Raw genomic sequence first — 115,343 nt, 5'->3', positions numbered from 1 at the left:
GCGGGCCCGCCGGAGCGGGACTCGGTGTGCGCAGGTCGCCTGCCGCCACGGGGGGTGCGGCGAGGTGCAGTTATTACAGACCTGTAGTGACAGGTGCGCTAGAGCTGCGTTAATAACGTGTTACACGTCACAGTGTTCTTGGTAACAGAGGCATAACGGCCTGCAGTTTCGGCCACCCTGGGCTCGTCGGGCCGTGACCTGTTCCCTAGGCGATCGGGGAGCCTGTAATGACAACATTGGCTACATGGCATGCTGTAGGTGATCGATGAGAAGGGGATCCATGACGATGACCTACCGGCGGTTGACCCGTGACGGGGGAGAACCGCTGTGGATGCAGCTGATGCGCGCGCTGCGCAGCCAGATCGAGGCGGGCGAGGTCGGGCCGGACCAGCCGCTGCCCTCCGAGGCGGAGCTGAGCGACATCTTCGGCGTCTCCCGGACCGTCGTCCGGGAAGCGCTGCGGGAGCTCGTCCAGCAGCGGATGATCTACAAGGTCAAGGGGCGGGGGGCCTTCGTCGCGCCACGCAAGACGGAGCTGCACTTCGTCGGCTCGGTGTCCGGATCCGCCCACGACCTGCGGGAGGCCGGCCGCCGGGTGGCCACGCACACGATCAGTCAGAGTCTCGGCGAGGCGGACCAGCGCGAGGCCGAACTGCTGCAGATCCCGTACGGCGAGCAGGTCGTACGGATGCGCAGACTCCGCCGGGTCGACGGACAGCCGTGGCTGCTCGTCGACACCGCACTGCCCGCTCGCCTGGTGCCGGGCCTGGAGCGCGCCGTGCTCGAGAACCAGTCGCTCTACGACGTCCTGCGCCGCCGGTACGGGTTGGAGGCCGCCGCGGCCGACCGCTGGATCGAGGCGGTGTTCCCCAAGCCCGAGGACGCCGCGCTGCTCGAAGTCACCACCTCAACGCCCCTGCTCGGCATCGAATCCGTGGCCTGGCTGCCCGACGGCACCCGCTTCGAGGCCTACTACGCGCTGCACCGCAGTGACCAGACCCGGTTCTTCGTCGGCATCCGGTGAACCGCTGACCAACTCCTGACCCGTCGGCGGTGGGCCGCCGCCGCGGATCGAGGCGCAGGCGACGGCGGGGCAGAAGGCCGAGCGCCTCGGTGGCCACCTCGGGCCGTGCGGAGCGACACAGTTCGACCAGGAACGGTGCGGCCGGTTCGACGGTGCGCAGACGCAGCCCCGAACGGCCGCGGATCAGGGCATCCCTCAGCGCCGTGCCGAGCGACCTGGCGAAGCGATCACCGGCTCACCCTGTCGAGGGCAGGTGGAACTCCATGGTGTGGCGCGAGCCTCCTGCCTCGGCCCGTGGCTCGCCGCTGCGCGAGGGATGGACGGTTCCGATGCGGGGAGAAAGCCCTCCGCCCGCCGGTCTCCTCGCGTCAAGGCAGTTGCCTACCCGACAGATCGTGTCCGTCACCGCCGCCAAGACATAGGTTGATGTCAAAGTATGAGCGCGGGGGAGGCGTCAGCCGATGGACGCGGTGCGGGAAGCCCAGTCGAACGCAGGACCTCGTCGGCCTGCTGTCAGGCCCGTCGTCGGGCGGGACGGAACCCGCTGGAGGGGTTTCCTCCGGCTGGCCCGACTACGCTTCCTGCTGTACAACCTCCTGCCGGTGGGCCTCGCCGTGGCGGTGTCGGTGCACCAGGGCTACCCGCTCGATCTCACGTGGTACGCCGTCGCGCAACTGTTCGCGTGGACGGTCCACGTCATGACGCACTACTGCAACGAGTACTTCGACCTGGAGGCCGACCGGGCGAACGTCTACTACACCCCGTGGACGGGTGGCAGTCGGGCGCTCGTGGACGGGTCGGTCACACCCGTGGTGTCGCTCCGCGCCGGAGTCGTCCTGCTCGGCGCGTCGGCGCTGATGGTTGCGATCATGCCGTCCTGGCAGGCACGGGCGCTCGCCGCCGCGGCCGTGGCGTTGGCCTGGTTCTACACCGCGCCGCCGTTGCGGCTGAACTACCGAGGCGCCGGAGAGCTGACGGTTGCCGCGATCCTCAACGGCTTGTGGCCCGCCGTCGCGGCGGTGCTCCAGGCCGGCACCGTGCCGGTGCTGCTGCTGGCCGTGCTGGCGCCCACCGCGGTGCTCCAGGTGGCCCGGATGATGGTGATGAACCTGGGTGACCGCCGGTCGGACGCGATGGTCGGCAAGCGCACGCTGCCCGTCATCATCGGTTACCGGCGGGCGGTGCGTGTGATCCTGGGAGCGCAGCTGATCGGGTACGCGACGCTCACCGTCTTCGCGCTGCTCGGCTGGGTGCCGTGGCTGGTCTGGGGCGCGATGGCCGCCACCGCGCCGCTGTCGGCGTGGCTCGTCGGGCAACTCCGTGGCGGTGCCATGAGCGACCTCGACCCGGGGCGCATGACACCGGTGGTGTTCTGGGCCTCGAACCATGTGTCCCTGATCGTCGCCGCCGCGATGCTGGGCGTGATCCTGGACGCCGCGCGCCGCTCCGCCGACACCGGTGCGTTGGTCGTGCTCGGCGCGGTGCTCGCCGGCTACGGGCTGCTGTTCGCCCACCGCCTGTGGTTGGCGCGCCGACCCGCCGCCGATCGGCAGGCCCGTGTCCGGGGAGCCGGCTCGACGGGCTGAACGCGGCCGTAATCCGCGCGGACCGAACGGAGCAGCGGTCGTCGCCGTGACGGAGCCGACCCTGAACTATGCTGGGTCGCCGTCGCGGGACACGCGCGACACGTCGGAGGAGTGCTCGTGCGACGTCAGCCCCTGGTCATCGCCGTCGCGCAACCACGAACCATCGCGTACGACGTCGTCGCGAACGCGGCCGGGCACGCCGACGTGGTCCGGTCCGCGCAGGCGCGGGTGGTGGTCTTCCCCGAGCTGTCGCTGACCGGATACGAGCTGGACGCGCCCGCCGTCACCGCCGACGATCCGCGGTTGGCGCCGATCGTCGAGGCCTGCGCCGAAACGGGGTCGACGGCGTTGGTGGGCGCTCCGGTCCAGGGCGAGGCGGGTCGGGAACACATCGCGATGCTGGCCGTCGACGGGGCCGGCGCGCGCGTGGCGTACCGGAAGAGGCATGTGCACCGGTCCGAGGACCGGTTCACCCCCGGCGACGGACCGGCGGTGCTCGACGTGGACGGCTGGCGGCTGGGCCTGGCGATCTGCCGCGACACCCGGTTCCCGGAGCACGACGCGGCCACCGCGGCGCTGGGCATGGACGTCTACGTCGCCGCCGTCCTCGACCACGCCCGGGACGCCCACGTGCCGGCCGAGCGCGCCCAGCGCGTCGCCGCCGACCGCAAGGTGTGGGTCGCCACGGCGAGCTTCGCCGGGTCGACCGGCGGGGGCTTCGACGAGGCGGCGGGCGGCTCAGCGATATGGGCGCCCGACGGCGGGATCCTCGCGCAGGCCGGGATCGAGGCCGGGGAGGTCGTAGCGGCCACGCTGCGGGACTGCGCCGTGGCTCGGGCGGTCACCGGTTCATCCGGGTGCGGGCCCGGCGCGGGCGAAGCCGCGGTCCAGGACCTGCACGACGAGCAGGACGCCGACCGTGGCCACGGTCACGGCGAGTAGCGGCATCTCGCGCCCGGCGAGGGCGATGACCAGCAGGGCGGCCACCACACCGGCGATCATGACCAGGTGTACGTTTCCGGTGAGGGTGCCGTACCGGACGGGATCGCGCTCGTCGATGACGGCGCCCAGGTACCGGCCGGCCGGTGCGACGTACAGCCGGCCGATCAGCACCGCCGCGGCGAAGACCAGCAGGAACGCGGCGGACTACACCGCGGCCAGGTCGGTCCCCGAGTACGCCAGTCCCGCGGTGATGGGCGGTGCGGGCGGCCCCGGCGAGACTCACGTCGGCAAGCAGGACGAGCGAGAGCTGCCGCAGCGCGAGGACGAAGGCGAGGTCGAGGAAGAGTTCCAGGAACGATGCCTGCGGCGGCTCGTCGCGGCGTCGCAGCAGCGCGGCCGGACTGCTCGACAACGCGGCTCCTCCCGGCGCTTCCCCCGCCTTCATCGCCCGCCCTGCCCCGGGACCTGTCCGGCGGGCTCGGCCACGAGTCGCTCGTGAGGCTCCGGGACGCTCTCCTCCCGCAGGTAGTACCCAAGGATCGCGAGGTGGCGAACCGACTGCGTTACGGCGTCAAGGGCGAGGACCTCCTACTGGTCCCGCGCCTCACCGACCATGGATTCGCCGGCGGCGCGACGGAGCCAGCGGTGCCGGGGGAGGTCCTCGTGGGCCGGCGCGCCCTGCCGGACCCGCTCGGCCGAGCGCACCGTCGGCTGGGGCGGCACCCGGGGCGCCTCCTCGCTCTCCGTGACCAGGGCCTCGGTCTCCTGGACCAGATAGTGCGGCCGGCGCTTGGTCTCGTAGTAGATCCGGCCGATGTACTCCCCGATGACCCCCAGGATCGTCATGTGGATGCCGCCGAGACCGATCACGCTGACGATGATGGTGGTGTAGCCGGGTACGTCGATCCCCTTGCTGACGGCGTCCGCGACCACCCAGGCCATGTAGACCACCGCGATCAGCGTGAGGAACAGGCCGGCGTAGATCGCCAACCGCAGCGGCCGGTTGTTGAACGACAGCAACCCGTCGAACGCGTAGTTGAAGAGCTTGCCGAACGTCCACCTGCTGCGGCCCGCCTGGCGGGCCTCGTTGCGGTGCGCGACCACCACCGTCCTGAACCCGATCCAGGAGAACAGCCCCTTGGAGAACCGGTTGTACTCGGGCATCGCCAGCACCGCGTCCACCGCGAGCCGGGAGAGCAGCCGGAAGTCACCCGCCCCGTCCAGCAGCCGCACGTCGATCCACCAGTTGACCACCCGGTAGAAGGACCGCGAGGCCAGGGTTCGCAGGAACCGGTCGCCGCGCCGGTCCCGGCGGACAATCACCTGGTCGAAGCCCTGCCGGTACAGCGCCACCATCTCGGGCAGCAACCGGGGCGGGTGCTGAAGGTCGGCGTCCATGATGACGACCGCGTCCCCCGTGGCCCGCTCCAGGCCGGCCATCATCGCCGCCTCCTTGCCGAAGTTCCGGCTCAGCGACGTGTACCGCACGGCCGGATCCGTGGCGGCGAGCCGGCGCAGGGCCGCGAGGGTGCCGTCGGAGCTGCCGTCGTCGACGTACACCATCTCGATGTCCACGTCGGACATGTCCACGACAGCGGCGGTCACGGCCGCGTGCAACCGCTCCACCGACGCTTCCTCGTTGAAGCAGGGCACCACCAGTGACAGGCGCACGTCGTCACTCCGCCCGGCCCGTACCGGCGACACCCCGACCGGCGCCGGGGCGCCCCGCGCTCACCCGGTCACAGGTGGTAGACCAGCACGCCATCGATGTCCTCCCGGGTGATGCCCAGCCCGTCGATCGGCCGGGCCGCGATGCCCTCCCACGGCGTCCCGGCGGCCCAGCCCGGCAGGGCCACCACCGACCGCACCCCGATGCTCCGCAGGTACGCCACGCTGCCCGGATCGGGGAAGGCCGCCGTCGCGGCCCGGGTCTGTGCCTGGGTGACGGGCTCGAATCCGGCCAGCCCGTTCGTCACCCGGGGGAACCCGTCGGTCGTCCACAGCATGAAGATCAGGTCGACCGCGCCGCCGGCCGGCAGCACGAGCATCGGCTCCGTCGCGGTACGCATCGCGGCCGGTGGCGTGGGCACCACCGGGTGCGGCGTCCGGTTGACCCCCTCCACTGCGACCAGGGCCAGCGGCACGAGCAGGACCACCGGCGTCAGGAGCCGGAGCCAGCCGCGGGGCGACCACCGCCGCACCGCCCCGGCGAACACCGTCACCGTCCCCGCCGCCAGCACCGCCAGCAGCAGGCTCGTCCAGTGCATCATCCGGCCCGGCGTGCGCAGCGCGTCCCATCCCGGCAGGTGCTTGGACAGCGTGAGGTAGCCGGGGTCGCCGTCGCCGCCGAGGGTGGCGCCGAGGCCCAGCAGCACCGTGCCGAGCACGCCGAGCCCCAACGCGATCCGGTGGCGGGCCGGATACACCGAGACGAACATCCCCGCCGCGGCCAACGCGAGCAGGGTCATTCCGGGCAGCAACGCCATCTCCGGCGGCCAGGACAGCTGTTCCCGGGCCGCCGCGTGCCGCTCGCCCCACAACCACGAATCCGCCGGTGCGGTGACGAGCCCGATCGGCGGCGGCGAGAACATCTCCGTCCAGGCCAGCGTCCGCTCGGCCTGCGGGTTGAGGTCGACGACCCGCAGGTAGACCAGGCCCAGCAGCAGCGTCGCCGCGCCGAAGACGGACCCGCCGGCCAGGTCCGCGACCAGCAACCGCCGGCCGAACTCGGGCCGGCGCCTCCGCCGCCACCACGACCACCCGTAGCAGCCGGCCGCGACCAGTACGGCGGCCAGCAGGAAGTACACCAGCGGCAGCCCGATGCCGAAGCCCAGGCTGACCTGCCAGGCGGCGACGAGCCACCCCGCCAGCGCCCAGCCCGGCCGCCGCCGCTCCGGCCGGTACCCGTACCGCAGCGACCATCCGTGGCCGCGGGCCAGCATCGCCAGGCACAGGGCGATCCCACCGCTGGACAGGATGTTCAGGTGACCGGAGTGCGCCAACCGCCACGGCGCGAACGCCCACGCGACCCCGGCGACCGCCCCGCCCAACCGGCCCGCCCCGAGCTGCCGGGCCAGCGCGTACGCCCCGACGAACGCCAGCGCGTGCAGCAGCACGTACATCACGTTGTACCGGACGAGGGCGGCCTCGAAGCCCGAGCCGAGCATCCCCACCGGGGCGTACCCGAGCAGGGTGTCGCTGTAGGCGAACGTGTACGTCTCGGGGAAGAACGTGTTCGAGTGCCAGAGGCCGGCCGGGTTGTTGAGCACGGCGTGCCCGGCCCAAGCCATCTGCCACGCCTGCAACGTCGGGTCGCCGATGTCACCGGGGACGGTGCTCGCCGGATGCCGGATCGTCGGCCAGGTCAGCACCACCGCCAGCAGCACCCCGCCGAGCACCGCCAGCGTCCACTCGTGTCGCAGCCAACGCCACCGGTCCCACCTGCCACGGCGCCCGGCGGCGGGGGCCTGGTCGTGGTCGGCGATCTCGGTGGACGTTCGGGCGTCCGTGGACCCGGTGGTCATGAAGATAGATGATTCACGATGCGCGGCGCGGTGTCGATCCGCGGTCCGAGATGTGGGCTCGCGCCGGCCCGGAACGTCGACCGGGTGCGGCGGGGGCGCCGGGTCGCGCCGCCCGCCGCCCCCGTTCACCGGTCGGACGCCGGCTCGGACCGTCGCGACGTAGGGGTCATCCGCACCAGCCCGCCCTGTTGTCCCCGGCGTTGGAGTCCGTCGGCGGGTAGTAGATGTTGCCGATGACCCAGATGCACCTTCCGCTGGCGTAGGCCGTCACCGGACCGGCGTAGTACCGGTAGGTGCCGTGGTCCCGGTCGTCCGCCGCCAGCAGCCGGCAGTTGCTGGTGCCGGACGAGCAGACCCACAGCTCGACCGACATGACCTTGCTGACGCCCCAGGTGTTGGCGCTCGACACGGTCCGGGCGCAGTTGTAGCCGCCGCTGTAGTAGATCTCCACGTACCCGTACCTCGTCGAGCCGTTGATGGCCACGTCCCCGTACAGGTCGAATCCGCCGATCCTGGAACCCGAACAGGTGCCGGTCGCGGCCCGCGCCGGCGGGCTGGGGAGAAACGCACTCCCGGCTGCGATGAGGACGAGCGCGGCGAGCATCGCCAGGATTCGCGATCGCGAGGTGCTCAAGGTGCCTCCGTTCTCTCGGTGTCGCGCCGCGCTGAGCGGCGCGTATCGCCCGACCCGCCGCACCCCGGCGGGCGGCGACGTGGCCGCGTACGTCGAGGGCGGGGCGGTTCGAGACCGGCACAGTCAACGCCGTCCACACCCGGCGGCCGAGTGATTCGAACTGCTTCGAATCACTCGGCCGAGCCGACAGGCGCCGTTGCCGGACGTTGCCCGCCGCGCCGGCGTCGACGGGGGGACATATCGTCGGTGCGGTGATCACCATCCGATCCGAGGTGCGGGCGCCGGCCGGCACCCGACTGCGTCGAGGGCGGGGGCTGCCGCGATGAGCGGCCCGTCCCGCATCCTGATCTACGCGGTGTACGGCGCGGGCAAGTCGACCCTCGCGGCGCGGCTGGCCGAGCGCCTCGGGTTGCCGTGGTACCCGGTCGACGACCTGCTCTGGCAGCCCGGCTGGGTCGAGGTGCCGCTCGCGCGGCAGCGCAGCCGGATCGAGGAGATCTGCCGACGCGACCGCTGGATCCTCGACGGGGCGTACCACGGGTGGCGGGATGTGCCGCTGGCCCGCGCTGACCTGGTCGTCGGCCTGGACTACCCCCGGTGGCGCTCCTTCTGGCGGCTGCTGCGCCGCACCGTCCGCCGGCTGCTGACAGGGGAGGAGATCTGCAACGGCAACCGCGAGTCGCTGGGCAGCGTGCTGTCCCGGGACTCGATCCTGGTGTGGCACATCTGCGCGTTCGGTCGGGCCCGGCGGCGGATGCGGGCCTGGCAGGCCGATCCGTCCGGGCCGCCGGTACTGCTGTTCCGCTCCCCAGCGGCCCTGGAGCGCTGGCTGGCGGGTCTGCCCCGTCGGTGAGGTCGCCGGCGCTCCCCGGTGCCGGGTTCGCCGTCCTTCGGCGATCGGCGGACCGGTGATCCGGGTCCCTTCCGTCCGTTGAAGTTTTCTGCCAGGATGCATCGATACATGGAAGACTTTCTTCCTTGCGGGGTGCTCGTCCGCCGGGCTGGCGGCGGCCACCCTGCCCGCCGCCGCGACCCTCGTCGGGCCTGTGCCGCTGGTGTGGGCCGCGTCCATCCTTCGGGAGGAAAAGTGCTGACCAGGAGAAACCTGCTGACCACCGCCGCTGCTGTCGCGGTCGGGTCGGCGGTCACGGGGCAGGCCGCCCAGGCGGCCCTTCCCGTGGTGGACATGGAGGCGCTCATCAAGGCCGCACAGATCGATCCGCGTCGGGCGGACACGGCGATCACCGTCGGCAGCAGGGAGAGTGTCCTGCAGGTGGAGCGCGCCCTGCAGGCCCGGGGATTCCTCGCCGCCACGTACGTCGACGGTCACTTCGGCACCAGCACCGTCGCGGCCTACGCCGCCTACCAGCGCTCGCTGGGATACTCGGGCCTCGACGCCACGGGCCTTCCCGGCCAGACCTCGCTGCGGCTGTTGGGCGAGCAGCGTTTCACGGTGACCCGGGTGCTGTCGCCGGGCAGCGTCGTGGCCTTCCGCGGTGTGCAGGTGAACACGCGTACCAGGGCCATGTTGCTGGAGGCCGAGCGGCTGCTCGGCGCGCAGTTGACCATCACCCAGGGCTCGTACAACGTCAGCAACCCGGCCTCTGCCGGCACCCATGACGGGGGCGGGGCCCTGGATCTCTCCGTCAGTGGCATGTCCACCACCTACCGGACCAACGTCGTGCGACAACTGCGCCGGGTGGGCTTCGCGGCCTGGCTGCGCACGCCGGAGCAGGGAAACTGGCCCTACCACATCCACGCCATCGCCCTGGCCGACACGGACCAGGCCGTGAACGCGCAGCACCAGGCCGGCGACTACTACCTCGGTCTCAACGGGCTGGCCAACCGGGGCGCCGACGACGGCCCGGCCGTCACCCCGAAGGTGTCCTGGGAGGAGTACCTGCGGACGACCTGATCCGGCCGGTGCCGGGGGAGACAGGTAAGGCGGTCGGCAGGCGAGGCGGTCCCTGCTGGTTTCATCCGGTACGTTCCGGGCATCCGGTGACATGCCGGCCGACATCATGGATCCCCCACTGCCGTCACACCTGCAGCTGGAGATCACCTCGGCGTGCAACCTGCGCTGCATGATGTGCCTGGTGCGGTACCGGCCGCCGGTGAACAAGCTCGCCGGCGCGATGCGACCGGAGCTGTTCCACCGGCTGCTGGGGGAGATGCCGGGGCTGCACCGGTTGACCCTGCAGGGCCTGGGCGAGCCGCTGCTGTCGCCGTACCTCATGCAGATGATCGAGGCGGCCGTCGCGCGGCGCATCACGGTCGGTTTCAACACCAACGCCACCCTGCTCACCCGGCGCCGTGCCGAGGAGTTGGTGGCGAGCGGGGTCGACTGGCTGCACGTCTCGCTCGACGGCGCCCGGGCGACCGCCTACGAGGCGGTCCGCGACGGCGCCGACTTCGACACCGTGGTGGCCAACCTCGCCGGCCTGGTACGGGCCAAGCGGGCCGCGGGCAGCGCCACCCCGTGGCTCCGGGTGGTGTTCGTGGCCATGCGGGACAACGTCACCGAGCTGCCGGAACTGGTGCGCCTGCTCGCCCGGATCGGCGTGGACGAGCTGCACGTGCAGAACCTCTCGCACAGCTTCTCGGACGCCGATCCGGCCGGTCGGTACGACGAGATCCGGCAGTTCACCACCGACCAGGCGCTGTGGGCCGGTACCGATTCCGGCCGCGCCGCCGACGCCTTCGCCGAGGCGGGCCGGGTGGCCCGGGAGCACGGGGTGCGCATCCGTCTGCCGCAGGCCGGCGTTCCGGCCGCCCCGAGCCCGCCGCCGGAGCGAGGATGTTCCTGGCCCTGGGACGCCGCCTACATCACCAGCGCCGGCGTCGTGCAGCCGTGCTGCATGGTGATGGGCGACGACCGGGTTTCGCTGGGCCGGCTGGGTGAGCAGAGCTTCCCGCAGATCTGGCACGGCGAGGCGTACCGCGAGTTCCGCCGGCGCCTCGCCGGTGAGGATCCGCCCGAGGTGTGCCGGGGTTGCTCGCTGTACCGGCGCACCTTCTGACATCTCCGGGGGGCCGGGGTGCTCCCCGGTCTGCGCGCCGGCTGGGTCCTTTCCGCGGCAGCACCCGCGAGGATCCGGCTCAACCCGTCCGGGAGACCGGGGGAAGCTCCGCCGTGTCGGCGCCCGTCGCCGCGGCCGCCTGTCGGTCGTCAGGCGGCCGCGGGGGCGAGATCCAGGTGACCATCACGACCGAGATGATCATGAGAAGGAACCACGACGCGAGCTTGGCCGGCGAGACCGGGTGCCAGCCGCCCAGCTGGCTGGGGTACAGCCAGGCCTGTGACCAGGTGGCGATGTTCTCCGCGAGCCAGATGAAGAGGGCGACGAGGAGAAAGGCGAGCAGGAGCGGCATGCGCAGACGCGACCGGAAGATGCGGAAGTGCATGACACAGCGTCCGAACACGAGCGCGACGACGGCGATGAGCAACCATCGGATGTCGAAGACGTAGTGGTTGGTGAAGAAGTTGGCATAGATCGCGGCGGCCACGACGGCCGTCGTCCAGCGCTTCGGGTAGCGGTCGAAACGCAGGTCGAACAGCCGGTTGACCCGGACCAGGTAGGAGCCGACCGCGGCGTACATGAAGCCGCTGAAGAGGGGCACCCCGCCGAGCCGCAGGACGCCGTCGGGGGCGTAGGACCACGAGCCGATGTGGGTCTTGAACAGCTCCATGGCCGTGCCGACGAGGTGGAACAGGATCACCACCCGCAGTTCGCGCAGGCTTTCCAGGCGTCCGGCCACCATTGCGATCTGGATGCCCACCGCGGCGAGGGTCAGGAAGTCGTTGCGGGCGAACGCCGCGTCCTTCGGATACCAGAGATGCGCCGCGAGGATGACCGCGAGCATCGCCCCACCGAACACGCACGCCCAGGCCTGTTTGAGCCCGAAGACCGCGAACTCGGTCAGCCAGGCGGCCGGTCCGCGCCGGGGCAGCCGCGCCAGGATCGCGCGGAAGCGGGCATCGATCGCACGTTCGGCCGTGGTCAGGGCGGCCGGTCCGGACGGGGTACGCATCGCCCCGACGCTAGCGTGCCGGCAGGTCGAGCCGGCACGACCGCGTCGCGGTGCGGCGCCTGCTCGCACCCCGGCGACCACGGGGCCGCGATCCGGGTGGACGGTGGAGCGGCCGCGTGGGCCTGCGACCATGCCGAGCGGCGTGCCCGCGAACCCGGCCGGGGCGAGGCGGCTCACGCCTCTGCTGCGGCGGGTGCCGGTGCGCCGTCGCGGGAACGCTGGGTCAGGACGACGCAGGCGAGCACCACGGACGCGGCTCCGACCGACGCCGGGGGGACGGCCTCGCCGAGCAGCAGCGCCGACCAGACCAGGGTGAGGACGGGCTGGGTGAGCTGGATCTGCCCGACCTGCGCGATGCCGCCGCGAGCGAGGCCCGCGTACCAGGCGAAGAAGCCCAGGAACATGGAGACCGCGGTGAGGTAACCGAACGCCGCCCAGGAGACGGCGCCCGCGTGCGGCGGGTGGACCGCGGCGGCCACGGCCGTGCTGGGCAGGGTGACGGGCAGCGAGAGCAGCAGCGCCCAACAGATCGTGCGGGCGCCACCCAGCTCGCGGGCGAGCGCGCCGCCCTCGGCGTATCCCAGGCCGCACAGCACGACCGCCGCGAGCAGGTACAGATCGGCGAGGGCCGGGGCGCCGCTCACCGTGCCGCTGACGACCAGGAAGGCCAGCACCGCCAGCAGGCCACCGATGCTCGCGACCCAGAACAGCGGCGGCGGACGTTCTCCGGCGCGTAGCACCGCGAACACCGCGGTCATGGCGGGCAGCACGGTGATGACGACCGCGCCGTGCGCGGAGGTCTGCGTCGTCAGGGCCAGCGAGGTGAGTAAGGGGAAGCCGACGACGACGCCGAGCGCGACGATCGACAGGCGCCGCCACTGGCCGGGGTGGGGTCGCGGCGCGCCCGTGGACCTCAGGTACGCCCAGGCCAGCAGCGCCGCGCCGACGGCCCGGCCGAAGGCGACGAACCAGGGGTCGAGCTCATGCACGGCAACGCGGGTCATGGGCAGCGACATGCTGAAGCCCAGTACGCCCAGCGCTCCGAGGACGAGCCCGAGGGTGCGGTCCGTTGTTACCGTGCTGGTGGCAGTAGCGCTACTCTTCCCTCTCATGGACAACGGTAGCGCAGTCGAGCGCGTCATCCAAGATCTGCGCGGGCTGGTGGCCGGCGCGGATCCCGGGGACCGCCTGCCGTCGGTGCGCGAGCTGACCGCGCGGCACCACGCCTCCCCGGTGACGGTCACCGAGGCGATCCGTCAGCTCGCGGCGCAGGGGCTGGTCGAGGCGCGGTCGGGCAGGGGTACGTTCGTGGCCGCCGCGCCCACGCGGCAGCGCGTGTCGGACCTGTCCTGGCAGACGGTCGCGCTCGGCCCCCGCCCAGCGGGCGAGGAGGACATGCAGGCGTTACTGGCGTTACCGCCCGCAGGCGCGATACCGCTGTCCGGCGGCTACCTGGACCCGGATCTCCAGCCGGCCGCCGCGCTCGGCGCCGCGCTCGCCCGAGCCGCGCGGCAGCCCGCGTCGTGGCAACGCGGTCCGGCCGAGGGGCGGGAGGACTTGCGCGCCTGGTTCGCCCGCGAGACCGGCGGCGGGCTGAGCGCGAGCGACGTGGTGATCTGCCCGGGCGGGCAGGCCGCGCTCTCCTCCGCGCTCCGCGCGCTCGCCGCCGCGGGGGACACCCTGCTCGTCGAGTCGCCGACCTACCTGGGCGCGCTGGCCACGGCCCGCGCGGCCGGGCTGCGTGTGGTGCCCGTTCCCGCCGACGCCGACGGCGTGCGCCCCGACCAACTGACCGCCGCGTTCGCCCGCACCGGCGCCCGGTTGTTCTACTGCCAGCCGCTGCACGCCAACCCCACCGGCGCGACCCTGGCGGCCCACCGCCGCGCCGACGTCTCCGCCGCCGTACGCGACGCCGGGGCCTTCCTGATCGAGGACGACTACGCCCGGGACCTCACCGTCGACGGCGAAGCCCCCGCCCCGCTGGCCGCCGACGACCCCGACGGACATGTCATCTACCTGCGCTCCCTGACCAAGTCCGCCGCGCCCGGGCTCCGCGTCGCCGCGATCGGCGCCCGCGGCCCGGCCGGCGCCCGGCTGCGGGCGGCCCGGCTGCTCGACGACTTCTTCGTGGCCGGCCCGCTGCAACAGGCCACGCTCGAGTTCGTCACCTCGCCGGCCTGGGCGCGGCACCGGCGGGCCGTGCGCGCCGCGCTGCGGGCGCGGCGCGGGGCGCTGCTGGCCGCGCTGGCGCGGCACCTGCCCCACCTCGCCCCGCCGGCGGTTCCGCGAGGCGGCCTGCACCTGTGGGTCCGCCTGCCCGACGGCACCGACGACGTCGCACTGGCCGCCGCCGCGGCCACCGAAGGCGTCGTGGTCTTTCCCGGGCGGCCGTGGTACGCCGCCGAACCCCCGGCGCCGCACCTGCGCCTCACCTACGCCGCCGCGCCACCGGACCTCATGGACGAGGCCGTCCGCAGGCTCGCCCGCGCCCTGAGCAGCCGAACGGCATCCGCCTGAGCTTCGCCCTCCGCGGCACAGTCGCTCACCGCCGCCGCGAGCACGTCCGCACGGGCACGGGTAGCCCGCAGGGTGCGCACGGTCCGCGGGAGCCGGCGGGGAGCCGCGCCGAGCCGGGCCAACCTGACGGCGGCCCGGCTCGACGTCGCGGCTCGCGCCGGCGACGGGGACCGGGGGGTCAGCGCAGGCGGGCCTCGATGGCCTCGATGATCCGTGGGCGCAGTTCCGCGGCGCGGATGACGGCGTCGACGGAGCCGACCTCGACGGCGCGCTGGATGTTGTGTACCCGGTCGAACTCCGCGGCCACCTCGCCGAGCTTCTCCGCGCGGACCGCCGAGCGGAGCTCGTCGAGCTCCGCGGTCAACGCGGCGCGGTCGGCGCCGGAGGCGGCCGCGACGCGGGCCTCCAACTCCCGCACGCGCGGGTCAGCCGCGGTACGGGCGTTGACGTCGCCGGAGAACACCACCGCCGCGGCGGGGGCGCCGCCGAGCACCGAGGCGAACGAGCCTTCCAACGCGAGCACGGTCATGTTCGGGTTCAGCGCCTTGGAGAACACCACGAACGCGCCGCCGTGGTACCGCGAGATCACGCAGAACACGATGGGCCCGCGGAAGTTCACGATGGCGCGGCCGATCTCGGCGCCGTACTCCAGTTGCAGCTTCCGCATCGACTCCGGCGAGCCGTCGAAGCCCGACAGGTTCGCCAGCACCACCACCGGCCGGTTGCCGCTGGCCGCGTTGATCGCCCGCGCGGCCTTCTTCGACGACCGCGGGAACAGGGTGCCCGCGGTGTAGGTGTCCGGGCCGTCGGTGGGCGGGAAGCCGCGTCGCGGCACCGACCGTGACTCGATGCCGAGCAGGCACACCGGCATGCCGCCGAGGTGCACGTCCTGCACCACGGCGGTCTCCGCGTCGGCCATGCCCGCCCAGCGTTCCAGCACCGGGTGGTCCTGGTCGGAGAGCGCCCGCATCACGGTACGGATGTCGAACGGCTTCTTGCGATCCGGGTTGGCCTCGGCGGAGAAGATCTCGCCGACGGTGGTGAAGTCGCTGCCCGCCATGGCGTGCGGGAAGTCGGAGATGTCGCGGTCGGCGGGATCGGTCGTGGTCGCCCGCCGGGGCGCCTCCTCGCCGGGCGCGACATACGTGTGGTCGTAGTACGACATCAGCACGTCCCGCGCGGCGACCAGGTTCGGCGCCCAGTACTGCGCCTGCCCGTTCGGGCCCATCACCCGGTCGTAGCCGCCGATGCCGAAGTTGTCCTCGGCCGACACGCCGCCGGAGAAGTCCAGCGACTGCTTGCCGGTGAGCACCATGGCCGAGTCCGGCGTCATCACCAGGATGCCCCTGGTGTGCATGAGCATCGTCGCCTCGGCGTTCCAGTACGGCTGGGCCCCGACGTTGATGCCGGCGACCACGATGTTGATCTCGCCGCCGTCCTGGGTGAACTCGACGATCCGCTTGAGCGCCGCGGCCACCCAGTCCATGTTCTCCGTGCCGGACTCCATCGAGATCCGCGCGCCGGAGGAGAGCGCGTACCACTCCAGCGGCACCCGCAGCCGCTCGGCCAGGTCCAGCGCGGCGATCACGCGGCGGCACTCCGGCTCCGACAGCGCTCCCAGCGACTTCGTCGGGTCGCCGAGCAGCACGACCCGGGTGACGCCCTCCGGGTGCCGCGGGGTCGGGGTGGTGACCACGCCCGCGACGATCGCCGCCGTGTTGCGGCCCTTGGGCCGGTCGACCGGCACCAGCGCGTGGTTCGCGTCGAGGTCGTGCTCGACGAAGTCGCCGAGCAGGCCGGTCAGCTCGTACGGGTACACCGTGTTGCGGCTGCTCGCGCGCAGCACCTTCTGCCGGTAGTCGTCGAGCGGCTCGATCGGCTCGTCCGACGGCTCGCCGACGGTCAGCTCGGCACCGCCGGTGGCGTCGAAGGAGATGCGCACGGCCATCTTGGTCAGCTCGCCGGTCCTCCGGTCGCGCTGCCGCGCGATGAACAGGATCTCCTCCAGCCCGGCACCCGCGGTCGTCGGCCGCACGCGCCCGGCGATCATCTCCAGCTCCGCGCGGGTGAGCTCGCTCGGCGGCCAGACGTAGACCACGATGCGGTTGGTGGGTAGGCGCTTCTTCGACGGTCGCCGCGACTGGGCGCGCCGGATGGAGTCGAGGCAGGTGGCGATCGTGTCCTCGGCCGTCGGCAGGGCGACCAGCCTGCCGTCGTGCTCGCGCAGCTCGGTCAGGTCGCGTACCTGCGCGAACGCGACGAGCCGGTCGTCCGACGGGTTCTCCCGCGCCACGCACTGGAACAGGTAGACCTCCTCGTCCGACGACGGCAGCCGGGTGAGGTCGAACTTGCGCAGCCGCTCCAGCTGCATCCGCTGCGCGATGTAGGGGTGCAGGCCGCGAACCAGCCGCTCCTCCGTCATCCCGGCGGTCGACGGGCGGAACGTGAAGTGGTGGTGCATCACCGCGCCGCTGCGGCCCGCGACGGTGGTGGTGAGTCGGCGGACCTGGTTCGGCAGGGGGTGGGCGCTGACGACCTCGTGCAGCGCGGCCGCCATCGCCTCGGAGCCCTCCGGCTGGTTCTCCCAGGCCAGATAGATGTCGGCGTCGACGGCGTCCTCGCCGCCCGCCAGCTCCGCGAGCCCGCGCAGCGCGCTGCCCAGCGCGTCGAACTTCACCGCGGCGGAGACCACACACGAGTCCGCCCGCTCGGCGACCACGAAGGTGCAGCCCGCGACCTCGCGGGTGCGGACGCTGGTGAGGCCCTTGTTGCCGTAGTACCGCCGGGTCAGCACTTCCAGCATGACCGTGTGGTCCAGGGCGTCGCGGACGAGCCGCTGGCCGAGCAGCCGCACCAGGGGCTCGGTGCTGCGCACCATCTCGGCGATGCGTTCGGCGCGGTCCGGCGCGTCCGGGTGCGCGTCCAGGTGGCGCAGGTGCTTGCGGACGCCCGCGTAGACGCGGGCTCGGTTGCGGCGGAGCAACGGCTGGCCCAACCAGGCGAACACCACGCCGCGCGCGAGGTCGGCGACCACGGGGAAGCGGACCTGCGTCGCGGCCACCAGTCGCTCCAGCGCCAGACCGGCGGGCTCACGCAGCGCCTCGTCCGGCGGCGGCTCCCGCAGCCAGGCGCGCAGCAACGTCGCGACGACCGTCGCGTCGGCGGACGCGCGTTGCTGGGCGAGGAAGATCCGGAACACCGCGGCCTCGAGTTCGGGGGAACGCTCCAGGTCGGTGACGCCGTAGTGCCCGAGCGCCTTGGCGAGCTTGGCCTGGAACGACTCCGGCAGCCCGGCCCGCTCCACGTCGAGGCACTGCAGGTAGGTGTGGAAGTACTCGCGGGCGCTGTAGACGTGGCCGCCACCACCGCCGTCCTCGCCCGCCGGCCGGTTGCGGCTCAGCTCGGCGAGGTCGGCGAACACGTCGACGAGTTCGAACTCCTCGGCCAGCGGTCGGTAGCCGTCCTCGGTGGCCGCCCGGCGGGCGGCGAGGTAGTCGTCGAGCGTCCGGCGGTCGTCGTGCGGGTCGACGTCGAAGCCCAGTAGCAGGCTGCGCAGGTCCTCCTGGCCGCGCGTGAGGCGTTCCAGCGCCGGAACCTCCCCGGTCGCGGCGGGCAGGTCCAGCTCGACGGACTCGGCGGCCGAGGTGTCCTCGGCGTCGGCGTCGTCGGCGAGCGGCTCCAGTCGCAGCAGCGGGGCGCCGGTCTCCACCTGGCTGCCCACGGACACGGCGCATTCCCTCAGCCGCGCCCGGAACGGCGCCCGCAGCACCGTCTCCATCTTCATGCTCTCCAGCACCAGCACCGGCGCGCCCGCCGCGACCTCGGCGCCGACCTCCAGCGGCGTGGCGACGACCAGCGCGGGCGCGGGGGAGCGGACGACGCCGCCCTCGTCGCGGCTGACCCGGTGCGTCACACCGTCCACCTCGACCAGGTGGACCGGCCCGTGCGTGCCGGTGAGCAGGCGGTACCGGATGCCGTTGACGACGATCTGCCCGGTGTGCCGGTCGAAGCGCTCGAGCTCGACGTCGGCGGTGCGGACGTCGCCTCCGGCTTCGAGGCCCACCCGGAACCGGTGCGCGCCGACCCGTGCGACGCGCACGCGGTAGCCGACGCCACGCAGCTTGAGGTCCAGCGGCCGGCCGCTCTTGTGCTGCACCTGCGGGCGTCCGCCGAACGCCGTGGACAGCAACCGCTGCCGCTCGGCGCGTTCCTCCTCCTCGTACGCCTCGATGGCGGCCGCCGCCAGCGCGACGGCGGAGTGCCGGTTCGAGACGAGCCTGCCCTCGCCGCGGACCCGGTCGATCCAGCCGGTGTCCGCGCTGGCGTCGATCACCTCGGGCTGGTCGAGCAGGTCGAGCACGAAGCTCTTGTTCGTCGCGCCGCCCTCGATGATCACCGTGGTCTCGGCCATCGCCCGGCGCAGCCTGCCGAGCGCCTCGTCACGGTCGCGGCCGTAGGCGATGATCTTCGCGATCATCGAGTCGAAGTCGGCGGGAATGGTGTCGCCCTCGCTGACCCCGGTGTCCACCCGGATGCCCGGCCCGGCCGGCAGGTCCAGCCGCGCGATGCGGCCGGGGGAGGGCGCGAAGTCGCGGTCGGGATCCTCGGCGTTCAGCCGGGCCTCGATGGCGTGCCCGCGTTCCGCCGGCGGCTCGCCTTCGAGCCGGCCGCCGGCCGCCACCCGGAGCTGCGCCTTGACCAGGTCGAACCCGGTGGTGCACTCGGTGATCGGGTGCTCGACCTGCAGGCGCGTGTTGACCTCGAGGAACGCGAACAGCTTGTCGCCCGGATGGTAGAGGAACTCGACGGTCGCCGCGCCGCGGTAACCGACCGCGACGGCCAGGCGTTCGGCCGACGCCTTGAGCTCGGCCGCCTGCGCGGGGTCGAGCACCGGCGAGGCCGACTCCTCGATGACCTTCTGATTGCGTCGCTGCACCGAGCAGTCGCGGACGCCGAGCGCCCACGCGGTGCCCTCGCCGTCCGCGATCACCTGCACCTCGACGTGCCGGGCGCCGGTGACCAGACGCTCCAGGAACACGACGCCGCTGCCGAACGCCCGCGCGGCCTCCTGGCTGGTGCGCTCGTAGGCGTCGGCGAGCTCGACCTCGTTGGTGATCACGCGGATGCCGCGCCCGCCGCCGCCCGCGGTCGCCTTCAGCATCAGCGGGTAACCGATCTCGGCCGCCGCCGCCAGGGCGGCGTCCAGGGTCTCGACCGCGCCGCGGCTCCACGGCGCGACCGGCACGCCGACCTCCTCGGCGAGCAGCTTCGCACCGATCTTGTCGCCGAGCCTGCGCATGGCCTCCGCGCTGGGGCCGACGAAGGTGACCCCGACCTTCTCGCACAGCTCCGCGAACGCCGGGTCCTCCGCCACGAAGCCCCAGCCGACCCACGCGGCGTCGGCGCCGGTCTCCACCAGCGCGCGCTCCAGCACCTTCAGGTCGAGGTACGGGCGCGCGAACGCCGGACCCAGCTCGTAGGACAGGTCCGCTTCGCGGACGAAGGTGGCCGTGCGGTCGACGTCGGTGTGCAGGGCGACGGTCTCGATCCGCGTCCCCGTCTCCGCGGCCAGGTCCCGTACGGCGTGAATGAGCCGCATGGCGGCCTCACCACGGTTGACGATGGCGACACGACTGAACACCCGACCGAGCCTTCCTGTGGACCAACGATGTGCGCGCCGCGACACGGCGGCCTCTGGCAGTGTTCACCATTCCGCCGGCAACTGAGAACCCCTGCTTCGCCGATCCACCGGCTCGCAGCGCCGTGCCGCAGCTCCAACCGGTCAGGGTACGGGAGCCGGTCGGCGGGCCGGGCGGCGCGCGGCGCCGCCGTGGTCAGTGCGGCTGCTCGGCGAGGTTCCGGATGCCCCGCAACGTGGCGGTCATGCCGTCGCGCAGGGCGGTCAGCCGATGTTCGATGATCTGCTCCTCGTTCTCGGGGGCCCGGTCGATGAACAGGCTGAGCCCGGTGCGGCCGGGGCCGATCCGTACGAGGTGCGACAGCCGGCAGCCGTCCTCCTCCGGGTTGAGCCGGAACTGCCAGGTGGCGGCCGGGTACGCCAGGTCGACGGGACCGCCGCCGAAGCGGTCGTCCGGGTCGAGCACCACCCAGCCGAAGACCTCCGGCTCGTCGAACCGCACGACCTGCGAGACGGTTCGCCACTCGCCCAGCAGGGGGTGGTGGTTGTGCCCCTCGAACCGGGCGCCGAGCGCTGGCCCCCGGTCGCCGTCCAGCCAGCGCACCCGGCGCAGCTCCGGACTGAACCGCGCGGGCAGCTCGATGTCCGTGACCAGTCTCCACACCCGGGCCGGATCGGCCGCCAGGTGGAGGTCGCACTCGACAGTCGGACCGTCGACGTAACGCACGGCACCCTCCTTCGTCCTCGTCCTCGGCACTCCGGATCCTCCCACCGCACCCGTCGCCGCGTGGATCGACGTCGGTGATTCGATGTCGGCGGCGACTACGCGGCGATGGGTACTGTGACCGAAAGGTCACCGGACGGTCGGGAGGTCGTGGTGCGGGTGCGGATCGCCGTGGACGGCGGCGAGGAGATCCACACGCTGTATGTCTGGCTACGGTCCGATCTGGAGCTGGCGCGGGGCGCCGAGGTGTGCGCGGTCGCGACGGACCCGACCCGGATGGGCGCGCTGGAGGTCATCGACATCGTGCTCACCCAGGCCACGAGCCTGTCCGCGCTCGCCCTCGCCGTGGCCTCCTGGCGGCAGTCCCGCTCCCGGCCGGAGCCCGTCACGATCACCCGGCCGGACGGCGGGACACTGACCATCGGCGACCCGCGGCAGGTGGACGCCGAAGTCATCCGGGCCTTCCTGGCCGACGACGCCACCGGCCCGGGCGAGGGTCCACGGCAGGTCGGGTGATGGGCCGTCTGTCGGACCCGGCCGAGTCGCGCGCGGTCCTGATCGGCGTCTCGCGATACCAGCAGATGGACGAGTTGCCCGCCGTGGCCGCCAACGTCACGACGCTCGCCGGGCTGCTGACCGATCCGACGGTGTGGGGCCTGCCGGCGGCCAACTGCGCCGTCGTGCTCGATCCGTCGTCGAGCGTGGAGATCCTGGAGCCGATCCACGAGGCCGCCCGATCCGCGCGGGACGCGCTCGTCGTCTACTTCGCCGGCCACGGACTGCTCGACCAGCACTCGCGGCTGTATCTCGGCCTTCCGCAGGGCAGCCCGGCGCGCCTGCACCACGCCGTGCACTTCGACGAGATACGCCGGGAGGTGGTGCTGACCGCTCGTCGGTGCCGGGCGAAGGTCGTCATCCTCGACTGCTGCTACAGCGGCAAGGCCATGACCGGCTACATGTCGGCCCGTACCGCCGACCCCCCGGTGGTCGACGGCGCCTACCTGATGACGGCCACCGCCGAGGGGACCCTGGCCGTGGCCCCGCCCGACGCGGACTACACGGCGTTCACCGGGGCGCTCGTGGAGACGCTGCGTGACGGGGTGCCGGATGGTCCCGACCCACTCGACATGGAGACGCTGTTCGGCCACGTCGAGCGGAAGTTGAGCGACCGCGGCCTGCCGACGCCGCAACGCCGCAGCCGCAACGAGGGGCACCGGATAGCCATCGCCCGCAATCGCGCCCCCACCGCCGTACCCGCCCCGCGGGTTCCGTCGGCGCCGTCGCGACACCCGGCGCGGCTCGCCGCCGCCGGCGGCGCGGCGGCGCTGCTCCTGCTGGTCCTGCTGCTCGCCGCGCAGCAGGTGGGGATGTTCTCCGACGCGCGCGAGCGGGGTCGCCAGGTGCCGGACCTCGGGAAGGCGCCGTCAGCGACCGGCGTCGGGACAGCGACTCCCACACCGACCCGCGGACAAATGTCGCCGACGACGTCGAGCCCGGCCCCCGTCCCCGGGCCGAACCAGCCCGACCCCGCGCTGAACCAGCGGGTGACCGTCGGTGTCGGCGACACCGGCCGCACCTCCGACGGGACGGTGGATGTCGGCGTGACCTACAACAGCCAGGACGGCATCGGCTTCTTCGTGTTGACGTCGGCCCTCAACTGCACCGTCAACGGCTCGACCGTCGGCGACTCGGTCGTCGTCCCCGAGCTGTCGGGCAGCTGGATCAGGGTTGTCGTCCTCAGGTCCATCCACCCGACCGTCGACGCGCGGGATCCCACCTTCGACATCCCGGTGGTCTTCTCGATCACCCGAGGCACCGGCGCCAAGCCCAAGAGCGTGCCCTGCGGATAGGTTCGGCCTGACCGTCCGCGGCACCAACAGCTCTAACGGGTGCGACGGCGACGCGGCCCGGCACGCGGGCACCCGTGGGTGGGGCAAGGCGCGGGGGAGGTGCCGCGGAGACCCGGGTGGCCCGGGTCTCCGCCGACGGGGTGGTGACGCCCCGTCCCCGGCGCCCTCCGAGCAGCGCTACGGTGTCGTGAGTCCGAGGCTGATCGTCCTGGTCAACGTGGCGTTGTCGTCGTCGCCGTCCAACGACCAGACCATCGCTCCGGCCAGGCCGGCCCGCCGGATGTACAGGGTCTTCTGCAGCACGACCGCTGGATCGTCGTACGTCCAGAACGTCGTGCCGTCGAACAGCCAGGCGTGCCCGGCACGAAGGTCGCGGTGGACGGTGAAGCCGCTGCCGGCCAGGGTCCTGAGCCGCCGGTAGTCCTCGTACCCGGCCTCGAAGGTGGCCGGCGCGGGCCCGGCCGCGGGCTGGAACAGGCCGTTGCCACCCCCGGCGACGCCGGTCCAACCCCGACCGTAGTAGGGGATGCCCAGGACCAGCTTGTCGCGCGGGGCGCCGCGGGCGATCCAGCCGTCGATCGCCACCTCGACGGAGAAGTCCGGGCTGTCCGGCGCTCCCGCCGGCACGCGCAGCGCCGACTGCTGGTTGGTCACCGCGTCCCAGCCGCCGTGGAAGTCGTATCCCTGCACGGTGGCGAAGTCCAGGTACCGGAAGATCTTGCGACCCTCGTACCCGGCGTCCATGGTCGCCGGGTTGGCCGGCAGGAAGGCGGTCAGCGGGTAGTGCTTGCGGGTCTCGCGGCCGTACGCGTCGAGTTGCCGGCGGAACTCGGCGAGCAGCTTGGTGAAGTTCTGGCGGTCCTCCGGGCGGACCACGTTGCCCGGCTCGCCCGGCCAGTTCGGCCACTCCCAGTCCAGGTCGATGCCGTCGAAGACGCCGGCGGCGGCCCCCGGGCCGCCGCTGCCGCCGTCCAGGACGGGGAGGTTGCCCTTGAGGTAGAGATCGATGCAGGAGGCGACGAACGCCCGGCGGGAGGCGTCGGTGCGGGCGGCGTTCGAGAAGTACGTCGACCAGCTCCAGCCGCCCAGTGAGATCAGCACCTTCAGGCCGGGGTGCTTGGCCTTGAGCTTGGCCAGTTGGCCGAGGTTGCCGTTGAGCGGCTCGCCCCAGGCGTCGGCGACGCCGTCGACGCTCTCCTCGGCCGGCACGGGACGCTGGTAGTCGGCCCAGGCGTCACCCTCGCCCGGCCCACCGTCGACGTAGCAGCGCCCGTCCTCGCTGACGTTGCCGAAGGCGTAGTTGACGTGGGTGAGGCGGCTTGCCGCACCGGACGTGTCGAGCTTCTTGACCGGGAAGGCCCGGCCGTAGATGCCCCACTGGGTGAAGTAGCCGACGCGGTGGTAACCGGCACGGCGGTCCGGGCTGCCGTCCGCGCTCGCCGCGGTCGGCGGTGCGGCGGTGACCAGTACGGTCGCCAGGGCGACGAGGGCGGTGAGGCGGCGGTGGCGGGATGGTCGCATCGGCACTCCCACGACGAGGGACGGAATTAGTAAAGACACCTTTCTGATTGATGAAGCTAAGCCGACCACGATCGACGGTCAAGGTCCGCCGGCGATCCGCCCACTGTGGGCCGCGCCTGCCGGGGCGCCGGGCCGGGTCGGTGAGGGTCGCGACCGCACCGCCCCGTCGCCGGGTGCGGGCGGGTCCTACCGTGGGGCCTCGCCACCGATCGAGGGAGAGACCGTTGTCGCCGTCGTACCGCCCACCCCGCTGGAGCCACGCCGGCGTGGCCCTGAGCCTGGTCGTCGGGCTCGCCGCCTGCACCCGGCCCCGGGCGGAGCCACCGGAGCCGCCGGGGCCGAGCGTCGAGGTGAGCCAGGAGAGCCTGCGGGGCAGGGGCACCCGACCGGGACCGGAGGGCCCGGAACCGGTTTGGTCGGTGTCGGTCGGCCGCCTCGACCAGCAACTGGCGCAGATCGGCCAGGTGGTCGTCGTGCCCGACGAGCGGGAGCTGCGTGGGGTGGACCGGTCCACGGGGCAGGAGCGGTGGCGCCATCCGGTCTCGACGAGCTACCAGTACGCGGTCGCCGACGGTCTGGTCGTCGTCAGCGCCAGTGACGGAGGGCCGCTGGAGGTGCTCGACCCGGTCACCGGCGCCACCCGCTGGCGGGCCGGGGACACCGAGGACGTCGTCGTCCAGCAACGGGTCGTCTACAACAGGGAGTGCGCCGGCGCCGGGCAGTCGGCGAGGTGTGTGGTCATCGCCCGGGACGTGCGGGACGGTCGTCAGCTCTGGAAACTGCCCGCCGACCGGTTCGCCCGGGTGAGCGACGTGGCGCTCGGTGCGCGCGCGCCGTACGCCCCGCCGACCGTGCCGTACGTGGCGGTGCGGCTGAACTCGGCCGCCCGCGCCTACACCGCCGTCGCGACGGCCACCGGTAAGGCCGGCGCCGGGCGGTTGCCGAACCGCGCCTGGTACGGCTTCGTCGTCGGTGACCTGCTGGTGGCCACCGACAACGATCCGCCCCGGGGTGACCAGCGGTGCACGGTCAGCATCGCCACCGTCAACGCGGCCACCGGTGCCCGAGGCTGGTCCGGTGAGGTCTTCAGCGGGCGCAAGGAGGACGGCGAGTGCGCCAAGCGGCTGGCGAACTACCGGAGCGGGCTGGTCCTGATCGGGGCCGGCACCCGGCTCGTCGCGGTCACCGCGGCCGAGCGGCCGCAGCTGGTCGACCTGCGCACCGGCAAGGTGCGGTGGGAGGCCGCCACCGCCGGCGTACCCATCGACGGAGACGGCGGCTCCGTGCTGGTGCGGCGCAACGCCGACGAGGGCGAGCTGGCCCTGCTCGACATGGCCACCGGCGCGCCACGGTGGACCGCCCCGGATCCGGGCCTCTCCGGTGCGTCGGCGAGCTGGCGCTCGAGCGTGATCGGGCGGCTCGTGGCGGTCAGCGGCGAGACGGACGGCCGGCCGGCCGTGCTCGTCTACGACGTGCCGACCGGCCGTCAACTCGGCCGATACCCCGGCTGGCTCGCTGGCGCCGGGGACGACTGGGTCGCGGTGAGCCGTGCCGGGGGACCGGAAGGGATCACCCTGGACCTGCACACCTTCTGAGCCGGGCGCCCGACCGGCCACGGTCGCCGACGAGGGCGACACGTCGGCCGGTCGCGGCGCGGAGGGGGAAGCCCGCGCGACCCCGCAGGAGCCGGGGAATCCACGCACGAAGCCATGGCGGACGCTGGTGGCGTGGATGACGACGTGTTGGCGCGGTTCGAGGCGAACCGGTCGCGGCTCTTCGGCCTCGCGTACCGGATGCTGGGCAGCGCGGCGGAGGCCGAGGACGTCGTGCAGGAGTCGTATCTGCGGTGGCTGAAGCGCGACGCCGCCGCGGATCCGGTGGACGTGCCCGAGGCATGGCTGACCACGGTGGTGACCAACCTGTGCCTGAACCAGCTCGGTTCGGCCCGGGCGCGCCGGGAACGGTACGTCGGTTCGTGGCTTCCGGAGCCGGTGCTGACCGGCGACGGCACGCTCGGTCCGCTGGAGACGGTCGAGCAGCGCGAGTCGGTGTCGCTGGGCCTGCTGGTGCTGTCGGAACGGCTGACGCCACGGGAGCGGGCGGTCTTCGTGCTGCGGGAGGCGTTCCAGCACTCGTACCGGGAGATCGCCGACATCCTGGACGTCGACGAGGCGCACGCCAGGCAGCTGCACCGGCGCGCCGGGCAGCAGTTGGACCGGCCGCGTCGGCGCCGGTCGGTCGACGGCGGCGAGCACGCCCGGATCGTCGAGCGGTTCCTGGCCGCGGCGCTCGACGGCGACGTCGCCGGCCTGGAGGCACTGCTCGCCGATACCGTCGTGAGCTGGGCCGACGGCGGCGGGGAGGCCGCGGTGGCGCGGCGGCCGGTCCGCGGCAGGGACCGGGTGGCGCGGTACTGGCTCGGCCTGGGTGGACGGCCGGAGGCAGCCGGCGTCCGGGTACGCGTCGCCGAGGTCAACGGCGAGCCGGCCGCCGTCTTCACGAAGGACCGCGACCTGCTGGCCGTCGTCGCCCTGGAGATCGCGGAGTCGCGGGTCACCGCCGTCCGCCTCCTGGCGAGCCCGGCCAAGCTCGGGTTCGCCGCGTCGCAGCTGGCGTGAGCGGGGTCACATCCCGGCTCGTCACGGATCGACCCGGTCGCCGGTTCAAGCCACCGACGACCACACTGGGGAGGAACCATGACGCACCGCATCGTGGTGGCCGGCGCCGGCTACGCCGGACTGACCGCCGCCAACCGGATGGCCCGACGGCTTCGGGGCACGGACGCCACCGTGACCCTGGTCAACGCGCGGGACCGTTTCGTCGAGCGGGTCCGGCTGCACCAGCTCGCGGCCGGTCAGCGGCTGCGTGACCTGCCACTGCGCGACCTGGTCCGCGACACCGGCGTGCGGCTCGTCGTCGCCGACGTGACGGCCGTGGACCCGGCCGCGCGGGCCGTTCGGCTGGGCGCCGCGCCGTACCGCATCGAGTACGACACGTTGGTCTACGCCCTGGGCAGCGTCGCCGATCTCGACGGCGTCCCCGGCGCGGCGGCCCACGCGTTCGCCGTCGCCAGCTTCGACGCCGCCGTCCGGCTGCGTGACCACCTCGCGGACGACCCGCCGCGTACCGGCGTGCTGGCCGTCGTCGGCGGCGGCCTGACCGGGATCGAGACCGCCGCTGAACTCGCTGAGGCGCACCCGGCGCGACGGATCGCGCTGGTGACCGCCGGAGCGCTCGGCGAGGGCCTGTCTGCGCGCGGCGGAGAGTATCTGCGTCGAGCGCTGCGGCGCGTCGGCGTCGCGGTCCACGAGGGCACCTCCGTCACGGAGGTCACCGATCGGGGGCTGGTGTTCGGCGGCGGGACGGACCTGGCCGCGGACGCCGTGGTGTGGGCCACCGGCTTCCGGGCTCCGGCGCTGGCCCGCGCGGCCGGGTTCGGCGTCGACGCGCGCGGCCGGATCACCGTCGACGAGACGCTGCGGTCGACATCCCACCCCCAGGTGTACGCGGTGGGCGACGCGGCGGCGCTGCCCACCCCGGACGGGCGGACGTCCCGGATGTCGTGTCAGACCGGCCTGCCCATGGGCGTGAGCGTGGCCGACATCGTCGTGGCCCGGCTGACCGGTCGTGAGCCGGGGCCGGCCCGGGTGCGGTACGTGTGGCAGAACATCAGCGTCGGCCGCCGCGACGGGCTCACCCAGTTCGTCCGGTCCGACGACAGCCCCGTCGCCGCGATGCTCACCGGTCGGGCCTCGGCCCGGTTCAAGGAGACCGTCACCCGCGCCACCGTCCAGAGGGTGCGCCGGCCGGGCCCGCACCTGCCGTTCGCGCGCTTCGGGCCGTCAGGTGGCTGAGCGGCGCCGGTCGTGGTGCGCCGGCGGCGGATCCGTTTCCGCTCCACCGCCGAGGTCGCCGCCCGTTGCCGGAGGTGGCGGCTGAGCCCGGTGCGAGGTCCGTGGCAGTGTCACGTGACCGCTGTATCCGGGCCCCAGCACGATGGCCGCCCGGTTGGTCGGAGGGGCGCCGACGGCGCTGCTCTCCACCGCCGGTATCGCGGGAGCGAAATCCGGCCCGCCCAGGTCTCCGGCGTCCGCCGCGTCACCGTCTCCCATGACCGCTCCTCCTGTCGTCGGCTCCGCGCGTGCCCGGGGCCGGAGAGCCCGGCGTGTGGGCCCGCCGGTTCGCATCATATCTTGCCTTCCATTATATTGGGCGGATGAGTACCAGGGCGATGACAGAACCGGCCTTCTTCATCCTCACCGCGCTGCTCGACGCTCCGCGGCACGGCTACGGGATCGTCGCGGACGTGGCGGAGCTGTCGGGGGGCCGCGTGCGGCTGAAGATCGGCTCCCTGTACGGGGCCCTGGACCGGCTCGTCGGCGACGGCCTGGTCGAGTTGGACCGCGAGGAGGCGTGGCAGGGACGGTTGCGCCGGTACTACCGGTTGACCGAGCGGGGCCGCCACGCCCTCGAGGCGGAGGCGCAACGGATGGCCGCCAACGCGCGCCTCGCCTCGACCCGGCTGCGCGCCCACCGCAGCCCGATCACGGGGTCGTCGTCGTGAGCCGGCTGGAGGCGCGCTACCGCCTCGTGCTGCGGCTGCTGCCCGCCGGATACCGGCAGGAGTGGGAGGACGACATGGTCGCCGCGTTCCTGGACAGCATGGACACCGGCGACCCCGAGACCACCGCATACCTGACGGACTACGGCCGGCCGAGCCTGTCGGAGGTCGCCAGCATCGTGTCCCTCGCCGTCCGGCTGCGTCTCGGCGGGGCCGACGCGTCACCGCGCTCGTACGCCTGGGGAGAGGCCGTGCGACTGGCGACCCTGATGGCGATGCTGACCCACGCCGTCATGGTCACCGCGAGCATCGCCGTCGCGCTGTGGCTCTCCGGGAAGATCGCCTGGCTGCCGGCTCCCGCGCCCGAACTGGCACTCACCCCGACCGGGAATGCCTGGCACACCGCGTGGAACCTCGCCGGCTACGCGTGGTTGCCGGCCTACGTCGCGCTCGTCCTCGGGCACCGGCGCGTGGCCCGGGCGGTCGCCCTGCTGGCCGTCGTGCCTCCCGCCGTCACCACCGCCGTGGAACAGGCCGCCGGTGTGGCGCCGCTCTCCGTGGCGCCCTGGGCGATGCGGCTCGTCGACGTCCTCCTGCTGCTCGCCATGGCGGCCTTCCACCACGGCGCCCCACCGGTGCGGCCCCGCCCCTGGCTCCTCGCGCTGCCGATCGGCATCCTCCTCGTCCCCGTGCCGCTGTTCGTCGTCCAGGCGAGCACGCCGACGCTGAGAATGCTGGACTGGCCGGGCCTGTCCTGCGCGATGGTCACCGCCGCCATGGCGGTCCATCTGGCCGTTCGGGTCTCCGGCCGCCCGTCCCGCACGCTGCCGTGGTCGCTGGCGCTCACCCTGCTCGGCGCGGCCACGCTCGCCCTGCGAGCCGCGACCCTGCCCGACCACCACGGCCAGGCGGAGCGCGGGGCGCTCGCCGCGCTCGCGTCCCTGGAGGTCGTCGCCGTCCTGGCGGTGGGCGCGCCGCTCGCCGTGCGAGCGCTGCGTCGGCTGCCACCGTCCCCCGCCGCCCCGGGCGCCCCGTGGAATTCGACCATGGGCGTCCCCTGAGCACAGCGGCACGCGCCAGAGCCGCACGCGCAGCAGGCCCGTCTGCTGCGCGTGCGCGCAGGGTGGGCGCCAGCTCAAGAACCGTCCGGTGCGGACTCCACCCTCTGGCGCTCGGGGGGTCATGGTCGGTCTGTTGGCTCCGCGCCGTATCCGTGGCGCATGCGGAACTTCATCGGATCGGTCCCGGTCGCCGTCACGTGCGCGATCAACGCAGACCTCAGGGACTCGGGAAGGTCGGCGCGCCGCGAACCAGTCCACTCAAGGGACGTGAACAGCTCTGCGGCACCGTCGAGTTGACTCGGAGTCAACGGTGCGGATGTCAGCGCGTTGAAGATCGACCCGGTTGGCTCGGCCGCCAGCAGGCGCAGGGGCGCCAGCTCGTACCACGGCGTGCCACCCATCGTGGTCGTGTGGCGAGGCGGGAAGCCGGCCCACTCCACCAGGGTCCGGATGCGTTCGATCGGATCGGGGTACCGCCGGGGTACGAGGTCGGCGAGCTTGTCCTCCGCGCCGGTCTCTCTGCGCGACGCCGCCTCGGCAGCCTCGGCGAGGGCCGGCGGCGCGGCCTTCGTCCACTCGACGCGACGCGCCTCTTCCTCAGCCGCCACACGGGCCAGCATCTGCTGCGCCCTGCGCGATCCGGTCAGACCTCGGTCAGCCAGCCAGTCGGTCAGGCCGGGGCCGTCACGGAGGTCGGCATCGCAACTGCCGACGCCTCTGATGCCGGTCTGGTGGTGCAGCGTCCAGCGGGCGATCTCGCGTCCGGCGGCATCCGACACGAGGATGGTCGGCCATCCCAGGCACCGACAGTGATCGCCGGTGCCACCGTCGACGACGGCCAGCAGGGTGGTCAGCTCGGCGATTTCCCTGCCCGACACCACAATCCGAGCCGCTTCGGGCCGGTCGAGTTCGTCGGTGGACGCCTCGATGATCAGCACTTCGGCAGCCTCGGCCAGCACACGTTCCACCAGCGCCGTACTGGGAGCCTCGTCACCGCTGTGGACTGGTTGCGCGTTGGTCACAGCGGCGAGCGTATCGGCCGATCGACCGCCAGGAGTGCCCAGCACGTGCGCGCGACTGAGGGCAAGCCCCGCGCCTAAGGGGGCCAACTCCGGACCGTTACGCCCCTGAGGTGCCGCCGTCAACGCGCGTCGACCGTCACGTATGGCTGCCAGCCACGATGCGCGTGGAGGTCCACGACGTCCAGACCGGACTCGGAGGCGACTTCCACTCGCTGCGCCGTCCCAACGCCACCCAACTCATCGAGGCCGGTGCACCACGAACACCTGCGCACGCCGGCCCTGCCTCGGTGGCCGAGCCTGCCGTGGCGAGACCGGGGCTCACCGACGGCCGCCGGGGTCAGGCGTAGACAACCGGCACCACGCCAAGATCCGGGCCGTCGGCGAGCGCGCCGTCGCCACCCTCAAGGGCGGGAAGATCCTGGCCAAGCTCCGTTGCTGCCCCCGACGCGCCACCGCGATCGTCCAGGCCATCCTCGTCCTACATCACGTCCAGACCAGCCGGAACCCACGATGAAAAGGGTTCACTGGCTCTACGGAAGGTGGGCGGTGCGGTATTGGAGCAGTCGCTGGCTGATCGGGCCGGATTGACCGTGGCGTTGTAGGTGGGGCTGGCCGGGCATAATCGGGGTCGGTGCTCGGAACACGTCGAGACTCGCTCTGTTCACTACCGCGACCCCTGGGCCAGCCGGTTGTCGCGATCGGCGTGACCGCCGATTGCGGTATGCCTCAAGCTTTGCTCAAGATTCATGCGCACCCGTTGAGCGGTATCCCCCGGGGTGACATCGTCGAGCCACGCTGGAGCTGACAAGGGGGGCGTGCGATATTGCGTACCGCGGTCTCGCGAAGGCAATGATCGTGGCTGCCATAGCGGCGCTCCCGGTGGTACCCACGCCGGGCGCTGACGGTCGACGCCAATTGCAGAGCCTTCTGGCACAGACCGGAAACCGGCCAGGACCAGCTGTTACAAGGCGTCTGGCGGCACCGTACGCCCAAGGACGGCCTAGTGGCTCGGCGATCCCTGACGACTATCATGAGAGAGCACGCATGCGAATGCCCCGTCGCAAGTCCCTCGCCCTGGCCGCCGTGGTTGGTGCGACGTTGACCCTGATGACGCCGTCCGCCGCGTTCGCCTACTATGGCGACGAACTGAACTACGCGGTTGCCTCCAGCGGCCCGACCGGCGATTACACCTGCACCAGCGTGACTGGTGCAAAGGCTTGTTTCAAGCCCAACGGCGACGACTTCTTCGTCCAGGACACCCGGGAGGATGGTCATGCTGCGGCCGCCGACTGGCTCTACTCGAATTACGCGCGAACGGGTGCCTGCGTCAATACCCTAGGCTCGGGGAAGTGGGGACTGTGCAACAAGGACTTCCCGGAGGGCCAGGAAATCAGACTGGCCGCGTCGGTCTATGAGCAGGGCCGCTACGTGGTGGCCGGCTCCCTCATCTCCGTCTACGCCTGACCTGGCGCCGCGATAGTTGCCACCTGCGCGATCGAGGGCTTGTGGACGCCGGTTCGACCCGGCCCCTGGCCACATCGCCTATCGCCAGGCTGCAGGAGCGGCGACCAGCAGAAACGCTGGTCGGCGCTCTGCTCTGGGCCGAGGGAGCCCGGCTGTCTGCACCTCGGCAGGTATCCCGCACCGGGCCGGCCCGACGAGCGACCGCACCGGGGCGACCAGCCCCGTCAACGGCCTGCTCGCCCCACGACGTCGGGAGGAACAACTGCAAATCCGCAGGGCACGACGCGGTGTCGGTGACGGCGTGAACACTCACCCCGATCTGGCAGTTCACCACGCTACCGCATCCGATCGGAACGCCGCGACGACATCCACGAAGCCTTCCTCACCCTCGCCATCTGCATCATCACGTACCGGCACGTCACACGACTTCGTCAGGACCTTCAACCCCGAAGAGCCGGGCCGGTGCGCCAGACACATGCGGTAAAGCTCAAAAGTTCCTCAACTTTGCTGTGCGATCCTCGACACCCGTCCGCCACATAACTCAGCATAAATTTGCTGGCGCGACGGCATGGTCATCGTCAGCCCGCCCCACTCACCCCCAGTAATCCTTTGTTACATGGGAGCCCACCTTGCGTAGATCTCGCCGAATGTCAATCGCGCTCGCCGTCATGATCGGCGTCACCGCAACCCTGCTGACCCCCACCGCCGCTCAAGCCGCGTACTTTGGCAGTGAAACCGATTACGCCCAACCCTCCGGTGGCCCCACCGGCTCCTACAGCTGCAACACGTGGCATCCGCACGTCACTGTCTGTTTCAGGCCAGAAGGCGACGACATCTGGGTCCTCGACAAGCTGGCGGACGGCCACTCCGCAGTCGGCGAATGGCGCTTACGGACGACCAGCACGGTCCACAGGACCGGTTCTTGCGTCAACCAACTGGGCAAGGGCTACTGGGGCTACTGCAACAAGGACTTCACCGAGAACCTGCAATTCGTTTACAACGGCGCACGCTATGAAGGCGGCAATCTGGTCGACCGAAACCTCTCCGAACTCGCCTACAGCTAGGGTCTGTTGCGAAAGTCGATCTTGATAGTTGATGATCAGGTTCTGTGGGACGCGGGGATCTGACGAACGACCAATAGGCCCGGCTTGAGCCCTTGCTGCCTTCGGGCATCAAGCCGGGCCGTCCGCCGGTGTGGACACGCCGGCAGTTGATAGACGGCATACGGTGGCGAACCCGGACCGGCGCCCCGTGGCGGGACGTCCCGAAACGCTACGGGCCGTGGGACCGGGTCTACGACCTGTTCCGGCGCTGGCAGAGGGACGGCACCTGGGCACGGATCGTCACCCAGCTCCAGGCCCAGGCCGACGCGGAGGGTCTGATCACCTGGGATGTGAACGTCGACTCGACGGTCTGCCGGGCACATCAGCACGCCGCCGGGGCGGCAAAAAGGGGGATCTCCAGAAGGAGTCGCCCGGCGGTGTCTTCGTCGAGCCGAGCGATCACGGACTTGGCCGGTCCCGGGGCGGGCTGACCAGCAAGATCCACTTGGCGGTCGAGCAGGGGCAGAAGCCACTGTCCGTGGTGATCACGGCCGGTCAGCGGGGTGATTCCCCGCAGCTCGAGCCGGTCCTGGAAGCGATCCGGGCCCCCCGGCTGGGCCTGGGACGGCCGCGGAAGCGCCCGGACCGAGTCCGGGCCGACAAGGCATATGACTCCCGCAAGAACCGCGCCTACCTGCGCCGACGCGGTATCAAAGCAACGATTCCGGTCCCGGCGGACCGGGTCCGCAACCGGCAGAAACTCGGTTCTCGCGGCGGGCGTCCGCCGAAGTTCGACAAGACCGACTACCGCGAGCGGCACGCGGTCGAATGCGGCATCAACCGGCTCAAGCGCCACCGCGCGGTCGCCACGAGATACGACAAGCTTGCCGTCCGCTACGAGGCGACCGTGCTGGTCGCAGTTATCAACGAGTGGCTGTGAACAGGGGCACTACGTCAGGCTGCCGCCGCATAACACCGGACGGCGACCTTCTGCTCAGGGCTCCACTGCTGTTCGACTGTGGCCAGCAGCTGCCAGCCGAGCCTCTCGTACAGAGCCGCCGCCGCAGTGTCAGAAGCCACCACGTCGAGCACCGGATGCAAGCCGCGATCCTGTGCTTCTCTGACAGCCTGCGCCATCAGCAGCGCACCGATCCCATGGCCGCGGGCCGACGGAGCGACGAACAGCCGGTTGACCACGGCAGTCGCGTCGATACTCACACCTGCACGAGCGCCCCACAGCTCAGGTGCCGCGTCTCCCGCGTTGCTCCGGGACAAGCCGATATGGCCGGCTACGCGGCCATCCAGTTCCGCCACCCAGGAGGCGATCAGCGATGGCGGCGTGAGCCATGTGTCCGGGAAATCGGGCCAGTTCACCGGATAACCGTCGCGCTCATGGACCTCTGCCAGCACCCGCACACAGTCACTGAGGTCGCGATCAGTCCTCTGTCGGACACTCGGGGCTACGTCCGCGCCGGACACGTTGTCGCTCTTCACTGCGGCATGGAAACACAGCCCAAGGCCCGTGACCAGCGACTTTCACAACAGACCCTAGTGCTGCAACGGTCTGCCTGACGGTTGTTGATGTTGACCGGTGGCATGCGGAGCTGGACCGGTTGCACGGGCGGATCGGGCCCAGGTTTCGTCGGTCCGAGCCGCAGCGGCGTGCGCGTCAGTATCTGTGCGGGCTGGCCTCAGGGTTGGGGCGCAAGAACGGCTGGACTCTGGCTGAGCAGGCCGGGGATGTGTCGCCGGACGGTATGCAGCGGCTGTTGAGGGTGGGCCGACTGGGACGTCGACGCGGTCCGTGACGATGTGCGGGACTACGTGGTCGAGCACCTCGGCGACCCGACGGGTGTGCTGATCGTCGACGACACCGGCTTTCTGAGGAGGGGCACACCGTCCGCCGGGGTGCAACGGCAGTACTTCGGCACCGCCGGTCGGACGGAGAACTGTCAGGTCGGGGTGTGTTTGGCCTACCGCTCCAACAAGGGCCACGCCCTGATCGATCGGCAGCTCTACCTGCCAACGGCGTGGACCGATCATCGGGACCGGTGCCGGGCCGCCGGGATCCCGGACGAGGTCGCAGCCGCACTCGGCCTCTTCGCCGTCGCTGGCTGCGGCTCGGACGGCGAGCCACGAGGCGCCGGTGCGTCCACCACGCCCTCTGCCACCTCCTCGCCCAGCCCGTCCCCTCCATCGACCCTCTCGATGTCCCCCCACGCCCGTCCCGAGCACCAGCCCGCCGGCGCCGTCGGGCTGGTGCTCGGCCAGAAGCAGACGACCGACCTGGGCGACGTGACCGTCTACAGCGTCAAGTTCCCGGTCCAGCCGCAGGACGACGTGGCCGCCGCATCAAGACCAAGGGGATGCAGTTCGCGGTCGCCGACATCAAGGCCTGCTCGAATGGCACCACTGACGGCGACGGCTACGGGTTCAGCATCAGCGACTTCCAGCTCGTCGACACGAACTCCCGGACCTACACCTTCTGCAACGTCCAGGTCGGCGCGCGGTCGCCCAACCCCACCGACAGCCTGCGGCGCAGGCTACGGTCAGCGCAGCGACATGCGGTGAACTCCGCACCGCTGCCGGGCAACGCCTTCATCGAGATACGAGACCTCCTTTAGCCTGTCAGCCTTCGCGATCGCCTACTGAGCCGACAGCTTGAGGTCTTTTCATCGTGATGGGCCTGGTCACGGCGGGTTCGGGAAAGGGTCTGTCGACATAGGAGGAGGCTCCCGGTAAGACAGCAGTCGACCAAGATCCGATGCCCCAACCAGGAGCCTCGCCGTGCTGTCTTACCCGTCAACGGTCGACTGTCCAGCCGCACCCTGAACCACCTGGCCGACCTCATCCGCGCCGAACGCACCCGCCGCCGCGGCCGATGGCGACGTCTTGAAGCCGGCAGGCCCTACTCGCCCTGGCCCATTTGCGTAGCGGTGACACCATCACCCGTCTGGCCTGCGGATTCGCGGTCAGCGTCACGACCGCCTGGCGGTACGTCCGAGAAGAAGCCATCGACCTGTTCGCCACGCACGCCGAGGACCTGAACGCGGCCATACGGCGCATCGCCCGGCTCGCGTACGCCATCCTCGACGGCACCCTGATCCCCATCGGTCGGGTCGCGGACCAGAGGCCGTACTACTTCGGAAAGCACAAGCGCCACGGCGTGACCGTGCAGGTCATCGCGGACTGCAAGGGACGCCTCATCTGGGCCTCGCCCGCCCTGCCCGGCGCCGTGCACGACCTGACCGCCGCCCGCGCCCCGGCCTGATCGACGCGCTGGGTGAAGCGAACGTGATGACCCTCGCCGACAAGGCGTACCAGGGCGCTGGCGGCAGCATCCGCACGCCCTTCAAGCGCCGTCGCCACCCTCAAGGGCGGGAAGATCCTGGCCAAGCTCCGCTGCTGCCCCGACGTGCCACCGCGATCGTCCAGGCCATCCTCGTCCTACATCACGTCCAGACCAGCCGGAACCCACGATGAAAGCGTTCAATGCAGATGGTCAGCGGCCGGAGTGGCGCAGTAACATCGTCGACCAACGGGGAACCACGAAGCGTGTGTGCCGATTTGCCTCGTCCTGACCGCCGCGGTCACCTGGCCTCCGTCATCGGCAGGACAGGGCCCGGGTTTCGCGGACGGGACGCCCCGCCAGCAGATCGCCGGCGGGGCGTCCCTCTGTGGGCGGTACGGTCAGCTCCGGATCGACGGGCTGTAGTTGTGGTACTTGTAGACGCCGTCGCGCGATGCCCACACGTGCACCCGGATCGGGATGTCCTCGGCGGTGTTGTAGTCGCACACGGTCATGCCACCGCTGGTGTTGCTCGTGCTGGTGTCGTCGAAGCAGGGGCTGCTGTGGTTGACCCAGTGCAAGACGCCGTTGCTGTCGGGCAGGAGCTTCTGGATCTGAGCCCGGGTGCCCCAGCCGTCGGCCCGGAAGTCCTCCAGCCGCAGAATCTCGCCATCCGCGTAGAGCTTGGCGACGCCACCGTTGATCGTGGCGCCAGGAACGGCCCAGGCCGCCCACGCGTACCCGTTGTTCGCCGCGGAGGCGACGCCCGGGGTGGCGACGACGGTCATGCCAATCGCGGCGCCCAGCGCCACGGCGACCTTGGTGAACTTTCCGATCATCCTGCCTCCTCCTGTGTGGCCACGGATGGGACTGCGCCCACGCCACGGCCTCCGTTCGAGCTGCGGGATCGGGCTGGCCAGTGACCGAACCACCGCTCAATCTCTGGCATGATTTTTCGTCCACTGTGTATCGACCGCCAGGAATTGCCGGAGAGCTTGAGACAATCTTGAGGGTGGCGGTTTGCCGGGTTGCCCGTATTCGCAGCCGCGACGCCGCATTACGGCAGCATGAGGATCCCCGTCTTTCCTGCTCGGCGGCGACGGGTGGACGTGGGCCGTCCGGGCGCGCTGCGGCCGTGGAGCACCCGCGACGCCCGGTACGACGGTCGGCTCACCTCGTCTCCGCCCGACGACCTCGGCGGGTTGCTCGCCCGCGCCTGCCGCCGGGCGGCCAGCTCGACGGGTCCGGACGCTCCACGCGGGTGGGGTCGCCGCGCACGAGCTCGTCGTGGAGGCGCCATCGGGCGGTGGTGACGGCGCTTCGCGCCGCCTCGTCGCGGTGCTCGACGCGTTGGCGTAGGAGTTGGATGGCGATGCGGCGGTTGAGGCTGTACTGCCGCTCGGTGTCGACCACGACCACGATGCCCGAGGGACGGTGGGTCGCCCGTACCGCCGTGCTGGCCTTGTTGCGGTGCTGGCCGCCGGGGCCGCCGGTGCGGCAGGCGACGACGTCGACGTCCCCCTCCGCGAACGTCGTCGCCGGGCTGTCGAGCTGGCACGGTCGGGCGGTGACGTACCAGTTCTTCCGGCCGGTGCCCGCCCGGTAGGGGCTGGGAGCCTGCCAGCACAGGGTGCCGGTCCACGAGGCGGAGAACGCCTCGGCGTCGGCGCCGAGGATCTGGATGAGGACCGACCGGTAGGTGTCGGGCCGGTCGCCGGGCACGGTCTCGACCCGACGGGTCGTCAGACCCCGCCGGGTGGCGTCGGCCTCCAGCCGGCGCAGCAGCCGGGCAAGCGCCCAGGCGCACTCCTGCGGGCCACGCCCGGCTGACATGAGCAGGTGGACGCTCACGGCCGGCCCCGCCTGCGGCGGCTGTCCCGGCGGTCCGGTCGGGGCGCGGTCGCGGCATCGGGTGTCTTGTAGGTGACGAGGGGGACCGTGGTGGCGATGGGCGTGGCCAGGCCGTGGTCGACGAGGTCGCCGATCACGTGCTCGATGCGCTTGTAGGCCGAGGGTGCCTCCTCGAAAAGCAGTTGGCGGTCGCCGCACACCACCAGCGACCCCACCGGGGTGCGGCGCAACTCCTCGACGGTGTGCTTGGCGCGGCCCCGGCGCAGGGCGTCGGCGCGGGACATCTTGCGGCCCGCGCCGTGCGCCACCGAGTGGTTGGCGGCCGCGCCGGCGTGGGCGGCCACGAGGTAGGACGGGGTGCCCCGCGTACCGGCGACGAGCACGTCGCGGCCGTCACCCGGCGCCGCGCCCTTGCGGTGCAGGTAGGCCCCGTCGCGGACCTCGACCAGGTTGTGGCACTGGTCGACGATCGGCTCGGTGGGCTCGGTCCCCAGGGCGTGGGCGACCCGGGCGGCCAACAGCCGCCGGTTGAGCGAGCCCCAACGCACGGCGTCGTCGTGCATCGCCAGATAGGCGGCGGCATCGGGGGCGGGGCCCGCGCCGTGGGCCTCGGTGTGCGCGCGCAGGATCCGCTCGCCCAGCCCCCGCGAGCCGCTGTGGACGATGAGCACGAGGTCGCCCGCGTCGAGCCCGAGACGACTCGCGTGGTCCGCCTCGAAGACGGTTCCGACCCGCGACAGCTCGACGAAGTGGTTGCCCCGGCCGACCGTCCCCAGCCCTTCGACGTGACCGGCGGGAACGGTGCCCTCCACGACCGCCCAGGCCGGGTCGTCGGCGTCCAGCTCGGGATCCAGCGGGCGGTCGAGGTCGGGGAACCGGGCGGCGAGTCTCTCGGGTACGGCGCGCTTGAGCTTGACGGGAAACACGGCGATGCCACAACCGATGTCGGAGCCCACCAGGAACGGGTACAACACGGTCGCCGCCATGGCGGCGCCGATCGGGGCGCCCTTGCCCGGGTGCAGGTCCGGCATGGCGGCGACGTGGATCATGCCGTCGAGGGCGGCCACCTGCTGGCACTGGGTGAGGGCGTCCGACTCGATCCAGCTGGTGGCGGAGGCGAACAGGGAGACGGTGGCCGGGGTGGACTGCGGCAGGGACTCCCGCCGCGAGGGGTGCTGAGACAACGACGCTCGCTTCTGGCAGAGGTGTGGGCGGACGGCGGGGCGGCATCCGGTTCGGTGCCGCGGGGCCTGGTGGCAACGGGGGTGCTCTCCGTCAGAACGTCATGGCTCCACCCTCGCGGAGCCGGATCGCGCGCGGCAAGCGACTTTCGACCCGGGGTGCGGAGACCGGGGGCGACCCGGGCGAGCCGATAGCCTGCGTCCGTGACGCACGAGCGGGAGATCACCGAGCCGGTGGACCTGTGCCTGCCGGACGGGCGGCTGAACCCGGCGGCCGTGGGCTGGAGCCGCCGGCCGCTGCACCGGGCGAACCTGCGCGGTTGGGGGCGGGCCAAGCGGTGGGAGTACTGGGGGATCGTCACCCCGACGCACATCGTCGGTCTCGTCGCGTCGTCGCTGGACTACGCCGGCGTGCACAGCGTCTACGTCCTCGACCGCCGCACCAACGTCGAGATCGACGAGGAGGTGGTGGTTCCGTTCGCCCGCGGCGCGGTGTTCCCGCCCGTGAGCGGCGCGGGACCGGTGCGGGCGAGCGGTGGCCGCCTCGCGGTCGACATCGACCAGCGCCGCGACGGCAGCACGATCCGCGCCACCGCGCCCGGGGTCGAGATCGACGTGGCGGTGCCGCTGCCGCCCGGGCACGAGTCGCTCGGCGTCGTGGTGCCCTGGAGCACCCGCCGCTTCCAGTACACGGTCAAGGACGTCGGCCGGCCGGTGCGGGGCACCCTGCGGATCGACGGCACGGCGTACCCGATCGCCGAGGACGACTCGTTCGCCGTGCTCGACCACGGCCGCGGCAAGTGGCCGTACGCCGTCCGCTGGAACTGGGCGGCCGGCAGCGGAGCCGGCCGGGCGATCCAGCTCGGCGGCCGGTGGACCGACGGGACCGGGTCGACCGAGAACGCGCTCCTCCTGGACGGGCGGCTGCACAAGATCGGCGCCGACCTGACCTGGAGCTACGACCGCGCCGACTGGCTGCGGCCGTGGCGGGTCACCGGCGAACGGGTGGACGTGGAGTTCCACCCGTTCCACGAACGCGTGGCGCGTACCAACCTCGGCGTGCTGGCCAACGAGACCCACCAGTGCTTCGGACACTTCTCCGGCTGGGCGTGCGCCGGCGACGGCGAACGCGTCGACCTCGACGGCCTCGTCGGCTGGGCGGAGGAGGCGCGCAACCGCTGGTAGCGCGCAGGCGGAGGCCGCCGGGGCGGCCGACCGCCAGCCCGACGATCACCGGTGGGCTGGCGGTCGCATTCCGGTCGGTCGTGCGTCAGGGGAGCGTGAGCGTCACGGCGATCGCCGGGCCGAACGCCACGCTGAGCAGGTAGGCCACGGTGAACAGGCCCAGCGCCTCGGCCCGGTGGGCGGCGGGGACGACCGCGGCGGCGCGTACGGCGAGCGCGCCCTGACCGGTGGCGGCGGCGAGGGAGGCGGTGGTCATCGCCGCCAGCAGCAGTGGTACGGCGGTAGCGGTGGCGGCCACCAGCGGCGCGGCGACGCCGGCGGCCAGCAGGGCGGCGACCACCGCGCGGGGCGACACCCGGGCGGACGCCGCGACCAGGAACGCCGAGCAGAGACCGCCGAACAGGTACGGCGCCAGCAGCACCACCCCCGTTCGCGCGCTCGTCCAACCCGCGTGGCGGTGCAGCAGGTCCGGCGCGGCGTACAGCAGGGCGAAGTTGACCACCCCCAGCGCGAAGGCCAGCGCGCACGCCGCCAGGAACCGGGCGTTGCCCGCCACGGCGGCGGGCACGGCGCCGTCGGGCCGGGAGCGCACCCGGGCGACCAGGAGCAGCAGCAGCGCGACGGCGGCCGGGCCGGCGGCCAGCGGTCGGTGCGGAACGACGACCAGCGCGGTGACGAGCAGGGCGAGCAGGACCATGCCGAGCCCGTCGACGCGCGCCCGCGCCGGCGCCGGCGCGGCACCGCCCCGGCGGGCCGCGGGCACCGCCAGCGCCGACAGCAGCGGCAGCGCGAGCGCGGCCCGCCACGAGAGCACGTCGGCGACCAGCGCGCCGACCAGCGGCCCGGTGGCGCCGACGACCGCCAGCGACGCGGTGGCCACGCCCATCCGGCGGGCCGAGTCGGCCAGGCTCATCGCCGCGACCGTCAGCCCGGCCGAGCCCAGCGCCTGCACCGCGGCGCCGGCGACGAGCACCGGCAGGACCGGGGCGAGGACGATCAGCACAGTCCCGGCCGACAGCAGCGCGGCGGAGGCGGCCAGCAGGGCCGGCAGCCCGCGGCGGGCCAGCAGCGCCGCCAGCAGCGCGGTGCCCAGCGCGATGCCCCAGCCGAACGCGGTGACGGTCAGGGCGGCCCCGCCGGCGCCCACGTCCAGGGCCCGCGCGACGTCGTCGACGATCAGCGCCGGTGCGGCGATCCCGAACGACAGGGGACCGGCCAGCACCGCGAGCCAGGGCGTCGACACCCGGCGCGCAGGCGTGGTGGCGGTACGGAGATCCGGGTGGTGCGGCAGTCTGGTCACGAGACGCTCCTTGGTGTGGGGTCGCGTCCAGCCTGGCGCCGCCACTTACCGTCGACTGACCGTCGGCTGACCCGCGCCGGCGCGGCGCCCCCGGCCGGTTACCGTTGCCTGGTGCGATTCGGGGTGCTCGGCACGCTGGCGGTGTGGACGTCGACCGGCGCCGCCGTCGCCGTGCCCGGCCTGAAGGTCCGGGCGTTGCTGGCCGACCTGCTGGTGCACGAGGGGCGTCCGGTGTCCGCCGACCGGCTCGTCGAGGACCTGTGGGCCGAACAGCCGCCCGGCAACGCGCTCGGGGCGTTGCAGGCCAAGGTGTCGCAGCTGCGCCGGGCGCTGGAGACCGCCGAGCCCGGCGGCCGGGACCTGGTCGGGTCCGGCGACGCCGGGTACCGGCTGCGGGTCGCCGCCGAGGCCGTCGACGCCGGGCAGTTCGCCGCCCTGCTCGCGCGCTCGCGGGCGCAGTCCGAGCCGGCGCGGCGGGTCGCCCTGCTGACCGAGGCGCTGGCCCTGTGGCGCGGTCCCGCGTACGCCGACTTCGCCGACGAGCCGTTCGCGCGCCAGGCCGTCGAGCGGCTCGGCGAGCAGCGGCTGACCGCGCTGGAGGATCTCGCCGAGGCCCGGCTCGCGCTCGGCGAGCACACCCTGCTCGCCGGCGAACTCACCGACCTCGTGGGCGAGCACCCGTGGCGCGAGCGGTTGCGGGCGGCGCACCTGCGTGCGCTCTACGGCTCGGGACGCCAGCGCGAGGCACTGGCCGCCTACGAGCGGTTCCGCCGTGACCTGCGCGACGAGCTCGGCCTGGACCCGGGCCCGGAGCTGGTCGAACTGCACCGGGCGATCCTGCGCCAGGACCCCACCCTGCGACCGCGGGCGGCACCGCCGCCCCGAACCCGCAGCAACCTGCCCGCCCCGGCGTCGAGCGGGCCGCACGGCGGGCTGATCGGGCGCGGCGAGGCGGTCGAGACCGTACGCGAGCGGTTGGCGGGGGAGCGGCTGGTGACCCTGACCGGCCCGGGCGGGGTGGGCAAGACGCGGCTGGCGGTCGAGGCGGCCCGTACGCTCGCCGACCGGTTCCCGGACGGGGTCTGGGTCGTGGAACTGGCCGGCCAGCCGGCACGCGCCGAGCCGGCGGCGGCCGCGGAGATCGCCGACGCGGTGGCCGACACCATGGACATCCGCGAGGACACCGCGCCGGGCATGCCGGGTGACCGGTCGCGGGACGCCACCGACCGGCTCGTCGACGCGCTGCGCGACCGGCGGACGCTGCTGGTGCTCGACAACTGCGAGCACGTCGTCGTGCCGGTCGCCCACCTGGCCGAGCGGCTGCTCGGCGCGGCCCCCGAGCTGCGGCTCCTGGCGACCGGTCGCGAGCCGCTCGGCGTCGCCGGCGAGGTCACGCTGCCGGTGCCGCCGCTGGCGCTGCCCGAGCCACGGGCGACGGCGGAGCAGGTCGCGCGGGCCCCCGCCGTACGGCTGTTCCTGGCCCGCGCCCGCGCCGTCGAGCCGCGCTTCACCCTCGACGCGGGCACCGCCGCGACCGTCGCCACGATCTGCCGGCGCCTCGACGGCGTACCGCTGGCGCTGGAGCTGGCCGCGTCCCGCCTGCGGGCGCTTGACCTGGCGGAGTTGGCCGCCCGGCTCGACGACCGGTTCCGCCTGCTGTCGTCCGGTCGGCGCACCGCGCCGGCGCGCCAGCAGACCCTGCGTGCCGTCATCGACTGGAGCTGGGAGCTGCTGTCGGATCGCGAACGCGCGGTGCTGCGGCGGCTGGCCGTCTTCGCCGACGGCGCCACGCTGCCCGCCGCCGAGCAGGTGTGCGCCGGCGGGCAGGTGACGCCCGAGGACGTCCTCGACGTGCTGGCACGGCTGGTCGACCGCTCCCTGGTCAGCGTCCGCCACGGCGAACACCCGCGCCGCTACCGGCTGCTGGAGACCGTCGCCGCCTACAGTGCGGAGCAGCTCGAACGCGCCGGCGAGACCGTCGCGACGCGCCGCCGGCACGCCGAGTTCTTCGCCCGCCTCGCCGACGACACCGCGCCGCGCCTGCGCGGCCACGACCAGCACGCCGCACTGCGCGAACTCGACAGCGACACCGCGAACCTGCGGGCGGCGCTGGACGCCGCGGCGGCCCACGGCTGGGCGCGCCTGGGCCTGCGGCTGGCCACCTCGCTGGCCTGGTACCGGCTGGTGCGGGGCCGCCTCCGCGAGGCCGGACCGGCGCTGCGCACCGCGCTGGAGACCGTGCCGGCCGGCGACGGCGACACCGCGCCCGACGTGTTGCGGCTGCGCGCGTCGATGTGGCTGGCCGCCATCGCCACCCGCGACGGCGACCCGGCCGCGCCGCGACAGCGGGTGCTCGACGGGTACGCGGACACCGACGCGCCGGGCCGGGCGTTCGCGCAGTGGCTGTTCGCGTTCACGTTGCGCGGCTCCGGCGACGCGAGCGAGGCCGCGCGCCTGGCCGGCGCGGCGCTTGCGACGTTCCGGGCGGTTGGCGACCGGTGGGGGATCGCGGCGGCCCTGGCCACCCGGGTCGACCTGGCGCTCGTGCAGGGCGACCTGTCGACCGCGCAGCACGACTGCGAGACCAGCCGGTCGTTGTTCACGCAGCTCGGCGACTCCTGGGGGCAGGCGCACTCGACCAGCCTGCTGGGCACCCTGGCCGAGATCCGCGGCGACTACGCGGCCGCCGGGGCGTCGTACCGCGAGGCGCTGCGCATCGCCGAGCAGCTGCGGCTGTGGGCGTCGGTGTCCCGGCAACTGGCCAGCCTCGGCCGGTTGGCGCTGCTGGCGGGGGACCACGACGAGGCCGTGGCGTACCACGAGCGTGCGCTGCGGTTGGCCGAGGAGCAGTCGAACCGGCCCGCGGCCGCGTTCGCCGGCACCGGCCTGGCGATGATCGCGCGCCGGCGCGGCGACCTCGACGCCGCCGAGTCACGCCAGCGGGACCTGCTCGACTGGAACCGCCGGGCCGGCTACCTGCCGGGCTGCGCGCTCGCGCTGGCGGAGCTGGGGTTCATCGCCGAACAGCGGGGCGACGCCGCCGCCGCCGAACGCCACCACCGCGCGGCCCTCGACGCCGCGCGCGCCACCGGGGACCGCCGGGCCGTCGCCCTGGCCGTGGAGGGCCTGGCCGGCGGCGCCAGCCTGGCCGGCGAGCACCGGCGCGCCGCCCGGCTGCTGGGTGTGGCCGGGGCGCTGCGCGAGGCGGCGGGGGTGCCGCTGCCGGCCGGGGAGCGGTACGACGTGGAGCGGATCACCGCGCGCGTTCGCGCGGCGCTCGGCGCCGACGACTACGCCGCCGAAGTGGGGCGCGGCGCGCGGCTGGACCCCGACGACCCGGCGGTGACGGGGGACGGTCAGCGCACCGTCACCGCACGGTAAGTCCGCTCGGCACGGTGGAGGAAACCGAGCCGAGAAAGGAGACACCGATGCGGCCGGAAACCAGGATCGCCGTCATCCACTACTCCGCCACGGGCACCGTGCACCGCCTCGCGCAGGCGTTCGTGGACGGCGCCGCCGACGCGGGCGCCGAGGTGCGCCTGCGCCGGGTGGCAGAGCTGGCCCCCGACCACGTCATCGACGCCAAGCCGCAGTGGCGGGCCCACCTCGACGCCACCGCCGACATCCCCGTCGCCACCCTGGACGACCTGCGGTGGGCCGACGGGTACGCCTTCGGCACGCCGACCCGGTTCGGCAACGTCTGCTCCCAGCTGCGCCAGTTCCTGGACACCACCACCGCGCCCTGGCAGGCCGAGGAACTGGCCGACAAGCCCGCCACCGGCTTCACCGCCAGCTACGAGGAGCACGGCGGCCAGGAGGCGACCCTGCTGAGCCTCTACCAGACGTTCCACCACTGGGGGTCGATCGTGCTGCCCACGGGTTACCTCAACTACGACCTCTGTCACGCCGCCGGCGGCAACCCGTACGGCGTGAGCCTCGTGGAGAGCCGGGCCGCCCGCGACCCCGGCTACGTGCAGGCCGTGCTGGCGGCGGCCCGCCACCAGGGCGCCCGACTCGCCCGTACGGCGGCGGCGCTGGCGGACCTGCGGGCCCGCGTCTGACCCGACGTCGGCAGGTGGTGCCCCCGGCCGCGCCCGGCGGCCGGGGGGCCCGGCCGGGTCAGGCCCGCGCCACGGTCACTCCGGCCTGGGTGAAGAGCCGGGCCTGCTCGTCGGCCGCGCCGGTGTCGGTGACCAGGGTGTCGATCTCGGCGACCGGGCAGATCCGGGCGAACGCGCGGCGCCCCAGCTTGGAGGCGTCCGCCACCACGATCGCGCGGGACGCCGTGGCCAGCATGGTGTGGTTGATGGCGGCCTCGCCGTCGTGGTGGGCGCTCGCCCCGTGCCGGTGGTCGACCGCGTCCACGCCGATCACGGCGACGTCCAGCGCCACCCCGTCGAGCATCGTCGCGGCGATGGGACCGATCAGCTCGTACGAGTGGGGGCGGGCCGTCCCTCCGGTGAGGACCACCCGGATGTGCGGGCGGACGATGAGCTCGTTGGCGATGTTGAGCGCGTTGGTGACCACCGTGAGCGCCGGCGTGCGGCCGTCGGCGGCCAGGTCGGCGCGCAGTGCCAGGGCGCGGGCGACCTCGGTCGCGGTGGTGCCGCCGTTGATGCCGACGGTCGAGTGCGGGGCGATCATCGCGGCAGCCGCCGCGCCGATGCGCTGCTTCTCCGGCGCGTGCCGGCCCGCCTTGTAGCGCAGCGGCAGGTCGTAGGTGACGTTGCTCGCGGCGGCGCCGCCCCTGGTGCGGATGACCAGTTGCTGCGCGGCGAGCTCGTCGAAGTCGCGGCGCACCGTCGCGCCACTGACCCGCAGCGCGGCGGCGGTCGTCTCGATGTCGAGCTGGCCCTCCTCGGCCAGCATCTCGAGCAGCTTGTTCCACCGTTCGTAGCGGTTCATCGTCGCGCACTCCGGTCCCTGGACGCACCCAGCGGGTAACCCTAACGGCTTGCCCGCCGGGGCCTGCCCGCCCTTGACCGGTGCCGCCCCGCGTCGTAGCGTCCTGCAACAAGCTGCAAGGTTACGGCGCTAATATTGCATGAGGTGGCACAGAATGGCGTACATCAGTGACGAGATCGCATCGCAACCGGCGCTGTGGTCGCGAGCCGAGAACCTCGCCCGGTCGTCGGCCGTCGCCGCGGCGCTGCCCGCACCCGGTGAGCGGGTCGCGGTCGTCGGCTGCGGGACGTCGCTGTACATGGCGCAGTGCTTCGCCGCGCTGCGCGAGGCCGCCGGCGGCGAGACCGACGCCTTCGCCGCCTCGCAGTTCCCGCACCACCGCGACTACGACCGGGTCGTCGCCCTGACCCGGTCCGGCACCACCACCGAGGTGCTCCGGCTGCTCGCCGACCTCCCCGCCGGTCGGCGGTCCACCGTCGTCACCGCCGTCGCCGGCGAGGCGGCCACGCGGCTGGCCGACCGGTCGCTGGTGCTGGACTTCGCCGACGAGCGGTCGGTCGTGCAGACCCGGTTCGCCACGACGGCGCTCGCGCTGTGGCGCTGCGCCGTCGGCGCCGGCCTCGGCACCGCGGTCGACGACGCCCGCGCGGTCCTGGCCGCCGCCGTCGACCCGGCACTGCTCGACCGCCGGCAGTTCACCTTCCTCGGCACCGGCTGGGCGGTCGGCCTGGCGCACGAGGCGGCCCTGAAGCTGCGCGAGGCCGCGCAGCTGTGGACGGAGTCGTATCCGGCGATGGAGTACCGGCACGGACCCGTCAGCGTCGCCGACGAGCACTCGGCGGTGTGGATCCTCGGGCCGGCGCCGGACGGCCTGCGCGAGGACGTCGCCGCCACCGGGGCGATGGTGGTCCAGTCCCCGGCGGACCCGATGGCGCAGCTGGTCGCCGCGCAGCGGCTCGCCGTCGCGCTCGCCGCCCGCAAGGGCCTCGACCCGGACCGTCCGCGCCACCTCACCCGGTCCGTCGTGCTGCCGGCGAGCGCGGGCCGGCCGTGATCGTCGCGGTGTGCCCGAACCCGGCGATCGACATCACCTACACGGTGCCCGAGCTCGTTCCCGGCGCGTCGCACCGGGTCACCACGACGCAGAGCCGGGCCGGCGGCAAGGGCGTGAACGTGGCGCGCGTGCTGTCCCGGCTCGGCGTCGAGACCCGGCTGCTGGGCCTGGCCGGCGGGACGACCGGCGAGAGCATCCGGGAGCAGCTGTGCGACGCCGGCATCCCGGTCGACCTCACCGCCGTCGCCGGCGAGTCCCGGCGTACGGTCACCGTGGTGTCCCCGGCGGGGGCGACCGTCCTGAACGAACCCGGACCCGTCGTCACGGCCGCCGAGTGGGCCGCCTTCACCGCGCGCTTCGCCGCCGCCGTCGCGTCCGCCGAGGTCGTGGTGCTCTCCGGGAGTTGCCCGCCCGGGGTGCCGGTCACCGCGTACCGCGACCTGACCGTCGCGGCCCACGCCGCGGGGGCGGTCGTGCTGGTCGACGCGGCGGGGGCCACGTTGCGCCACGCGCTCACCGCACGCCCCGACCTCGTCAAGCCCAACGCCGACGAGATCGCCGACCTCGTCGGGGTCGCGCCCCGCACCCGCGCGGAGGCGGTCTCGGCCGCCTACCGGCTGGGCGATCTGGGAGCCGCGGCCTCGGTGGTCTCCCGCGGCGCCGCGGGCTTCGTCGCCGTGCTCGGCGAGACCGCGTACGAGGTGCGCGCGCCGGAGACCGTGCTCGGCAACCCCACCGGCGCGGGCGACGCCCTGGCCGCCGTCCTCGCCCGGGGACTCGCCACCCGCCAGCCGTGGTCGTCCACCCTCGCCCAGGCCGCCGCGGTGTCGGCCGCGGCCGTCGTGTCGCCGTGCGCCGGCGACTTCGACGCCCCCACGGCGGACCGGCTGCTCACCCACGTCACCGTCGAGGAGGTCACCGATGCCGCTCGCCGCCACCGCTGAACTGGTCGCCGCCGCCCGCGCCGCCGGCACCGCCGTGCTGGCCTTCAACGTCATCACCCTGGAACACGCCCAGGCGATCGCGGCCGGCGCCGCCGCCGCGGACCGGCCGGCGATCCTGCAGATCAGCCAGAACGCGGTGCGCTACCACGCCGGGGTGCTGCCGATCGCCACCGTGGCGGCCGAGGTCGCGCGCCTCTGCCCCGTCCCCCTCGGCCTGCACCTCGACCACGTGGAGGACGTCACGCTGCTGCGCCAGGCGGTGGACGCCGGGTTCAGCTCGGCGATGTTCGACGCCGGAGCGCTGCCGTACGACCGCAACGTCGCGGCCACCCGCGCGGCGGCGGACTGGGCGCACGAGAGGGGCCTGTGGCTGGAGGCGGAACTCGGTCACGTCGGCGGCAAGCCCGGGGCGCCGGCCAGCGCCCACCTCGCGGGCGTGCGCACCGACCCGGAGGAGGCGGCCCGGTACGTGGCGGAGACGGGCGTCGACGCGCTCGCCGTCGCCGTCGGCAGTTCGCACACCATGACCACCCGGACGGCGGCACTGGACCAGGAGCTGATCGTGGCGCTGCGCGAGGCGGTGCCGGTGCCGCTGGTCCTGCACGGATCGTCCGGCGTGCCCTTCGACGAGCTGCGGGCCGGCGTCCGCAACGGCATCGTCAAGGTCAACGTCGGGACGGCACTCAACGTGGCGTTCACCGGCGCGGTCCGGACGGCGCTCGCCGCCGACAACTCGGTCGACCCGCGGCGCTACCTGAGCGCCGGCCGGGAGGCGATGACCGCCGCCGTCGCGGAACTGCTCGCCGTGCTGCCGGAGCCGTCGGGGACGCCCGCCCGCGGCTGAGCCACCGGGGCCGGGGCGACGCGGCGGCCGGTCGATCGTGGACGGTCGGGCGCGGGAGCGCGTCGGGCCGCGACGCCGGCGGCGCCGGCGGCGCTCCGGGCGTAGCGACGCGCTGGGCATCGTGCTATATATGTTTAAAGCCTTGACCCCCATCGTGTCCGCTGACCCCGCTGTCGGCGGACGCGGTCAGATCCCGGTGGAGCTGCCGCTCCGCCGTGCATGCGCGGTGTCGACGACGCCGAGACGACCAGCCGGGAGTGAGCCCATGCGCCAGCGTCACATCCTCTTCGTCAACGTCCAGGGGCACGGCCACGTCTACCCGTCGCTCGGCCTGGTGAGCGAGCTCGCCCGCCGCGGGCACCGGGTCACGTACGTGACGACGGCGCTCTTCGCCGACGAGGTCAAGGCCGCCGGGGCCGAGGTGGTGCTGTACAAGTCGGAGTTCGACACCTTCCACGTGCCCGAGGTCGTCAAGCAGGAGGACGCCGAGACGCAGCTGCACCTGGTCTACGTCCGCGAGAACGTGGCCATCCTGCGGGCCGCCGAGGAGGCGCTGCGGGACGACCGCCCCGACCTCGTGGTCTACGACGTGTTCCCGTTCATCGCGGGGCGGCTGCTCGCCACCGCGTGGGGCCTGCCGGCCGTGCGCCTCACCGGCGGCTTCGCGGCGAACGAGCACTACTCGCTCTTCAAGGAACTGTGGAAGAGCAACGGCCAGCGCCACCCCGCCGACGTCGAGGCGGTGCACTCGGTGCTGGTCGACCTGCTCGGGCGGTACGGCGTCGACACCCCCGTCAAGGAGTACTGGGACGAGATCGAGGGGCTCACGATCGTCTTCCTCCCGAAGTCGTTCCAGCCCTTCGCCGAGACGTTCGACGAGCGGTTCGCCTTCGTCGGTCCCACCCTCACCGGCCGCGACGGCCAGGCCGCCTGGGAGCCGCCGCGGCCGGGCGCGCCGGTGCTGCTGGTCTCGCTGGGCAACCAGTTCAACGAGCACCCCGAGTTCTTCCGCGCCTGCGCGGACGCCTTCGCCGGCACCGACTGGCACGTGGTGATGGCGATCGGCGGCTTCCTCGACCCGGCGGCGCTGGGTCCGCTGCCGCCCAACGTCGAGGCGCACCAGTGGATCCCGTTCCATTCGGTCCTCGCGCACGCCGCGGCGTGCCTGACGCACGGCACCACCGGAGCCGTGCTGGAGTCCTTCGCCGCGGGCGTGCCCCTGGCGCTCGTGCCGCACTTCGCGACCGAGGCCGCCCCGTCCGCGGCGCGCGTGGTCGAGCTGGGCCTGGGCCACGTGCTGCCGCCGGAGAAGGTCGAGCCGGCCGGCATCCGCGAGGTCGTGGAGCGGCTCGCCGCCGACTCCGCCCTGCGGGAGCGGGTCCGCCGGATGCAGCGCGACGTCCTCTCCGCCGGCGGGCCGGTCCGGGCGGCCGACGAGGTCGAGGCGTACCTGGAGCGCACCGCCCCCTGACCCCGCCCGCGCCGCCGGGGCCCGGTGCCGGATCGGCCGGGGTGTCCGGCGTGGATGGTCGCTGCCCGGGGTGGTCTGGCCGCACGGCGTCCCCGCCCACTTGAAACTGCTGTGCCGGAAGCGGCCATCCACGCGTGTGCCTTGTCCGATCACTTGAAAAGTAGGTAGTATCCCGCCATGGGTCTTCGTGACGTCAGCGTGCTGCTGCTGTACCCGCCGAATCAGACCGCGCCCGGCACGGTGTGCAAGCCGAACGGCTCGCTCGCGTACCCGAACCTGGGTGGAGCCCTGCGCGAGCACGGCGTGCACGTCCGTGTCTTCGACGCGTGCGTCGGCGAGGGCGACGACCCGCTCGACGAGATATTCGCCAACCCCACGCCGCTGGCCAGCGGCTTCCTCCGCACCGGCGTCAGCGACGAGCGGATCCTGGACGTGGTGCGGGACTACGACATCGTCGGCATCACGTCGATCTTCACCGACCAGGAGTCGATGGTCCTGCACTGCGCGCGGCTCATCCGGGCGGCCTTCCCGGAGAAGATCCTCGTCTCCGGCGGGGTCAACGCACGGTCGCGGCTGCCGCAGTTCTTCGGGGCCGGCTTCGACGTGGTCTGCCTGTCCGAGGCCGAGCACACGATCATCGACATCGTCGAGGCCGTGCGGCGGTCGACCCGTCCGAGCTTCGCCGACATCCACGGTGTCGCCTTCCTCGACGACGGCCGGATCCGGGTGAACCCGGCGCGCGCGCAGGACGTGGTGTGGGACCTGGACACCCTCGCCATGCCGGCCTGGGACCTGCTGCCCAACGAGCGCTACTGGACCATCGCCCGGCCGCACTCCGGCCTCTTCGAGCCGGGCGCGGAGCTGCGCTACGCGACCATGATGACCTCGCTCGGCTGCCCGTTCCACTGCGCGTACTGCCACATCGCCGGCGAGCAGGAGGGGAGCCCCAGCGGGCCGATCGGCAAGTTCCGCGTCAAGTCGGACGAGCGGGTGCTGGCGGAGATCGAGACGCTGAAGAGCCTGGGCGTCGACAACGTGTTCATCGAGGACGACTCGCTGCTGGGGGACAAGCGGCGCGGCCTGCGGCTGCTGAAGAAGATCCAGGGCGCCGGGGTGACCATCTGCGACCTCAACGGCATCAACCTGATCCACCTGCTCAAGCGCTGGAAGCCCGACCACGAGGTCCTGGAGGCGATGCGGCAGGCGGGCTTCACGCAGATCAACATGCCCTTCGAGTCGGGCAATCTGCGGATCATCCGCAAGTACGCGAGCAACAAGCTCAACATCGAGAAGGCCGACCTCCGCGCGCTGATCATCGCGATGAAGGAGTACGGCTTCATGATCTACGGCAACTACATGATGGGGTACCCGGACGAGACGCTGGAGGAGATCGAGACGACCATCCAGCTCGCCAAGGAGCACGTCTCCTACGGGTTGGACGCGGCCAACTTCTTCCTCGTGGTGCCGCTGCCCGGCGCGCCCCTGTTCGACATGGCGATCGCCGGCGGGCACATCAGCCCCGACTTCGACCCGGACACGATGAACATCTACCGGGCCAACATGACCGGCACGCTCGTGCCGGCGGAGGTCCTGGAGGAGCTGCGCCACCGCGCCTGGGACGAGGTCAACTCCCCGACCTGGAAGAACGCCAAGAAGGCGTGGGCGGCGACGGTCGGCTGAGCACGCCCGGACGCCCTGGCGCGACCGCCGTCGTCACCGTTGATCGTCGGTGCTCGGCGGCGAGTCGCCCGTGGCGCCTGCGCGGGCGGTCGGGGAGACCAGCTCCCCGGCCCGGGCGGCGGCGAGGACGATCCGCGCCGTCCGGTCGGCGAGCGCGTCGTCGACCGGTTCCGCGGTGACCAGCAGGCGGAAGTGGATGGGGGCCGCCAGCGCCTTGAACACCTCGACGGGGTCGGTTCCGGCGGGTAGTTCGCCCCGGTCGACGGCGCGGCGGACCAGCGGCTCGGCGCGGCGGAACCGGTCGGCGAAGAGCCGGCGCCGGGCCTCGGCGATCTCCGGCAGGCGTCCGGCGTCGGAGTACATCGCGGCCTGCACGGCGGCGCCGACCGGGCCGGTCATGCTCCCCACCAGCGCCCGGGCGAGGGCGTGCAGGTCGGTCTCCACGGCGCCGGTGTCCTCGAGGGGGATCTCGGCGGCGAAGTGCTCGGCGAGCGCGTCGACGACGAGCGTCTCGCGGTCCGTCCAGCGTCGGTAGACCGTGGTCTTGTGCACCCCGGCGCGCTGGGCGACCGCGTCGACCGTCAGTTCCGCGTACCCCTTCTCCAGCAACTCGGCCAGCGTCGCGGCGCGCACCGCCGCCTGCACCTTCGGTCCACGCCCGACGGGCGGCGCGGGGGCGGGGTCTCGTTCCGGCATTATTGCAACTCCAAGTTGCGATGGATCGGTCGACTCTGACATGCTGCAGCGTATCGCAACTCGAAGTTGCGGTGTTGGCTGCCGCCGTCCGCGGACGAGGGACGCCTCCGGCCCGCAGTCGCCAGACCTCTCGACCCCTGGGGAACGCCATGACCCGTCAGCCACGCGCCCGCCTCCCGAGACCCGCGGCCCGCCGCGACCGGCAGGCGGTGTGGACGCCCGCCGCGCTGCCCGACCAGTCCGGACGCCTGGTCGTGGTGACCGGCGCCAACAGCGGCATCGGCTACGTCACCGCCCGGGAACTCGCCCGGCACGGCGCGCACGTCGTCCTCGCCTGCCGCAACCGCCAACGCGGACTGGAGGCGCTGGACCGGCTGCGCGCCGAGGTGCCCGGCGCGCGGGTCGAACTGCGCCGACTCGACCTGGCGGACCTCGCGTCCATCCGCGACTTCGCCGCCGGGTGGGAGCACGGCCCGCTGGACGTGCTCGTCAACAACGCCGGCATCGCGATGGTGCCGTTCGCCCGCACCGCCGACGGCTTCGAGTCGCAGTTCGGGACCAACCACCTCGGCACCTTCGCCCTCACCGGCCTGCTGCTGCCACGCCTGCTCGCCGCGCCCGACCCGCGGGTGGTGACGGTCAGCAGCGAGGGCCAACGCTTCGCCCGCTTCGACCTGGAGAACCTCAATGCCGAACGTCGCTACCGCGCGGCCTTCGCCTACGTCCAGTCCAAGCGGGCCAACCTCTACTTCGCCAGCGAGCTGCAACGACGCGCGGACCGGGCCGGGCTCGTGCTGCGCAGCCTCGCGGTGGCGCCCGGACTGACCCGCACCAACGTGCTCACCGGCGGGGCCAACGGCGCCCGCGGCAGGTGGTACGCGACGCTGACGCGGCTGCTCGTGCGGTACGCCTTCCGCCCCACGCTAGAGGGCGCCAAGACCTCGCTCTACGCCGCGACCGTTCCCGACCTGCCCGGCGGCAGCTACATCGTGCCGGACGGGTTGTTCCAGCTGCGCGGGGAACCCGTCCCGCGGGACCGGGAGCGGGCCCTCCGCGACGCCGCCACCGCGCACCGGCTGTGGCGGCTCTCGGAGGAACTCACCGGCGTGCGCTACCCGCTGCCCCCCGCGACGCCCGGCCCGGCTGGTGTCGCGTAGCGGAGCCGGTGGCGTGCCGGATGTTGACGCAGAGCAATCTCGGAGTCACGCCCCGCCCCGTCCGCTTCTAGCGTGGAGGGACACCTTCCGGTGTGGACTCTGGAGGACCCATGGCAACCGCTGCGCGCAAGGCGTCGCCCGGCCTGGTGGCGTCGATCAACGGCCGGTACCACCGCAGGGCGCTCACCCTCTACCTGGCGGTGGTCGTCGCGCACTGGGCCGAACACCTGGTGCAGGCGTACCAGATCTGGGTCCTCGGCTGGCCGCGCCCGGAGGCGCGCGGCGTCCTGGGGATGCCGTTCCCGTGGCTGGTCAGCTCCGAGTGGCTGCACTACGGCTACGCCATCGTGATGTTGATCGGTCTGTTCCTTCTCCTGCCAGGGTTCACGGGCCGGTCGAGGGCGTGGTGGACGGTGGCTCTCGCCCTCCAGTTCTGGCACCACATCGAGCACGGGCTGCTGCTCGTGCAGGCCCACAGCTCCTTCCGGCTGCCGGGCTCGGCCGAACCGACCAGCCTGCTGCAACTCGTCGTCCCCCGCGTGGAACTGCACCTGTTCTACAACTCGGTGGTCTTCATCCCGATGGTGATCGCCATGTACCTGCACCTGCGCCCCAGCCCCGAGGAGCGGGCCGCCGCGAGTTGCTCCTGCGTGGGCAGGGCCGACGCGCCGACGTGGCGCCGGCCCGTGGTCGCCACCGACTGACCGGGATGTCCACCAACGGACGGATCTACGCCGGCGCCGCCCTCACCGTGGCGGCGCTGGTCGCCGTCCTCGCCCTGGCCGGCAGGATCGACTCCTCGTCCACCACTTCGTCGAGAGCCGAGGTGGTCTCGGTCCACCCGGCCGACGGCGCCGTCCTGGCCGACGCGCCGAGCGCGGTACGGATCCGCGTCGACGGCCGGCCGGACGTCAGCCGGTCCCACATCTCCGCGTACGACGCGGACCGGTCCCTGCTCAACCGGGGGGCGCTGACGGCGGCCGGCCCGGACGGCCTCACCCAGGCGATCGCGGTCACCGCCGCCGGTGAGGTCGCCGTCGCGTACCACGTGGTCACCGCGGACGGCCGGGACACCTCGGGCGTCGCCCGGTTCACCGTGGGCGCGGCGGGCGGGGCGCCGGCACCGCCGCCGGAGCCCGCGGCGCCTGCCCACGCCCACGGGGTCGACCCGGTCGGCGCGGCGCTGCTCGCCGTCGACGGCCTCGTGCTCCTCGCCGTCCTGGTGCTGCTCGCCCGGCGCCGCTCCCGCGCCGGCCGCGATCTCACCTGATCCCGCGACCGCCCGCCCCGGCGCACCCGCCCCCGCGGTCCCGGGTTCCGCCCACCGGCACGCCCGTTCGACGGCGCCCCGGCGCACCCGACCCTCCGCTGCCCCCGGTCCGCCCCCCGGCACGCCCGTCCGACGGCGCGCCGGCGGGCGGTCGCCGCGCGCCCCGCTCGACCACGACGCGTTCGGGTCGGCGCACGGGACGCGACCGCGCTGCGTGCACAAATGGGACGTTATGTAAGTCATGGCTGCTAAAGTCCTCGGCGTGCGGGCCGGACCGGCTCCGGTGGCACCACGCACCTGTAGGAAGGTCAAGTGGCATGAACAAGACGTCCGACGTGGTCAGGGACACCGAGCGCGAGCTGCGCGACCACCCCAGCGGCATGAACACCCTGGTGGTCCGCCGCAGCTACGACGCCTCACCGGAGGAGCTGTGGGACGCGATCACCGATCCCGAGCGCCTGGTGCGGTGGTTCCTGCCGATCTCCGGTGACCTGCGGGTCGGCGGGCGCTTCCAGCTGGAGGGCAACGCCAGCGGCGAGATCCTGCGGTGCGAGCGGCCGAGCACGATCGGCCTGACCTGGGAATCGGGAGGCGGCAGCAGCGAGGTCCAGCTGCGGCTCACCCCGGCGGGGGAGGCCACCGTCCTGGAGCTGGAGCACGCCCCGGTGCCGGTCGAGATCATCCCCAACGCGGCGCCCGGGGCGTGGGGCATCGGCGCCGGCTGGGAGATGGGCCTGGTCGCGCTCGGCGACTACCTCGCCGGTGACCTGCCCGAGGGCCGTGCGGTCGACTGGATCGCCAAGGCGGGCCCCGAGGAGCTGGCGAACGCGTCCGAGTCGGCCGAGCGGATCAGCCAGGCGTGGACGAAGGTGATCTCCCAGCGGGGGTGAACCCCGGCCTGCCGGCCGGTTCGGGAACGGGCGGGCGTGACCGCCCGCGCGGCCCCGCCCGGACCGCCGGCTCACCACGCGACCGGCAGCGCGTACAGGCCGAAGATGTTGCCGTCCTCCTTCAGCGGCAGGTCGTCGACCTCGGCCGCGAGACGCAACCCCGGCAGCCGCCGGACCAGCCGGCTCAGCGCGACGTCCAGTTCCAGCCGGGCCAGGTGCTGCCCCGGGCAGATGTGGCGTCCGTAGCCGAACGCGAGGTGGTGCCGGGCGTCGCGGTCCGGATCGAACTCGTCCGGCCGGTCGAACGCGGCCGGGTCCCGGTTCGCGGCCTGGCCGAGCGCCACCACCCCCTCGCCGGCCCGGATGGTGACGCCGCCGATCTGGACGTCGGCGGTGGCGGTGCGTGCGGTCGCCGCCTCGACCACGGTGAAGTACCGCAGCAGCTCCTCCACGGCGGCCGGGAACCGGGTCGGCTCGGCGCGCAGGCGGGCGAGCCGCTCGGGATGGGCCAGCAGCGCCAGGACGCTCAGCGAGATCATGTTGGACGTCGTGACGTGCCCGGCGACCAGCAGCACGAAGGCCATGCTCACCACGGCCTCGTGGTCCGGCCCGCCGGCCGCGCGCTGCCGGGCCAGCAGCCGGCTCAGCACGTCGTCCCCGGGGTGGCGCTCCTTCTCGGCGACCACGCCGTCGAGGAAGTCGCGGATCTCGCGGGCGCACCGGGCCCGCTCGTCGGCCGGCGCGCCCCGGCTGAACATGTGGGTGGAGCGGCGTTCGAAGAACTCGTGTTCGGCGTACGGCACGCCGAGCACCTCGCAGATCACCTGGGACGGCACCGGGTAGCTGAACGACGGCACCAGGTCGGCGCTCGACCGCCCGGCCGTCATGGCGTCGAGGTGCGCGTCGACCACCCGCTCGACCAGCGGACGCAGCTGCCGCACCCGCGCGGCGCCGAACTCGTCGACGATCTGACGGCGGGCGGCGGTGTGCTCCGGCGGGTCCATCCAGTTCAGCGGGGGACGGAAGTTCTCGAACGACGCCTGCCGCTGGCCCTCGGTGGTCGGCGCGAACCGCGGAAAGCCGGGCCGGCGCCGGTCCGCGCTCATCCGCGGATCGCTGAGCACCCGCCGGACGTCGGCGTGCCGGGACACCACCCAGGCCGTGTTGCCGCCGAGCATGGGCAGCCGGGCGACCGGCTGTTCGGTCCGCAGCCGGGCGTACTCCGCCGGTGGGCCGAACGGGCACCGGCGGGGCAGCGGGAACGCCTCGATCCCGGCCACTCCGCCGGGCCGGTCGTCGTGCCCGGCCACGCTCTCGGGCCGGTCGTCGCTCTCGGCCACGCCTTCGGGCCGGTCGCCGCGCCCGGTCACCGCAGCGCCCGCAGGCAGAGCAGGAGGCTGCGGGCCTCGATGTTGACCTGGTAGCTGAAGGCCGCCATCGCGGTCAGCTGGCGCAGGGTCAGCCAGGTGTAGTCCGGCGGCGTCGTGGTGGGGAAGTCCGCGCCGACCTCCACCACCATGTGCCGGGTCACCGCGTGGTGGAACCGCCCGCCCTCCTCGGACTGGAGCACGTCGTAGTGCACGCGCACCCCGTCGGAGAGCACCAGGTCCAGGTACTCGGGGCGGCCGGGCCGCGCGGGGCCGGTGAAGTTGTCCGGGGTGCACTGCACGGTCGGTCCGAGCTCGACGGTGTCCCGGTAGCCGGGCCGCAGGTCGGCGTGCGCCAGCACGTGCAGCACGCCGTCGATGCGTCGGACGACGAACGCCACGAGACCCGTCCCGCACGGGGCCAGCAACGGCTGGCACCACTGGGCCACCTCGCGGTTGCTGGCCCGCACCCGCCGACCCACGATGCGGAAGAACCGGCCCGAGCGGTGGCGGATCTCGTCGTCGGTGCGGTGCCAGTCCCGCACCTCGCGCAGCGGCACCCGCCGGGTCGCCAGGGTCGGGCCGGCCTTGTTGGCGGTCAGCCAGTTGCGGACGTCGAGCAGCGACTGCCACGCGCCCTCGCCGGCCAGCGAGGATGCCGCCACCCCGGCGCCGATCGTCCCGGCGTCGGGATCGGCGTCGGCCGCGTGGCCCGGCAGGCAGGACAGCACGGTACGGGCGTCCATGTTGACCAGGTTCGGCCGGTGCAGCAGGTCGTGGATCTGGCCGAGGGTCAGCCACACGAAGTCCTCGTGCGGTTCCACCTCGTCGGCGACCTCGACGACGATGTTGCGGTTGCGCTTGCCCCGGAACCAGGAGCCCTGCTCGGACTGGAGCACGTCCACCAGCACCCGGCCGCGCCCCGGTTCGAGGAAGTACTCCACGTACCGGGACCGGGCGCCGCGGTGGGTCCGCTGGTAGTTGCTCGGGGTGGACTGCACGGTGGGGGAGAACTGGACGCCGTTGACGTTGCCCGGTTCCATCTTGGCCTGCATGAGGAAGTGCAGCACCCCGTCGATCTCCCGGGCCAGGATGCCGAGGATCGCCCGGTCGGGCTGGTGGATGATCGGCTGCCACCACTCGCCGACCGGGCCGCGGTCGGTCCGCACGTGCAGGCCCTCCACGCTGAAGAACCGCCCGCTCTCGTGCACCAGGTCACCGGAGTCCGGCGCGAAGCGCCAACCGGTCAGGTCGGCGAACGGCACCTCGGTGACCTCGAACGGGTTCGCCCGCTGGCGCTGCGCGAGCCAGGCCGCCAGCTCCGCGACCGGGCGGGGGCGGTGGGCGGCCGACCGGGCCAGCCGGCGGCCGAGGTGGTCACGGCCGGCCCGCCCGGGGCCGGGTCGGGCGTCGGTGTGCGGCAGGAGCATGCTTCCTCCCTGACGGGGACGCGCTCGGCGGGACGCCGGTGGCCGGACGCCCCGGGTCGGGGCGGGCGTCCGGCCGGTGGGTCAGCCCCCGGCCAGCGGCGGGATGATGGCGACCGTGCTGTCGGATCGGGCGGTCACCCGGGACCGGTCCGCGTTCTCGACGAGGTCCCCGTCGAGGTAGACGTTGTAGTAGGTCAGCGGCTCACCCGTGTCGTCGAGCAACCGGCGGCGGTAGACGGGGTACGTCTCGACGAACTCCTTGATCACGTCCCGCACGGTGCCCTCACGGCACTCGAAACTCTTCTGGCCCCGGTGGGCCCAGCCGGCCGACAGCAGCACCGTGACCATCGTTACCTCCCGTTGTCGTCCGCCTCGGGGACCGCCGTGACGTCACGCGCGCAGCGGAAGCCGAGGGCGAAGTTGGACCATCCGGTCGGGTCCCCGTACAACCGTTCCGCGCACCGGACCTGGTAGCGGAAGTTCATCCAGGACCCGCCCCGGATCACCCGGAACCGTCCCATCACCAGGTGGATCGTCGGGTCGCACCGGGTGTCGGGCGAGTACAGGTGCGCCAGCGTGGACGTCCACTCGTACACGTTGCCGGTCATGTCGGCGCACCCGTCGACGCTGTCGCCCCGCGGGGAGAAGGCGCCGACCGGGGTGGTCTGCGGCATCGGCCCCTGCGCGGCGTGGATCGCCCCCCACCAGGCCCGCCAGGCGGCCAGGTCGCCGAGCGCCCCGGCGGTGTGCTCGGCGGTGTTGGCGTTGCGGCTGTCCCAGGTGTCCCCCCAGGGCCAGCGCCGGTACGACGGGCCGGTGGCGGCCCGCTCCCACTCCGACTCGGTGGGCAGCCGCCGGCCCGCCCAGCGCGCGTACGCCTCGGCGTCCGGGTAGGAGATGTGCACCACGGGGTGGTCGTCGCGGTTGCGCAGGCCGCTGCCGTACCCGGCCGGACGGTGCCAGCAGGCGCCCTCGCGGATCTCCCAGTAGTCGCCGTAGACCATGCTGCCGCCGGCGCGTTCCGCCGACGTCACGTAGCCGGTGCGGGACACGAAGTCGGCGAACCGGGCCACGGTCACCGGGTGCCGGTCGATGAGGTAGTCGGGCAGCGTGACCGGCACCTGCGGCGTCTCGTCGGTGAACCAGTCCCGGGGGAACGCCTGCCCCTCGCTCTCCAGCCAGTCGAGCGTCCGCTCGGGCGAGCCCTGCAGGAAGGTCCCGCCCGGGATGCGGACCATGTCCGCCGGGGTCGCCTCCGACGCGGGCCGGGCGGCGTCGAGGTCGCCGATGCGCGCCATCGCCTCAGCTCCCGTCCGGTCCGCCGGCCGGGGACGGCACCGCCTCCAGGATGCCGACGACGCTCGGCGCCGGGCAGGGCGTGACGGACTCCAGCCGGAAGCCCGCCGCCCGCAGCAGCTCGCGGAACTCCGCGACGGTGCGTTCCCGGCCGCCGTGGCAGACCATCATGTTCAGGTCGTTCATGACGACCTGCGCGACGCTCGGCGCGGTCGTGACGGTGGTCGGCATCAGCGACTCGACGAGCAGCACCCGGCTGTCGGGCCGGACCGCGCGGCGGACGGTCCGCAACACCCGCACGCACTCCTCGTCGTCCCAGTCGTGCAGCACGCTCTTGAGCACGTAGGCGTCCGCGCCCGGCGGCACCGACACGAAGAAGTCGCCGGCCTGCACCCGGCACCGGTCGGCCACGCCCTGCTCGGCGACGGTGCGCGCGGCGTCGGCGACGCCGTCGGGGGTGTCGAAGACCGTGCCGCGCAGGTGCGGGTGGGCCGCGAGCACCCCGGCGAGCAGGGCGCCGCTGCCGCCGCCCACGTCCACGACGGTGTCGAGGTCGCCGAAGTCGTACGCCGAGAGCAGGGTGGGCACGAACGCCCGCGACCCCTCGGCCATGGCCGCGTTGAACGCCGCCTGCCGCTGCGGGTCCGCCATGAGGTGCTCGAAGCAGCTCCGGCCGTGCACGTGGTCCCAGGCCACCTCGCCGGTGCGCACGCTGTGTTCGAGCTGTCCCCACGCCGCCCAGCTCTCCGGGCCGGAGAGCAGCAGCACCAGCTCCCGCATCGACCCGGTCACGTCCGCCCGCAGCACCTCGCCCTGTTCGGTGAGGGCGAAGGTGCCCGGCGTGGGCTCGTCGAGCACCTCCAGGAAGACCAGCGCCCGCAGCAGCCGGCGCAGCGACGGGGCGTCCGCGTCGGTGGCCGCCGCGAGGTCGGCGACGTCCCGCGCGCCGTCGGTGAGCAGGTCCGGTATCCGCAGCCGGACCGCCACGTGCAGCGTCTGCGCCGTGAAGAACCCGTAGATCAGCTGTTGCATGCGGTGCCGCAGCCCGGGCCGGGCGGCGGTCGTCGTGGTGAGTTCCATGCGCTCCTCCGGGTCGACGCGTCCGGTGGGTCAGCGGGCTACGGCGTCGGCGACGGCCTCGTCCGGCGACGGGGCGGCGATCAGCTCGGCCAGGTGCACCGCGATCGCCGTGACGGTGGGCTGCTGCCAGAACAGCGAGGCGGGCAGCACCTGGCGGTAGGTCTTCTCCAGCCGCCGCCGCACGATGACCGTCATGACCGAGTCCATGCCCTGCTGCACCAGCGGCAGGCGCGGGTCGAGTGCCTCGACGGCCAGCTTCATCTCGGCGGCGATCACCGCGCGTACCTCATCGGTCAGGCGTTCGCGCAGCTCGTCCGGGTCGAGGTCGGCCAGGGACTGCCGGGCCGGGCCGCCCCCGTCGGTGTCGGCGGCCGGGGCGTCGGGGACCACCGGGTAGCGCAGGCCGCTGAGCCGGGCGACCACCGCGCCGTCCGGTCCGGAGACCGTGACGTCGACCGTGTCCTCCCGGGCGTCGTCGAGGACGACGTCGACGAGGGCGACGGTGGGCGCCGCGCCGGTGGTCCAGAGCCGCTCGATCGTGTCGACGAGGCGCAGCCGGGGTTCGCCGGGGAACGCGGCCGGCGCGATGGAGACCGCGGCGTCGACGACGGCGGCCCAGTCACCGGCCGGCTGCGGGAAGCGGACCCGGGCGCGCAGCCCGCCGTTGCCGGTGGTGAGGCGGTCGACCGTCCACGGGAAACCCGTCTCCGGCACGCCGACGCGGGCCAGCCGGTCCCGGACGAGCCCGGGGTCGGCGACCACTCCGCCCGGCCCCCGGGCGTCGGCGGCCCGGGCCGGCGGCGCGGCGTCGTCCGTGACGCGCGCGGTGGCGTGGGTCAGCCACGGCGCGGCGTCCGCGCCGGCCGGGCGGGAGGCGAGCAGCAGCTTCCCGCCGTCGTCCACCACCTGGATCTCCTGGCGCCCGGCCGTGGCCAGCGGCACCCGCATCGACAGGTCGTGCAGGGTCACCGGCGCGCCGTCGCGGGCGCCGGCGGCGAGGAAGGTGGCGGCGAGCACCGCGGCCGGCACGAGCTCCGCGCCCTGCACGGTGTGGCTGCCCGGGTACGGACGGCTGGCGTCGCTGAGCACCGTGTGCCACAGCCGCAGGTCGCTGCCGGCGACGGTGGTCGCCGCGCCCAGCAGGGTGTGCGAGCCGATGTCGTGCCCGCCGGCGGCCACCGGTGCGGTGGGCTCGCGCCAGAGCTCCTGGTGCCGCCAGGCGTACCGGGGCAGGTCGGTCAGCCCGCCGCCGGGCCGTAGCCGCGCCCAGTCCACCTCGACGCCGTGGCAGTGCGCCTCGGCCACCGCGGCGAGGGCCGACCGGTGCCCGGGGGCGTGCCGGCGCAGGGTGGTCCCCACGTACCCGTCCTCGATGCCGGCGTGGTCCAGGGTCTCCCGCAGCGAGTGGGCGACCACCGGGTGGGCGGAGATCTCGACGAAGGTGCGGTGTCCGTCGGCCAGGGCCGCGCCGACCGCGTCGACCAGGCGGACGGGCCGGCGCAGGTTCGCCGCCCAGTACTCCCCGTCGCACCCGGCCGCGGCGCGCGGGTCGTCGAGCACCGTCGAGTACATCGGCACCGTGGCCGCCGAGACGCGCAGGTCGGCGGCCGCGGCCCGCAGCTCGTCGGTGAGGGCGTCCATGTGCGGGCTGTGGAAGGCCACGTCGGACTGCACCCGGCGGACCGCGATCCGGTCGGCCGGCCACTGCTCGATCACGGCGTCCACGGCGGCGATGTCGCCGGAGACGACGGTGGACGCGGGGGCGGACGCGATCGCCGCGACCAGGTCGGTGCGGCCGGCGAGCCGCTCGGCGACGTCGGCGAACGGCAGGGTGACCATGGCCATCGCGCCCCGGCCGGCGGCCCGCCGCAGCAGGGCGGACCGGCGGCAGATGAGCCGGGCCCCGTCGGCCGGGGTCAGGATCCCCGCGGTCACGGCGGCGGCGACCTCGCCGACCGAGTGCCCGATGACGGCGGCCGGGCGGGCCCCGTAGGCCCGCCAGAGCGCGGCCAGGCCGACGTGCATGGCGAAGGTCAGCGTCTGGATCCGGTCCACCCCGGCCAGCTCGGCGTCGGCGAGCGCCTGCCGCAGCGAGAAGCCGGCCTCCTCGGCGACGACCGGTTCGATCTCGTCGATCGCGGCGGCGAAGGCGGGCTCGTGGGCGAGCAGGTCGCGGCCCATGCCGGCCCAGTGCGAGCCGTGCCCGGAGAAGACCCAGACGGGCTGGGCTGGCCGGCCGGCCGGCGCCACCCCGGAGACCGTCGTGGGGTCCGGCTGGCCGGCGGCGAGCCGGCGCAGGGCGGCGACCACCTCGTCGCGGTCCTGCCCGGTGACCACCGCCCGGTGGGTCAGGTGGGCGCGGCGGCGGGCCAGGGTGTGCCCGACGTCGGCCAGCTGCGGCCGGTCGTCGCCGTCGAGCCGGTCGGCGAGCCGGGCGGCCTGCTGGCGCAGGGCGGCGTCCGAGCGGGCCGACAGCGGGTACAGCGCCCGGGCGGCGGCGTCGGCCGCCGGCGCGTCGGCGCCGGACGGCACGGGCGGCGCCTCCTCCAGCACGACGTGGGCGATGGTGCCGCCGTAGCCGAACCCGGAGACCGCGGCCCGGCGCGGACCGTCCCGCTCGGGCCAGGGCAGCGTGCCGGTCACCAGGCGCAGCCCGCTGCCGTCGGCGACGGCGTCGATCGCCCGGCCGCGCAGCGGGGTGCCCGGGATCTGGCCGCGGTGCAGCGCCAGGATGGCCTTCATCAGGCCGGCGACCCCGGCGGCCCCCTCCAGGTGCCCGATGTTGGACTTGATCGAGCCGATGAGGCAGGGCCGGTCGCCGGGGCGTCCGGCGCCGTAGACGGCGGCGAGCGCGGTCGCCTCGACGGGGTCGCCGAGCTGGGTGCCGGTGCCGTGCGCCTCGACGTAGTCCACGCTGGCCGGGGCGACGCCCGCCCGGTCGCAGGCCCGCCGGACGACGTGCTGCTGCGCGGGGCCGGACGGGGCCATGATGCCGTCGGTGTGGCCGTCCTGGTTGACGGCGCTGCCGCGGATCACCGCGAGGATCCGGTCGCCGTCGCGTTCGGCGTCGTCGAGCCGCTTGAGCACCAGCACGCCGCACCCCTCGCCGCGGCCGTACCCGTCGGCGTCGCGGTCGAAGGACTTGCTCACCCCGTCCGGGGCGAGGGTGCCGGCGGCCTGGAGGGAGGCGTTCTGCCCCGGGGCGAGCACCAGGTTCACGCCGCCGGCCAGGGCCACCGTGCTCTCGCGCAGCAGCAGGCTCTGGCAGGCCAGGTGCACCGCGACCAGGGACGCCGAGCAGGCCGTGTCGACGGCGACGCTCGGCCCGCGCAGGTCCAGCGCGTAGGAGACGCGGTTGGCCAGGGCGCAGGTGGCCGCCCCGATCCCGGTGTACGCCTCGACGGTCGGCAGGTCCTCCATCAGCCGGTCGCCGTAGTCGGTGGTGCTGACCCCGACGAAGACCCCGGTGTCGGTGCCGGCCAGCCCGGTGGGCGGGACACCGGCGTGCTCCAGGGCCTCCCAGCCGACCTCCAGCAGGATCCGCTGCTGCGGGTCCATCTCGGCGGCCTCGCGGGGCGAGAGGCCGAAGAACTCCGCGTCGAAGCCCGCCACGTCGCGCAGGTAGCTGCCGGCGGTGACGGTGTCGCGCAGGACCGCCTCGTACTCGGGGCCGCGCTCCCGGTAGGCGCGCCAGCGCTGCGCCGGGATCTCCCCGGCGGTCTGGCCGCCCTTGAGCAGCAGCTCCCAGAGGGCGTCCGGGGTGTCGACGTCGCCGGGCAGCCGGCAGCCGATGCCGATGACGGCCACCTGGTACGGGCGGTCGGCGGGATCGTCCCGGGTCATCGTCGTACCTCCGTTGGTCGGGTCGCGGCGCGGGCGGGGTCGGTCAGCGGTCGCCGTACGGGTTGTCCAGGACGCGCAGGACGGCGGCGGTGAACTCCACGCCGGGGCCCATCGCGAGCCAGAGCACGTGGTCGCCGGCGCCGACCTCGCCGGTGCGCAGCGAGTGGTGCAGGGCGAGCAGGTGGTCGCTGGCCCCGCAGTGGCCGATCATGCGCCCGAAGTCCCAGGTGGACCTCTCCATCGTCAGCCCCAGCGGCGCCATGCAGCGCTGCTCGACCACCTCGCGGGAGTAGTTCATGAAGGAGACCTTGGTCAGGTCGGTCGTGCCGATGCCGGCCTCGGCGAGCGCCTGCTCGGCGACGGTGGTCATCGTCTCCTGCGCCTCGCCGAGCACGGCGAGCACGGGGGTCTGCTCGGTGATGTGGTAGAAGAGCCGGGCGCCGAAGTCCAGCTCGCGGCCGACGGTCATGCCGGGCGGGAACATCGGCTCGCCGCCGCGGTGCACCTCCTCGGCCTCGGGCACGGTGATGGAGCAGACCGACAGCAGCTCGGCGAAGCCGCTCTCGGTGCTCAGCACCACGGCCGAGGCGGCGTCGCCGAGGATGAAGCCGAGGTTGGTGCGCCAGCGGTCCAGCAGCGGGGTGCCGTAGTTGTCGGCGGCGACGAGCATCGCCGCCTTGCGCTCGGGCGCGGCCTTCAGGTAGCTGGCCGCGAGCTCCAGCATGGTGAACATGCCGTTGCAGCCCTGCCGGATCTCGGTGGCCCGGGGCACGCCACCGAGGAGGTAGTGCTGGATGTAGGCGTGCGGCAGCCAGCCCTCGGGGCCCTGGTGCCAGGTGGCCGCGTAGAGCAGCAGGTCGATGTCGCCGCGGCTCAGCTCGCTCTCCTTGAGGGCGTCCTGGGCGGCGCGCAGCGCCATCTCCGGGGCGGGCAGCTCGCCGGCGATGGCCGCCCCGCCCAGCCCGTGCGTCTCGATGTCCTCCTGCGGGTACAGGCCCTGGGCGACGGCGTCCTCGACGGTGACGGTCTCAGGAAGGTAGGCCCCGATCCCACGGATGTACGTTCCGGCGGTGCGCATCGGCTTCTCTCCTCGGCGTTGGAAATGATCGAGGCATTCCGCTTTAAGATTATATAGCGCTGTGCCGTCGGTCAATGGCTGTCGGTGCCGCCGCCGTCCAGCGACTCGTCGCCGCGCACCAGCCCGGACAGCAGCGTGACGAACGAGATCTTCGCGGGCAGCCGCCCCTGCGGGTCCACGATGGCCTGCGCCCGCAGGTGCAGCTCGTCCTTGCCGTGGGCGCCGGCGTAGAAGAACCGGGTCAGCTCCAGCAGCGCGCCGAGGAAGTCCCGGTAGCGGTCCTCGTACACCTGCATGATGTGGCGTTCCTTCTCCGGCGCGGCCAGCGCCTCGTGCACCGCCCGCGCCACGCTGAGCGCCCCGCGCATCGCCAGGGTCACCCCGGAGGACAGCAGCGGGTCGATGAAGGCGGCCGCGTCACCGACCAGCACCCACCCGGGCCCCGAGAACTGGCTGCACGCGTACGACCAGTCCCGCGCGGCACGGTAGACGTCGACCCGCCGGGCGCCGGCGGTGAGCCAGGAGACCTCGGTCGACTCCGCGATCTGTTTCTCCAGCAACTGCTCGGGAGGAAGCCCCGACTCGACCAGCCGGGCCGACGGGGTGACGTAGCCGATCCCGGTCAGCGTCGGGCTCAGCGGCGCGTACCAGAGCCAGCCCTGGGAACGGCTCTCGGTGAGCAGGTCCCCCTCGTTCTCGCCGGGGTAGCGCAGCGCGCCCGCGTAGTAGCTCCACACCGCCACGTTGCGCAGGTCCTCGTGCCAGGAGACGAGCCCGAAGTGCCGGCCGAGCCAGCGCTGCTGCCCGGACGCGTCGACCACGATCGCGGCGCGGGCCTCGATCGGGTCCGACTCCCCCCGGAACTGGTAGCTGACCCCCGCGATCCGGTCGCCGTCGGTCAGCGGCCCCCGGACGGTGGCGCCCTCGACGACCCGCACCCCCAGCTCCCGGGCCCGGTCCAGCAGCAGCGCGTCGAACTCGGCGCGGCGGACCTGCCACGAGTACTCGAACCGGGAGTCGCGGATCTCCCGGAACCGGAACGACCACGGGGTGGTCTGGTTCGCCCCCCACAGCAGGCTGCCGCCGTACTTGACCTGGAAGCGCAGGTCCGCCATCCGCTCCCGTAGACCGAGCGCGTCGAGGGTGGGGATGACGCCGGTGATCAGGGACTCCCCGATGTGGTAGCGGGGGAACTTGTCGCGCTCCAGGAGCAGGACCCGGTGGCCCTCCAGGGCGAGCAGGCCCGCCGTGCTCGATCCGGCCGGGCCGCCGCCGACGACGATCACGTCGTACTCGGGTTCGGGATGGCTCATGGTCGACAGATCCTCCTGCTCGGACAGGGGCGACGCGGCGCTCAGGCGCCCGGCGTGAACGCGATCGGCAGGCTGGCCAGGCCCCGGAACATGGTGCGCGGCTGGTAGGTCAGCCCGTCCGGGGCGCAGGCCAGCCGCAGGCCCGGCAGCCGGACCAGGGCGCCCAACGCGGCGCGCAGCTGGGTGCGGGCGAGGTAGGACCCGAGGCAGTAGCGCATCCCCGCGCCGAAGGACATCGACGGGACCGGGTCCCGCCGGATGTCGAACTCGTCGGGCCGGTCGTACCGCCCCGGATCCCGGTTCGCCGCGCCGGCCAGGACGACCACGACGTCGTCGCGGCGCAGCCGCCGGCCGTGCAGCTCCACGTCGCAGTCCAGCTGCCGGGTGTTCGACTGCACCGACGGGTCGTACCGCAGGCACTCCTCGACGGCCCGGCCCAGCAGCTCCGGCCGGCCCCGGAGCAGGTCGAGCTGGTCCGGGTGGTCCAGCAGGCTCAGCAGGGCGTTGCCCACCTGGCTGGCCACCGTCTCGTGCCCGGTGAAGATGAAGGTGACCACCGTGCTGACGATCTCGTTGCGGCTCATCAGGCCGCGGTCGTGCGCGGCGAGCATCAGCGTCAGCAGGTCGTCGCCGCCGTCGCGCCGCCGCCGGTGCAGGGCCCGCTCCACGTAGTCGGCGAACTCCGCGATGGCGGCGTGGCCGCGCAGCATGTCGTCGGCGCTGGCGCCCCGGTCCAGGGTCCGTCCCACGTCGCGCGACCAGCGCCCGACCGGCCGCCAGTCCGCGGCGGGCAGGCCGAGCAGGCCGAGCACCGCCCGCAGCGCCAGCGGGTACGCCAGCTCGTCGACCACGTCCGTCGCGCCCCGGGCCAGCGCCGGCCGCAGCAGGTCGTCGACGGTGCCGGCGATCACCGGCTCCAGCCGGCGCAGGGCGGACGGGGAGAAGGCCGGGCCGACCACGCCGCGCAACCGGCCGTGGTCGGGCTCGTCCTGGAACAGGATGATGTCGCCGACGATCTCGGCGAGCAGCCCGGGCCCGACGAGGTCGGTCCAGAACCGCCGGATGCCGGTGCGGGCGAAGCGCTCGTCGCCGAGCACCCCGCGCACGTCGGCGAAGCGGGAGACGTACCAGACGCCGTGCGCGCCCCGGTGCACCGGGTCGTGCCGCAGCAGCCAGTGGTAGGACGGGTACGGGTCACGCCGGACGTCGGCGTCGGTGGGATCGAACGCGGTCACGGCATCGACCAGCACGAGGTGCCCCTTCCAGTGGCTCGGCGCGTCGCCCGCCGCCGGCGGCCGAGGCCGGGCGGCGGGCGGTGCGACCGGATCAACCCGAGACGCGCTCGACGATGCGCCGTACCGTCTCCGCGGGCGTGGGCAGCGCGATCATCTCCTCGCGCACCTCCCGGGCGGCGGTGCGCAGCGACTCGTCCCCGATCAGCCGGCGCAGCAGGTCGGCGTCGACCTTGTCCGACGTGCTGACCAGGCCGAGGCCGCGCCGGCTGACGGCCTCCCGGGCGGTGTGCTGGAACTGGTCGCGCGGGTCCGGCGCGAGCAGCTGCGGGATGCCCGCGTCGATCGCGGTCATCACCGTGCCGCCGCCGCCGTGGTGGACCACCGCCGTGCAGGTGCGCAGCAGGGTGTGCAGCGGCGTCCAGCCGACCGCCCGGACGTTGCGCGGCAGCGTGCCCAGCGGGCTGATGTCGAGGTCGCCGAGGGCGAGCACGAAGTCGGCGTCCACCTCGCCGGCGGCGGCGATGATGGGCTCCACGGCGCCGATGCCGAACGCCTGGAGCTCGATGGTGCCCATGGTGATCGCCACCTCGGGCCGGGCGGGCACCGGCGGCAGCCGGTCGCCGAGGACGGCCCCGCCGCCGTACGGCACCCAGCGCATGAACCAGCCCTCGGGCTCCGCCTCGAGCAGCAGGCTCGGCGGGAACGACTCGATGGTCGCCACCGGCTCGGGCAGGCTGACCTGGTGCTTCTCCATCAGGTCGGTGAGGAAGGAGGCGATCGAGCGGTGCATGCCCCGGGTCCGCCAGGCGCTCTGGTTGCGCTGCACGGCCGGCACCCCGGCGCGGTCGGCGGCCAGCAGGCCGACGGTGGCGCCCTGCTCGTAGACCACCAGGTCGGGGCGGTAGTCGTCGACCAGGGCGATGGTCCCGTCGACCAGCGGGCGGTTCACCGCCGCGATCTGCACGCCCCACTCCTCCAGGTCGATGGCGGGTCGGGTGGCGACGGTCTCGGCGAAGCGCGGGTTGTCCTTGGCCACCTGCTCGAAGACCTTGACCGCGCTGAAGTCCGGCGCCACGTCGACCACCTCCAGGCCGGCGGCGGCGGCCCGGTCGGCGTGCTCGGCGACCGCGACCAGCACGTCGTGGCCGGCCGTGCGGAAGCCCCAGGCGAGCTGGATCAGCGGGAAGAGGTGGCCGATGCCGGGGGAGGAGACGAACAGCACGCGCATGTCGGAGCCCTTCTGTTCGGGGTTCCGGCGGGGGTCACCAGCCGGACTTGATCGTTTCGACGACGTGGGACCGGTCGTCCTCGGTCAGCCACCAGCCCACCGGGATGTGGACCACCCGGTCCGCCACCCGGTCCAGTCCGGGCAGGGTGGCTCGGGCCGACGCGACGCAGCTGTGCGCGTCGTTGCGACGCGACACGACGCTGGTGGCGATGCCGGCGTCGTGCAGGCGGCGCATGAAGGCGGGGCGGTCGCGCACCTTCAGCGGGTACATCCAGAAGGCGGGCTCCCGGTCGTCGGCGCGCTCGGTCTGCTCGACGCCGTCGATGCCCGCCAGCTCCTTGTCGTAGTACGCGGCGTTCTCCCGGTGCCGGCGCAGCAGCTCGTCGACCCGCTCCAGGTTGGACAGGCCGATCGCCCCACCGATCTCGTTGAGGATGAACCGGTAGCCCCACTCGGCGACGTCGTAGTCGCCGGTGATCCGGTCCGACGCCCGCTCGATGCCGAGCCAGCGGCGCAGCCGGAGCCGGTCGTACAGGTCGTCGTCGGGCAGCACGACGAAGCCGCCGCTGCCGGTCGTGAGGATCTTGATCGCGCCGGTGCTGAACACGCAGACGTTGCCGTGCGTGCCCAGCGGCGCGCCGCGGTAGGTCGCGCCCCACGCCTGCGCGCAGTCCTCGACGACCAGCGGACGGCGGTCGTACCCCGCCGTGGCCCGGTCCACGACGGCGCGCAGCCGGTTGAGGTCCACCGGGTAGCCGAGCCAGTGGACCACCACGATGGCCCGGGTGGCGGGCGAGATCTTCGCGGCCAGGTCGTCGAGGTCCATGTTGAGGGTGGCCGGGTCGACGTCCACCCACCGGATGCGCAGCCCGTTGGCGAGGATCGGCCAGTTGGTGCCCTCGAAGGTCAGCGGCGTGGTGAGCACCTCGCCCGGCTCGGCGCGCTCCGCCTCGCCGGCGTCGGGCCGGGCGGCGAGGCTCAGCGCCAGGTGGAGTCCGGCGGTGCCGCAGTTGACCGAGACCACGCGGGGGTTGCCGATGCGGCTGCCCACGGCCGCCTCGTACTCGGCGACGGTCGGCCCGTGTTCCAGCCGGCCGCTGCTCAGGACGGCGGAGACGCGCGCGCCGACGTCCGGAGACATGGCGACCTTGGACAGCGGGATCATGACACCCCTCTCGCTAGTTGCCACATGATTCTCAAGTGCCTGAGGAGGGTCGTCAAGGGAGCCCCGTCCATATCGCCCGTACGGCGTTCTTCCTGCTTGCGGAACTCGTGAGGCGTTCGGTGCCGGGGTTGAGAAATGTATATCTTCAACGGGTCGCCGGACGCCGCGTCCGGCACCGGGTACGCGGGAGGTCCGGGTGTCGTCGCTGCATGTCCGGCTCGGGCGGACCGGCCTGCGGGTCAGCCGGGTCGCCATCGGGACCGTCAACTTCGGCGGCCGGGTCGACGAGGCCGACGCCCACCGGCTGCTCGACCACGCCGTCGCGCAGGGGGTCAACCTCGTCGACACCGCCGACATCTACGGCTGGCGGGTGCACCGGGGGTGGACCGAGGAGATGATCGGGCGCTGGCTGGCGAAGGACCCGACCCGCCGGGACGAGGTGGTCCTGGCGACCAAGGTCGGCAACCCGATGGGCGACGGGCCCAACGCCCGCGGCCTGTCCGCCCGGCACATCGTCGCCGCCTGCGAGGCGTCGCTGCGCCGGCTGCAGACCGACACCATCGACCTCTACCAGATGCACCACGTCGACCGGGAGGTCGGCTGGGACGAGATCTGGCAGGCCATGGAGCAGCTCGTCCGGCAGGGCAAGGTCCGCTACGTCGGGTCCTCGAACTTCGCCGGCTGGGACCTGGTGCGCGCCCAGGAGGCCGCGCGGCGGCGCCGCCTGCTCGGGCTGGCCAGCGAGCAGTGCGTCTACAACCTGGTCAGCCGGTACGTCGAGCTGGAGGTGCTGCCGGCCGCCGCCGCCGAGGGCATCGGGGTGCTCGTCTGGTCACCGCTGCACGGCGGGCTGCTCGGCGGCGTGCTGCGCAAGCTGGCCGACGGCACCGCGGTCAAGTCCGCGCAGGGCCGGGCCGCCGAGGCGGTCGAGCGGCACCGCGCCACCCTGACCGCGTACGAGCGGTTCTGCGCCGAGACCGGCCGGGACCCGGCGGAGGTCGGCATGGCCTGGGTGCTGCACCGCCCGGGGGTGACCGCCGCGGTCGTCGGGCCGCGTACCCCCGAACACCTCGACGGCGCCCTGCGGGCCCTGCACCGGCCGTTGTCGGCGGCCGAACTCGCCCGGCTCGACGAGCTGTTCCCGCCGCCCGGCCGGGGCGGCGCCGCCCCGGACGCCTGGATGTCCTGACCTGACCCGTGCCGGCGCGCCCGGGACCCGATGACGGACGGAGCCGACGATGGCCCACTTCCTGATCGTCAACGTCGCCAGCCACGGCCTCATCCTGCCCACCCTGACCGTGGTCACCGAGCTGGTCCGGCGCGGGCACCGGGTCAGCTACGTCACCGCCGGCGGGTTCGCCGAGCCGGTACGCGGCGCCGGCGCCACGGTCGTGCCCTACCGTTCGGAGATCATCGACGCGGACGCCGCCGAGGTGTTCGGCTCGGACGACCTCGGCGTCCGTCCCCACCTGATGTACCTGCGGGAGAACGTGTCCGTGCTCCGGGCCACCGCCGCGGCGCTCGACGGCGACGTCCCGGACCTGGTGCTCTACGACGACTTCCCGTTCATCGCCGGGCAGTTGCTGGCCGCCCGCTGGCGGCGCCCGGCGGTCCGGCTCAGCGCGGCCTTCGCGTCCAACGAGCACTACTCGTTCTCCCGCGACATGATCACCCTGGCCGGCACGATGGACCCCCTGGACCTGCCGGTGTTCCGCGACACCCTGCGCGACCTGCTCGCCGAGCACGGCCTGTCGCGGTCGGTCGTGGACTGCTGGAACCACGTCGAAGAGCTGAACCTCGTCTTCATCCCGCAGGCGTTCCAGTTCGCCGGCGACACCTTCGACGACCGCTTCGTCTTCGTCGGGCCGTGCTTCGGCGACCGGCGGTTCCTCGGCGAGTGGACCCGTCCGGCCGACGACCGGCCGGTGGTCCTGGTCTCGCTCGGCACCACGTTCAACGACCGGCCCGAGTTCTTCCGCGACTGCGCGCGGGCCTTCGACGGCCAGCCCTGGCACGTGGTGATGACGCTGGGCGGCCAGGTCGACCCGGCGGCCCTCGGCGGCCTGCCGCCCAACGTCGAGGCGCACCGCTGGGTCCCGCACGTCGAGGTGCTGGAACAGGCGACGGTCTGCGTGACGCACGGCGGGATGGGCACCCTCATGGAGGCGCTCTACTGGGGGCGGCCGCTGGTGGTCGTCCCGCAGTCCTTCGACGTGCAGCCGATGGCCCGGCGGGTGGACCAGCTCGGCCTCGGCGCGGTGCTGCCCGGCGAGAAGGCCGACGGTGACTCGCTGCTGGCCGCCGTCGGGGCCGTCGCGGCCGACCCCGGGCTGCTCGCCCGGGTGGCGGCCATGCAGGGGCACGTCCGGCGGGCCGGCGGCGCGGGCCGGGCCGCCGACGCGGTGGAGGCGCACCTCGCCCGTGCGCGCTGACGACCGGGCCCGGCGGCGCGATCCGCCGCGTGGGCCGGTGGGGGCGGGATCAGCGGGCGGCGGGCGCCGGGCGCGGCGCGGCGGGCGCGGCGCCGGCGCGGAGCTGCGCGGGAAGCAGCTGCTCGGTCAGCAGGGTGCGGTACCGCGCGACGAGCGGCTCGCCGGCCGGCCGGGCCGCGAGCCACCCGCCGACCAGCCGCGCCCCCTCGATGTACGTCACCGAGTAGGCCCGCCACAGCGGGTCGGTCAGGAAGGTGGCGATCTGCGTGGCCCGGTCGCGCGGCAGCAGCAGCCACCGGTGCAGGTGCTCCACCGCGTCGTCGAGCGACGCCCCCCGGTCGTGCAGCAGGATCGCCGCGTCCTGCCGGGCCGGCATCAGCTCGTTGACGAGCCCGACCATCCGCTCGACGAGTTCGCCCTCGACGGGCACCCCCTCGTCGGCCAGGACCTCCGTGGTCCACCGCCCCCAGCCGGGCCCGGGCAGCACCGCCGCCGCGTGCTCGGCGGTGCCCTCGGCCACCAGGCACTGCGGGGTGTTGACCAGGGCGATGCGGTGCTCGTCCTGGCCCCGCTCCCGCACCAGGCCGGCCTCCTTGAGGCAGTGCTCGACGTGGTGGCCCGGGTACGCCTCGTGGGTGGCCATCAGTGGCAGGGCGGCGATGGCGCGTCCAGCCGTCTCGTTCAGCGTCACCGTGGAGCGGAACCCGCCGTGGTACCGGTTGAACGCGTTCCACGGCCGGTCGCGCACCACCTCGATGTCGACCCGCTCGGTCTCCGGCAGCCCGAGCAGCGGCCGGGCGCGGGCGCGCAGCGCGTCGGCGACGGCCCGCACGGCGCGGCCCAGCCGGTCCGGCGGCACCACGTTGCGCGCGTAGAACGCCTCGACCTTGTCCATCAGCGGGCCGGTGCCCGGGAGCAGGGCGTCGATGGCGTCGTGGACGGCCGCGTACCGTTCGGGGTCGCCCAGCCGCACCTCGACGTCGAAGTAGGTCTGCACCTCCGCGAGGAAGCCGACCTGCTCGCCCGCCGCCCGCCGGGCCGCGCACTCCACCGCCGTCAGCTGGGCGGCGAGGAACCGCCGTCGCTCCGCGTCGAGGCCCGCGTCGTCCAGGCGGCGCAGCAGGTCGCGGGCCTGCCCGGCCAGCTCCGCCGGGTCCGGTGCCGGCTCGGCGGCGACCCGGTCGGCCAGGGCCGGGTCGCCGAACCAGCAGTCGACGTAGCCCTCGATGAGCCGGCCCATCCGCAGCCCGAGCGCGAGGTAGTCGGCGACCACCGTGTCGGCGGCGCCGACACCGGTCACCGGTCCTCCCCGAGTCGCACGTCGGCGAGATCGGGCAGACCGGCGAGCGCCGGCAGGGCGGCCGTGCGGCGCACCCGGGGACCGCGCGGCGCGGCGTCCGTGGCCCGCCGGAACAGCAGGGGTACGACCGCGGCGTCGGCGAGCAGCAGCCGTTCCACCTCCTGCCACAGCGCGACCGCCTCGCGCGGGTCGGCGGCGTCCAGCGCCCGCTCGACCACCCGGTCGACCCCGGGGTCGCGGTAGCCGCCGGGGTTGCCGGGCCCCGCGCCGACCAGCGGCTGCAGGAACACCCGGGCGTTGCCGTAGGCCCACGGCGCGGTGAACGCGGCGGTCGCCAGGTCCCACCGCAGGCCGGGCGCGTCGCCCGTGCCGGTGAGCAGCGCCCGGTGGTTGGCGTCGTCGAGCGCGACCAGGCGTACGTCGACGCCGGCGGCGCCGAGGTCGGCCGCCCAGGAGCGGGCCAGCGCCAGGTCCTCGGCCGCGTCGGGGTGCACCGCGGTCAGGACGAGCCCGTCCGGGTGACCCGCGGCGGCGAGCAGGTCGCGCGGGTCGGCGTCGGGGGCCGGGTCGGCGAGCGGGTCGGGCTCCCGGTGCCCGTCGTTGCCGGGCGGTACGACGGTGTGCGCGGCGCGGACCTCGGACCACGGGTCGGCGGCCCGCGCGATGCGCACCAGCGCCGCCCGGTCGACCGCCCCGGCCACGACCCGCCGCACCGCGGCGTCGGTGACGGCCGGGTTGGCGGGGTCGCGCAGGTTGAACACCAGGCAGGGGTCGAGCCGGTGGCCGGGCACCGGCCCGCTCGGCACGCCCCACGGCAGGTCGGCGTCGTCGGCGGCGAGCCGGTCGGCCAGGTCGCGCGGGCCGCCCGTGGCGACGCGGAACTCCACCGCGTCGAACCGCTGCTGCCGGATCGGGTCGCTCTCCGCCCGCCAGGCCGGGTTCGGCTCCAGCCGGATCGTGCCGCCCGGGCGCCACGACACGACGCGGTACGGGCCGTTGGCGATCAGGTGGCGGTGCAGCTCGGCGCTGCCCGGCAGGTGGGCGTCGTACTCCGCCGGGGCCGGGGAGGCGCAGCTCTGGGCGAGCATGTCGACGAAGTCCAGGGCCGGTCGGTCGAGCTCGAAGACCACCGTCTCGTCGTCGACGGCGAACACCCCGGGGATGTCGTGGGCGTCCTGGAAGCCGGCGAAGAGGGCGGCGGTGGCCGGGCGGCCGGCGACCGCCGCGGCGTACTCGTCGCAGTACCGGCCCATGCCCCGCAGGGTGCCCCGGAAGTACGCCAGCGCGGGGTGGCGGGTGAGCGGGTTGGCCAACCGCTTGAAGCCGCGCACGACGTCGTGCGCGGTCACCGGGCGGGGGGCCGGGGTGTCCCAGAGCACGCCGGGGCGCAGGTGCACCACGTAGCAGCGGTGGCTGGTCCCCAGCCCGGCGTTGTAGGTAGAGGGCACGTCGGCGGCCAGGTCGGCGACCGGGGCGAGGGCGCGCCAGTCGTCCGGGTCGGGCTCCGGGCGGTAGCTGATCAACTGCCGGGTGCACAACCGCAGCAGTTGGCGTTCGGCCGGCAGCCAGGCGGCGGCCGGGTCCGCCTGGTGGACGGCGGCGGGCCCGAGCAGCCGCAGGGTGCCCCGCGGCCGGGTGTCGTTCGTCGTCGTCGGTGCACTGCGCGCCCGCGTCACTTAGGACATCTCCTCGGCCAGGCGGACCATCGTCCGCACGGTGTGGTCGATCTCTTCCCGGGTGTTGAACAGGTGGGTGGTGATGCGCGCCGCGTAGTGCTGGTGCGGTGAGCCGGGCACGTCGAACTCCGTCCAGCGGGTCCAGATCCGGTGTTCGGTCTCCAGGCGCCTGACGAAGCCGATGAACTTCTTGATGTTCCAGGCGTCCTCCGGCCGCCGGAACGGGTTGAACGCGATCAGCGGCGAGCGCAGCCGCAGGTCGGCGCCGGGGGAGTACATGGCCTCGACGCCGAAGGCGTCGATGAGCCGGCCGCGGGCGTACTCGGCGAGGTCCATGATGTACGCCTCGATGCGGCCCCGGCCGATGTCGTCCCACAGCTCGAAGGCCCGGGCCAGGGCGGCGCCGCGCGCCAGGTTGGCGCTGCCGGCGCTCTGCAGGTAGTCGCCCATGTTGTAGCTCTCCACCGCGGTGGTGGTCCGCGGCGGCGGACTGCCCATCATCGGGTACCAGGTCGAGATGAGCGGCCAGAACGTGGGCAGCGGCAGGGGGTTGTGCTCCGGGATGACCTTGTTGCGGACGTAGATCAGCCCGGTGCCGAGCGGGCCGCACTGGAACTTCGAGCCGGAGCAGGTGATGAAGTCCGCCCCGGTCGCCCGCAGGTCGCAGTCGAGCATGCCGGGGATCAACGCCCCGTCGATGACGGTGGTCAGCCCGTGCCGGTGCGCCAGCTCGCACAGCTGCCGGATCGGGAACATCGTCCCGGTGAACAGGGTGATCGCGGCGAACGAGAGCACCTTGGTCCGGGGCGTGATCGCCGACTCGACCAGCTCGACGATCTCCTCGGCGCGCACCTCGTGACCGGACGGCGGGGTGACCGTCCTGAGCACCACCCCGAACCGGTTGCGCAGCAGGTTGAAGTTGGACAGCACGGAGTAGCACTCGTGCGTGGTCGTCACCACCTCGTCGCCCTCGCGCAGATCGAGGCCGTGGATGACCCGGGCCACCCCCTCGGTGGCGTTGTGACAGATCACCATCTCGTCCTCGTCCACGCCGAACGTCCTGCCGATGGCGGCCCGGTACTCGGTGAACATCGCCGGGCGGTAGACGTCGAGCAGGCCGCCGGTCCACTGCCGGGTCACCCGGTCCACGGTGTCCAGCACCTCGTACGGCATCGCGCCGACCGTGCCGGTGTTCAGGTGCACGGTCGTCGGGTCCAGGGCGAACAGGTCGCGGATCTGGGCCCAGGAGGCGGTGCGCAGCGGGCTCCGCGCCGGGGACGCCGACGCGGCGGTCGGGCCGGGGGACTCCACGGTACGGCTCACGGTGATCCCTTCGTAGCCGACGACGGGCCGGGAGCGCGGCGCGTCCCGGGCCGGGGAACTGCCACCACTTTCTCAAGTGAAATTGGCGCCGACTATCGCGCAAGTTGCGCTCCTGGCCGCCGTCGCACCTGACAGGCACTTGACTCCGGTATAGCATTCGACGCAGTGCATCGGCACAGTCCGCCATCACGGGCCGGAGGGGACATGGACAGGTTGCAGTCGGCGCTGGCCCTCTACGAGGAGGCGATGGGCTACACCTACGCGGGGGCCCTGCGGGCCCCCGCCACCATCGGCGTCGCCGACCACCTGGTCGACGGCCCCCGTACGCCCGCCGAGCTGGCCGCGGCGACCGGCACCGACGCGGACGCGCTCCGCCGGGTGCTGCGCCTGCTGGCGGTCCGCGACGTGGTCCGCGAGGTCGACGGCCGGTTCGCCCTCACCGACAAGGGCGCCGCGTTGCGCTCGGACTCGCCGGTACCGGCGCGGGCCGGCATCCTCATGTTCACCGACACCATGTTCTGGACGATGAGCCACCGGGTGGCGCGTGCCCTGGAGCCGGAGCGGCCGGCTTTCGCCGACATCTTCGGCGGCTCGCTCGACGCCTACTTCGACGGCGACGCCGAGGTCGAGGCGCTCTACTACGAGGGCATGGAGACGGTCAGCGCGGCGGAACACCTGATCCTCGCCCGCGCCGGCGACTTTCCCGCCACCGGCACCGTCGCGGACGTCGGCGGCGGCCGGGGCGGCTTCCTGCTCACCGTCCTGCGCGAGCATCCCGGCTTGCAGGGCGTGCTGCTGGACCGCGCGGAGGTGGTGGCCCGGCACCGGCTGGACGCCCCGGACGTGGCGGGGCGCTGGAAGGTCGTCGAGGGCGACTTCCTCCGCGAGGTGCCCCACGCCGACGTGCACGTGCTCAAGCGCATCCTGCACAACTGGGGCGACGAGGACAGCGTCCGGATCCTCGCCAACTGCCGTCGGGTGATGCCGGCGCACGGGCGGGTGCTCGTCATCGACGCCGTCGTCCCGGAGGGCAACGACGCGCACCAGAGCAAGGAGATGGACTTCATGATGCTCGCCGCGCGCACCGGCCAGGAACGCACCGCCGCCGAGCTGGAGCCGCTGTTCGCCGAGGCCGGGCTGCGCATGGACCGGGTGGTCGGCACCTCGTCGGTCATGTCCATCGCAGTCGGCGTGCCGGCCTGACCCGGGGAAGGGCGGCAGACCCGTGCCGGAACACGACCAGCACCCCCGCCACGGCGGCACGTTGCGCTACTACGGGCCGGGTGGCCTCGACCACCTGGATCCCGCCGCCGCCTACTACGCCTTCTCCCATCAGGTCATCCGGCTCTTCGCCCGGCAGTTGTTCAGCTATCCCACCACGGAGGACGCCACCGCGCTGGTGCCGGTGCCCGACGTGGCGGCCGAACTGCCCACGGTGGACAACGGCGGCCTGAGCGAGGACGGCAGGACCTACACGATCCGCCTGCGGGACGGGGTCCGCTGGGACACCAGCCCGCCGCGGCCGGTGACCGCCGGGGACTTCGTGCGCGGCTTCAAGCGGATGGCCAACCCGGTCGCCGGCGCCGGCGCCATCGCCTACTACACGAGCACCATCGCCGGGATGGCGGAGTTCGCCGAGGGCTACCGTGCCCGCTTCGCCGGCCGTACGCCCACCGCCGCCGAGCTCGCCGACTACCAGAACGGCCACGAGATCAGCGGGCTGTGGGCCAAGGACGACCGGACCCTGGTGATCGAGCTGCTGCGCCCCGCCAACGACATGCTCAACCTGCTGGCGATGCCCTTCGCCTCCGCCGCCCCGCAGGAGTTCGACGACCTCGTGCCGGATGGTCCGGACTTCGCGCGGCTGGTCCGCTCCAACGGGCCGTACCGGATCACCAGCTACGTGCGGGGCAGCCACCTGACCATGGACCACAACCCCGCCTGGCGGGCCGACGCCGATCCGATCCGCCGCCGGTACGTGGACCGGATCGACGTCCGCATGGCCAGGGTGAGCGACGAGCGGGTCCGGGCCGAGATCGAGAGCGGGGCGGCCGACCTGTCGTGGGGCGCCGCCGTGGGCAGGCCCCGCCGGCGCACCGAGGCCGACCGGCACCTCGGCTGGGCGCTCAACCCCTACCTGGCGTTCAACCTGCACAGCCCGCACGAGCGGGGGGCGCTGCGCAAGCGCGCGGTGCGGCTGGCGATCGCGTACGCCGTCGACAAGGCCCGGCTGGTCCGGTTCTTCGACGACATGAACATCGGCACCGTGACCCGGCCCGCGCACACCGCCATCCCGCCGGGCAACTTCGGGCACCGGGCGTACGACCCGTACCCGACACCGGGGGACCGGGGCGACCGGGCGCGCTGCCGGGAACTGCTCGCCGAGGCCGGGTATCCCGACGGTCTGCGGCTGACGATGATCTACCGGATCGACGCGGTGCACGGCCAGGTGGCCAAGGCGATAGCCGAGGACCTGACCGCCGGCGGCGTCGACGTCCGGCTGGTGGAGATCGACCAGACCGACGAGTACTACCGCATCCTGCAGGATCCGGCCCGCGCGGCCGCCGGGGAGTGGGACATCACCCCGGCCGCGTGGATGCCGGACTGGTTCGGCAACAACGGGCGGTCGTACGTGCAGCCGATGTTCCAGTCCAACACCGGCGTCGGCACGGCCAACTACGGCGGCTACCACAATCCGCTGGTCGACGAGCTGATCGACCGGGCGCTGTCCGCCCCGACCGAGGCCGAGGCGGAGGAGCTGTGGCACCGGGTCGACCGGCAGGTGCTCCAGGACGTCGCGATCGTGCCGATCCTGGCCTGCGAGCCGACCATCGAGCACCTGACCAGCTCCCGGGTGCGGGGGGCGATCCCGCTGCCGCACGTCGACCGCTGGTACGACGCGGCGAACCTGTGGCTGGACCCGCCCGACTGAATTCGGCCCACGGCTAATAGCAGCCTTGACTGATATAAGCAGCTCTTGTAGTTTGGCCCCGACGGGACTTCGTGATCCGGCTACCCGAGTTCGCCTGTGACGCGACAGGAGTGAGCATGACAACCAATCCGGCCCTGGCCATCGAGACCCGCGAGCTGGTGAAGGTCTTCGGCCAGACGCGCGCGGTCGACGGACTGGACCTCATGGTGCGGGCCGGGACGATCCACGGGGTGCTGGGCCCGAACGGGGCCGGCAAGACGACGGCCATCAAGATGCTCACCACCCTGATGCGACCCACGTCGGGCACCGCGTCCGTGCTCGGGCACGACGTGGTCCACGAGGCCGCCGAGGTCCGGCGCCGCATCGGGCTCACCGGCCAGACCATGTCGGTCGACGAGGACATGACCGGGTTGCAGAACCTGATCCTCGCCGGCCGCCTCCAGGGCCTGCGGCACGCCTCCGCCGCCGCGCGGGCCGAGCAGCTGATGGAGGCGTTCGACCTCACCGAGGTCGGCAACCGGCTGGTGAAGACCTTCTCCGGCGGGCAACGGCGCCGCATCGACGTGGCCGCGAGCATGGTGGTGACCCCCGAGCTGCTGTTCCTCGACGAGCCCACCACCGGCCTCGACCCGCGCAGCCGCAGCGAGGTCTGGGAGATGATCCGGGCGCTGGTCCGCGACGGCGGCACCGTCCTGCTGACCACGCAGTACCTCGACGAGGCGGACCACCTCGCCGACGAGCTGACGCTCATCGACCGCGGACGCATCGTGGCGCAGGGCACCCCGCCCGAGCTGAAGGCGAGCCGCGCGGCCGGCGTGCTGGACGTCCGGCTGCGCGACCCGGAGCGCCGGGCCGACGCGGGCACCCTGCTCGCCGGGGCCGTCGGCGCCTCCGTCGACCTCGACTCCGACCCCGCACGCCTGTCGGTGCGGGTGACCGACGCCGACCGGGCCGCGCTGGCGCTGGGTGAGCTGGCGCGGGCCGGCATCCACGTCGACGACTTCACGCTCGGCCAGCCCTCGCTCGACACGGTGTTCCTCGCCCTCACCGGTCACTCGACGCTCGACGCCAGCGAAGAAGAGGAAGCAGAGGTACGGGCATGACGACACCCAGCACGGAGGTGCGGCCGCTGCCGGCCGAGATCTTCAGCCGGTCGGTGGCCGGCGCGGAGCGACCGCCCCGCCCCGGTCCGCTCTTCGCCGTCCGCACGTTCGCCTGGCGGAACCTGATCAAGCTCCGGTACGTGCAGGACCATCTCGGCACCGCGGTGGTCTTCCCGATCATCCTGACGCTGGTCTTCACCTACCTGCTCGGTGGCGCGATCGCCGGGTCGCCCCGGGAGTACCTGCAGTTCTTCCTCCCCGGCGTGATCGTGCTGTCGCTGGTGTCGTCGAGCATGATGAGCGCCTTGACGCTCAACCGGGACATCGCGACCGGCATGTTCGACCGGGTCCGCAGCACGCCGATCTGGCAGCCCGCCGTGCTGGTCGGGGCGATGGCCGGCGACGCCGTGCGGTACGCCCTGACGTCGATCGTGCCGCTCTCGCTGGGCCTCCTGCTGGGCTTCCGGCCGGACGGCGGCCTGTCCGGCGTGGTGCTCGCCCTGCTCTACCTGCAACTGTTCACCTTCAGCGTCGCCTGGCTGTGGATGCTGTTCGCGGTGCTGATCCCGCAGCCGACCGCCGCCGCCGGCGTCGTCAACCTCCTGCAGTTCGTGCTGCTCTTCGGCAGCAACATCCTGGCGCCGTCGCAGACCATGCCGGGATGGCTGGAGGCGGTGGTCAAGCTGAACCCGGTCACCCACGCCGCGACCGCCGCCCGGGGGCTGATGCACGGCACGGTGACCTCGGGGGAGATGGGCGCCGGCCTGCTGGCCTGCGCCATCCTCGTCGCGGTGCTCGCCCCGCCCACCATCTGGCTCTACAGCCGCAAGCAGCGCTGACGCCCCTCGCCGACGGCCCCGGTGCCCCTGCTCCCCGGCAGGGCCCCGGGGCCGTCGCGGCGTCGCGTGCCGGATCGGCCCTCGCGGGTGCGCGGTCGGGCCCGGGGCGCCTCGGGCCGGGTACGACCTCGGGGGAGCCGCCACCGGCCGGCGGACAGACGACAGCCCCGGTCGGACTCGTGTCCGCCCGGGGCTGCGACGCGGTGGGTCGAGCCGCTCCTGCCCGGCTACGAGCCGGACTGCACCAGCGCGGCCCAGGTCTCGGCGCGCTCCTGCGACACCCGCATCATCTCGGGGCTCGGCTCGAACTCCTCGGCCGCGTCCTCGGGCACCGGACCGCCGGGCAGGTCTCCCCGGACGAACATGCCGAGGAAGTCGAGGGCCATCTCCCAGCCGACGCCCACCTCGACGAGCATCGGCTCCGAGACCGTCGCGTGCTCGAGTTCGAGGAGGGTGCCGGTGCCGTCCTCGCTGAGCCGCAGCTCCACCTCGCTGTCGGGCTTGCCCTCGTACACCCAGCTGAGGGTGAGCCGCCGCGGCGGCTCGCAGCGCAGGATGTCCCCGTGGGCGTTGCCCTGGAGGGCGAAGTTGCCGCCCTCGCGGAGGTCGCCCTGCGGCTCGATGAACCAACGGTTGATGCGGTTCGGGTCGGTGCAGGCGCTCCAGACCTCGTCGACGGGCGCGTCGTAGCGCTGCCGGATGATGATGCTGCGGGCGTCGCCGGCCGCGATCCGACGCCGGCCGAGGACGCGTTCCGTCGCCTGACCCGATGCCACCGGGTTGTTCACTTCTTCGCCCCTTCCTCGTCGATCTTGGCCTGGAACGACTGGAGGATGGTCGGCCAGCCCTTGTCCATGCCGTTGCGGACCCGCTTGGCGTGCTTGGTGCCCATCCGGTCGAAGTGGGTGTGCTCGACGTCCACCCGGGTCTTCTTCTGGCCGTCGGCCACGAAGGTCACGGTGAACTCGCTCGCGTTGTCCGGGTCGATCCGGCCGAAACCGTTGAGCCGCCAGCCGATGACCAGCGTGTCCGGCTCGTCCACCTTCCGGATCAGGCCGAAGGTGTGCTCCTCGCCCTGCTCGTCGATCTCGTACCAGCGGCCGCCCTTCTTGTCGACACCCAGCGGGGCCCCCACCTTGGTGGTGCGGAAGTTGTTCGGCCACCACTCGGGGAAGCCCTCCAGGAACACCTTGAAGGCGGTCTTCCGGTCGGCCTTGACCGTGACGCTGTGCCGGACGAACGGGTCGTAGTTCGGGGGCTTCGGCTTCTTCTCGGCGGTGCTCTTGGTTGCCGTGCTCTTCGCGGCCGGTGCGGTCTTCTCCTGAGTCATGTCTCGTCCTCACTGTCGCTGTGCGGAAGATGGGCGCGTCAGGCGGGGTCCGCCCATCCTCCTCCATAAGTCGGCACGAACGTAAGTTATAGTTTATACGTAGTCCGGTCAATCGCGCGGCGAGCGCGGCGGACCCCCGCCGGGTGTCGGCCCTCCCGTGCGGCGGAAGGCGTCGCGGCTCAGTCGCCCCACCGCAGGTAGGCCGGCGCGGGTCGCCCGGGGAGCAGCCGCAGTGGCGCGTGGTCCAGGCCGAGCACCTCCCGCATCGCGATGTTCTCGCCCGGCCACTTCGGATTGTCGAGCTCGTCGAAGGCGACGATGCTGCCCTTCGTCAGGTAGGGCCGGATGGCCTCCAGGACCGCCTTCGTCGGCTCGTAGAGGTCGAGGTCGAAGTACGCCAGCGCGATGACGGTCTGCGGGTTCTCCGCGAGGTAGCGCGGCACCGTCTCGCGGACGTCGCCCTCGACGAGAACGCTGCGCCGGGTCACGTGGCCGAAGAACTCGCTGCACTCGTGCGCGTCCAGCACCTCCCGCAGGTACGCGGGGTAACCCCCCGGCACCGCGAAGCGGCCCTGGTACGCCGTCGGACCCACCCGGTCGACGTCGTTGACGTCGGGGAAGCCGGTGAAGGTGTCGAAGCCGACGATGCGCCGCAACGGGTTGTACGGCTCGTAGACCCCGCGCAGGGCGGCGAAGGTGGCGAGGTGGCGACCGAAGCGGACGCCGAACTCCATGATCACGCCCGGCACGTCGAGGACCTCGCGGTAGAGCGCGTCCATGGAGAGCAGGTCGGTCATCTGGTGGCGGCGCAGGAACAGGGGGAGGTTGTTGACCAGTTCCTCCGTCGGGATGGGGGAGTTGGTCAAGAGCTTCGTCAGGCGCTGGGTGGTCTCCGTCTCCTCCGGTGAGTCGTGCACGAACGCACGCAGGTCCTGACCGTCGCCGCTGTCCATCCGCAGCCTCCACTAGCTAGATCACTTTAGAGTTTCAAGCGTAATGGAGGGGTGTTGTCGGCACAACACGGTCGCGCCGGCCGAGATCCTCTGGCCGCTGGGGTTGTCGCCATCTCCGCAAGATAGGCCACTGTAGATCGACTTGCCCGTGTGCTAGATATGACTCAAGTAGACGGGTCGCCCCTGCCCCACTCCCGGAAAGGCAAGTGATCACCGTGCGTGTGCTGTTCGCCAGTCTCGGAACCCATGGCCACACCTACCCCCTGCTGCCACTGGCCACGGCCGCCCGTGCGGCGGGCCACGAGGTCACCTTCGCCACCGGCGAGGCCTTCGCGGGCACCCTGCGGAAGCTGGGCTTCGAACCGGTCGCCACCGGGATGCCGGTCTTCGACGGGTTCCTGGCGGCACTGCGGATCCGCTTCGACACCGACAGCCCGGAGGGCCTGACCCCCGAGCAGCTCAGCGAGCTGCCGCAGATCGTGTTCGGGCGGGTCATCCCGCAGCGCGTCTTCGACGAGCTCCAGCCGGTGATCGACCGGGTGCGGCCCGACCTGGTGGTGCAGGAGGTCAGCAACTACGCCGCCGGCCTCGCCGCCCTCAAGGCGGGCATCCCGGCCGTCTGCCACGGGGTCGGCCGGGACACGCCGGACGAGCTGACCCGGTCCATCGAGGAGGAGGTGCGGGGGCTGGCCCAGCGGCTCGGCCTCGACCTGCCGCCCGGACGCATCGACGGCTTCGGCAACCCCTTCATCGACATCTTCCCGCCCTCCCTGCAGGAGCCGGAGTTCCGGGCCCGGCCGCGGCGGCACGAGCTGCGCCCGGTGCCCTTCGCCGAGCAGGGCGACCTCCCGGCCTGGGTGTCCTCCCGCGGAACCGGGCGCCCGCTGGTCTACCTGACCCTGGGCACGTCCAGCGGCGGCACCGTCGAGGTGCTGCGGGCGGCGATCGACGGGCTCGCGGGCCTCGACGCCGACGTCCTCGTCGCCAGCGGCCCCTCCCTCGACGTCAGCGGGCTGGGCGACGTGCCGGCCAACGTGCGGCTCGAGTCCTGGGTGCCGCAGGCGGCCCTGCTGCCCCACGTCGACCTGGTGGTGCACCACGGCGGCAGCGGCACGACCCTCGGCGCCCTCGGCGCCGGTGTGCCGCAGCTGTCCTTCCCGTGGGCGGGGGACTCCTTCGCCAACGCCCAGGCGGTGGCCCAGGCCGGTGCCGGTGACCACCTCCTGCCCGACGCCATCAGCCCCGACGCGGTGGCGAGCGCCGCCAAGCGACTGCTGGCCGACGAGGGCTACCGGAAGGGGGCGCGGGCCGTGGCGGCCGAGATCGCCGCCATGCCGGGCCCCGACGAGGTCGTCCGCCTGCTGCCGGAATTCGCCGGTCGGAGCGCCGGCTGACGGCACGCCGCCGGGGTCGGCGTCCGTCGGCCCCGGTCGGGCGGCCGTCGTCCGCGCGCCCGACGCGCCGACCGGTGTGCGGTACGCGGGGCGGCCGCCCCGCCCGCCGTTCCCCGACGCCGGGGCGAGCGGTCGCGCCGTGGGCGGCGAGGGCGCGTGCCGCTCAGTCCTGGCCGTCGTCGGTCGCCGGGCGGCGCGGCCGGCGACCCTCGGACCCGCCGGTGCGCTCCCCGGCCTGGCGCGCGCGACCGCGCGCGAGCTCCGTGCCCAGGGCGTCGAGGCGCTGGTTCCAGAAGCGCCGGTAGCGGTCCAGCCACCGGTCGAGCTCCTGCAGGGGGGCGGGGTCGACCGCGTAGAGCCGACGGGTGCCCTGCGGGCGGACGGTGGCGAAGCCGTTCTCGCGCAGCACCCGCAGGTGTTGGGAGACGCCGGGCTGGGAGATGCCGAACTCGCGCTGCACGACCGCGCCAACCTCGCCGGCCGACAGCTCGCCGTCCGCCAGCAGCTCGATGATGCGCCGGCGGACGGGGTCGCCCAGGATGTCGAACGCGTGCACGGTACGACAATATCAGACCGTGGTTATAGAAGCGGCAGTTTCGCCCGCTCGCTCCGCCGGTCCCGCCCGTCGGCGGGTGGCGGACGGGCCGCCGGGCCGCGAGGGGGAGAGATGTTCGGACCGGAGCACGCCGAGGTGTACGAGGCGGCCTACCGCGGCCGGGGAAAGAGCTGGCACGCCGAGGCCACGGACGTGGCGGACCGGATCCTGGCCGCCCGCCCCGGCGCCGCCAGGCTGCTGGACGTCGGCTGCGGCACGGGCGCGCACCTGGAGACCTTCGCCACCCGCTTCCCCCACGTGGAGGGGCTGGAGCTGGCCCCGGCGATGCTGGCGCTCGCCCGGCCCCGGCTGCCCGGGGTGCGCCTGCACGCCGGGGACATGCGGGCGTTCGACCTCGGCGCCACGTTCGACGCCGTGACCTGCCTGTTCACCGCCGTCAACTTCCTCGGCACGGTGGGGGAGATGCGCGCCGCCGTGGCCACGATGTCGGCGCACCTGGTGCCGGGCGGCGTGCTCGTGCTGGAGCCGTGGTGGTTCCCGGAGCGGTTCATCGACGGGTACGTCGGCGGCGACCTCGTGCGCGAGGAGGGCCGCACCGTGGCGCGGGTGTCCCGGTCCACCCGGCAGGGCCGGGTGACGCGGATGGAGGAGCGCTGGCTGGTCGGCGACGCCGCCGGGATCCGCGAGTTCAGCCAGGTCGGCCTGCTCACCATGTTCACCCGCGAGGAGTACGACGCGGCGTTCGCCGACGCCGGCTGCGAGGCCGCGTACGTCGAGGGCTGGTTGACGGGCCGGGGCCTTTTCGTGGCGACGCGCACCGGCGGGTCCGCCACCCCGTCAATGGGTTGACCGCCCGGATCGGGTGGCGCGGCGGCCGAGATGTCCGGGCCGTTCATATAGCCGACAGGACGCTAGCCGTGGCATTGCTGACGTGGCAGTCTCCTGTTCACAACGATCTATTCGTCAGTTGTCGGAAAATGCTGGACCGGACGGTCGTTCCGTTGTCGTGCCCTGTTCACGATCTGGTCGGAATGTGTCGCGGTTCAATTTTCCGTGCCTGACCGGATCGACCACGACGGCGTGCTGCGCCCGGCCGAGGACGGCGGGGGGACGCCGTGCGGTCCGGCCGGCCACGGCGGGCCGCGCGGCACCCCGACCCCCCGTCGCCCGCCGCCGCGGAGGCGCCTCGACACCTCTCGATCGAGGAGCGACGTGACCGACACCGACGGACGACCGCACCGACTGCCGGCTCTCACCGGGTACCGCTTCTTCCTCGCACTCACCGTGGCGCTGGTCCACGTCTTCTCGACGTCCCAGCTCTTCGCCGACGACGCACTGCAACTCGGGCTGGGGCTGACCACCCCCCTGGCCTCGGCGGCGCTGGCCTCGTTCTTCACCCTCAGCGGCTTCGTCCTGACCTGGTCGGCGCCACCGGGCGACACCGCCGCCCGGTTCTGGTCGCGCCGGTTCTGGAAGATCGTGCCCCTGCACGTGCTCGGCTGGGCCGTCGCCGTCGGGTTCCTCGTGGCGACCACGGCGCCCTCGCCGGCCACCGGCGTCTCCGCCGACCTGGAACCAGGGCCGGCGGTGGCGAGCCTGCTGCTGGTGCAGGGGTGGGTGCCCTCCTGGGAATACCTGTCCTACCTCAACGCGCCCGCCTGGTCGATCTCCACGGAGGCGTTCTTCTACCTGCTCTTCCCCCTGCTGCTGCCGCTGGTCCAGCGGATCCCGGCGCACCGGCTGTGGCGGTGGTGCCTCACGTTCGGCGGCGGGATCCTGCTGGTGTCGGTGGTGAGCCCGCTGCTGCCGGGTGCGCCGCAGCTGGGCTGGCTGCCCTTCAACCTCAACGAGTACTGGTTCGTCTACACCTTCCCGCCGGTGCGCCTGCTGAACTTCCTGCTCGGCATGGTGCTGGCCCGGATCGTGCTGACCGGCCGGTGGCGTCCGGTGGCCCGCTGGAAGCTCGTCCTCGGCACGGTCCTCGCCTTCCTGGTCACGCCGATGCTGCCGTTCACCTTCATCTTCAGCGCCGCGCTGTTCGTGCCGCTGTTCGCCGTGATCCCCAACCTGGCGCTGGCGGACCTGGCGGACCGCGGGCGGGTGCTGCGCGGCCGGGCCCTGGTCGCCCTCGGCGACGCCTCCTACGCGCTCTACATCGTCCACTTCCCGATCATGCTGATCGTGCGCCACCTGGTCGGCGCCGAGCGGCGCTTCGGGGCCGGCACCGGAGCCCTGATCGCCGTGGGCATCCTGATCGTCTCGACACTCGTCGCGCTGGGCCTGCACCGGTGGTTCGAGGAGCCGCTGCGGCGGCGCTTCGCCGCGCCACGTCGCGCCGGCCGGCCCGACCTGGGCACCGGTACGGGGCCGGCGACGATCCTGCCCCAGCAGGTCTGACCACCACGCCGGCCGCCGCGCGGGATCCCCGGCCCGGGTCCACCCGGGTCGGGGCGCCGGCCCGGGTCCACCCCGGGCGGACGTGCCCGGCAGGGTGGACGGTGGCCTGCCGGTGGCCGCCGGGCGCCGCCCCGAGGGACGCGCCCGGCGGGCGCCGGCGGCACGGACCGGCGGGCACCCCGGCCTACCGGACGACCAGCCCGTCGTCGGCCTGCGCCGTCCACCACGGGTTGCGGCGGGCCCACTCGACGGTCCGGCGCAGGCCGGTCACCAGCGGCACCCGGGCCCGCCAGTCCAGCAGCGCCGCGGCCTTGCCGCAGTCCGGGACGCGGCGCGGGATGTCCTGGTAGCGGGCCCCGAGCCCGGCGCCGGTGTCCGCGCTCAGCGCCGCCACCGGCACCCCGGCCACCGTGCCGGCCAGCCGGACGGCCTCGGCGACGGTGGTCTCCACGCTGCTGCCGATGTTGAAGCACTCGCCGACGGCCCGCGGATGGGCCGCCGCCAGCAGGGTCGCCTCGGCCGCCTCGTCGATCCAGGTGAAGCACCGCGTCTGGCGGCCGTCGTCGTACACCACGGGCGGTACGCCGCGCAGCAGCCGGGCGATGGTGCGGCTCAGGACGTAGGCCGGGCGCTGGCGCGGGCCGTAGACGTTGAAGTACCGCAGCACCGTCACCGGCAGGCCCTCCTGCCGGTGGAAGGCGAAGGCCAGGTGCTCGGCCGCCGCCTTGCTCGTCGAGTACGACCACCGGTCCGTCGCCGTGCTGCCGAGCACCCGGTCGTCGTCCTCGCGCCACGGCACCCGCGGATTGCGCCCGTACACCTCGCTCGTGCTGGACACCACGACCCGGGCGCCCGCGCGCAGGGCGGCGCGCAACGCGTTCCGGGTGCCGTCCACGTTGATCTCGACCACGTCCAGCGGGCGACTGAGGTACCGGTCGACGCCCACGACCGCCGCGAGGTGGTAGATCTCGTCCGCCCCGGCGGCGGCCGCCGCCAGCGCGTCGGCGTCCCGGACGTCCCCGCGCACGTGCCGGACCGCACCCGGCGGGTGCGCGAGGTCGGGCGGCGGGTCGGCGAGGTCGTAGACGACGACCTCGTCACCCCGGCGGGCCAGCCGTTCGACGACGTGGCTGCCGACGAAGCCGAAGCCGCCGGTGACCAGGGATCTGGGCACTGTCGCTCACCTTCCAATGCCGCGGTATGCGAAGCCGAACCGGTGCAGCTCGCGGATGCGCGCCGGCGAGAGGTGCATGCGCCCGTCGAAGACCAGGCAGGGCTGGTCCACCCGCCCGGCCAGGACGCCGAGGTCGAGCTCGTGGAACTGGCGGTGCCCGGCGAGGAAGGCCAGGCAGCCCGCCCCGGTCACCGCCTCCTCCAGGCTCGCCGCCGGCGCGACGCCGAAGCGGGCGACGATCTCGGCGGGGTCGGCCAACGGGTCGAAGATCCGGACCCGGAAGCCGCTGTCGCGCAACGCCGCCACGACGCCGCGTACCGGCGTGTTGCGCACGTCGCCGGTGTCGTTCTTGAACGCGGCGCCGAGCACGGCGATCGTCGTGTCCGCCGGATCCCGCCCCAGCTTGACCAGCTCGTCGCCGATGACGGCGGCGGTGTGGCGGGGCATGTCGTCGTTGACCGCGCGGGCCGTCTCGACCGTGCGCAGGGGCACGCCCCGGTCCCGGCCGTCCCGCCAGGCCATCCACGGGTCCTTGGTCAGGCAGGAGCCGCCGACACCGACCCCCGGCAGCAGCAGGTTCACCATGCTGCTGCCCTTGGGCAGGGTGTTCGCCGCACCGATCACGTCGAGGACGTCCACCCCGAGCACCGCGCAGTACCGGGCCAGCTCGTTGGCGATCGCCACGTTCGCGTCGATCCACCAGTTGGTCGCGAGCTTGACCACCTCGGCGGCCTCGGCCGACGGCACCTGCCGCACGTCGACGCCGAGCGCGGACCGCCAGAACCGTTCGGCCGAAGCGGCGCTGCGCGGGCCGCACCCGCCGACCACCACCGGCAGCGTGCGCACCTGCGCCAGCGCCACGCCCTCGGCCAGCCGCTCCGGGCAGAAGGCCAGCCCGAAGTCGCGCTCGTGCACCAGCCCGCCGCTCTCCAGCAGGGGCGCGACGAGGGTACGGGTGGTGCCCGGGGAGACCGTCGACTTGAGGATGACCAGCTGTCCGGCGCGCAGCCGGGGAGCGATCTGCTCGCACGCCGCCACGAGCTGGTCGGTGACCATCTCGTGGCCGGGGTCGGTCGGCGTGCCGACCGTCACGATCACCACGTCCGCCCCGTCGACCGGGTCGTACGACGTGCTGGCCGTCAGCCGTCCGGTGGCGGCGAGGTCCCGGACCGCCTCGGCCAGGCCGGGCTCCGGCAGCCGGCAGCGGCCGGCCCGCAGGTCCGCGACCGTGCCGGGGTCGCTGTCGACCGCGACGACCTCGGCGCCGCGGCCGGCGAGGGTGACGGCGAGACAGGTGCCGACGTAGCCGGCACCGGCGATGACCACCCTCAGCGGGGACGGTCCGCCCGGGTCGGGAAGGAACGGCATGATGGCCCGGCACCGCCTTCCTGGTCACGACCTCGTGGTCCTGTCGCCGACAAGAGCGCGTGCCCGTGCCGCCGGGTCACGCGATGGCCGCCGTGGCGAGCGCGGTGCGGCCGGCCGTCCAGGCCGAGCCCGAGCGGCCCGCCGGTCCGGACAGCCGCATGAACCGCTCGACGAGCCGGCACACCGGGCCGATGGCCAGCGCCGGCGGGTCGGTCGGCCGCGGCGGCGCGGCGTCGACCCGGGCGACCGCGTAGCCGTCCTGGGGCAGCACCAGGTCGGTGGTGCCGACCAGGTGGCTCGTGGGCTCCTCGTCCACCAGGGCTCGGGTCAGCGTGCTGTCGCCCCGGACCAGCACGACCCGCGCCTGGTACGGGCCCGGGCGGGTCGCCACCCGGACCGGCGAGCCGCCGGCCGCCACCGCCCAGGCGGTCGGCGCGTCCGTGGCCTCCCGGTCGCCGCGCAGGCCGACCAGCACCAGGTCGCCGGGCGCACTGCCTGGCACGTGCAGCATCAGCCGGGGCCGGGTCACCTCGGCGGCCGCGTGGCGCAGCCAGCCCGCCAGGGCGTGGCAGGGCCGGCCGGCCAGCAGCCGCGACATCTGCCGGAAGTGTCCCGGCGACGTGCCGACGAGCCGGGAGAACTGGGTCGTGAAGGTTCCGGCGCTCGTGTAGCCGACGTGGCCGCTGATCGCGGTCACCGTCAGGCCGGAGTGCAACAGCATCCGGCGGGCCTCCGCCATCCGCAGCGCGGCGAGGAAGCGGGCCGGGGTCATCGTGGTCACGTCGCGGAACAACCGGTGGAAGTGGAACGGGCTGAAGGGGACCACACGGGCCAGGTCGGCCAGCTGCAGCGGCTCCGACAGATGCCGGCGCATGTAGTCGATGGCCCGCGCCGCGGCCGCCTCACGGGACTGTTCCACCGTGTTCCGGGCAACGCCAGACGTCGATTTCACATCAGCTCCCTGTGGCAGTGGATCGGGCACCGCAGAGGAGTCTGCGCAGTCCTCCTTGACGTTTTCTTGAACGCCTCGGACACGCGCTGGTGGCGCCCCGGACGCCTCAGCCGAGCAAGTTGGGAGAAGCAGATCCGATGAACGCCGTGAAACATGGGTCCGGAGCGGTACGGCGATCCGGAGCTTCACTCGGAGCTGGATTTGGGCGAACCATTTCGCCAATGTCGTCAGATTTACCGCGTCCCACCTGCTCGAGGAGTGCGCCATGCCCGCAAATTGGCGAGCCATTCGTCAATACGTCCTGACGCCGGGGATGGCCCAGACCACGTTCGCCACCCGGGGCTTCCGGGCCCGCGACGAGGCGACCCGCGAGCGGCTGGAGTCGGTCGGCGCCCACTTCCTCACCGGCTACGGGCACGCCGTCGGCGCCCGGGGCCCCGCCGAGGCGACCGTGGCGCTGGAGACCGTCGAGCCGGAGCTGCGCGGGTTCGCGTACGAGGGCGCGGCGATGGGCTTCGCCGTCCTGGACGGGCTGACCGGTGGCCGCCGGGTCGCCGAGTTCCTGGCCGGGCCGGCCGCCCGGCACGTCTACATGGTCCACGTCGGGGTGGGCTGGGCGATGGCGCGCCTGCCCCGTTGGCGCCGGCACGCGATCCAGCCCGCCGACCGCCTGCTGGGCTGGCTCGCCCTCGACGGCTACGGGTTCCACCAGGCGTACTTCCACACGGGGCGGTACGTGCGCTCGCACCGGCGCGACGAGGTGCTGCCCTGGCCGGGCGACCCCGTCGGGCGGTGGACCGGGCGGGTCGTGGACCAGGGCATCGGCCGCGCGCTGTGGTTCGTCGAGGGCGCCGACCCCGACCGCATCGCCGACGCCGTCGACGGGTTCCCGCCGGACCGGCACGAGGACCTGTACAGCGGGGTGGCGCTGGCCGCCACGTACGCCGGTGGGGCGTCGCCCGAGGAGCTGCGGCGGCTGCGCGAGCGCGGCGGCGCGTACGCCCCCGCGATGGCCCAGGGCAGCGCCTTCGCGGCGGAGGCCCGGGAGCGCGCCGGGCTCACCACGGTGCACACGGCAGCCGCCACCGAGGTCTTCTGCGGTGCGCCACCGGCCGAGGCGGCGGCGGTCACCCAGGCCGCGCTGGCCGACCTCGACCGGGACGGGCCGGAGCCGGCCTACCTGGTGTGGCGGCAGCGGATCGCCAAGCAGTTCGTGACGCTGGGGAGGTGCTGACCCTTGTCGGCAATCATCACAATGTTCCGCCGGCAGTTGGCCGGGCTGGTCGCGCTGGTGCTGCTCACCGGCATGTACGTGCTGGTCCGGCAGCCGGAGGCGAACGCCGACGAGCGGCGCGCCATGGCACAGCCGTACCGGTTCACGCCGATGTCGCTGCCGATGCCCGGCGGCCTGCCGCAGCAGTCCATCCGCCAGGTCAACGGCGCGTACCGGCACCTGGCGGCGTGGATCTCCTCCGTCGGCTCCGGCGTCGCGATGAACGACCTGGACGGCGACGGGCTCGCCAACGACCTGTGCGTGACCGACCCGCGGGTCGACCGCGTCGTGGTCACCCCGGCCCCGACCGCCGGCGCCGACCGTTACCAGCCGTTCGTCCTGGACCCGGCGCCGCTGCCGATGAACCCGCACATCGCGCCGATGGGCTGCTTGCCCGGCGACGTCAACGCCGACGGCCGCACCGACCTGCTCGTGTACTGGTGGGGCCGAACCCCGGTGGTCTTCCTCGCCCGGGCGGACGCGACCGGGCTGTCCCGGGACGCCTACCGGCCGGTCGAGCTGGTGCCCGGCGCGGCGACCGACGGGGGCCGGTACGCCGGGCCGAAGTGGAACACCAACGCGGCCACGCTGGCCGACTTCGACGGCGACGGGCACCTGGACGTCTACATCGGCAACTACTTCCCCGACAGCCCCGTCCTCGACCCCGACGTGCACGGCGGGGTGGCGATGAACCGGTCCATGTCCAACGGCCTCAACGGCGGCGAGGACCACGTGTTCCGGTGGACCGGCGGCAGCGCGGGCACCGCCCCGAGCGTCTCCTTCGCCGAGGTGCCGAACGTCTTCGACACCAAGGTCTCCCGCGGCTGGGCCCTGGCGGTCGCCGCCAACGACGTCGACGGCGACCAGTTGCCCGAGCTGTACGTGGCCAACGACTTCGGGCCGGACCGGCTGCTGCACAACAGGTCGGAACGGGGGAGGATCGCCTTCGCGCCGGTCGAGAGCCCCGGCCTGCCCGGTCTGACCCCCAAGTCCAAGCGGCTCGGCCACGACTCGTTCAAGGGCATGGGCGTGGACTTCGGCGACCTCGACCGCGACGGCATGTTCGACCTGTACGTCGGCAACATCACCACCTCGTTCGGCATCCAGGAGAGCAACTTCGCCTTCGTCAACACCGCCGCGAACACCGACGAGCTGCGCGCGGCGCTGCGAGCCGGCGAGGCGCCGTGGCACGACCGGAGCGCGGAGCTGGGCCTGGCCTGGAGCGGGTGGAGCTGGGACGTGAAGTTCGGCGACTTCACCAACCGGGGCGAGCCGGCCATCGTGCAGACCTCCGGCTTCGTCAAGGGCGAGGTCAACCGGTGGGCGCAGCTGCAGGAGGCGGCCACGGCCAACGACGACCTGCTCGCCGACCCCCGCTGGTGGCCGAAGGTCGAGAAGGGCGACGACATCGCCGGCGGCCAGCACCTGGCCTTCCACGTCCGGGGCGCCGACGGCCGCTACGAGGACCTGAGCGAGGAGCTGGGCCTGGCCGACCGGGTGCCCAGCCGGGGCGTCGCCACCGGCGACGCCGACGGCGACGGCCGGCTCGACTTCGCCGTCGCCCGGCAGTGGGACGCGCCGGTCTTCTACCACAACGACAGCCCGGGCACCGGGGCCTTCCTCACCCTGCGGCTGCTGCACGAGCAGGCGTCGGCCGCCGACCCGCTCGCCGGGGCGGGATCGCCCGTGGTCGGCGCGCACGTCCGGGTGACCACGCCGGACGGCCGGGTGCTCATCGACCGGGTCGACGGTGGCAGCGGCCACTCGGGCCGGCGCAGCAACGAGGTGTCGCTCGGGCTCGGCGACGTGACCGGTCCGGTGTCGGTCCACCTCAGCTGGCGGGACCGGTCCGGCGTCCCGCACGAGCAGGAACTGTCGCTCACCGCCGGTCGACACACCCTCACCCTCGGCACTCAGGCTCGGGAGGTCTCGCGATGACGCAGAAGCCGAAGAAGGACCCGCGGATCACCGCGCTGCGCAGGTTCGCCATCTCCATCACCATCCTGAACGTCGCGGGCTACACCGTGCTCGGCTTCGAGCAGGCCTGGGCGTGGCCGCTCTTCGCGCTCGCCACCGGCTACGCCGTGGAACTCGTGCTGGAGACGATCGGCGCGCGGGCCGAGCGCCGTCCGCCCCGCTACCTGGGCGGCGGACCGCGGGGCCTGGTCGAGTTCCTCTACCCCGCGCACATCACCGCCCTCGCGGTGAACATGCTGCTGTACGTCAACGACCGCCTGCCGGTGATGCTCTTCGCGGTGGCCGTGGCCATCAGCGGGAAGTGGCTGTTCCGGGTGCCGGTCAACGGCCGGCTGCGGCACTTCATGAACCCGTCGAACTTCGGCATCGCGGTGGTGCTGCTGCTGTTCCCGTGGATCTCCATCGCGCCGCCGTACCAGTTCACCGAGTACCTCGAAGGCCCCGCCGACTGGATCGTCCCGGCGGTCATCGTCGTCTTCGGCACCATGCTGAACGCGAAGCTCACCGGCCGGATGTGGCTGATCGCCGGCTGGCTGGGCGTGTTCGTCCTCCAGTCGGTGGTGCGGGGACTCGTGCTGGACACCGCCATCCTGCCGGCGCTGGCGACCATGACCGGGGTGGCGTTCGTCCTGTTCACCAACTACATGATCACCGACCCGGGGACCACCCCGTCGCGGCCGCTGTCCCAGTTCGCCTTCGGCGGCGGGGTGGCCCTGGTCTATGGCGTCCTGACCGGCGCGTCCATCGTGTACGGCCTCTTCTTCGCCACCGCCATCGTCTGCCTGATCCGCGGCGGCTTCCTCTGGTCGCTGCACGCGGTGCGCGTCGCCGCCCGGGACGGCAAGGGCGCGACGCCCGCCGCGGGGACGCTCGACGGCGCGGTGCCACCGGCGGTGGCCCGGGAGATGGTGCGGGCATGAGCAGGATCGCCGTCGTCGGCCTGGCCTGCCGCTTCCCGGACGCCGCCGGCCCCGGACAGCTGTGGGAGAACGCCCTCGCCGGGCGGCGCGCGTTTCGTCGCCTGCCGGACGAGCGGATGCGGGCCGCCGACTACTGGTCCCCGGACCCGGCCGCCCCCGACCGCTACTACGCCGGCAACGCGGCGGTCATCGAGGGGTACGAGTTCGACCGGGTGGCGTTCAAGGTCAGCGGCAGCACGTACCGGTCGACCGACCTCACCCACTGGCTGGCCCTCGACATGGCCGCGCAGGCGCTCGCCGACGCCGGCTTCCCCGACGGGGACGGGCTGCCGCGGGAGCGGACGGGGGTGGTCGTCGGCAACACCCTCACCGGCGAGTTCACCCGGGCCGGCATGATGCGCCTGCGGTGGCCGTACGTCCGGCGCGTCGTGGGCGCCGCCCTCGGCGGGCAGGGCTGGGACGACGACCGGGTGGCCGGGTTCCTCGCCGACCTGGAGCGCTCCTACAAGGCGCCGTTCGCCGAGATCACCGAGGACAGCCTCGCCGGCGGCCTGTCCAACACCATCGCCGGGCGGATCTGCAACCACTTCGACCTGCACGGCGGCGGGTACACGGTGGACGGCGCCTGCGCCTCCTCGTTGCTGTCCGTGGTCACCGCCTGCCGGAGCCTGACCGACCTCGACGTGGACGTCGCGGTGGCCGGCGGCGTGGACCTCTCCATCGACCCCTTCGAGATGGTCGGCTTCGCCAAGACCGGCGCGCTCGCCAGCGACGAGATGCGCGTCTACGACCGCCGGTCCAACGGGTTCTGGCCCGGTGAGGGCTGCGGCATGGTGGTGCTCATGCGGGAGCGGGACGCGCTCGCGCAGGGCCGGCGCATCTACGCCTCGGTGGCCGGGTGGGGCGTCTCCTCCGACGGCCGGGGCGGCATCACCCGACCGGAGGCGGCCGGCTACCGGCTGGCCCTGCGGCGCGCGTACCAGCGGGCCGGTTTCGGGGTGGACACGGTGCCCCTGTTCGAGGGGCACGGCACCGGCACGGCCGTCGGCGACGGCACCGAGCTGCGCGCCCTGAGCGAGGAACGTCGGGCGGCCGACCCGGACGCCGACCGCGCGGCGATCGGATCGATCAAGGGAATGATCGGGCACACCAAGGCCGCGGCCGGGGTGGCCGGCCTGATCAAGGCCGTGCTGGCCGTGCACCACCAGGTCATCCCCCCGACCGTCGGGTGCGTCGAGCCGCACCCGGAACTCACCGCCGAGCGGCCCGCGCTGCGTGCCGTGCGACGCGCCGAGGAGTGGCCGGCCGGCGCTCCCCAGCGCGCCGGCGTGACCGCGATGGGCTTCGGCGGCATCAACACGCACCTCGTCGTCGACGGCCCCGCCCGGCCCCGCCGCCGGTCGCTGGACCGGCGGACGCAGCAGCTCGCCCGGTCCGTGCAGGACGCCGAGCTGCTGCTCGTCGACGCGGACACCCGCGACGAACTGCACGAGCGGCTGGCGGACCTGCGGTCGATGGTGTCCGGGCTGGCCTTCGCCGAGCTGGGCGACCTCGCCACCACCTTGCACCGGGGCCAGCGCGGCCGCGCGTACCGCGCGGCGGTCGTGGTCCGGTCGCCGGAGGACGCCGAGCGCGCCCTCGGCCTGGCGGCTCGGGCGTCGGCGCCCGACGGCGCCGGGGCACTGGTCGACCCGGCGCGGGGCGTCTTCCTCGGCCGGGTCACCCGGCCGGCCCGGGTCGGCTTCCTGTTCCCCGGCCAGGGTTCGGGCCGGGGCTGGGGCGGCGGGGCGCTGCGCCGGCGGTTCACCGAGGTCGACGACGTCTACCGCGCGGCCGGGAAGCTCCCCGTAGACGGCGCGGCCGGGTCGACGGCGTCCGCCCAACCGCGGATCGTCACCGGCTCGCTGGCCGGGCTGCGCGCCCTCGCCGCGCTCGACATCGACGCGACCGTCGTCGTCGGCCACAGCCTCGGCGAGCTCACCACGCTGCACTGGGCGGGCTGCCTCGACGAGGACGAGCTGCGGGAACTCGTCACGCTCCGGGGCGAGACCATGGCCGCGCACGCCCCGCCGGGGGCGATGCTCGGCGTCACCGCCGGGCCGGAGGAGACCGCCGCCCTGCTGGCCGGCACCACCGCGGTGATCGCCGGCTACAACGGGCCCCGGCAGACGGTCGTCGCCGGCGCCGACGACGCCGTGGGCGAGGTGGCCAGGCGGGCCGCCGCGGCGGGCGTGAACTGCACCCGGCTGCCGGTCGGGCACGCCTTCCACTCGCCGCTGATGGCGCCGGCGGCCGACGCCTTCGCCGGGCACCTGCGGTCCCGTCGGTTCGGGCCCGTGCTGCGCCGGGTCGCCTCGACGGTGACCGGCGCCGTCCTGGCGTCCGACACCGACCTGCCGCAGCTCCTGCACCGGCAGATCGAGGCGCCGGTGCGCTTCGCCTCCGCGCTGGCGTCCGCCGCCGCCGAGGTCGACCTGTTCCTCGAGGTCGGCCCCGGGAAGGTGCTCACCGGCCTGGCCCGCGAGCAGGAGCCCGACGTGCCGGCGCTGGCGGTGGACACGGACGCCGAGTCGGTGGCCGGCCTGCTCGCCGCGGTCGGCGCGGTGTACGCGCTCGGCGGACCCGCCGCGTACCCGGCCCTGTTCGAGGACCGGCTGACCCGGCCGTTCGAGCTGGACCGGGCCCGCACGTTCTTCGCCAGCCCCTGCGAGGCGGCCCCCGAGCTGGCCGGGCCGGCACCGGCCGTGGTCGACCGGGCCCCGCCCCGCCCCGCCGACGTGCCGGTGCCGGCGGCCACCGGCGCGCTGGAGCTGGTGCGGCACCTGGTGGCGCGGCGCGCCGAGCTGCCGGTGGAGGTGCTCCGCGACGACAGCCGGTTCCTCGACGACCTGCACATGAGCTCGATCACCGTCGGTCAGCTCGTCAACGAGGCCGCGCGGGCCATGGGGCTGCCCGCGGTGGCGATACCGACCAACTTCGCCACCGCCACCGTCCGCGAGATGGCCGAGGCGTTGCAGGCCCGGGAGCGCGAGGCGCCGCACGAGCGGGCGGACCTCGTCGCCGGGGTCGCGCCGTGGGTGCGTACCTTCGTCGTCGACCTGGCCGAGGAGGCGCCGCCGGCGACCGACCCGACGGAACCGTGTGGTCGCTGGCAGGTGTTCGGCGGCCACCCCCTCTCCGACGCGCTGCGACGGGCCCTGGAGGCGGGCGGGGTCGGCGCCGGCGTGCTGGTCTGCCTGCCGGACGAGCCCGGCGAGGAGCACCTCGTGACCGCGGTGCGCGGGGCCCAGGCGGCCCTGCGCCAACCCCCCGGCGGGCGCCTCGTGGTGGTGCAGCCGGCGGCGCGGGCCACGGCGCTGGCCAAGACCGCCCGGCTGGAGGGCGACCGGCTGCGGACCACCGTCGTGACCACCCCCCTCGACCCGGCCGCCGTGGCGCGCGTCGTCGCCGAGGTCGCCGCCACCGACGACTTCACCGAGGTGGTGTACGACGCGGGCGGCGTCCGCCGGGTGCCCCTGCTGCGCCCGTCGCCCGTGGCCGACGGCGAGCCGGGCGCGCTGCCGCTGGGACCGGCCGACGTGCTGCTGGTGACCGGCGGCGGCAAGGGCATCACCGCGGAGTCCGCCCTGATGCTGGCCCGGGAGAGCGGCGCCCGGCTGGCCGTCCTCGGCCGGTCCGACCCCGCGGTCGACGAGACCCTGGCCGGCAACCTGAAGCGGCTCGCCGACGCCGCGTCCGACCTGCGCTACCTGCGCGTCGACGTGACCGACGCCGGCGCGGTGGCCGACGCGGTCGCAACGGTCACCGCGGACTGGGGCCCGGTGACCGCCGTGCTGCACGGGGCCGGGCAGAACACCCCGGCGGCGCTCGGTGACCTCGACGAGGCGGCCCTGCGCGGCGTGTTCGCCGCGAAGGTCGACGGCCTGCGGGCCGTCCTCGCGGCGGTCGACCCCGCGCGGCTGCGCCTGCTGGTCACGTTCGGCAGCATCATCGGGCGGGCCGGTCTGCACGGCGAGGCGCACTACGCCGCGGCGAACGAGGCCCTGGCCGAGCTGACCCGGGAGGTGGCCGCGACCCGTCCGGGGTGCCGCGCCGTCTGCCTGGAGTGGTCGGTGTGGTCGGGGGTCGGCATGGGGGAGCGGCTGTCGGTGGTCGAGTCGTTGAGCGGCTCCGGCGTCACCCCGATCAGCCCGGACGACGGCCTGCGGGTGCTGCGCGAGGTGGTGGCCGACGACACGATGCCGCCGGTGGTGGTCGTCACCGGGCGCACCGGCGGCCTGGAGACGGTGCGCTACCACCGCTCGGAGCTGCCGCTGCTGCGCTTCACCGAGCGGCCGCTGGTCCGCTACGACGGCGTCGAGCTGGTCTGCGAGGTCGACCTGGCGCGCACCACGGATCCGTACCTGGAGGACCACCGGCTCGACGGGGATCTGATCTTCCCGGCGGTGCTCGGGTTGGAGGCCATGGCGCAGGTGGCCACCGCCCTGGCCCGACACCCCGGGGTGCCCGTGATCGAGGACGTCCGGTTCGACCGCCCGGTGGTCGTCGACCCGGAAGCCGGCACGACCGTCCGCATCGCCGCGCTGGTCCGGTCGGAGCAGGTCATCGACGTCGTCCTGCGCAGCGCGGCGACCGGCTTCGCCGCCGACCACTTCCGCGCCCGGCTCCGGTTCGCGCCGGACGAGGCATGCCCGGTCGACACCGCGGCGCCGGCCCCGGCGGAGTTGCCGGCCGTACCGCTCGACCCGGCCCGCGACCTCTACGGCGACGTGCTGTTCCAGGCCGGGCGGTTCCGCCGGATCAGGGGGTACCGGCAGGCGGCGGCGCGGGTCGCCGAGGCCGAGGTGGTCACCAGCGACGCCGGCTCCTGGTTCAGCGCCTTCCTGCCGGGCCGGCTGGTGCTCGGTGACCCGGGCGCCCGGGACGCGTTCATGCACGGCATCCAGGTGTGCGTACCGGACGCGACGCTGTTGCCGGAGGGCATCGACCGGATCTGGTCGGCGGGCCCCAAGCTGTCGGCCACCGAGGCCGTGACGATGACCGCGCGGGAGCGGGAGCAGCACGGCACCGCCTACGTCTACGACGTCGTCGTCCGGGACGCCACCGGCGCGGTGATCGAACACTGGATGGGGCTGCGGCTGCGCGCCGTGCGGCCGCACGCGCCGCAGGGGGCCTGGCCGCCCGCGCTGCTGGGGCCGCTGCTGCAACGACGGCTCGCCGAGGTGTTCCCCGGAGACATCGCGGTCGCCGCCGCGCCCGGGGGCGGGGCCCGCGACTCCGGTGCGCTGCTCGCCCGTGCGCTGGGCCGGCCCGTGGTGGTGCGGCACCGCCCCGACGGTCGGCCGGAGGTCGACCTGCCGTACACCGTCTCCGTGGCGCACTCCGCGCCGCTCGACCTGGCCGTCGCCGGCGTCGGGGCGCTGGCCTGCGACGTCGAGCCGGTGGCCAGCCGGGCGGCGGACGCGCGGCGCGACCTGGTGGGCCGGCACGCGGCCCTGGCGGAACTGCTCGTCGCGGAGGTCGGCGACCCACCGGACCTGGCGGCCACCCGGGTCTGGTGCGCCGTCGAGTGTCTGCAGAAGGCCGGGCGGCCCGAGGGGCGGCTCACCCTGCTGCCGGGGGCTGCCCCCGACGGCTGGGTGGTGCTGGACGCCGACGACGTCCGCGTGGCCACCCGGGTGGTCGCGGTGGCCGGCGCCGCGGCCCCGACCGTGGTGGCGGTGCTGGCCGGGTCGGGGCGGTGAGCATGCCGCGCTACTACGAGTACCGGCACGTCGTCGGCTTCGAGGAGACCAACCTCGTCGGCAACGTGTACTACGTCAACTACCTGCGCTGGCAGGGCCGGTGCCGGGAGATGTTCCTGCACGAGCACGCGCCGGACATCCTCGACGAGCTGCGCGCCGACCTGAAGCTGTTCACGCTCAAGGCGGAGTGCGAGTTCTTCGCCGAGCTGGCGCCGTTCGACCGCCTCGCGGTCCGGATGCGCCTGGTCGAGCTCACCCAGACCCAGATGGAGCTGGGCTTCGACTACCTGCGGCTCGGCGGCGACGACCTGCTCGTGGCCCGGGGACGGCAGCGGATCGCCTGCATGCGGGGGCCGAACGGGCGGACCGAACCGGTCCGGGTGCCGGCGGGCCTGGTCCGGGCGTTCGCCCCGTTCCGGTCGGCCACGGCGGGACAGGGGTGAGCGGCATGCGCTTCGACACCAGGCTGGTGCACGGCGGCCGCCGGCCGGCGGCCGGCACCGGGGACGTCGTCCCCCCGATCCACGTCTCCACCACCTACGAGCGCCGGGTGCAGGACGGGCCCCGCTACTTCTACGGGCGCGGCGAGAACCCCACCCGGGAGGAGCTGGAGGAGTGCCTCGCCGGCCTGGAGCGGGCACCCTTCGCGACCGTCTTCTCCTCCGGACAGGCCGCCGCGGCGACCCTGCTGTCGCTGGTGCGGCCCGGGCAGTGCGTGGTGAGCACCGACGACGTGTACTCCGGCACCGACGGCCTGTTCGACCTGGCCGCGCGGCAGGGCGTGCGGGTGCGGTACGCCGACCTGACCACCCCGGAGGGAATCGCGGCGGCCCTCGCGGAACCGGACCTCGCCCTGGTCTGGATCGAGACGCCGACCAACCCGCTGCTCACCGTGGTGGACGTCGCCGAGGTCAGCCGGCGGGCGCACGGGCGGGGCGCCCGCGTGGTGGTGGACAACACCTTCGCCAGCCCGGTGCTCCAGCAGCCGCTGGCGCTCGGCGCGGACGTCTCGCTCTACAGCACCACCAAGTCCATCGCCGGTCACGCGGACGTGCTGGGCGGCGCTCTCGTCTACCGGGACGCGGACCTGCACGCGGCGGTGCGGGCGTACCGGACGACGGCCGGGAACGTGCCGGGCGCGCTGGACTGCTTCCTGGTCCGCCGTGGGCTGCACACCCTGTCGTTGCGGGTGCACCGGCAGGTCGCCACCGCGCGTGTCCTGGTGGAGCGGCTGCGGGCGAGTCCCGCGGTGGGCGCCATCCACTATCCGGGGTTGCCGGAGCATCCGCAGCACGCGGTCGTCAAGGCGCAGATGGGCGCTCCCGGCGCGATCGTCTCCTTCGACTACCTCGGCGGCTCCGCCGCGGAGCTGCTGGACCGGTTCACGCTCTTCACCTGCGGGGTCAGCCTCGGTGGCGTGCACTCCCTCGTGGAGTGCCCGGCCCTGATGACGCACCGTCCGCTGTCGGCCGAGGCGCGGTCGCGTCGGGGCATCGGCGACTCGCTGATCCGGTTGTCGGTCGGCATCGAGGACCCGCACGACCTCGCCGAGGACCTGTCCCGGGCGCTGGCGGGCGGGCCCTGAGCCGGCGGCCCGCCCGCGTCCCGCCGTCCACCCGCCTGCCACGAAAGGGGCCGTACCCATGGCCATCCGCGAGATCGACACCACCCTGCCGGTCGTCCGGACGCTGCCCGCGCCGGGTCGCTACCTGTGCGGCCTCACCTTCGACGGTGAGTTCTTCTGGCACTCCGACCAGGAGGCCGGCGAGATCTACGCCCTCGCCCGGCACGACGGGGCCGTCGTGCGGACCCTGTCCTGCCCCCGGGTGCGGGCCGACCTCACCGTGGGCGGCGGCGCGCTGTGCCAGGTGGGTGGCCGCCCGAAGCGGATCCTGCTGATCGACCCGCTCACCGGCGACATGCTCGGCGAGAAGGAGGTGGCCCCGCCCAGCGGCCGGCTCTGCGGGGTGGAGACCAAGGGCGTGGCGATGTGGATGGGGTTGCGGGGGCCGTCGGTCGTCCAGCTCCGTGACGTCGCCACGATGACCGTCCAGCGTGAGTTCCCCGTGCCCGGCGTGCCGTCCGGGCTGACGGTGGCCGGTGACCTCGTGGTCTACGCCGACTTCGAGGGCGCGATGCTGCGGGCGGTCGACGCCCGGCACGGCACGCTGCGCGGGGAGGCCCCCGTGGCCGGCCGCCCGGTCGGCCTGACCTGGGACGGCGCCCTGCTCTGGTACGCCGACTTCGCCGGCCGTCGGCTGGCGGCGGTGCGGCTGCCCGACCTGCTCGCCACCGGCGCGCAGCCCGGCTGAGCGCGCAGCCCGGCTGAGCGCGCCGCCCGGTCGGCCCGCGGACGCCGTCAGGCCCGGTCGGGGACGTAGTCGTTGCCGGCGTACCAGTCGCCGCGGCCCCGCGGCAGCAGGTCGAGCACGCTCCAGACCGGGCTCAGCAGGTCGATGCCGCGTTCGCCGCCGTCCGGGAAGCTCGCCGGGGCGGAGTAGAAGTGCCGCACCCGGTCGCCCTCGGCCCGCAGCACGCTGGCCATCGGTCGCTGCGTGCCGTCCGGGTGCTCGGCGCGCAGGTCAGCGTTGAACGACGTGCCGTGGCTGGACAGGACCCGCAGGCCGGTCCAGCCCCGGCGCCGGGCCCAGGACCGCAGCCGGGGCAGCGGCGCCTTGGCCACCACCGCCACGGCGGTGTGCCGGCGCAGGTGCGGGAGCACCCCGTGGAAGCCGTCCACCCACAGCGAGCACATGGGACACGCCTCGGCGGCGTCCGGGGCGTACATCAGGTGGTAGACGAAGAGGGTGTCGTGCTCCTCGAACAGGTCGCGCAGCCGGACGCTCCGGGCCGGTCCCGGCTGTTCCAGGTCGGCCGGCCCCTCGGTGAGCCGGTAGTCGGGCAGCAGGGGGCCGGGCGGCAGCCGGCGCCGCGCCGCGGCGACCCGTTCGAGCCGGTCCCGCAGATCCTGTTCGGCCGACGCGAGCGAGCGCCGGGCGGCCACGTACGCGGCGTCGGCGCCGACGGGCCAGCTCGGCAGCTCGGTTTCCTGGTCCACGTCGGTCATCCGGCTCTCCTCCGCGCGACGGTCGGGCCACTCCCGGCAGGCTACCCCGTCCCCTACCGGGCGTGATGTTTCCACCACGGGGACCTCCCATGCGTTACGCTTTAAAAATGCGTGGTGTTTTGCTCGCTGGTGGCACCGGCTCGCGAATGTGGCCGGTGACCCGGGCGGTCTCCAAGCAACTGATGCCGGTCTACGACAAGCCGATGATCTTCTATCCGCTGAGCACCCTCGTGGCGGCGGGCGTGCGGGAGATCCTCATCATCACGCGTCCCGACGAGCAGTCGCAGTTCCGGCGCCTGCTGGGCGACGGCCACCAGTGGGGCCTCGACCTGCGGTACGCCGTGCAGGAGCGCCCGGAGGGCATCGCCCACGCGCTCCTGCTGGCCGCGGAGTTCCTCGCCGGCGGCCCGGCCGTGCTCGTCCTCGGCGACAACATCATCCACTCCGCCGAGCTGGACCGGCAGCTCGCCGAGCTGACCGACGTGGACGGGGGGCTGGTCTTCGGGCTCCCGGTGGCGGACCCGAGGCCCTACGGCGTGCTCGACTTCGACGAGTGCGGCGCGGTGCGCGACATCGTGGAGAAGCCGCTGGTCCCGCCGTCCCGGTACGCCGTGCCCGGCCTCTACGTGTACAGCTCGGACGTGGTCTCCATCGCCGCCGAGCTGACGCCCAGCCCCCGGGGCGAGCTGGAGATCACCGACGTCAACCGGGCCTACCTACGCCAGGGCCGGCTCCAGGTGCGCCTGCTCGGGCGGCGGACCGCGTGGCTGGACACCGGCCGGTTCGGCGACCTGATGAAGGCCGCCGAGTACGTCCGGGTCATCGAGGAGCGGCACGGCGTCAAGGTGGGCTGCGTCGAGGAGGCGGCCTGGCGGGCCGGCCTGCTCGACGACGCGGCGATGCGCCGCCTCGCGGTGCCGCTGCGCGCCAGCGGGTACGGCGACTACCTGCTGCGCCTGCTCGACGGCGAGCGCCCCGCGCGGCCGGCCGCCGTCCGGTGAGGTCGCGGGACGCCGGGCGCGGCGGGCGGCCGAGGCCGTTGCCCGACAAACTTGTCAATCATATAGTGATCTGAGGCCGAGTCCGCCTGCGAGGAGAGCGACATGACCGCCGTCCAGTTCGACTCCGTGGCCTTCAAGGCCGAGCAACGCGACACCTGGAACGCGGTCAGCGCCGGGTGGGACTTCTGGCAGGACCGGTACGAGCGGGCGGCGGCGCCGGTGACCGACTGGCTGCTGCGCGCCGCCGAGCTCCGGCCCGGGCACCGCGTGCTCGACGTCGGCTGCGGGACCGGCGAGCCGTCGGTCAGCGCCGGCCGGCTGGTCGCCCCGAGCGGCCGGGTGCTCGGCATCGACCTCGCACCCGAGATGGTCGACCGGGCCCGGCACTGCGCCGCCGGCCTCGGCCACCCGATCGAGTTCGCGGAGTCCGACGTGGAGGCCCTCGACCTGCCGGCGCACTCCTTCGACGCGGTGCTCAGCCGGTGGGGGCTGATGTTCGCGGTGGACCGGCGGCGGACCCTCGCGGACCTGCACCGCCTCCTGGCGCCCGGCGGCGTGCTCGCCGCGGCGGTCTGGGGCCCGCCGGAGGCCAACCCGATGACGTCCCTGGGCTTCCGGACGCTGGCCGCCGGCCTGCCGGACCCCCCGCCGGGGCGGCCCGGCCCGTTCAGCATGTCCGACGCCGCCCGCACCCGCGCCGAGCTGCTCGCCGCGGGGTTCACGGACGTCGCCACCGAGCCCGTCGGGATCGCGATGCGCTTCGGCTCCGTCGACGAATACCTCGGGTACACCCGGGACGTGACGCCCCCCGGGGTGCTCGCGGCGGTGCGGCGGCAGCTCGGCGCCGACGCGGAGCGGGCGGGCTGGGAGCGGCTCGCCGAGGCCGCCGCCGCCTTCGCCGACGCGGACGGCGTGGTCACCCTCCCCGGCTCGGCGCTCTGCCTGCGCGCGCGCCGCGCCGCCGACGCCTCCGCAGCGCCGACCGGCGCCGGCCGGCCCGAGGCCGCCGGGTCCGGCCCGCCGCCGGCGGCCGGGCCGGGGAGGGCCGGATGACCGCGGCCTGCCCGAGCGCACGCCCGCTCCGCCCGCCGGCCGGCCACCCCGCCCTGCTGGCGCTGGCCCAGTCGTACGTCGACGAGGCCGCCGCCCGCGGCGAGCTGCCGCGCCGGGACCTGCGGCGGCTGCCCGGCACCCGGGTCGACGTCGACCCGGAGTTCTGTCGCACGGTGGCCCGGCACTTCGACCGGGCGCCCCGGCGGGACCTCGGCCCCGACCTGGCGGCCCGCTACCGCCGGTTCGCCGAGGAGAACCTGCGCCACTTCGCCCTGCTGGCGCGGGCGGGGATCCGCGTCGAGCCGTGGCGGGGCCCCGGGCAGCCCTACCGGGGCGCGGCGGACCTGATCGACCGCCTCGACCGCACCGGCGTGCTGTACGTCTACCTCACCCGGGACGGCCACGGCCCGGACGGGCCCGCCGCGGACCACCCGCTGTGCGCCCCGTCCGGTGTCACGGTCGGCGGCGTCCCGCTGCTGCACAACGACATCTTCCGGGCGGTGCACGACGCCTTCGGCCACGTCATGCTCGGCGCCTCGATGGGGGTGGCCGGCGAGTTCCTGGCCGCGTACGGGCACATGGCGATGTACTCGCCCGAGGTGCACCCCGTCGTCTTCACCGAGCAGGTCGGCCAGATCTGCTGGTTCTTCCACGGCCCGCACCTGGCGGACCGGTCCGGGCGGTGGCCCCGGCGCGGCGAGCCGGGGTGGATCCCCCCGTCCGAGCGGCCCTACCCGGAGCAGAAGCTCTTCCCCTGCCCGCCGGGTTTCCTCGACCGCTTCACCGCAAGCTTCACGGAGGAAGCAGGATGACCGACACGGCTGCCCATCCCCTGTCCGCGGTGCGGGCGGAGTTCCCGTTCCTCGACCCGTCCGGGTACGGCCCGCCGCTGGCCTACCTCGACAACGCCGCGACGACGCAGAAGCCCCGGTCGGTCCTCGACGCGGTGGTCGACTTCTACACCACCTCGAACAGCAACATCGGGCGCGGCTTCTACGAGCTCAGCCGCCGGGCCACCGGCCGCTACGAGGAGGCCCGCGAGGTCGTCCGGCGCTTCGTCAACGCCGCCCACGCCGACGAGATCGTGTTCACCCGGGGCACGACGGACGCGGTCAACCTGCTGGCCGACACCTTCGCCGAGCGGATCGTCGGCCCGGGCGACGACATCGTGGTCACCGGCATGGAGCACAACTCCAACCTGCTGCCGTGGCGGCGGCTCTGCGAACGGCGCGGCGCAGGGCTGCGGATCGTGCCGTCGCCCGCCGGCGGGCCGGTCCGGCCCGAGGACCTGGCCGCCGTCCTCGGCCGCCGGACCCGCCTCGTCGCGGTCAGCCACGTCTCCAACGTGCTCGGCACCGTCAATCCGGTCCGGGAACTCGTCGCGGTGGCGCACGAGCGGGGCGTGCCCGTCATCGTCGACGGCGCGCAGGCGGTCGCGCACCTTCCGGTCGACGTGCGGGAGATCGGCGCGGACTTCTACTGCTTCTCCGGGCACAAGGTGTACGCCCCGATGGGCTCCGGGGCGCTGTACGGCCGGCGCGAGCTGCTCGCCGACCTGCCGCCGTACCAGGTCGGCGGTGGGACGGTGAAGGGCGTCTCGCACGACGTCCCGGTGTCCTACGTGCCCGTCCCGGCGCGGCTGGAGGCCGGCACCCCGGACATCGGCGCCGCCGTCGGGCTGGCCGCCGCGTTGACCTGGCTGGACGGTCTCGGCCGGGACGCGGTGCGGGCGCACGACGCGGAGCTGGTCCGGTACGCCGTCGACGTGCTGCGCGACGTGGACCGGGTCCGGGTCGTCGGCGACCCGGCCGCGGACCCGGCGGGCATCGTCTCCATCGCCGTGGACGGTCTGCACCCGTACGACGTGGGCGGGCACCTCGACCGGCACGGCATCGCCGTGCGGTCCGGCGTGCACTGCGCGAGCGCGTTCCTCGACGACCTGGGGCTGCTCGGCACGGTGCGGCTCTCCTTCGCGGTCTACAGCACCCGCGGCGAGGTCGACCGGGTCGCCGAGGCGCTGCGCACCGTGCGGGCGGGGGATTGGACCACCCAGTACCCGGACACCCGGTTCCGGTGACCGCCGGGCCGAGCCCGGTCGCCACCGGGGAACCGGGCTTCGACACGCTGCCGGCCGGGGAACTGGCCTCGGCCGCGCTGGACCGGGCCCGCCGGCTCGGCGCCTCGTACGCCGACGTGCGGCTGCGGCGGGTGCGGGCGCTGCGCGAGCGCGTCCGCGACGCGCAGCCCGAGGGCACCCAGGAGAGCGTCGAGACCGGGGTGGGCGTGCGGGTCCTCGTCGACGGCACCTGGGGGTTCGCCGCGGGCGTCGACCTCACCCCGCCGGGGGTCGCCGACCTGGCCGCACGGGCCTGCGAGCTGGCCCGGATGCTGCGCCCGCTGCGCGGCGCGCCGGCGCGGCTGGCGCCCGAGCCGGTGGGCGGCCCGGCGGTCTGGGAGTCGCCGTGCGAGGTCGACCCGTTCGCGGTGCCCGCCGCCGAGCGCACCGCCCTGCTGGCCCGCTGGTGCGCGGTGCTGCGCGACGGCGGCGTCGACCTCGCCGAGGCGTACCTGCAGGTGTTCCGCGAGTCCACCGTGTACCACGACAGCGAGGGCCGGCGGATCCGGCAGCGCCGGACGTGGCTGCACCCGATGGTGATCGGGTTCCGGGTCGACTCCGACAGCGGCACCTTCGAGACCATGCGCACCCTCGGGCCGCCGGCCGCGCGCGGCTGGGAGTACCTGACCGGGGCCGGCTGGGACTGGGCGGGGGAACTCGCCCGGCTGCCCGGGCTGCTGGCCGCCAAGCTCGCCGCCCCGTCCGTCGAGCCGGGGGAGTACGACCTGGTCATCGACCCGACCAACCTCTGGCTGACGATCCACGAGACCGTCGGGCACGCCACCGAGCTGGACCGGATCCTCGGCCGGGAGGCGGCCTTCGCCGGCACGTCGTTCGTCGCCGCCGACGACATCGGGTCGCTGCGCTACGGCTCGCCCGCCATGAACGTGGACGCCGACCGCACCACCCCGCACGCGCTCGCCACGATCGGCTACGACGACGACGGCGTGGCCGCCCGCTCGTGGCCACTGATCCGCGACGGCGTGCTGGTCGGTACGCAACACGACCGGCAGACCGCCGGCGCCGCCGGCCTGGACCGCTCCACCGGCTGCGCGTACGCCGAGTCGTACCGGCACCTGCCCGTGCAGCGGATGCCGAACGTCTCGCTCCGCCCGGCGCCGGGCGGGCCGGACACCCGCGAGCTGATCGGCCGGGTCCGCGACGGGCTGTACGTGGTGGGCGACAACAGCTTCTCCATCGACATGGCGCGGGTGAACTTCCAGTTCACCGGGCAGCGCTTCTACCGCATCCGGGACGGCCGGCTGGCCGGCCAGGTGCGCGACGCCGCGTACACCGGGACGACGCTGGAGTTCTGGCGGTCGCTGGAGGCGGTGGGCGGCCCGCAGACCTGGCTGCTGTCGGGCGCGGGGCAGTGCGGCAAGGCGCAGCCGCTGCAACTCGCCGCCGCCGGGCACGGCTGCCCCTCGGCGCTGTTCCGACGCGTACGCGTGACCAGCACCCGGACGGAGGCGCCCGCGTGAGAACCCCGAGCCCGCAGGAGACGGTCGAGATCGCCCTCGCCGCCGCGCGCGGCGAGGACTGCGTGGTGATCGTGGAGCAGGGCGCGGACGTGCACCTGCGCTGGGCGGACAACGCGCTCACCGGCAACGGCAGCGGCGACGAGCACCGGGTGTCGGTGGTGGCCGTCGCGGCCGGCCGGGTGGGGGCGGTGTCGCTGTGCGGACCGGCCGACCGGGCCGAGATCGTCGCCCTCGTCCGGGCGGCGGAGGAGGCCGCCCGGCAGGCGCCGCCGGCACCGGACGCGCGGCCCCTGCCCGCCCCCGCCGCCGGATCGCCGCACTGGGACGAGCCGGTCCCGGCGGCGGCGTCGGCGGTGCTGGCCGGTCTGGTCGACCAGCTCGCCGCGGGGTTCGGCCGGGCGCGGCGCGACGGCCGGGTGTTGCACGGGTACGCCGAACACCGGCTGCGCAGCACGTTCCTCGGCACCTCGGCGGGCGTGCGGCTGCGGCACGACGAGCCGGCCGGGCACCTGGAGCTGACCGCGCGCGGCCGCGACGGCCTCCCGGTCTGGACGAACGCCGTGACGACGGACTTCACCGACGTGTCGGTGGCCGCGCTGCAGGACGAGCTGGACCGGCGCCTGCGCTGGGGCCGGCGGCGGATCGAGCTGCCGCCCGGGCGCTACGAGTGCCTGCTGCCGCCGACCGCCGTCGCCGACCTGATGAACTACGCCTACACCACGGCGGGAGCCCGCGCGGCGGCGCAGGGCCGGACGGTCTACAGCGGGACGGGCGGTCGCACCCGGATCGGGGAGCAGCTCGCCGGCGTGCCGTTGACGCTGCGCAGCGATCCGGCGGCCGACGGGCTGCGCTGCGCCCCGTTCCTGGTGGCGCCCTCGTCGACGCCGACGCGGTCGGTGTTCGACAACGGTCTCCCGCTGGGCCCGACCCGCTGGTGGGACGAGGGCCGGCTGCGGTCGCTGGTGCACACCCGCGACAGCGCCGACGAGCTGGGCATGCCGCTCACGCCCGCCGTGGACAACCTCATCCTGGAGGGGCCGGGCGGCGCGTCGGTCGCCGACCTGGTCGCGGCCACCCGGCACGGCCTGCTGGTGACGAGCCTCTGGTACATCCGCGAGGTGGACCTCGCCACCATGGCCCTCACCGGGCTGACCCGCGACGGCGTCTACCTGGTGCGGGACGGCGAGGTCGTCGGCGCGGTCAACAACTTCCGGTTCAACGACAGCCCGCTGGCGATGGCCGCCCGCGTGACCGAGGTGGGCGCCACGGTGCCGACCCGCGCCCGGGACTGGGGTGACGCCGTGGCGCGTACGGCCATGCCGATGCTGCGCGTCCAGGACTTCCGGCTCACCGCCGCCACCCGCGCGGTCTGACCCACCGCCCGCCCCGGCGCCGCGCCGGCGCCCGGCGGATGGGCGCCTCGACCCCTCCGGCCCGTCGAGGAGCAGCCCACCCGGCCCGCCGGGATCCCGTCCACGCCGCTCGGTCCGGTATAGGAACAAATAGCTTTCGTGGGATCTGCGCGGGTGGGATTCAGCCCCCGGTCCCGGATGATCCCCTGTAGCCATACGCGAAACCGGACATTATTTCGCGAATGATCAATGTGAGCCCGTTGACAGCCACTTTAGAAAACAATAGCGTTTGGCCCAGTGGTCCTCCGGGTTGAGCAAGCGTCACAGACGGCGCCAGGCAACCGGGGAATACAGGGAGGTGGAGCCGTGACTGACACGGCGAGAGAGACCTACGAGTCACTCAACATCGAGCCGAAGCCGCTGCGGCCGCACATCCTGGCTGCGGCGACGGTCGTCTTCGGCGACGACTACTACGGTGGCCGTCGGGAGACGATCAACCTGTCGGGCTTCGTGCAGATGAACAAGTGGCCGATGCCGGGGTTCAAGCACACCGTCGACGAGGACGGGACGGCGAGCTTCAACCTGGAGCTCATCAGCGCCCCCGAGGTCGGCATCAAGGGGTTCAGCTACACGCTAAACGACCGGATCCAGATCCTGTCGAACCCGTACCTGCCGAACACCGGTCACATCAAGCAGATCGTGCCCGGCAAGAACTTCCCCGCGGAGTTCTACATCCGGCGGTTCGGCATCCTGGAGACCAGCACCATGCGGCTGGCCCACCGGGGTGTCATCGACGTCAAGGGCATCGTGGACGGCCTTCCGCCGTACAAGACCCCGCTCACCTCGCCGTTCCTCGGCCGCCCGTACGGCGACCAGGGCGAGGTCATGCCGGCGCACAACGTGGTCCGGGGCACCAACCTCCCGGCCGCGTGGTACCCGTCGAACGACGACAACGAGGCCGTCGGCAACACGCCGAGCGCCTTCTTCGCGTCGAGCATCGGCCCGTGCGTCTCGATGCTGGTCGACCCGTCGATCATCATCCAGGCCTCGACCGAGGCGAAGATCAAGGTTGAGGTCAACGGCCGCACCGAGGAGATCGAGCTCGCCGGCGACTACCCGCTCGCCGCGGGCGCCGAGATCCTCCTCTTCGGGCCGGAGAAGCACGACCAGGGCTCCGGGGTGCTGGCCCAGCTCGCCCGCGTGGCGCTGGTGGGCAACAGCCCGGCTCTGGGCGGCAAGGTCATGCTGCGGGCCAGCTTCTTCACCGTCTCGGGCGGCCAGCTCGGCGACGGCAACGAGGAGAGCCTGAGCCGGCTGCGCTACCCGGGTGAGCTGCACTTCGACGCTCACTTCGAGCTGGTGACCCCGTCCGCCACGCTCTACGCGGCGGCCCCGGTGCACCTGAGCGGCCAGCTCAAGGACCTGGAGCCGACCGGCACGCTGCTGACCGCCGACCACGCCGACGCCGCGCTGCGGACGAAGGACGGCGAGTCCCGGGCGCGCCTGACCGGCGTGTCGATGAAGCTGGGTGACGCGCTGGTGGGTTCGGAAGCCTACGTCAGCGCGTGACGACCAACCGCCGTTGGTAGTCCCGAAAGACGTCGTCCCGGGTGGCCTCCTGTCACCCGGGACGCCGTCACTCTCCAGGGGTGGCAGTTATGTTCGAGCGGTTCACCGACCGAGCGCGACGGGTTGTCGTCCTGGCCCAGGAAGAGGCCCGGATGCTCAACCACAA

The 115,343-nt window shown here is 73.6% G+C and carries 90 protein-coding genes and 6 pseudogenes; 56 read left to right on the top strand and 40 right to left on the bottom strand.

Annotated elements, in window-relative coordinates:
• Positions 1-280 precede the first annotated feature (280 nt).
• The 3 genes from ACSNOB_RS02410 (at position 281) to ACSNOB_RS02400 (ending at position 3,552) form a co-directional block, all read left to right on the top strand.
• Complete coding sequence (locus ACSNOB_RS02410) at positions 281-1,024, top strand: GntR family transcriptional regulator (protein WP_436684919.1); 744 nt, start codon at positions 281-283, stop codon at positions 1,022-1,024.
• 602 nt (positions 1,025-1,626) lie between these two features.
• A complete protein-coding gene (locus tag ACSNOB_RS02405; protein WP_436684918.1) occupies positions 1,627-2,610 on the top strand; it encodes a prenyltransferase in 984 nt (327 codons plus the stop codon).
• Positions 2,611-2,721: 111 nt separating this feature from the next.
• Positions 2,722-3,552 carry a carbon-nitrogen hydrolase family protein gene (locus ACSNOB_RS02400; RefSeq protein ID WP_436684917.1) on the top strand — a complete coding sequence of 277 codons (831 nt, stop codon included), beginning with the start codon at positions 2,722-2,724 and terminating at the stop codon, positions 3,550-3,552.
• Here ACSNOB_RS02400 and ACSNOB_RS02395 read toward each other — a convergent pair.
• The 4 genes from ACSNOB_RS02395 to ACSNOB_RS02380 form a co-directional block, all read right to left on the bottom strand.
• The gene (locus ACSNOB_RS02395) at positions 3,460-3,723 is read right to left on the bottom strand and encodes a hypothetical protein (RefSeq protein ID WP_436684916.1); all 264 of its coding nucleotides are present in this window, start codon (positions 3,721-3,723) and stop codon (positions 3,460-3,462) included. The genes ACSNOB_RS02400 and ACSNOB_RS02395 overlap by 93 nt on opposite strands.
• Positions 3,724-4,140: 417 nt before the next feature.
• Complete coding sequence (locus ACSNOB_RS02390) at positions 4,141-5,223, bottom strand: glycosyltransferase family 2 protein (protein ID WP_436684915.1); 1,083 nt, start codon at positions 5,221-5,223, stop codon at positions 4,141-4,143.
• A gap of 68 nt (positions 5,224-5,291) precedes the next feature.
• Positions 5,292-7,076 (bottom strand): hypothetical protein, encoded by a 1,785-nt coding sequence (locus ACSNOB_RS02385; protein ID WP_436684914.1) that lies wholly within the window; start codon positions 7,074-7,076, stop codon positions 5,292-5,294.
• Positions 7,077-7,242: 166 nt separating this feature from the next.
• Complete coding sequence (locus ACSNOB_RS02380) at positions 7,243-7,710, bottom strand: hypothetical protein (RefSeq protein ID WP_436684913.1); 468 nt, start codon at positions 7,708-7,710, stop codon at positions 7,243-7,245.
• A gap of 322 nt (positions 7,711-8,032) precedes the next feature.
• Here ACSNOB_RS02380 and ACSNOB_RS02375 point away from each other — a divergent pair, with 322 nt between their 5' ends.
• The 3 genes from ACSNOB_RS02375 (at position 8,033) to ACSNOB_RS02365 (ending at position 10,730) form a co-directional block, all read left to right on the top strand.
• A complete protein-coding gene (locus ACSNOB_RS02375; RefSeq protein ID WP_436684912.1) occupies positions 8,033-8,563 on the top strand; it encodes an adenylate kinase in 531 nt (176 codons plus the stop codon).
• A 234-nt stretch (positions 8,564-8,797) separates the two neighbouring features.
• A complete protein-coding gene (locus tag ACSNOB_RS02370) occupies positions 8,798-9,625 on the top strand; it encodes a peptidoglycan-binding domain-containing protein (protein WP_436684911.1) in 828 nt (275 codons plus the stop codon).
• A 106-nt stretch (positions 9,626-9,731) separates the two neighbouring features.
• A complete protein-coding gene (locus ACSNOB_RS02365; protein ID WP_436684910.1) occupies positions 9,732-10,730 on the top strand; it encodes a radical SAM protein in 999 nt (332 codons plus the stop codon).
• A 79-nt stretch (positions 10,731-10,809) separates the two neighbouring features.
• Here ACSNOB_RS02365 and ACSNOB_RS02360 read toward each other — a convergent pair whose 3' ends face one another.
• Both ACSNOB_RS02360 and ACSNOB_RS02355 read right to left on the bottom strand, forming a co-directional pair.
• On the bottom strand, positions 10,810-11,742 hold the full coding sequence (locus tag ACSNOB_RS02360; protein ID WP_436684953.1) for a DUF817 domain-containing protein: 933 nt from the start codon (positions 11,740-11,742) through the stop codon (positions 10,810-10,812).
• A gap of 173 nt (positions 11,743-11,915) precedes the next feature.
• A complete protein-coding gene (locus ACSNOB_RS02355; protein WP_436684908.1) occupies positions 11,916-12,854 on the bottom strand; it encodes a DMT family transporter in 939 nt (312 codons plus the stop codon).
• Between ACSNOB_RS02355 and ACSNOB_RS02350 the strand changes: the two genes are divergently transcribed.
• Positions 12,853-14,259, top strand: coding sequence for a PLP-dependent aminotransferase family protein (locus tag ACSNOB_RS02350; RefSeq protein WP_436684906.1), 1,407 nt, complete (start codon positions 12,853-12,855; stop codon positions 14,257-14,259). The genes ACSNOB_RS02355 and ACSNOB_RS02350 overlap by 2 nt on opposite strands.
• A gap of 178 nt (positions 14,260-14,437) precedes the next feature.
• On the opposite strand, the gene ACSNOB_RS02345 is transcribed toward ACSNOB_RS02350, so the two are convergent.
• Both ACSNOB_RS02345 and ACSNOB_RS02340 read right to left on the bottom strand, forming a co-directional pair.
• Positions 14,438-19,900 carry a carboxyl transferase domain-containing protein gene (locus tag ACSNOB_RS02345; protein ID WP_436684904.1) on the bottom strand — a complete coding sequence of 1,821 codons (5,463 nt, stop codon included), beginning with the start codon at positions 19,898-19,900 and terminating at the stop codon, positions 14,438-14,440.
• A 193-nt stretch (positions 19,901-20,093) separates the two neighbouring features.
• A complete protein-coding gene (locus ACSNOB_RS02340; RefSeq protein ID WP_436684903.1) occupies positions 20,094-20,624 on the bottom strand; it encodes an SRPBCC family protein in 531 nt (176 codons plus the stop codon).
• A gap of 114 nt (positions 20,625-20,738) precedes the next feature.
• On the opposite strand from ACSNOB_RS02340, the gene ACSNOB_RS02335 reads away from it, so the two are divergent.
• Together ACSNOB_RS02335 and ACSNOB_RS02330 are read left to right on the top strand one after the other, a co-directional pair.
• Positions 20,739-21,137, top strand: a complete 399-nt coding sequence (locus ACSNOB_RS02335; RefSeq protein WP_436684901.1) for an effector-associated constant component EACC1 — start codon at positions 20,739-20,741, stop codon at positions 21,135-21,137.
• Positions 21,137-22,471, top strand: coding sequence for a caspase family protein (locus tag ACSNOB_RS02330; protein WP_436684899.1), 1,335 nt, complete (start codon positions 21,137-21,139; stop codon positions 22,469-22,471). Before ACSNOB_RS02335 ends, ACSNOB_RS02330 begins: the two co-directional genes overlap by 1 nt.
• A 177-nt stretch (positions 22,472-22,648) precedes the next feature.
• Here ACSNOB_RS02330 and ACSNOB_RS02325 read toward each other — a convergent pair whose 3' ends face one another.
• Positions 22,649-23,992 (bottom strand): glycoside hydrolase family 18 protein, encoded by a 1,344-nt coding sequence (locus tag ACSNOB_RS02325; protein ID WP_436684897.1) that lies wholly within the window; start codon positions 23,990-23,992, stop codon positions 22,649-22,651.
• Between the two features lie 224 nt (positions 23,993-24,216).
• On the opposite strand from ACSNOB_RS02325, the gene ACSNOB_RS02320 reads away from it, so the two are divergent.
• The 5 genes from ACSNOB_RS02320 (at position 24,217) to ACSNOB_RS02300 (ending at position 29,614) form a co-directional block, all read left to right on the top strand.
• Positions 24,217-25,587: an outer membrane protein assembly factor BamB family protein gene (locus tag ACSNOB_RS02320; RefSeq protein WP_436684895.1), complete on the top strand. Its 1,371-nt coding sequence runs from the start codon at positions 24,217-24,219 to the stop codon at positions 25,585-25,587.
• A gap of 132 nt (positions 25,588-25,719) precedes the next feature.
• A complete protein-coding gene (gene sigJ, locus ACSNOB_RS02315) occupies positions 25,720-26,610 on the top strand; it encodes an RNA polymerase sigma factor SigJ (protein WP_436684894.1) in 891 nt (296 codons plus the stop codon).
• A 78-nt stretch (positions 26,611-26,688) separates the two neighbouring features.
• Entirely contained in the window at positions 26,689-27,846 is a 1,158-nt protein-coding gene (locus ACSNOB_RS02310; RefSeq protein WP_436684892.1) for an NAD(P)/FAD-dependent oxidoreductase, read from the top strand.
• A 362-nt stretch (positions 27,847-28,208) separates the two neighbouring features.
• Positions 28,209-28,556, top strand: a complete 348-nt coding sequence (locus ACSNOB_RS02305) for a PadR family transcriptional regulator (protein WP_436684891.1) — start codon at positions 28,209-28,211, stop codon at positions 28,554-28,556.
• On the top strand, positions 28,553-29,614 hold the full coding sequence (locus tag ACSNOB_RS02300; protein WP_436684890.1) for a hypothetical protein: 1,062 nt from the start codon (positions 28,553-28,555) through the stop codon (positions 29,612-29,614). The genes ACSNOB_RS02305 and ACSNOB_RS02300 overlap by 4 nt, the downstream gene beginning before the upstream one ends.
• A 119-nt stretch (positions 29,615-29,733) precedes the next feature.
• Here the strand turns inward: ACSNOB_RS02300 and ACSNOB_RS02295 are convergent, their stop codons facing one another.
• Complete coding sequence (locus tag ACSNOB_RS02295) at positions 29,734-30,636, bottom strand: hypothetical protein (protein WP_436684888.1); 903 nt, start codon at positions 30,634-30,636, stop codon at positions 29,734-29,736.
• Between the two features lie 349 nt (positions 30,637-30,985).
• On the opposite strand from ACSNOB_RS02295, the pseudogene ACSNOB_RS02290 reads away from it, so the two are divergent.
• Positions 30,986-31,150: pseudogene (locus ACSNOB_RS02290) on the top strand (IS5/IS1182 family transposase); the annotation flags it as partial.
• A 530-nt stretch (positions 31,151-31,680) separates the two neighbouring features.
• Positions 31,681-32,100 (top strand): hypothetical protein, encoded by a 420-nt coding sequence (locus ACSNOB_RS02285; protein WP_436684886.1) that lies wholly within the window; start codon positions 31,681-31,683, stop codon positions 32,098-32,100.
• Between the two features lie 187 nt (positions 32,101-32,287).
• On the opposite strand, the pseudogene ACSNOB_RS02280 reads toward ACSNOB_RS02285, so the two are convergent.
• Positions 32,288-32,440, bottom strand: a pseudogene (locus ACSNOB_RS02280) (transposase); the annotation flags it as partial.
• Between the two features lie 307 nt (positions 32,441-32,747).
• Here ACSNOB_RS02280 and ACSNOB_RS02275 point away from each other — a divergent pair.
• A complete protein-coding gene (locus tag ACSNOB_RS02275; RefSeq protein ID WP_436684885.1) occupies positions 32,748-33,164 on the top strand; it encodes a hypothetical protein in 417 nt (138 codons plus the stop codon).
• Positions 33,165-33,256: 92 nt separating this feature from the next.
• Positions 33,257-34,083: pseudogene (locus ACSNOB_RS02270) on the top strand (IS5 family transposase).
• Positions 34,084-34,097: 14 nt separating this feature from the next.
• Here the strand turns inward: ACSNOB_RS02270 and ACSNOB_RS02265 are convergent.
• Entirely contained in the window at positions 34,098-34,553 is a 456-nt protein-coding gene (locus ACSNOB_RS02265) for a GNAT family N-acetyltransferase (RefSeq protein WP_436684884.1), read from the bottom strand.
• A 158-nt stretch (positions 34,554-34,711) separates the two neighbouring features.
• Here ACSNOB_RS02265 and ACSNOB_RS02260 point away from each other — a divergent pair.
• The 3 genes and pseudogenes from ACSNOB_RS02260 to ACSNOB_RS02250 form a co-directional block, all read left to right on the top strand.
• Positions 34,712-35,234, top strand: a pseudogene (locus ACSNOB_RS02260) (IS701 family transposase); the annotation flags it as partial.
• Positions 35,235-35,509: 275 nt separating this feature from the next.
• Positions 35,510-35,767 carry a hypothetical protein gene (locus ACSNOB_RS02255; protein ID WP_436684883.1) on the top strand — a complete coding sequence of 86 codons (258 nt, stop codon included), beginning with the start codon at positions 35,510-35,512 and terminating at the stop codon, positions 35,765-35,767.
• A gap of 163 nt (positions 35,768-35,930) precedes the next feature.
• Positions 35,931-36,626, top strand: a pseudogene (locus ACSNOB_RS02250) (transposase family protein).
• 207 nt (positions 36,627-36,833) lie between these two features.
• Here the strand turns inward: ACSNOB_RS02250 and ACSNOB_RS02245 are convergent.
• The 3 genes from ACSNOB_RS02245 to ACSNOB_RS02235 all read right to left on the bottom strand — a co-directional run bounded on the left by ACSNOB_RS02245 (position 36,834) and on the right by ACSNOB_RS02235 (position 39,467).
• Entirely contained in the window at positions 36,834-37,271 is a 438-nt protein-coding gene (locus tag ACSNOB_RS02245) for a hypothetical protein (protein ID WP_436684882.1), read from the bottom strand.
• A 331-nt stretch (positions 37,272-37,602) separates the two neighbouring features.
• Positions 37,603-38,283 carry a peptide chain release factor H gene (gene prfH / locus ACSNOB_RS02240; RefSeq protein WP_436684881.1) on the bottom strand — a complete coding sequence of 227 codons (681 nt, stop codon included), beginning with the start codon at positions 38,281-38,283 and terminating at the stop codon, positions 37,603-37,605.
• Positions 38,280-39,467 (bottom strand): RNA ligase RtcB family protein, encoded by a 1,188-nt coding sequence (locus tag ACSNOB_RS02235; protein ID WP_436684880.1) that lies wholly within the window; start codon positions 39,465-39,467, stop codon positions 38,280-38,282. Before ACSNOB_RS02235 ends, prfH begins: the two co-directional genes overlap by 4 nt.
• A 201-nt stretch (positions 39,468-39,668) precedes the next feature.
• On the opposite strand from ACSNOB_RS02235, the gene ACSNOB_RS02230 reads away from it, so the two are divergent.
• Positions 39,669-40,649 carry a DUF2804 domain-containing protein gene (locus ACSNOB_RS02230; protein WP_436684879.1) on the top strand — a complete coding sequence of 327 codons (981 nt, stop codon included), beginning with the start codon at positions 39,669-39,671 and terminating at the stop codon, positions 40,647-40,649.
• Positions 40,650-40,734: 85 nt separating this feature from the next.
• Here ACSNOB_RS02230 and ACSNOB_RS02225 read toward each other — a convergent pair whose 3' ends face one another.
• Positions 40,735-41,949, bottom strand: a complete 1,215-nt coding sequence (locus tag ACSNOB_RS02225; protein ID WP_436684878.1) for an MFS transporter — start codon at positions 41,947-41,949, stop codon at positions 40,735-40,737.
• Positions 41,950-42,060: 111 nt separating this feature from the next.
• On the opposite strand from ACSNOB_RS02225, the gene ACSNOB_RS02220 reads away from it, so the two are divergent.
• A complete protein-coding gene (locus ACSNOB_RS02220; protein ID WP_436684877.1) occupies positions 42,061-45,330 on the top strand; it encodes a BTAD domain-containing putative transcriptional regulator in 3,270 nt (1,089 codons plus the stop codon).
• 47 nt (positions 45,331-45,377) lie between these two features.
• Complete coding sequence (wrbA, locus tag ACSNOB_RS02215; protein WP_436684876.1) at positions 45,378-46,010, top strand: NAD(P)H:quinone oxidoreductase; 633 nt, start codon at positions 45,378-45,380, stop codon at positions 46,008-46,010.
• Positions 46,011-46,068: 58 nt separating this feature from the next.
• Here the strand turns inward: wrbA and ACSNOB_RS02210 are convergent, their stop codons facing one another.
• Positions 46,069-46,854: a DeoR/GlpR family DNA-binding transcription regulator gene (locus tag ACSNOB_RS02210; RefSeq protein WP_436684875.1), complete on the bottom strand. Its 786-nt coding sequence runs from the start codon at positions 46,852-46,854 to the stop codon at positions 46,069-46,071.
• A 154-nt stretch (positions 46,855-47,008) separates the two neighbouring features.
• Between ACSNOB_RS02210 and ACSNOB_RS02205 the strand changes: the two genes are divergently transcribed.
• From ACSNOB_RS02205 to ACSNOB_RS02185, 5 genes are all read left to right on the top strand, one after another.
• The gene (locus ACSNOB_RS02205; protein WP_436684874.1) at positions 47,009-47,908 is read left to right on the top strand and encodes an SIS domain-containing protein; all 900 of its coding nucleotides are present in this window, start codon (positions 47,009-47,011) and stop codon (positions 47,906-47,908) included.
• Positions 47,905-48,852, top strand: coding sequence for a 1-phosphofructokinase family hexose kinase (locus ACSNOB_RS02200; RefSeq protein WP_436684872.1), 948 nt, complete (start codon positions 47,905-47,907; stop codon positions 48,850-48,852). Before ACSNOB_RS02205 ends, ACSNOB_RS02200 begins: the two co-directional genes overlap by 4 nt.
• Positions 48,830-49,696, top strand: a complete 867-nt coding sequence (locus tag ACSNOB_RS02195; protein WP_436684871.1) for a class II fructose-bisphosphate aldolase — start codon at positions 48,830-48,832, stop codon at positions 49,694-49,696. Before ACSNOB_RS02200 ends, ACSNOB_RS02195 begins: the two co-directional genes overlap by 23 nt.
• A gap of 265 nt (positions 49,697-49,961) precedes the next feature.
• Entirely contained in the window at positions 49,962-51,167 is a 1,206-nt protein-coding gene (locus ACSNOB_RS02190; RefSeq protein ID WP_436684870.1) for a macrolide family glycosyltransferase, read from the top strand.
• Positions 51,168-51,344: 177 nt separating this feature from the next.
• Positions 51,345-52,847: a B12-binding domain-containing radical SAM protein gene (locus ACSNOB_RS02185; protein ID WP_436684869.1), complete on the top strand. Its 1,503-nt coding sequence runs from the start codon at positions 51,345-51,347 to the stop codon at positions 52,845-52,847.
• A gap of 33 nt (positions 52,848-52,880) precedes the next feature.
• Here the strand turns inward: ACSNOB_RS02185 and ACSNOB_RS02180 are convergent, their stop codons facing one another.
• Positions 52,881-53,543: a TetR/AcrR family transcriptional regulator gene (locus ACSNOB_RS02180; RefSeq protein ID WP_436684868.1), complete on the bottom strand. Its 663-nt coding sequence runs from the start codon at positions 53,541-53,543 to the stop codon at positions 52,881-52,883.
• Positions 53,544-53,692: 149 nt separating this feature from the next.
• On the opposite strand from ACSNOB_RS02180, the gene ACSNOB_RS02175 reads away from it, so the two are divergent.
• The 4 genes from ACSNOB_RS02175 to ACSNOB_RS02160 all read left to right on the top strand — a co-directional run bounded on the left by ACSNOB_RS02175 (position 53,693) and on the right by ACSNOB_RS02160 (position 56,860).
• A complete protein-coding gene (locus tag ACSNOB_RS02175; RefSeq protein WP_436684867.1) occupies positions 53,693-54,700 on the top strand; it encodes an oxidoreductase in 1,008 nt (335 codons plus the stop codon).
• Between the two features lie 110 nt (positions 54,701-54,810).
• Complete coding sequence (locus ACSNOB_RS02170) at positions 54,811-55,404, top strand: hypothetical protein (protein ID WP_436684865.1); 594 nt, start codon at positions 54,811-54,813, stop codon at positions 55,402-55,404.
• A 5-nt stretch (positions 55,405-55,409) separates the two neighbouring features.
• A complete protein-coding gene (locus tag ACSNOB_RS02165; protein WP_436684864.1) occupies positions 55,410-55,970 on the top strand; it encodes a copper resistance CopC family protein in 561 nt (186 codons plus the stop codon).
• A 317-nt stretch (positions 55,971-56,287) separates the two neighbouring features.
• Positions 56,288-56,860, top strand: coding sequence for an SRPBCC family protein (locus tag ACSNOB_RS02160; protein ID WP_436684863.1), 573 nt, complete (start codon positions 56,288-56,290; stop codon positions 56,858-56,860).
• A 71-nt stretch (positions 56,861-56,931) separates the two neighbouring features.
• Here ACSNOB_RS02160 and ACSNOB_RS02155 read toward each other — a convergent pair whose 3' ends face one another.
• The 11 genes from ACSNOB_RS02155 to ACSNOB_RS02105 all read right to left on the bottom strand — a co-directional run bounded on the left by ACSNOB_RS02155 (position 56,932) and on the right by ACSNOB_RS02105 (position 71,895).
• The gene (locus ACSNOB_RS02155; RefSeq protein WP_436684862.1) at positions 56,932-58,230 is read right to left on the bottom strand and encodes a cytochrome P450; all 1,299 of its coding nucleotides are present in this window, start codon (positions 58,228-58,230) and stop codon (positions 56,932-56,934) included.
• Entirely contained in the window at positions 58,227-59,657 is a 1,431-nt protein-coding gene (locus tag ACSNOB_RS02150; RefSeq protein ID WP_436684860.1) for an NDP-hexose 2,3-dehydratase family protein, read from the bottom strand. Before ACSNOB_RS02150 ends, ACSNOB_RS02155 begins: the two co-directional genes overlap by 4 nt.
• 81 nt (positions 59,658-59,738) lie before the next feature.
• Entirely contained in the window at positions 59,739-60,005 is a 267-nt protein-coding gene (locus ACSNOB_RS02145; protein WP_393111190.1) for a MoaD/ThiS family protein, read from the bottom strand.
• A 2-nt stretch (positions 60,006-60,007) separates the two neighbouring features.
• Positions 60,008-60,955 carry a formylglycine-generating enzyme family protein gene (locus ACSNOB_RS02140; RefSeq protein WP_436684859.1) on the bottom strand — a complete coding sequence of 316 codons (948 nt, stop codon included), beginning with the start codon at positions 60,953-60,955 and terminating at the stop codon, positions 60,008-60,010.
• Between the two features lie 4 nt (positions 60,956-60,959).
• Positions 60,960-62,033 (bottom strand): methyltransferase, encoded by a 1,074-nt coding sequence (locus ACSNOB_RS02135; RefSeq protein ID WP_436684858.1) that lies wholly within the window; start codon positions 62,031-62,033, stop codon positions 60,960-60,962.
• A 30-nt stretch (positions 62,034-62,063) separates the two neighbouring features.
• Entirely contained in the window at positions 62,064-65,876 is a 3,813-nt protein-coding gene (locus ACSNOB_RS02130; protein WP_436684856.1) for a type I polyketide synthase, read from the bottom strand.
• A 43-nt stretch (positions 65,877-65,919) separates the two neighbouring features.
• Entirely contained in the window at positions 65,920-66,954 is a 1,035-nt protein-coding gene (locus ACSNOB_RS02125) for a ketoacyl-ACP synthase III family protein (RefSeq protein WP_436684854.1), read from the bottom strand.
• Between the two features lie 71 nt (positions 66,955-67,025).
• Entirely contained in the window at positions 67,026-68,267 is a 1,242-nt protein-coding gene (locus tag ACSNOB_RS02120; protein WP_436684853.1) for a tryptophan 7-halogenase, read from the bottom strand.
• A gap of 41 nt (positions 68,268-68,308) precedes the next feature.
• A complete protein-coding gene (locus tag ACSNOB_RS02115; RefSeq protein ID WP_436684851.1) occupies positions 68,309-69,517 on the bottom strand; it encodes a cytochrome P450 in 1,209 nt (402 codons plus the stop codon).
• A gap of 76 nt (positions 69,518-69,593) precedes the next feature.
• Complete coding sequence (locus ACSNOB_RS02110; protein ID WP_436684849.1) at positions 69,594-70,730, bottom strand: nucleotide disphospho-sugar-binding domain-containing protein; 1,137 nt, start codon at positions 70,728-70,730, stop codon at positions 69,594-69,596.
• A gap of 34 nt (positions 70,731-70,764) precedes the next feature.
• Entirely contained in the window at positions 70,765-71,895 is a 1,131-nt protein-coding gene (locus tag ACSNOB_RS02105; protein ID WP_436684847.1) for a DegT/DnrJ/EryC1/StrS family aminotransferase, read from the bottom strand.
• Between the two features lie 196 nt (positions 71,896-72,091).
• On the opposite strand from ACSNOB_RS02105, the gene ACSNOB_RS02100 reads away from it, so the two are divergent.
• The gene (locus ACSNOB_RS02100) at positions 72,092-73,084 is read left to right on the top strand and encodes an aldo/keto reductase (RefSeq protein ID WP_436684846.1); all 993 of its coding nucleotides are present in this window, start codon (positions 72,092-72,094) and stop codon (positions 73,082-73,084) included.
• A 49-nt stretch (positions 73,085-73,133) separates the two neighbouring features.
• Complete coding sequence (locus ACSNOB_RS02095) at positions 73,134-74,327, top strand: macrolide family glycosyltransferase (protein ID WP_436684844.1); 1,194 nt, start codon at positions 73,134-73,136, stop codon at positions 74,325-74,327.
• Positions 74,328-74,376: 49 nt separating this feature from the next.
• On the opposite strand, the gene ACSNOB_RS02090 is transcribed toward ACSNOB_RS02095, so the two are convergent.
• The 3 genes from ACSNOB_RS02090 to ACSNOB_RS02080 are packed head-to-tail and all read right to left on the bottom strand — an operon-like array spanning position 74,377 to position 78,632.
• On the bottom strand, positions 74,377-75,567 hold the full coding sequence (locus ACSNOB_RS02090; RefSeq protein ID WP_436684952.1) for a DUF885 domain-containing protein: 1,191 nt from the start codon (positions 75,565-75,567) through the stop codon (positions 74,377-74,379).
• Positions 75,568-75,623: 56 nt separating this feature from the next.
• Positions 75,624-77,303, bottom strand: coding sequence for an ABC transporter substrate-binding protein (locus ACSNOB_RS02085; protein ID WP_436684843.1), 1,680 nt, complete (start codon positions 77,301-77,303; stop codon positions 75,624-75,626).
• A complete protein-coding gene (locus tag ACSNOB_RS02080; protein WP_436684951.1) occupies positions 77,304-78,632 on the bottom strand; it encodes an aminotransferase class V-fold PLP-dependent enzyme in 1,329 nt (442 codons plus the stop codon).
• A gap of 198 nt (positions 78,633-78,830) precedes the next feature.
• On the opposite strand from ACSNOB_RS02080, the gene ACSNOB_RS02075 reads away from it, so the two are divergent.
• From ACSNOB_RS02075 to ACSNOB_RS02060, 4 genes are all read left to right on the top strand, one after another.
• Positions 78,831-79,829: a methyltransferase gene (locus ACSNOB_RS02075; RefSeq protein ID WP_436684842.1), complete on the top strand. Its 999-nt coding sequence runs from the start codon at positions 78,831-78,833 to the stop codon at positions 79,827-79,829.
• Between the two features lie 22 nt (positions 79,830-79,851).
• Entirely contained in the window at positions 79,852-81,558 is a 1,707-nt protein-coding gene (locus ACSNOB_RS02070; RefSeq protein WP_436684841.1) for an ABC transporter substrate-binding protein, read from the top strand.
• A 116-nt stretch (positions 81,559-81,674) separates the two neighbouring features.
• The gene (locus tag ACSNOB_RS02065) at positions 81,675-82,661 is read left to right on the top strand and encodes an ATP-binding cassette domain-containing protein (protein ID WP_436684840.1); all 987 of its coding nucleotides are present in this window, start codon (positions 81,675-81,677) and stop codon (positions 82,659-82,661) included.
• Complete coding sequence (locus ACSNOB_RS02060; protein WP_393111158.1) at positions 82,658-83,500, top strand: ABC transporter permease; 843 nt, start codon at positions 82,658-82,660, stop codon at positions 83,498-83,500. The genes ACSNOB_RS02065 and ACSNOB_RS02060 overlap by 4 nt, the downstream gene beginning before the upstream one ends.
• A 227-nt stretch (positions 83,501-83,727) precedes the next feature.
• On the opposite strand, the gene ACSNOB_RS02055 is transcribed toward ACSNOB_RS02060, so the two are convergent.
• From ACSNOB_RS02055 to ACSNOB_RS02045, 3 genes are all read right to left on the bottom strand, one after another.
• Positions 83,728-84,276 (bottom strand): SRPBCC family protein, encoded by a 549-nt coding sequence (locus tag ACSNOB_RS02055; RefSeq protein WP_436684838.1) that lies wholly within the window; start codon positions 84,274-84,276, stop codon positions 83,728-83,730.
• A gap of 8 nt (positions 84,277-84,284) precedes the next feature.
• Positions 84,285-84,830, bottom strand: a complete 546-nt coding sequence (locus tag ACSNOB_RS02050; protein WP_393111154.1) for an SRPBCC family protein — start codon at positions 84,828-84,830, stop codon at positions 84,285-84,287.
• A gap of 179 nt (positions 84,831-85,009) precedes the next feature.
• Positions 85,010-85,783, bottom strand: coding sequence for a class I SAM-dependent methyltransferase (locus ACSNOB_RS02045; protein ID WP_393111152.1), 774 nt, complete (start codon positions 85,781-85,783; stop codon positions 85,010-85,012).
• A 206-nt stretch (positions 85,784-85,989) separates the two neighbouring features.
• Between ACSNOB_RS02045 and ACSNOB_RS02040 the strand changes: the two genes are divergently transcribed.
• Positions 85,990-87,177, top strand: a complete 1,188-nt coding sequence (locus ACSNOB_RS02040) for a glycosyltransferase (protein WP_436684836.1) — start codon at positions 85,990-85,992, stop codon at positions 87,175-87,177.
• Positions 87,178-87,340: 163 nt separating this feature from the next.
• On the opposite strand, the gene ACSNOB_RS02035 is transcribed toward ACSNOB_RS02040, so the two are convergent.
• Complete coding sequence (locus ACSNOB_RS02035) at positions 87,341-87,733, bottom strand: ArsR/SmtB family transcription factor (RefSeq protein WP_393111148.1); 393 nt, start codon at positions 87,731-87,733, stop codon at positions 87,341-87,343.
• 111 nt (positions 87,734-87,844) lie between these two features.
• On the opposite strand from ACSNOB_RS02035, the gene ACSNOB_RS02030 reads away from it, so the two are divergent.
• Positions 87,845-88,582, top strand: a complete 738-nt coding sequence (locus ACSNOB_RS02030; protein ID WP_436684834.1) for a class I SAM-dependent methyltransferase — start codon at positions 87,845-87,847, stop codon at positions 88,580-88,582.
• Between the two features lie 363 nt (positions 88,583-88,945).
• Positions 88,946-90,130, top strand: coding sequence for an acyltransferase family protein (locus ACSNOB_RS02025; RefSeq protein ID WP_436684832.1), 1,185 nt, complete (start codon positions 88,946-88,948; stop codon positions 90,128-90,130).
• Positions 90,131-90,314: 184 nt separating this feature from the next.
• Here the strand turns inward: ACSNOB_RS02025 and ACSNOB_RS02020 are convergent, their stop codons facing one another.
• The 3 genes from ACSNOB_RS02020 to ACSNOB_RS02010 all read right to left on the bottom strand — a co-directional run bounded on the left by ACSNOB_RS02020 (position 90,315) and on the right by ACSNOB_RS02010 (position 93,624).
• Positions 90,315-91,304: an NAD-dependent epimerase/dehydratase family protein gene (locus ACSNOB_RS02020; protein ID WP_436684830.1), complete on the bottom strand. Its 990-nt coding sequence runs from the start codon at positions 91,302-91,304 to the stop codon at positions 90,315-90,317.
• A gap of 6 nt (positions 91,305-91,310) precedes the next feature.
• Positions 91,311-92,630, bottom strand: coding sequence for a nucleotide sugar dehydrogenase (locus ACSNOB_RS02015; RefSeq protein WP_436684950.1), 1,320 nt, complete (start codon positions 92,628-92,630; stop codon positions 91,311-91,313).
• Positions 92,631-92,748: 118 nt separating this feature from the next.
• Positions 92,749-93,624, bottom strand: a complete 876-nt coding sequence (locus ACSNOB_RS02010) for a helix-turn-helix domain-containing protein (protein WP_436684829.1) — start codon at positions 93,622-93,624, stop codon at positions 92,749-92,751.
• 265 nt (positions 93,625-93,889) lie between these two features.
• On the opposite strand from ACSNOB_RS02010, the gene ACSNOB_RS02005 reads away from it, so the two are divergent.
• Genes ACSNOB_RS02005 through ACSNOB_RS01975 form a run of 7 tightly spaced genes read left to right on the top strand, consistent with a single transcriptional unit; the run spans position 93,890 to position 105,850 of the window.
• Positions 93,890-94,858: a DUF1702 family protein gene (locus ACSNOB_RS02005; RefSeq protein ID WP_436684827.1), complete on the top strand. Its 969-nt coding sequence runs from the start codon at positions 93,890-93,892 to the stop codon at positions 94,856-94,858.
• A 3-nt stretch (positions 94,859-94,861) separates the two neighbouring features.
• Positions 94,862-96,835, top strand: a complete 1,974-nt coding sequence (locus tag ACSNOB_RS02000; RefSeq protein WP_436684826.1) for a CRTAC1 family protein — start codon at positions 94,862-94,864, stop codon at positions 96,833-96,835.
• Entirely contained in the window at positions 96,832-97,794 is a 963-nt protein-coding gene (locus ACSNOB_RS01995) for an enediyne biosynthesis protein (RefSeq protein ID WP_436684825.1), read from the top strand. The genes ACSNOB_RS02000 and ACSNOB_RS01995 overlap by 4 nt, the downstream gene beginning before the upstream one ends.
• Positions 97,677-103,538 (top strand): type I polyketide synthase, encoded by a 5,862-nt coding sequence (locus ACSNOB_RS01990; RefSeq protein WP_436684949.1) that lies wholly within the window; start codon positions 97,677-97,679, stop codon positions 103,536-103,538. Before ACSNOB_RS01995 ends, ACSNOB_RS01990 begins: the two co-directional genes overlap by 118 nt.
• Positions 103,539-103,540: 2 nt before the next feature.
• On the top strand, positions 103,541-103,981 hold the full coding sequence (locus ACSNOB_RS01985) for an acyl-CoA thioesterase (protein ID WP_393111340.1): 441 nt from the start codon (positions 103,541-103,543) through the stop codon (positions 103,979-103,981).
• Positions 103,982-103,986: 5 nt separating this feature from the next.
• Entirely contained in the window at positions 103,987-105,123 is a 1,137-nt protein-coding gene (locus ACSNOB_RS01980; RefSeq protein ID WP_436684824.1) for a trans-sulfuration enzyme family protein, read from the top strand.
• A 58-nt stretch (positions 105,124-105,181) separates the two neighbouring features.
• Positions 105,182-105,850, top strand: coding sequence for a hypothetical protein (locus tag ACSNOB_RS01975; protein ID WP_436684822.1), 669 nt, complete (start codon positions 105,182-105,184; stop codon positions 105,848-105,850).
• Between the two features lie 47 nt (positions 105,851-105,897).
• Here ACSNOB_RS01975 and ACSNOB_RS01970 read toward each other — a convergent pair whose 3' ends face one another.
• The gene (locus ACSNOB_RS01970; protein ID WP_436684821.1) at positions 105,898-106,605 is read right to left on the bottom strand and encodes a DUF899 family protein; all 708 of its coding nucleotides are present in this window, start codon (positions 106,603-106,605) and stop codon (positions 105,898-105,900) included.
• Positions 106,606-106,712: 107 nt separating this feature from the next.
• Here ACSNOB_RS01970 and rfbA point away from each other — a divergent pair, with 107 nt between their 5' ends.
• The 7 genes and pseudogenes from rfbA to ACSNOB_RS01935 all read left to right on the top strand — a co-directional run bounded on the left by rfbA (position 106,713) and on the right by ACSNOB_RS01935 (position 115,177).
• A complete protein-coding gene (rfbA, locus tag ACSNOB_RS01965; protein WP_436684820.1) occupies positions 106,713-107,606 on the top strand; it encodes a glucose-1-phosphate thymidylyltransferase RfbA in 894 nt (297 codons plus the stop codon).
• A gap of 102 nt (positions 107,607-107,708) precedes the next feature.
• A pseudogene (locus ACSNOB_RS01960) lies at positions 107,709-108,560 on the top strand (class I SAM-dependent methyltransferase); the annotation flags it as partial.
• A gap of 95 nt (positions 108,561-108,655) precedes the next feature.
• Positions 108,656-109,471 (top strand): crotonobetainyl-CoA--carnitine CoA-transferase, encoded by an 816-nt coding sequence (locus ACSNOB_RS01955; protein WP_436684819.1) that lies wholly within the window; start codon positions 108,656-108,658, stop codon positions 109,469-109,471.
• Positions 109,468-110,736: a cysteine desulfurase gene (locus tag ACSNOB_RS01950; RefSeq protein WP_436684817.1), complete on the top strand. Its 1,269-nt coding sequence runs from the start codon at positions 109,468-109,470 to the stop codon at positions 110,734-110,736. The genes ACSNOB_RS01955 and ACSNOB_RS01950 overlap by 4 nt, the downstream gene beginning before the upstream one ends.
• Positions 110,700-112,256, top strand: a complete 1,557-nt coding sequence (locus tag ACSNOB_RS01945; protein WP_436684815.1) for a TldD/PmbA family protein — start codon at positions 110,700-110,702, stop codon at positions 112,254-112,256. The genes ACSNOB_RS01950 and ACSNOB_RS01945 overlap by 37 nt, the downstream gene beginning before the upstream one ends.
• Positions 112,253-113,629 (top strand): metallopeptidase TldD-related protein, encoded by a 1,377-nt coding sequence (locus ACSNOB_RS01940; protein ID WP_436684813.1) that lies wholly within the window; start codon positions 112,253-112,255, stop codon positions 113,627-113,629. The genes ACSNOB_RS01945 and ACSNOB_RS01940 overlap by 4 nt, the downstream gene beginning before the upstream one ends.
• A gap of 345 nt (positions 113,630-113,974) precedes the next feature.
• Positions 113,975-115,177 (top strand): DUF6004 family protein, encoded by a 1,203-nt coding sequence (locus tag ACSNOB_RS01935; RefSeq protein ID WP_393111116.1) that lies wholly within the window; start codon positions 113,975-113,977, stop codon positions 115,175-115,177.
• Positions 115,178-115,343 lie beyond the last annotated feature (166 nt).

This window comes from Micromonospora sp. URMC 106 (assembly GCF_051386395.1).
In the GTDB taxonomy this organism is placed as follows: Bacteria; Actinomycetota; Actinomycetes; order Mycobacteriales; family Micromonosporaceae; genus Micromonospora.
This window is presented reverse-complemented; position numbering and strand designations above follow the sequence as displayed.

Excerpts from the sequence above, each read along its gene's own strand:
- ACSNOB_RS02410 (WP_436684919.1), top strand. The coding sequence starts at position 281 with ATGACGATGACCTACCGGCGGTTGACCCGTGACGGGGGAGAACCGCTG.
- ACSNOB_RS02385 (WP_436684914.1), bottom strand. The coding sequence starts at position 7,076 with ATGACCACCGGGTCCACGGACGCCCGAACGTCCACCGAGATCGCCGAC.
- ACSNOB_RS02375 (WP_436684912.1), top strand. The coding sequence starts at position 8,033 with ATGAGCGGCCCGTCCCGCATCCTGATCTACGCGGTGTACGGCGCGGGC.
- ACSNOB_RS02365 (WP_436684910.1), top strand. The coding sequence starts at position 9,732 with ATGGATCCCCCACTGCCGTCACACCTGCAGCTGGAGATCACCTCGGCG.
- ACSNOB_RS02360 (WP_436684953.1), bottom strand. The coding sequence starts at position 11,742 with ATGCGTACCCCGTCCGGACCGGCCGCCCTGACCACGGCCGAACGTGCG.
- ACSNOB_RS02350 (WP_436684906.1), top strand. The coding sequence starts at position 12,853 with ATGGACAACGGTAGCGCAGTCGAGCGCGTCATCCAAGATCTGCGCGGG.
- ACSNOB_RS02355 (WP_436684908.1), bottom strand. The coding sequence starts at position 12,854 with ATGAGAGGGAAGAGTAGCGCTACTGCCACCAGCACGGTAACAACGGAC.
- ACSNOB_RS02330 (WP_436684899.1), top strand. The coding sequence starts at position 21,137 with ATGGGCCGTCTGTCGGACCCGGCCGAGTCGCGCGCGGTCCTGATCGGC.
- ACSNOB_RS02325 (WP_436684897.1), bottom strand. The coding sequence starts at position 23,992 with ATGCGACCATCCCGCCACCGCCGCCTCACCGCCCTCGTCGCCCTGGCG.
- ACSNOB_RS02310 (WP_436684892.1), top strand. The coding sequence starts at position 26,689 with ATGACGCACCGCATCGTGGTGGCCGGCGCCGGCTACGCCGGACTGACC.
- ACSNOB_RS02305 (WP_436684891.1), top strand. The coding sequence starts at position 28,209 with ATGAGTACCAGGGCGATGACAGAACCGGCCTTCTTCATCCTCACCGCG.
- ACSNOB_RS02285 (WP_436684886.1), top strand. The coding sequence starts at position 31,681 with ATGCGAATGCCCCGTCGCAAGTCCCTCGCCCTGGCCGCCGTGGTTGGT.
- ACSNOB_RS02275 (WP_436684885.1), top strand. The coding sequence starts at position 32,748 with ATGTCAATCGCGCTCGCCGTCATGATCGGCGTCACCGCAACCCTGCTG.
- ACSNOB_RS02255 (WP_436684883.1), top strand. The coding sequence starts at position 35,510 with ATGCAGTTCGCGGTCGCCGACATCAAGGCCTGCTCGAATGGCACCACT.
- ACSNOB_RS02245 (WP_436684882.1), bottom strand. The coding sequence starts at position 37,271 with ATGATCGGAAAGTTCACCAAGGTCGCCGTGGCGCTGGGCGCCGCGATT.
- wrbA (WP_436684876.1), top strand. The coding sequence starts at position 45,378 with ATGCGGCCGGAAACCAGGATCGCCGTCATCCACTACTCCGCCACGGGC.
- ACSNOB_RS02210 (WP_436684875.1), bottom strand. The coding sequence starts at position 46,854 with ATGAACCGCTACGAACGGTGGAACAAGCTGCTCGAGATGCTGGCCGAG.
- ACSNOB_RS02205 (WP_436684874.1), top strand. The coding sequence starts at position 47,009 with ATGGCGTACATCAGTGACGAGATCGCATCGCAACCGGCGCTGTGGTCG.
- ACSNOB_RS02195 (WP_436684871.1), top strand. The coding sequence starts at position 48,830 with ATGCCGCTCGCCGCCACCGCTGAACTGGTCGCCGCCGCCCGCGCCGCC.
- ACSNOB_RS02190 (WP_436684870.1), top strand. The coding sequence starts at position 49,962 with ATGCGCCAGCGTCACATCCTCTTCGTCAACGTCCAGGGGCACGGCCAC.
- ACSNOB_RS02185 (WP_436684869.1), top strand. The coding sequence starts at position 51,345 with ATGGGTCTTCGTGACGTCAGCGTGCTGCTGCTGTACCCGCCGAATCAG.
- ACSNOB_RS02180 (WP_436684868.1), bottom strand. The coding sequence starts at position 53,543 with ATGCCGGAACGAGACCCCGCCCCCGCGCCGCCCGTCGGGCGTGGACCG.
- ACSNOB_RS02175 (WP_436684867.1), top strand. The coding sequence starts at position 53,693 with ATGACCCGTCAGCCACGCGCCCGCCTCCCGAGACCCGCGGCCCGCCGC.
- ACSNOB_RS02170 (WP_436684865.1), top strand. The coding sequence starts at position 54,811 with ATGGCAACCGCTGCGCGCAAGGCGTCGCCCGGCCTGGTGGCGTCGATC.
- ACSNOB_RS02165 (WP_436684864.1), top strand. The coding sequence starts at position 55,410 with ATGTCCACCAACGGACGGATCTACGCCGGCGCCGCCCTCACCGTGGCG.
- ACSNOB_RS02160 (WP_436684863.1), top strand. The coding sequence starts at position 56,288 with ATGAACAAGACGTCCGACGTGGTCAGGGACACCGAGCGCGAGCTGCGC.
- ACSNOB_RS02150 (WP_436684860.1), bottom strand. The coding sequence starts at position 59,657 with ATGCTCCTGCCGCACACCGACGCCCGACCCGGCCCCGGGCGGGCCGGC.
- ACSNOB_RS02145 (WP_393111190.1), bottom strand. The coding sequence starts at position 60,005 with ATGGTCACGGTGCTGCTGTCGGCCGGCTGGGCCCACCGGGGCCAGAAG.
- ACSNOB_RS02140 (WP_436684859.1), bottom strand. The coding sequence starts at position 60,955 with ATGGCGCGCATCGGCGACCTCGACGCCGCCCGGCCCGCGTCGGAGGCG.
- ACSNOB_RS02135 (WP_436684858.1), bottom strand. The coding sequence starts at position 62,033 with ATGGAACTCACCACGACGACCGCCGCCCGGCCCGGGCTGCGGCACCGC.
- ACSNOB_RS02130 (WP_436684856.1), bottom strand. The coding sequence starts at position 65,876 with ATGACCCGGGACGATCCCGCCGACCGCCCGTACCAGGTGGCCGTCATC.
- ACSNOB_RS02125 (WP_436684854.1), bottom strand. The coding sequence starts at position 66,954 with ATGCGCACCGCCGGAACGTACATCCGTGGGATCGGGGCCTACCTTCCT.
- ACSNOB_RS02120 (WP_436684853.1), bottom strand. The coding sequence starts at position 68,267 with ATGAGCCATCCCGAACCCGAGTACGACGTGATCGTCGTCGGCGGCGGC.
- ACSNOB_RS02110 (WP_436684849.1), bottom strand. The coding sequence starts at position 70,730 with ATGCGCGTGCTGTTCGTCTCCTCCCCCGGCATCGGCCACCTCTTCCCG.
- ACSNOB_RS02105 (WP_436684847.1), bottom strand. The coding sequence starts at position 71,895 with ATGATCCCGCTGTCCAAGGTCGCCATGTCTCCGGACGTCGGCGCGCGC.
- ACSNOB_RS02095 (WP_436684844.1), top strand. The coding sequence starts at position 73,134 with ATGGCCCACTTCCTGATCGTCAACGTCGCCAGCCACGGCCTCATCCTG.
- ACSNOB_RS02090 (WP_436684952.1), bottom strand. The coding sequence starts at position 75,567 with ATGGGCCGGCTCATCGAGGGCTACGTCGACTGCTGGTTCGGCGACCCG.
- ACSNOB_RS02075 (WP_436684842.1), top strand. The coding sequence starts at position 78,831 with ATGGACAGGTTGCAGTCGGCGCTGGCCCTCTACGAGGAGGCGATGGGC.
- ACSNOB_RS02065 (WP_436684840.1), top strand. The coding sequence starts at position 81,675 with ATGACAACCAATCCGGCCCTGGCCATCGAGACCCGCGAGCTGGTGAAG.
- ACSNOB_RS02060 (WP_393111158.1), top strand. The coding sequence starts at position 82,658 with ATGACGACACCCAGCACGGAGGTGCGGCCGCTGCCGGCCGAGATCTTC.
- ACSNOB_RS02050 (WP_393111154.1), bottom strand. The coding sequence starts at position 84,830 with ATGACTCAGGAGAAGACCGCACCGGCCGCGAAGAGCACGGCAACCAAG.
- ACSNOB_RS02045 (WP_393111152.1), bottom strand. The coding sequence starts at position 85,783 with ATGGACAGCGGCGACGGTCAGGACCTGCGTGCGTTCGTGCACGACTCA.
- ACSNOB_RS02030 (WP_436684834.1), top strand. The coding sequence starts at position 87,845 with ATGTTCGGACCGGAGCACGCCGAGGTGTACGAGGCGGCCTACCGCGGC.
- ACSNOB_RS02005 (WP_436684827.1), top strand. The coding sequence starts at position 93,890 with ATGCCCGCAAATTGGCGAGCCATTCGTCAATACGTCCTGACGCCGGGG.
- ACSNOB_RS01995 (WP_436684825.1), top strand. The coding sequence starts at position 96,832 with ATGACGCAGAAGCCGAAGAAGGACCCGCGGATCACCGCGCTGCGCAGG.
- ACSNOB_RS01985 (WP_393111340.1), top strand. The coding sequence starts at position 103,541 with ATGCCGCGCTACTACGAGTACCGGCACGTCGTCGGCTTCGAGGAGACC.
- ACSNOB_RS01980 (WP_436684824.1), top strand. The coding sequence starts at position 103,987 with ATGCGCTTCGACACCAGGCTGGTGCACGGCGGCCGCCGGCCGGCGGCC.
- ACSNOB_RS01975 (WP_436684822.1), top strand. The coding sequence starts at position 105,182 with ATGGCCATCCGCGAGATCGACACCACCCTGCCGGTCGTCCGGACGCTG.
- ACSNOB_RS01970 (WP_436684821.1), bottom strand. The coding sequence starts at position 106,605 with ATGACCGACGTGGACCAGGAAACCGAGCTGCCGAGCTGGCCCGTCGGC.
- rfbA (WP_436684820.1), top strand. The coding sequence starts at position 106,713 with ATGCGTGGTGTTTTGCTCGCTGGTGGCACCGGCTCGCGAATGTGGCCG.
- ACSNOB_RS01955 (WP_436684819.1), top strand. The coding sequence starts at position 108,656 with ATGACCGCGGCCTGCCCGAGCGCACGCCCGCTCCGCCCGCCGGCCGGC.
- ACSNOB_RS01950 (WP_436684817.1), top strand. The coding sequence starts at position 109,468 with ATGACCGACACGGCTGCCCATCCCCTGTCCGCGGTGCGGGCGGAGTTC.